The sequence below is a fragment of the Roseobacter sp. N2S genome (assembly GCF_031454055.1).
GTDB lineage: Bacteria > Pseudomonadota > Alphaproteobacteria > Rhodobacterales > Rhodobacteraceae > Amylibacter.
The window spans coordinates 1-89,971 of record NZ_JAVDQB010000017.1; the positions used below are offsets into that span (position 1 = coordinate 1).

81 protein-coding genes are annotated in these 89,971 nt (G+C 57.0%); 49 read left to right on the top strand and 32 right to left on the bottom strand.

Features of this window, described 5'->3' with window-relative positions; genetic code table 11:
- The 23 genes from GGE09_RS22420 to GGE09_RS22530 form a co-directional block, all read left to right on the top strand.
- The coding region (locus GGE09_RS22420) for a YjbH domain-containing protein (RefSeq protein WP_309748286.1) at positions 1-1,666 on the top strand (1,666 nt) is incomplete at its 5' end.
- Entirely contained in the window at positions 1,663-2,373 is a 711-nt protein-coding gene (locus GGE09_RS22425; RefSeq protein WP_309748287.1) for a YjbF family lipoprotein, read from the top strand. The genes GGE09_RS22420 and GGE09_RS22425, both read left to right, overlap by 4 nt.
- 158 nt (positions 2,374-2,531) lie before the next feature.
- Positions 2,532-2,771, top strand: a complete 240-nt coding sequence (locus GGE09_RS22430) for a hypothetical protein (protein WP_309748288.1) — start codon at positions 2,532-2,534, stop codon at positions 2,769-2,771.
- Positions 2,772-3,092: 321 nt separating this feature from the next.
- Entirely contained in the window at positions 3,093-4,325 is a 1,233-nt protein-coding gene (locus GGE09_RS22435; protein WP_309748289.1) for a hypothetical protein, read from the top strand.
- 2 nt (positions 4,326-4,327) lie between these two features.
- Complete coding sequence (locus GGE09_RS22440; protein ID WP_309748290.1) at positions 4,328-5,695, top strand: hypothetical protein; 1,368 nt, start codon at positions 4,328-4,330, stop codon at positions 5,693-5,695.
- Positions 5,692-6,618, top strand: coding sequence for a hypothetical protein (locus GGE09_RS22445; RefSeq protein ID WP_309748291.1), 927 nt, complete (start codon positions 5,692-5,694; stop codon positions 6,616-6,618). The genes GGE09_RS22440 and GGE09_RS22445 overlap by 4 nt, the downstream gene beginning before the upstream one ends.
- Before the next feature lie 33 nt (positions 6,619-6,651).
- Positions 6,652-7,710: a glycosyltransferase family 10 domain-containing protein gene (locus GGE09_RS22450; RefSeq protein WP_309748292.1), complete on the top strand. Its 1,059-nt coding sequence runs from the start codon at positions 6,652-6,654 to the stop codon at positions 7,708-7,710.
- A 37-nt stretch (positions 7,711-7,747) separates the two neighbouring features.
- Positions 7,748-8,440: a 6-hydroxymethylpterin diphosphokinase MptE-like protein gene (locus GGE09_RS22455; protein WP_309748293.1), complete on the top strand. Its 693-nt coding sequence runs from the start codon at positions 7,748-7,750 to the stop codon at positions 8,438-8,440.
- Between the two features lie 106 nt (positions 8,441-8,546).
- The gene (locus GGE09_RS22460; RefSeq protein WP_309748294.1) at positions 8,547-9,509 is read left to right on the top strand and encodes a glycosyltransferase; all 963 of its coding nucleotides are present in this window, start codon (positions 8,547-8,549) and stop codon (positions 9,507-9,509) included.
- Positions 9,448-10,149, top strand: a complete 702-nt coding sequence (locus tag GGE09_RS22465) for an acylneuraminate cytidylyltransferase family protein (RefSeq protein ID WP_309748295.1) — start codon at positions 9,448-9,450, stop codon at positions 10,147-10,149. The genes GGE09_RS22460 and GGE09_RS22465 overlap by 62 nt, the downstream gene beginning before the upstream one ends.
- Positions 10,146-11,078 carry a phosphoglycerate dehydrogenase gene (locus tag GGE09_RS22470; RefSeq protein WP_309748296.1) on the top strand — a complete coding sequence of 311 codons (933 nt, stop codon included), beginning with the start codon at positions 10,146-10,148 and terminating at the stop codon, positions 11,076-11,078. The genes GGE09_RS22465 and GGE09_RS22470 overlap by 4 nt, the downstream gene beginning before the upstream one ends.
- A 42-nt stretch (positions 11,079-11,120) precedes the next feature.
- Positions 11,121-12,305 (top strand): hypothetical protein, encoded by a 1,185-nt coding sequence (locus GGE09_RS22475; protein WP_309748297.1) that lies wholly within the window; start codon positions 11,121-11,123, stop codon positions 12,303-12,305.
- Positions 12,302-13,408, top strand: a complete 1,107-nt coding sequence (locus GGE09_RS22480; protein ID WP_309748298.1) for a glycosyltransferase — start codon at positions 12,302-12,304, stop codon at positions 13,406-13,408. The genes GGE09_RS22475 and GGE09_RS22480 overlap by 4 nt, the downstream gene beginning before the upstream one ends.
- Positions 13,398-14,795, top strand: coding sequence for a hypothetical protein (locus tag GGE09_RS22485; protein WP_309748299.1), 1,398 nt, complete (start codon positions 13,398-13,400; stop codon positions 14,793-14,795). The genes GGE09_RS22480 and GGE09_RS22485 overlap by 11 nt, the downstream gene beginning before the upstream one ends.
- Positions 14,796-14,836: 41 nt before the next feature.
- Positions 14,837-15,955: a GDP-mannose 4,6-dehydratase gene (gene gmd, locus GGE09_RS22490; RefSeq protein WP_309748300.1), complete on the top strand. Its 1,119-nt coding sequence runs from the start codon at positions 14,837-14,839 to the stop codon at positions 15,953-15,955.
- Between the two features lie 41 nt (positions 15,956-15,996).
- A complete protein-coding gene (locus GGE09_RS22495) occupies positions 15,997-17,070 on the top strand; it encodes a hypothetical protein (protein WP_309748301.1) in 1,074 nt (357 codons plus the stop codon).
- A 51-nt stretch (positions 17,071-17,121) separates the two neighbouring features.
- Entirely contained in the window at positions 17,122-18,078 is a 957-nt protein-coding gene (locus tag GGE09_RS22500; RefSeq protein ID WP_309748302.1) for a GDP-L-fucose synthase, read from the top strand.
- A gap of 51 nt (positions 18,079-18,129) precedes the next feature.
- Positions 18,130-19,560 (top strand): mannose-1-phosphate guanylyltransferase/mannose-6-phosphate isomerase, encoded by a 1,431-nt coding sequence (locus GGE09_RS22505; RefSeq protein ID WP_309748303.1) that lies wholly within the window; start codon positions 18,130-18,132, stop codon positions 19,558-19,560.
- 123 nt (positions 19,561-19,683) lie between these two features.
- A complete protein-coding gene (locus GGE09_RS22510) occupies positions 19,684-20,220 on the top strand; it encodes a hypothetical protein (RefSeq protein ID WP_309748304.1) in 537 nt (178 codons plus the stop codon).
- Entirely contained in the window at positions 20,217-21,185 is a 969-nt protein-coding gene (locus GGE09_RS22515; RefSeq protein WP_309748305.1) for a glycosyltransferase family 2 protein, read from the top strand. Before GGE09_RS22510 ends, GGE09_RS22515 begins: the two co-directional genes overlap by 4 nt.
- On the top strand, positions 21,182-22,309 hold the full coding sequence (locus GGE09_RS22520; RefSeq protein ID WP_309748306.1) for a glycosyltransferase: 1,128 nt from the start codon (positions 21,182-21,184) through the stop codon (positions 22,307-22,309). Before GGE09_RS22515 ends, GGE09_RS22520 begins: the two co-directional genes overlap by 4 nt.
- Positions 22,310-22,421: 112 nt before the next feature.
- Complete coding sequence (locus GGE09_RS22525) at positions 22,422-24,749, top strand: glycosyltransferase family A protein (RefSeq protein WP_309748307.1); 2,328 nt, start codon at positions 22,422-22,424, stop codon at positions 24,747-24,749.
- Positions 24,750-25,619 carry an ATP-grasp fold amidoligase family protein gene (locus GGE09_RS22530; protein ID WP_309748308.1) on the top strand — a complete coding sequence of 290 codons (870 nt, stop codon included), beginning with the start codon at positions 24,750-24,752 and terminating at the stop codon, positions 25,617-25,619.
- A 73-nt stretch (positions 25,620-25,692) separates the two neighbouring features.
- Here the strand turns inward: GGE09_RS22530 and GGE09_RS22535 are convergent, their stop codons facing one another.
- From GGE09_RS22535 to GGE09_RS22570, 8 genes are all read right to left on the bottom strand, one after another.
- Positions 25,693-26,892, bottom strand: coding sequence for a hypothetical protein (locus GGE09_RS22535; RefSeq protein ID WP_309748309.1), 1,200 nt, complete (start codon positions 26,890-26,892; stop codon positions 25,693-25,695).
- Positions 26,893-26,907: 15 nt separating this feature from the next.
- On the bottom strand, positions 26,908-27,756 hold the full coding sequence (locus tag GGE09_RS22540) for a hypothetical protein (protein WP_309748310.1): 849 nt from the start codon (positions 27,754-27,756) through the stop codon (positions 26,908-26,910).
- 76 nt (positions 27,757-27,832) lie between these two features.
- On the bottom strand, positions 27,833-28,855 hold the full coding sequence (galE, locus tag GGE09_RS22545) for a UDP-glucose 4-epimerase GalE (protein ID WP_309748311.1): 1,023 nt from the start codon (positions 28,853-28,855) through the stop codon (positions 27,833-27,835).
- A gap of 123 nt (positions 28,856-28,978) precedes the next feature.
- Positions 28,979-29,653: a sugar transferase gene (locus GGE09_RS22550; protein WP_309748312.1), complete on the bottom strand. Its 675-nt coding sequence runs from the start codon at positions 29,651-29,653 to the stop codon at positions 28,979-28,981.
- A gap of 284 nt (positions 29,654-29,937) precedes the next feature.
- The gene (locus tag GGE09_RS22555; RefSeq protein ID WP_309748313.1) at positions 29,938-31,197 is read right to left on the bottom strand and encodes a type II secretion system F family protein; all 1,260 of its coding nucleotides are present in this window, start codon (positions 31,195-31,197) and stop codon (positions 29,938-29,940) included.
- Positions 31,194-32,648: an ATPase, T2SS/T4P/T4SS family gene (locus tag GGE09_RS22560; protein ID WP_309748314.1), complete on the bottom strand. Its 1,455-nt coding sequence runs from the start codon at positions 32,646-32,648 to the stop codon at positions 31,194-31,196. The genes GGE09_RS22555 and GGE09_RS22560 overlap by 4 nt, the downstream gene beginning before the upstream one ends.
- A gap of 9 nt (positions 32,649-32,657) precedes the next feature.
- Complete coding sequence (gene gspD, locus GGE09_RS22565; RefSeq protein WP_309748315.1) at positions 32,658-34,595, bottom strand: type II secretion system secretin GspD; 1,938 nt, start codon at positions 34,593-34,595, stop codon at positions 32,658-32,660.
- A 179-nt stretch (positions 34,596-34,774) separates the two neighbouring features.
- Positions 34,775-35,152, bottom strand: coding sequence for a hypothetical protein (locus GGE09_RS22570; RefSeq protein WP_309748316.1), 378 nt, complete (start codon positions 35,150-35,152; stop codon positions 34,775-34,777).
- Positions 35,153-35,351: 199 nt separating this feature from the next.
- On the opposite strand from GGE09_RS22570, the gene GGE09_RS22575 reads away from it, so the two are divergent.
- The 4 genes from GGE09_RS22575 (at position 35,352) to GGE09_RS22590 (ending at position 39,917) form a co-directional block, all read left to right on the top strand.
- On the top strand, positions 35,352-35,915 hold the full coding sequence (locus tag GGE09_RS22575; RefSeq protein ID WP_309748317.1) for a hypothetical protein: 564 nt from the start codon (positions 35,352-35,354) through the stop codon (positions 35,913-35,915).
- Between the two features lie 390 nt (positions 35,916-36,305).
- The gene (locus GGE09_RS22580) at positions 36,306-38,834 is read left to right on the top strand and encodes a 6-hydroxymethylpterin diphosphokinase MptE-like protein (protein WP_309748318.1); all 2,529 of its coding nucleotides are present in this window, start codon (positions 36,306-36,308) and stop codon (positions 38,832-38,834) included.
- A gap of 16 nt (positions 38,835-38,850) precedes the next feature.
- On the top strand, positions 38,851-39,093 hold the full coding sequence (locus GGE09_RS22585; RefSeq protein ID WP_309748319.1) for a hypothetical protein: 243 nt from the start codon (positions 38,851-38,853) through the stop codon (positions 39,091-39,093).
- Positions 39,094-39,113: 20 nt separating this feature from the next.
- On the top strand, positions 39,114-39,917 hold the full coding sequence (locus GGE09_RS22590) for an FkbM family methyltransferase (protein WP_309748320.1): 804 nt from the start codon (positions 39,114-39,116) through the stop codon (positions 39,915-39,917).
- A gap of 51 nt (positions 39,918-39,968) precedes the next feature.
- On the opposite strand, the gene GGE09_RS22595 is transcribed toward GGE09_RS22590, so the two are convergent.
- The 8 genes from GGE09_RS22595 to gspG are packed head-to-tail and all read right to left on the bottom strand — an operon-like array spanning position 39,969 to position 45,384.
- Entirely contained in the window at positions 39,969-40,829 is an 861-nt protein-coding gene (locus tag GGE09_RS22595) for a hypothetical protein (protein WP_309748321.1), read from the bottom strand.
- Positions 40,826-41,323, bottom strand: coding sequence for a type II secretion system protein GspM (gspM, locus tag GGE09_RS22600; RefSeq protein WP_309748322.1), 498 nt, complete (start codon positions 41,321-41,323; stop codon positions 40,826-40,828). The genes GGE09_RS22595 and gspM overlap by 4 nt, the downstream gene beginning before the upstream one ends.
- Positions 41,323-42,516: a type II secretion system protein GspL gene (gspL, locus tag GGE09_RS22605; RefSeq protein WP_309748323.1), complete on the bottom strand. Its 1,194-nt coding sequence runs from the start codon at positions 42,514-42,516 to the stop codon at positions 41,323-41,325. Before gspL ends, gspM begins: the two co-directional genes overlap by 1 nt.
- Positions 42,517-42,550: 34 nt before the next feature.
- Positions 42,551-43,501: a type II secretion system minor pseudopilin GspK gene (gene gspK, locus GGE09_RS22610; protein WP_309748324.1), complete on the bottom strand. Its 951-nt coding sequence runs from the start codon at positions 43,499-43,501 to the stop codon at positions 42,551-42,553.
- Positions 43,498-44,124: a type II secretion system protein GspJ gene (locus GGE09_RS22615; protein ID WP_309748325.1), complete on the bottom strand. Its 627-nt coding sequence runs from the start codon at positions 44,122-44,124 to the stop codon at positions 43,498-43,500. Before GGE09_RS22615 ends, gspK begins: the two co-directional genes overlap by 4 nt.
- Positions 44,121-44,489, bottom strand: coding sequence for a type II secretion system protein (locus GGE09_RS22620; RefSeq protein WP_309748326.1), 369 nt, complete (start codon positions 44,487-44,489; stop codon positions 44,121-44,123). Before GGE09_RS22620 ends, GGE09_RS22615 begins: the two co-directional genes overlap by 4 nt.
- Positions 44,486-44,962 carry a GspH/FimT family pseudopilin gene (locus GGE09_RS22625; protein ID WP_309748327.1) on the bottom strand — a complete coding sequence of 159 codons (477 nt, stop codon included), beginning with the start codon at positions 44,960-44,962 and terminating at the stop codon, positions 44,486-44,488. Before GGE09_RS22625 ends, GGE09_RS22620 begins: the two co-directional genes overlap by 4 nt.
- Positions 44,947-45,384 (bottom strand): type II secretion system major pseudopilin GspG, encoded by a 438-nt coding sequence (gene gspG / locus GGE09_RS22630; protein ID WP_405048577.1) that lies wholly within the window; start codon positions 45,382-45,384, stop codon positions 44,947-44,949. Before gspG ends, GGE09_RS22625 begins: the two co-directional genes overlap by 16 nt.
- A 186-nt stretch (positions 45,385-45,570) precedes the next feature.
- Here gspG and GGE09_RS22635 point away from each other — a divergent pair, with 186 nt between their 5' ends.
- The 5 genes from GGE09_RS22635 (at position 45,571) to GGE09_RS22655 (ending at position 50,905) form a co-directional block, all read left to right on the top strand.
- Entirely contained in the window at positions 45,571-46,335 is a 765-nt protein-coding gene (locus GGE09_RS22635) for a prepilin peptidase (RefSeq protein ID WP_309748329.1), read from the top strand.
- A gap of 81 nt (positions 46,336-46,416) precedes the next feature.
- Positions 46,417-48,030: a hypothetical protein gene (locus GGE09_RS22640; protein WP_309748330.1), complete on the top strand. Its 1,614-nt coding sequence runs from the start codon at positions 46,417-46,419 to the stop codon at positions 48,028-48,030.
- On the top strand, positions 48,014-49,231 hold the full coding sequence (locus GGE09_RS22645) for a hypothetical protein (RefSeq protein WP_309748331.1): 1,218 nt from the start codon (positions 48,014-48,016) through the stop codon (positions 49,229-49,231). Before GGE09_RS22640 ends, GGE09_RS22645 begins: the two co-directional genes overlap by 17 nt.
- Before the next feature lie 216 nt (positions 49,232-49,447).
- Entirely contained in the window at positions 49,448-49,867 is a 420-nt protein-coding gene (locus tag GGE09_RS22650) for a hypothetical protein (protein WP_309748332.1), read from the top strand.
- Between the two features lie 105 nt (positions 49,868-49,972).
- A complete protein-coding gene (locus GGE09_RS22655) occupies positions 49,973-50,905 on the top strand; it encodes a hypothetical protein (RefSeq protein ID WP_309748333.1) in 933 nt (310 codons plus the stop codon).
- Between the two features lie 40 nt (positions 50,906-50,945).
- On the opposite strand, the gene GGE09_RS22660 is transcribed toward GGE09_RS22655, so the two are convergent.
- From GGE09_RS22660 to GGE09_RS22670, 3 genes are read right to left on the bottom strand one after another with little or no spacing between them, the layout of a single operon-like run.
- Positions 50,946-51,731 (bottom strand): Stf0 family sulfotransferase, encoded by a 786-nt coding sequence (locus tag GGE09_RS22660; protein ID WP_309748334.1) that lies wholly within the window; start codon positions 51,729-51,731, stop codon positions 50,946-50,948.
- Positions 51,724-52,503, bottom strand: a complete 780-nt coding sequence (locus GGE09_RS22665) for a polysaccharide pyruvyl transferase family protein (protein WP_309748335.1) — start codon at positions 52,501-52,503, stop codon at positions 51,724-51,726. Before GGE09_RS22665 ends, GGE09_RS22660 begins: the two co-directional genes overlap by 8 nt.
- Positions 52,500-53,318: a glycosyltransferase family 25 protein gene (locus GGE09_RS22670; RefSeq protein ID WP_309748336.1), complete on the bottom strand. Its 819-nt coding sequence runs from the start codon at positions 53,316-53,318 to the stop codon at positions 52,500-52,502. Before GGE09_RS22670 ends, GGE09_RS22665 begins: the two co-directional genes overlap by 4 nt.
- 120 nt (positions 53,319-53,438) lie before the next feature.
- Between GGE09_RS22670 and GGE09_RS22675 the strand changes: the two genes are divergently transcribed.
- A complete protein-coding gene (locus tag GGE09_RS22675) occupies positions 53,439-56,480 on the top strand; it encodes an FG-GAP-like repeat-containing protein (RefSeq protein ID WP_309748337.1) in 3,042 nt (1,013 codons plus the stop codon).
- Between the two features lie 51 nt (positions 56,481-56,531).
- Here GGE09_RS22675 and GGE09_RS22680 read toward each other — a convergent pair whose 3' ends face one another.
- The 3 genes from GGE09_RS22680 to GGE09_RS22690 form a co-directional block, all read right to left on the bottom strand.
- Complete coding sequence (locus GGE09_RS22680) at positions 56,532-58,034, bottom strand: M10 family metallopeptidase (RefSeq protein WP_309748338.1); 1,503 nt, start codon at positions 58,032-58,034, stop codon at positions 56,532-56,534.
- Positions 58,035-58,160: 126 nt separating this feature from the next.
- Complete coding sequence (locus GGE09_RS22685) at positions 58,161-59,183, bottom strand: calcium-binding protein (protein ID WP_309748339.1); 1,023 nt, start codon at positions 59,181-59,183, stop codon at positions 58,161-58,163.
- 167 nt (positions 59,184-59,350) lie between these two features.
- The gene (locus GGE09_RS22690; protein WP_309748340.1) at positions 59,351-60,712 is read right to left on the bottom strand and encodes a leishmanolysin-related zinc metalloendopeptidase; all 1,362 of its coding nucleotides are present in this window, start codon (positions 60,710-60,712) and stop codon (positions 59,351-59,353) included.
- A gap of 768 nt (positions 60,713-61,480) precedes the next feature.
- On the opposite strand from GGE09_RS22690, the gene GGE09_RS22695 reads away from it, so the two are divergent.
- On the top strand, positions 61,481-61,759 hold the full coding sequence (locus GGE09_RS22695; RefSeq protein WP_309748341.1) for a type II toxin-antitoxin system death-on-curing family toxin: 279 nt from the start codon (positions 61,481-61,483) through the stop codon (positions 61,757-61,759).
- Positions 61,760-61,807: 48 nt separating this feature from the next.
- Here the strand turns inward: GGE09_RS22695 and GGE09_RS22700 are convergent, their stop codons facing one another.
- Complete coding sequence (locus GGE09_RS22700) at positions 61,808-62,803, bottom strand: replication initiator protein A (RefSeq protein ID WP_309748342.1); 996 nt, start codon at positions 62,801-62,803, stop codon at positions 61,808-61,810.
- Between the two features lie 494 nt (positions 62,804-63,297).
- On the opposite strand from GGE09_RS22700, the gene GGE09_RS22705 reads away from it, so the two are divergent.
- The 5 genes from GGE09_RS22705 (at position 63,298) to GGE09_RS22725 (ending at position 67,729) form a co-directional block, all read left to right on the top strand.
- Positions 63,298-64,686 (top strand): AAA family ATPase, encoded by a 1,389-nt coding sequence (locus GGE09_RS22705; protein ID WP_309748343.1) that lies wholly within the window; start codon positions 63,298-63,300, stop codon positions 64,684-64,686.
- Positions 64,687-64,791: 105 nt separating this feature from the next.
- The gene (locus GGE09_RS22710) at positions 64,792-65,802 is read left to right on the top strand and encodes a ParB N-terminal domain-containing protein (protein WP_309748344.1); all 1,011 of its coding nucleotides are present in this window, start codon (positions 64,792-64,794) and stop codon (positions 65,800-65,802) included.
- Between the two features lie 168 nt (positions 65,803-65,970).
- Complete coding sequence (locus tag GGE09_RS22715; RefSeq protein ID WP_309748345.1) at positions 65,971-66,402, top strand: hypothetical protein; 432 nt, start codon at positions 65,971-65,973, stop codon at positions 66,400-66,402.
- Between the two features lie 120 nt (positions 66,403-66,522).
- Positions 66,523-67,230, top strand: a complete 708-nt coding sequence (locus GGE09_RS22720; RefSeq protein ID WP_309748346.1) for a YoaK family protein — start codon at positions 66,523-66,525, stop codon at positions 67,228-67,230.
- A 106-nt stretch (positions 67,231-67,336) separates the two neighbouring features.
- The gene (locus GGE09_RS22725; protein WP_309748347.1) at positions 67,337-67,729 is read left to right on the top strand and encodes a GFA family protein; all 393 of its coding nucleotides are present in this window, start codon (positions 67,337-67,339) and stop codon (positions 67,727-67,729) included.
- Between the two features lie 43 nt (positions 67,730-67,772).
- On the opposite strand, the gene GGE09_RS22730 is transcribed toward GGE09_RS22725, so the two are convergent.
- Together GGE09_RS22730 and GGE09_RS22735 are read right to left on the bottom strand one after the other, a co-directional pair.
- Positions 67,773-68,369, bottom strand: coding sequence for a hypothetical protein (locus GGE09_RS22730; protein WP_309748348.1), 597 nt, complete (start codon positions 68,367-68,369; stop codon positions 67,773-67,775).
- Between the two features lie 288 nt (positions 68,370-68,657).
- On the bottom strand, positions 68,658-69,623 hold the full coding sequence (locus GGE09_RS22735) for a DUF2793 domain-containing protein (RefSeq protein WP_309748349.1): 966 nt from the start codon (positions 69,621-69,623) through the stop codon (positions 68,658-68,660).
- 236 nt (positions 69,624-69,859) lie between these two features.
- On the opposite strand from GGE09_RS22735, the gene glf reads away from it, so the two are divergent.
- From glf to GGE09_RS22750, 3 genes are read left to right on the top strand one after another with little or no spacing between them, the layout of a single operon-like run.
- On the top strand, positions 69,860-71,032 hold the full coding sequence (glf, locus tag GGE09_RS22740) for a UDP-galactopyranose mutase (RefSeq protein WP_309748350.1): 1,173 nt from the start codon (positions 69,860-69,862) through the stop codon (positions 71,030-71,032).
- Positions 71,033-71,039: 7 nt separating this feature from the next.
- A complete protein-coding gene (locus tag GGE09_RS22745; protein ID WP_309748351.1) occupies positions 71,040-72,050 on the top strand; it encodes a glycosyltransferase in 1,011 nt (336 codons plus the stop codon).
- Entirely contained in the window at positions 72,047-73,051 is a 1,005-nt protein-coding gene (locus tag GGE09_RS22750; RefSeq protein ID WP_309748352.1) for a hypothetical protein, read from the top strand. Before GGE09_RS22745 ends, GGE09_RS22750 begins: the two co-directional genes overlap by 4 nt.
- Before the next feature lie 72 nt (positions 73,052-73,123).
- On the opposite strand, the gene GGE09_RS22755 is transcribed toward GGE09_RS22750, so the two are convergent.
- The 3 genes from GGE09_RS22755 to GGE09_RS22765 are packed head-to-tail and all read right to left on the bottom strand — an operon-like array spanning position 73,124 to position 77,141.
- Entirely contained in the window at positions 73,124-74,893 is a 1,770-nt protein-coding gene (locus GGE09_RS22755; protein ID WP_309748353.1) for a hypothetical protein, read from the bottom strand.
- A gap of 50 nt (positions 74,894-74,943) precedes the next feature.
- Positions 74,944-76,134 (bottom strand): hypothetical protein, encoded by a 1,191-nt coding sequence (locus tag GGE09_RS22760; RefSeq protein ID WP_309748354.1) that lies wholly within the window; start codon positions 76,132-76,134, stop codon positions 74,944-74,946.
- Positions 76,135-76,145: 11 nt separating this feature from the next.
- On the bottom strand, positions 76,146-77,141 hold the full coding sequence (locus tag GGE09_RS22765) for a hypothetical protein (RefSeq protein WP_309748355.1): 996 nt from the start codon (positions 77,139-77,141) through the stop codon (positions 76,146-76,148).
- Between the two features lie 366 nt (positions 77,142-77,507).
- On the opposite strand from GGE09_RS22765, the gene GGE09_RS22770 reads away from it, so the two are divergent.
- Both GGE09_RS22770 and GGE09_RS22775 read left to right on the top strand, forming a co-directional pair.
- Positions 77,508-78,092, top strand: a complete 585-nt coding sequence (locus GGE09_RS22770) for a PRC-barrel domain-containing protein (protein WP_309748356.1) — start codon at positions 77,508-77,510, stop codon at positions 78,090-78,092.
- Between the two features lie 117 nt (positions 78,093-78,209).
- Positions 78,210-79,340 (top strand): AI-2E family transporter, encoded by a 1,131-nt coding sequence (locus GGE09_RS22775; protein WP_309748358.1) that lies wholly within the window; start codon positions 78,210-78,212, stop codon positions 79,338-79,340.
- 5 nt (positions 79,341-79,345) lie between these two features.
- Here GGE09_RS22775 and GGE09_RS22780 read toward each other — a convergent pair whose 3' ends face one another.
- Positions 79,346-80,044 carry a hypothetical protein gene (locus GGE09_RS22780; RefSeq protein WP_309748359.1) on the bottom strand — a complete coding sequence of 233 codons (699 nt, stop codon included), beginning with the start codon at positions 80,042-80,044 and terminating at the stop codon, positions 79,346-79,348.
- 115 nt (positions 80,045-80,159) lie between these two features.
- Here GGE09_RS22780 and GGE09_RS22785 point away from each other — a divergent pair, with 115 nt between their 5' ends.
- On the top strand, positions 80,160-82,412 hold the full coding sequence (locus tag GGE09_RS22785; RefSeq protein ID WP_309748360.1) for a calcium-binding protein: 2,253 nt from the start codon (positions 80,160-80,162) through the stop codon (positions 82,410-82,412).
- Between the two features lie 86 nt (positions 82,413-82,498).
- On the opposite strand, the gene GGE09_RS22790 is transcribed toward GGE09_RS22785, so the two are convergent.
- Positions 82,499-83,719 carry a hypothetical protein gene (locus tag GGE09_RS22790; protein WP_309748361.1) on the bottom strand — a complete coding sequence of 407 codons (1,221 nt, stop codon included), beginning with the start codon at positions 83,717-83,719 and terminating at the stop codon, positions 82,499-82,501.
- A gap of 155 nt (positions 83,720-83,874) precedes the next feature.
- The gene (locus GGE09_RS22795) at positions 83,875-84,684 is read right to left on the bottom strand and encodes an ABC transporter permease (RefSeq protein ID WP_309748362.1); all 810 of its coding nucleotides are present in this window, start codon (positions 84,682-84,684) and stop codon (positions 83,875-83,877) included.
- A gap of 101 nt (positions 84,685-84,785) precedes the next feature.
- Between GGE09_RS22795 and GGE09_RS22800 the strand changes: the two genes are divergently transcribed.
- From GGE09_RS22800 to GGE09_RS22810, 3 genes are read left to right on the top strand one after another with little or no spacing between them, the layout of a single operon-like run.
- Positions 84,786-86,078 carry a sugar transporter gene (locus GGE09_RS22800; RefSeq protein ID WP_309748363.1) on the top strand — a complete coding sequence of 431 codons (1,293 nt, stop codon included), beginning with the start codon at positions 84,786-84,788 and terminating at the stop codon, positions 86,076-86,078.
- 6 nt (positions 86,079-86,084) lie between these two features.
- Positions 86,085-86,756 (top strand): ABC transporter ATP-binding protein, encoded by a 672-nt coding sequence (locus tag GGE09_RS22805; RefSeq protein ID WP_309748364.1) that lies wholly within the window; start codon positions 86,085-86,087, stop codon positions 86,754-86,756.
- Positions 86,757-86,792: 36 nt separating this feature from the next.
- A complete protein-coding gene (locus tag GGE09_RS22810; protein WP_309748365.1) occupies positions 86,793-87,950 on the top strand; it encodes an amidohydrolase in 1,158 nt (385 codons plus the stop codon).
- A 92-nt stretch (positions 87,951-88,042) separates the two neighbouring features.
- Here the strand turns inward: GGE09_RS22810 and GGE09_RS22815 are convergent, their stop codons facing one another.
- Positions 88,043-89,158, bottom strand: coding sequence for a polysaccharide biosynthesis/export family protein (locus tag GGE09_RS22815; RefSeq protein WP_309748366.1), 1,116 nt, complete (start codon positions 89,156-89,158; stop codon positions 88,043-88,045).
- Positions 89,159-89,430: 272 nt separating this feature from the next.
- Here GGE09_RS22815 and GGE09_RS22820 point away from each other — a divergent pair.
- On the top strand, positions 89,431-89,971 hold a 541-nt coding region (locus GGE09_RS22820; RefSeq protein ID WP_309748367.1), incomplete at its 3' end, for a YjbH domain-containing protein.

Here is an 89,971-nt window from a genome sequence, read left to right on the forward strand (position 1 = left end):
GGGGGGGCTGGGCTGGGGCCGTTTGGGCGGGGCCAAAGGCTATAACGGACGTACCATCAATATCGGCAAGGGCGGTGTGCCGGATGCGGGCAACTGGTTTCGCGGGCAGATCAAACCTTTTGGCGGTTTTGAATGGCAGACCCCGATCAAGGGTCTGCGCCTGAAGGCGGAATATTCATCCGATGCCTATGCGGTGGAAGTGCGCCAAGGGGTCTATGAGCGCAAGTCTTCCACCAACTTCGGGCTGGAATACGACTATAATAATTCGGTGAAATTCGGGGCCTATTACCTGAATGGCGGGCAGGTGGCGCTGATGGCCTCGCTCAGCTTTAATCCCAACAATCCCCCCGCGCCAAGCGGGCTGGAATCCGGCCCCCTGCCGGTGCTGGTGCGCAAGCCTTTGACGGGGGGGGCGCGCAGCTATGCGGATAACTGGTCTGCGGACCCTGCATCCCCGCGGATTATTCGCGGGCAGGTCAAGCCGCTGCTGGAAGCAAACCAGTTGCAGATGGAGGGGCTGGAGGTCAAATCCACTTCGGCAACGTTGTATTTGCGCAACAAAACCTTCATGGCACAGGCCGAGGCCGTGGGCCGCGCCGCCCGTGCCCTGAGCCGGGGTTTGCCTGCCAGTATTGAAACCTTCAACATTGTGCTGGTGGAACAGGATTTGCCGGTCACATCGGTAACCATGCAGCGCCGTGACGTGGAAACCCTGTCTTACGATCCATATGGCGCGGAAAAACTGCAAGAGCGCAGTGTGGTGGCCAGCGCGCCGTCCACCCGCCCCGATGATTTGGTCTATGTGGATGGTATGTATCCCCGCTTTAAGTGGAGCATTGCCCCATCCGTGCGCACCAGCTTTTTTGATCCGGACGCACCGGTGCGGATTGAATTTGGCGTGCGGGCCAAGGCCAGCTACACCCTTGCACCCGGCCTGTCGCTGAGCGGCTCGATTATCAAACCCTTGATCGGCAATCTGGATGACATCACGCGGGGCGGCGGGGCCAACCCGAAAATCCCCCGTGTCCGGTCTTTTGCTGCGCGCTATTTCAGTCAGGGCGATCCTGCGCTGGAACGGCTGACGGCGGATTACCTGTTCAAGCTGCACCCCGATGTCTACGGGCGGGTGTCTGCGGGTTTGCTGGAAACCATGTACGGCGGGGTTTCAACCGAGGTTCTGTGGAAACCGGCCAACAGCAAACTGGCCCTTGGCGCAGAGCTGAACTACGTCAAACAGCGGGATTTCGACCAGCGGTTTTCCTTTCGCGACTATGACGTGGTGACGGGGCATGTGTCGGCCTATTACGATATGGACAACGGGTTTCTGGCGCAGGTGGATGCGGGCCGCTATCTGGCGGGCGATATCGGGGCCACCTTTCGGGTGAACCGCCAGTTTAACAACGGCTGGGTTGTGGGGGCGTTCTTTACCCTGACAGACATCCCGTTCAAGGATTTCGGCGAGGGCAGCTTTGACAAGGGGATCAGCCTGTCGATCCCGATCAGCTGGGGCATCGGCCGCCCGTCGCGCAATTCCATTGACACTGTGATCCGTCCGCTGACGCGGGACGGGGGCGCACGTCTGAATATTGATAACCGCCTGTACGGGATTGTATCAGAGGCCGATGGCCGCTCTGTGTCTAAAACCTTCGGGAGGGTCTGGAGATGATTTCTGTGAAACAGGTTTTGGGCAAACTGGTTCTGGGTTTTGGTGTCGCCCTGATGCTGGCGGCTTGCGGGTCGGATAAATCCGAACTGGAAATCACCGAGATCACCAAACGGCTGGGCCAGCGGGCGATGAAAGACAAAGCGGCGGTCGCTGCCAGCCAGCAGGCGGTGCTGCAAGTCAGCCGCGCTGATGTGGATGCAGCCCCGGTCAATCTGATCCGGGTCCGCCTTGAAGGCACGGGCGCTATGTCTACTTTGGCCGAGTTGGACCGTCAGGGGCCTTATACCACCTATATGACCGGTGACGGCATCGCCTTGATGTTTCGCAGCGGCGTGCTGGTGGGCACACGGGGGCTTGGCGTTGATCTGATGGCCCTATCATCCGAGGGTCTGGCCGCAGGGCTGCGCACCGGCGAAACCACGCGGGCCTATCGTTATCTGAGCGGGGATGAAGAACTGGTCACCCAAAAGCTGACCTGTCAGCTGAAATCCACCCCCCACGGTGCGATCACCATCCTGGATCGCAGCTACACCGTGGATCAGGTGCGCGAGTGGTGTCAGGGCAGGGACCAGCACGGGGCGCCGCTGACATTTGAGAACTACTATTGGGTCGAATCACGCAGCGGCATCATTCGCCAGTCCCGCCAGTTTATCTCTCCAAAGTTCGGGCGGGCGGAAATAGAGGTTCTGAGTTTGGGTAAATCCTAGGCATTTCGCCCCAGATATAGCAAACATGTGACACAGATGCCCCGACGGGCGTATCTGTGCCGATTATTGGTTCTGTAAGGCTTTGACGTTTCCATCGCTGTTTGATATGGATTGGGCTAGGGCACGACAGGATCCTATTGGTATTAAGGAAGATACAAATGAAATTGGCAAAATGCATCGCATCTGCAGCTGTACTGGGCATGCTGTCCACAGCAGCCGTTGCGCAGACTGAAACAACCGCAGCAACAACAACTTCAACAACAACCACAGTGACAACAACCACTCTGGCTGGTGGTCTGACTGTTGGCACAGCTGTAGTCGGCGCCGTTGTTGGCGCAATCGTTCTGGGCTCTGTTCTGGACGACGGCGGCACCGGTACAACGACTTCTACACAATAAGTCATTACACGACTTGAGAATTCAAAGGCGGGCTGTAAAAGGCCCGCCTTTTTCATGTCTGGGTGTTGGTTGTGTTGGTTTTTGATCTGTTTTAACATAAGAAACATTATGCGGCGTGATGCAGGGGATGGGCGCGCGCTGCTATGAAGTGCGGTATCTATCCGGAAAGCCCCTATAGACTTGACCACATTGCGCCCCGTCTGGCTTGGTAAATAGCCTTGCAAATCAGGGGGGCAGTCCCCGTTTGGGTCACTTCGCGCTGGATTTAGAGTGGTAGAAAATCTACTAACACTTTTAAGGGTATCTGAAGGGAGTTCGGTCTTGGGCTTGAAATCAATTTTTACGTCGGCGCAGGCAGTGTTTCTTGCGGATTACACCCAAACGGAACGGGCCGATGTAAAACAGGTGTTCAAGACACTGGTGCAGACGCCGGGTCTTTCGCAAACAGGCTTTCAGGGACATGAAAAAACAGCCGAGGTCCGCGCGCTTGAGGATCTGCTGGCACGGGCCCCACAGGTTGCGCTGATCGTGTTCTGGCGCAGTGCCGAACTGGCGGTGACGGATGAACTGTCTGCGGGGCGGGCGCTGGATCAGGCGTTGGATCACTGGGACACGGCCCATCAGGCGTTGCTGGGGTTTTACCGCAAACACAGACAGAATGTGGTGCTGGTGGATTTTGATGCGTTTTGCGGGGCGCCGGGCAGTTTTGCAGCGCTTTTGCAGGCGCAAACCGGTTTGACCTTTTCAGCCGCCCATTCGTCGAACGGGTTTCACGTGGATCCGGTCTACCGCGCCATTGCCGCGCTGAAGATCAGCCAATCCCTGAACAGCCTGCGGATTGACGGGGAGTTAGAGGCCAGCTCGATCTGGCCGCAAACCCGTCAGGACACTGGCGGTGCGCGCAACATTCAGGTGGATGCGGCAGTGGCCCGCTATCAAAAGGTGATGTCGGCCCAAACCGAAGCCGCCGAGGGGCTGGAAGAAGCGCGGGCGAAACAGGAAGCGGAACAACTTGCGTCCCAAACCGAAGCCGCCGAGGCGGCCAAAGCCAATGATCTGTTGGTCCAGCAGCTTCATGCCGCACAAGAAGAACTGGAAAGCTATTATCTGACAGCGCAAAAGCTGGAACAGGGCGCGGTACAACAGGAGTCTGAGGCCCAGGCCGCAGCGGCTGGGCTGTCCGATCTGGGCAAGACCAACGATCTGTTGACCCTGCAATTGCACAATGTGCAAGAAGAGCTGGAAGACTATTATCTGGCTTTGCAGAAGCGGGAAAAAGACTGCGCAGATTATGAAAGCCAGCTTAAAGCAGCCCATAAGCGTAAAACCCATTTGCAGGCCGAAAAAGCCGCAGCGCAAGAGCATCAGGACCGTGTGGTTGCAGATCAAACTGCTGCCCTAGAGGCCAGCGCCCGGCGGATTGCCGATCTGGAACGGGAATTGGGCGAAAGCAAAGACACCGTGGCACAGTTGGTGTCCTCGACCTCGTGGAAAGTTACCGGACCGATCCGCAAAGTGAAGGACTCTTTGAAAGGGTCAAAGGACGAGATCTGATTATGCCCCATCCATATCTGAAATTCCCTGCCGGCCCGATCGGGGCGATTGTCCATGTGGGCGCGGGACTGTGTGACGGGCTGGACAGCTATCTTGCCAGCGCCCCGACGCAACTGTTGTTGATCGAACCAAACCCGCAATATGCCGCCGAACTGGCGCGCAAGACAGCGGCGGATGTGGTGCTGGAACAGGCGATTGCGCCGCAAAAAGGTCAGGCGCCGTTTCACATTCTGAACTTTGCCGACCTAAGTTGTTTGAAAGCCCCCGACGGGCTGCGCGATCTGTTGCCGGGCATTCGGGTGGTGAAAACCCCTATGGTGGATACTGGTCCGCTGTCGGATATTCTGGCCCGGACCCCGCTGGACAGGGCCCGCTTTAACACTCTGGTGATTGAAGCTGTGGGCGAGGAACTGGCGATCCTGCAAGATCTGATCGACACGGGCCATCTGGCCGGATTTAAGCAGATCGCCCTGCGCATGGGCCGCACCCCCTATTTTGCGGGGGCCGGCACGCCGGACAGCGTAAAGACCCTGCTGGATGCACAGGGGTATCGTCTGGAAACCGTCTTTGCGGATGATGATCCCGACTGGCCGGTCAGCTGTTTTGCCCAAGACCCTTTGATGTTGAAAAACAACGCCTTGCAAGATGAATTGGCTGGGGTCAAAGCCGCTGCTGCGGCAGAGTTGAAAACGGCCAAAGACACCGCAGAACAGGATGCCGCCGCCACCGCGCAGCAGATCGCCAGCTTGCAGGCCGAAGGGGCAGAGCTGCGCGCCGTACTGGCCAAAGCTGAACAGGATAAAGCCGCCACCGCGCAGCAGGTCTCGACCCTGCAATCCGAGGCATTGGGCCTGCGCGATGCCCATGCCAAGACCCTGCAGGATTTGGAGACTGCCCAAACCCAGTTGAAAGCGGCGCAGGACCAGCAGCAACAGTTCGACACCCGCATTGCCGCGGCCGACACCCAAAAAGCCGATCTGAACACCGCCCTGTCCGAGGCCCGCAACCGTGAAAACAGCGCGCTGGCGGATTTGCGGGTGTCAGTCAAAATGCAATCTCTGGTGCGGGCGGATTTTGACGATCTGCAACAACGCTATCAGACCCTGTTGCAGGAAAAAACCGATCAAGAAGACCTGCTGTCCCAACTGACCCAGAAACTGGAAAGCGCCGCCCGGCATTTGCGGCTGATGTCGAGCGACGCCGCAGAGACTCCGGTATCGGCCTTGGATGAGGCTGTCAAAGAGCCTGCTGCTGTCCCAAAAGCAGCGCCTGAAAAGACACCAAAAAAGCCCCCTAAAAAACCAGCCCCTAAAAAAACGGCGGTCAAAGCCCCCCGCAAGGATTCTGGAAAGAAACGCAGCACATCATGAGCGAGTCAGAGGCTCTTTTACATTCCATCGAGGAGGCTTTGGGTCTGCTGCAAGACCGCACAGCCCCCCCTGCCCGGCAGGCGCTGGTGACACAGCCCCTGTCCAGCCTGCTGGAGAAATGCCAGCACACCAGCGCAGAAATCGCCGCCCGCCCCCCCGAGCCGATCCGCACCATCCACCATTTCGCCTGCACCGGCGGCACCCTGTTCAGTAAATGTCTGGCGGTGATGCCCAACACCCAACTGTTAAGTGAGGTTGATCCCCTAAGTACCATGCGTGACTTGATGTTTGCGCCCTCTGATCTGATTTTACACCTGCGCCATAACCTGCGCCCTGTACCTGACGAAACCTTGGTAAGCCTATTCTTAGCGGGTCTTGAGGTGCTTTATGATCATTCAAACACAACAGGCACCCGCCTTGTGTTGCGCGATCACACCCATTCGCATTTTTGCACAGGTGCAGAAATTCCCGACCGCCCCACGTTTCAAGCGGTGATTGCGCAAAAATTCCCGATACTTTCTGTGGTAACTGTGCGCCATCCGCTGGATTCATTCCTTAGTCTTCGCTATCAGAAATGGGACTTGTTTCTCCCCAGAACCTTTGATGAATACTGTAAACGCTACCTTGCTTTTTTGACGTGTTATGAAGGGGTTGAAGTCTTTAAGTATGAAGACTTTATCGCCGATACGGATAAGACGCTTGCGGCTATATGTGCTGTGTTGCAGGTGCCGTTTGTGCCGGATGTGCTGGATCTTTTGTCTGTTGTCGGCCTGACGGGGGACAGCGGGCGCGGCGGGTTGGTGATTGAAAAACGCGCGCGCCGCTCTGTGCCCGAAGATGTGGCGGCAGAGTGTCTGACCAGTTCGACCTATACCACGCTTTGCGCCCGTCTGGGGTATGATCCAGACAGTCAGGCGCAATAAGATGGCGGGCCTTGGGCATCGGGGGGACGGTCTGTGATCAAACTCTGCCCCATTGGCAAATATGCCCATCGCCAGCCCTTTGCCTATCCGCCGTTACGGGATCTGTGCACGCCTGATCTACAGCTGGTGGATCGGGTCGAACAGGCTGACATCATCCTGATCGCCCATAGCAAAGACCTGCTGAACTGTGCGGATATTCTGGCAGGGCTTGGGGATCAAAAGATCGTTTTGCTGTCGGAAGAACCGTTTTGGGATACTATTTGGGGCGCGGACCCGTTTGCCCGGGACCAGCAGTTTGATCACAACGGCCAGACGCTTTCGTTTAGCGTGCTAAACCATTCCACCAGCGGGATTTTTGACTTTGACCGGATTCCCTATTTCCTGCTGACGGATCACAGCTATGCGGCGCGCTATGCATATCGGTTTGGGAAAAATGCGCGCAAATCTGCGGCGGATTGGAAGGTGCATTTTGCCGCCCCTGCCCTACAGGCCGCTTTTGTGGCGGAAAAGCGTCTGGGCGAAAAATTCGCGGTGTCTTTTCCGCAGCAAGACACTTACGGGCTGTGCCGGTTTCGCAGCCAGTTGACTGCGGTCTATCAGACGGCGGTTTATCAGACGGGAGCCTATCAGAGGGGGGCCTATCAAACCGGGGACGTGCTGCGCGCGGGGCTGGGTTGGCGCAAGGGGGTGGTGCGGCAGGCTTTGAGCGACTGGCATCTGGAAAAACTGCTGGAACTGGACGGGCGCTGCCGCTTTGTCTCGGCTTTGGAAAACACCCACCAGCGCACCTATGTGACCGAGAAATTCTTTGACGCTTTTGCGGTGGGCGGGGTGCCGTTGTATTATGCATCCCTTGCGCACCGCGTCCATGGTATTGTGCCTGCGGGGACTTGGGTGAACCTGTTCGGCCAAACCCCTGAACAGGCGGTGGAAACCATCAACGGATTCCCGTTTGAGGATGCCTTTTATGACCGCTATACACAGGCCCAAGCACAATTGGCCGCTCTCTTTTGTACCCCGCAGGCGATGATCCACGAACGTGCCCGCCTGCGCGACGCCTTGATTGGCGCCCTGCAAACCCTGACTGCCTGAACCTGATTGCCTAACCCTGATTGCCGGAGCCTGACCCATGCCCAAACACAATCCCCGCCTGTCCCGCTTTAAGGCCCGCCATAGGGGGGAAACCTGTGTGCTGGTGTGTAATGGTCCCTCGCTGAACAAGACGGATCTGGGGCTGTTAAAGCGGCAGACCGTGATCGGGTTGAATAAAATCCATCTGGGGCTGGATCAATTCGGGTTTTATCCGAAATATCTGGTGGCGGTGAATGAAAAGGTGATCCAGCAATCCGCCGCGGATCTGGCGGCGATGAACTGTGTCAAATTCATCGGCACCAAAGGGGCGCAATATCTGCCCGAGGATGCGCTGTGCCATCATATCAACACCAAATCCCCCCCCGCCCGCTTTTGCCGCGACATCACGGCGGGCATCCGCGAAGGTGGCACGGTGACCTATGCCGCATTACAGATTGCCTATTATATGGGGTTTCAGCGCGTGGTGATTGTGGGCATGGACCACCGCTTTGAATTCAGCGGCAAACCCCATGAAGCCCGCCATATGGACGGGCCTGATGTGAACCATTTCAGCCCTGCGTATTTTTCCGGGCAGAGCTGGGACAACCCTGATTTACGGCGCTCTGAAGAGTCTTATACCATCGCGCGGGATATTTTTGCCGCCGAGGGACGCGAAATTATCGACGCCACCCAAGACGGCGCCTGCGAGATATTCCAAAAACAAAGCCTCAGCGACATTTTTGACGGTTGATCGGTCTTCCGCTCATAAGCTAAAAGGCCCCTGTAAGGTTGGGAATAATTTTGTATAAGCAATAGTTCTGATAGATTTTCGCTGCCAGTTGATTGGACCCTAAACCATGCGCGCCTGCATTGTTATTCGTACCTTAAACGAGGCCAGACATCTGGGGGCTTTGTTGACGATGATCGGGCGGCAAGTCACTGACGGGTTGGACCATGAAGTGGTGCTGATCGATTCCGGTTCAACCGATGGAACGGTTGAAATAGCCCGCAAACACGGCTGTAAAATAACCACAATCACCAAACAGGAATTTTCCTTCGGGCGCTCGCTTAATCGGGGCTGTGCCTTTGGGGATGGCGAAATTCTGGTGCTGATCAGCGGGCATTGTGTGCCCGTCGATGACCATTGGCTGCAAAACCTGTGCCAGCCGTTGATCGACGGGGTGTGCAGCTATGCCTATGGCCGTCAGGTGGGCGATGATGACAGCCACTATTCCGAGCGCCGGATTTTTGCAAAATATTTCCCCGAAACATCCACCCTTCCCCAAGAAGGTTTCTTTTGCAACAACGCCAATTCCGCCGTCTTGCGCAGCGCCTGGGACGAACACCGGTTCGACGAGGAACTGACCGGCCTTGAAGACATGGACCTTGCCAAACGGATGGTCGCCAAAGGCCATAAGGTGGGCTATGTGGCCGAAGCCCCCGTGTTCCATCACCACAGCGAAACCTGGGCCTCTGTGCGGCGGCGCTTTGAACGCGAAGCCATTGCTTTGCAACAGATTATGCCCGACGTGACGATTTCTGCGCTGGATCTGGCACGCTATATTGTGACCAGCATCGCGATGGATTTGCGCTCTGCGGCACAAACCGGCCATTTCCTGTCCTCATGGCGCAATGTTTTCAGATACCGCTGGCATCAATACATCGGCTCCTATAAGGGCAACCACGCGTTGCGGCGCCTGTCACGGGCCAGAAAAGAAAAGTTTTTCTACCCCTCTACCAATGAAAGTGAAGACCGCAATGACTGGCTCAAACCGCATCGTCGCCCTGCTGCCCATGAAGGCGAACAGCCAAAGGGTTAAGGGTAAGAATTTTCGCGATTTCTGCGGCAAGCCTCTGTTTCGCTGGATCCTTGATGCGCTGCTGGCGATTGAGGAAATCGACGAGGTGATCATCAACACCGATGCCCGTCATATTCTGGCTGAAAACGGTCTGGTGGAAACCGACCGCGTGCGCATCCGTGATCGCAAACCCGAATTGATCGGGGATGAGGTGTCGATGAACCTGATCATCGCCGATGACGTGGCCGCAGTGCCAGCGGATGTCTATATGATGACCCATACCACCAATCCTTTGCTGTCAGCCGATACCATCGGCGCGGCTTTGGCCAAATTCAGCGCCGCACAGGCTGCGGGCACTGCGGATTCCCTGTTTACCGTCAATAAAATCCAGACCCGGTTTTACCGCGCGGATTGTTCGGCGATCAATCACGACCCTGACAATCTGATCCAGACACAGGATCTGGAGCCCTGGTTTGAGGAAAATTCGAACCTTTACATCTTTACCGCCGACAGTTTCGCCAGCACCAAAGCGCGGATCGGGTCAAAACCGATGATGCACGAAAGCCCGGGGCTGGAAGCCAGCGACATCGACACACCGCAGGACTGGGACATGGCCGTAGCCGCCGCCGGTATCCTGCACAACACCGGAGCCAAATCATGAAACAGGTCGTTGTTACCTGCCCCCCTATGCTGGGGTTGATCGAAGAATTCACCGAATATGCCGCCGCGCGCGGCGTGGAACTGGTGCCTGCGAAAGTGACGCAAATCCTGTCCGAACCTGAACTCAAGGACCTGATCCCCCAATACGACGGCTGGATCATCGGCGATGACCCTGCCACGGCGGATGTGTTCAAAGCGGCCAAAGCGGGCAAGCTGACGGCGGCTGTGAAATGGGGCATCGGGGTGGATAACGTGGATTTTGCGGCCTGCAAAGACCTTGGCATCCCGATCATCAACACGCCGATGATGTTTGGCCGCGAAGTGGCGGATATGGCGCTTGGCTATGTGATCGGTCTGGCCCGTCACCTGTTCGAAGTGGACCGCGCCGTGCGCCTTGACAATGCCTGGCCCAAACCCCCGGGCATGAGCCTTGCGGGCAAAAAGGTGGGTGTGATCGGCATGGGCGACATCGGGCGCAATGTGATCACGCGGCTGATGGCCTGCGAAATGGATGTGGTTGCCTATGACCCCGGCGTGAACGGGGATGGCGGCATTGCGGGTCTGGGGCGTGCGGTCTGGCCTGAACAGGTGGAAGAGATGGATTTCCTTGTGTTCACCTGCGCGCTGAACCAACATAACTTTCACATGCTGGATGCGGATGTGCTGGCGCAGGCCAAAGACGGTATCCGCATCGTCAACGTGGCCCGCGGCCCGCTGATCGACGAGCCCGCTTTGATTGCTGCCCTCAAAAGCGGCAAAGTCTATAGCGCTGCCTTGGATGTGTTCGAAATAGAGCCTTTACCACAGAATTCCCCGCTCCGAGATATGCCGCGGTGCATTTTTGGGACACATAATGGATCCAACACCAAAGACGCCGTCATTCGTGCCAGCCACGAAGCCATCGATAAGATCGCAGGATTTTTGAGATAAAAAGATTTAAAAACTGAAGATACCAAAGAATAGAATTGAACAATGCACCCAACTCAAAAAACTTTTATGGTTTGGCCGCCACTCAAACAGGATGATTATGGCGGGGCCATAGGGGCCAAATCATACTTTAGTTGGTTTTTTGGTCATTGCTGTGACAAGATCATGATCCCCGTTGAAAAAGGTTATATCACGCAAACTATCACGGATCACGTTTCAGTTGCCTCATTATGGGATAGTGGAAAAGTGAACTTTGTAGAGGCTAGTGAAGATTTTACATCTGTAGATATCGTTTTGGTGCGTACCTCGGACATTTCTAAGAGACCGGTTCCAGTGGCGACAAAAAAGTTACTTGGATCCAATCCGGTAAAAACGGGGGCCACCGATAAAAAAGCGACTGCTCAGCATTATTTTATTGGGACACCGGAAGATCATTTACAGGATGCCTATTTCTGCGTCTGCTTTTCCTATTGGTATTTCGGGGGGGAAGACGCTGCCTTTCTCGAGAGATCGCGCCAACGTCTGATTTCTGAGAGAGATCAGAAAAGTTTAGGGGGGAAGATTTCTGTTTTTGGTACAGGGCCTTCAATCAACGAAGCTTTGCGAATGGATTTCAATGACTCCTATAGTATCGTTTGCAATACAATTGTTAAAAACCGCGCATTTTTGAACCGTATGAATTTGGGCTTAATTGTAGCAACTGACGCGCATTTTCATTTTAGCTCTCACCGGTATAGCGCTCGTTTACTGTCGGATACACTATGGGCTCTGCACCGCCACGATGCTCTTTTTGTTACCTTTGATAAATTCGCAGCGTTCCTGCGGCGGCGTGTTCCTGAATTTGAGCCCTATATTTGTGGAATTCCAGCAGGCCGAAAGGAATTCGGATTTAATTTAGATGAAGATTATCGTGTCTTCCCGGGTGAAAGCGTTCTGAATATGTTTTTGCTACCCTTAGCGATGTTTATGGGGAGTGAGGTTGATCTGTGTGGATTCACTGGACGTAGTAGCACTGATAAATATTTCTGGGGCCATTCAGATGTTCACCAATATGCGGATTTGATGCAAGACGTTAGATCTGCTCATCCAGCTTTCTTTGCCGACCGAGATTTCCAGAACTACGGTGATATCGTTGATCAACAAGTAACAGAACGCGTTATGCTGTCTAGAGCACAGGGTAAAACGGTTAGAGCACGAACGACTTCTTTTTATAGGTGTTTTCAGGCATGAAAAAACGACTCCATGTTTTGATTGATGGACGCACATTCGCCTTACAAAGTAAGGGGGGGGTTAGCCAGTTATGGGCAAAAATCCTGCAGGAGAAGTCCTTGCGAGATCAGTTCACTATTTCAATGATACTTTATCCGAACAGTCGACAAAATATCCACTTGCAAGAACTTTTAGAAACCGTGGGGACAGAATTTCATATTATCGAATCCACCTTACCTCCTAGTGATAATAATAAATATGCTGAGAAAAAATATTGCCAGCAACGGGAAAGCGAAATTGCGGCTGCTATTAGAAACAAAGTAGATCTCGTGCTGAATACTTACTATGGGGAAAACATTTTTCCACAATGCGCATCATATTTGATTGTAGCACATGACTTCGCCCATGAAGAACTGGAAATATTGGCAGCAAAAGAATCAACGCGCGGTGTTTTACAACGTAAGGCTACGGCTTTTTCTGCGGCCACGGCCATTATCAATGTCTCACGACAGACTCAGAAGAAGGGGATGTCTCTTTATTCACAATACAAGGATAGAAAGAACTTTGTTATCTATCACGGTCATGACACAGACATGGAAGCACCCTTGAAGGTTCACAAACAAATTATTCATGTGGGTGGGCGTGGACTATACAAGAACTTTTTTCAGGTACGTCAGGCCCTTGATAATCTTATGCGGCACGACAACGAAGTCTCGGTTATTATCGCTGGAGGAGAAAACATAGATGCAGGTATTTCAGAGCTAGTCTCATCCTTTAGTCCTAAAGTCCTATTTTCTTCGGGTATGCCAGATGCTCAAATGAACTTTCTAATGGGTTCTTCGCAAGTTTTTGTGTCTGGCTCTACTTATGAAGGATTCGGCATCCCTGTTTTGAATGCTCTAAGGTTGGGAGTTATACCAGTGCTCTCTGACATCCCGATCTATCGAGAAATTGCAGGAAAGGACGGCATTTTCTTCGATCCTCAAAATCCCAAAGACATCGAGGAAAAGATACAAAATGCCCTCGCCATAACATCTGGACCGGTTGGAAAATATTACCGGCCTTGGGGGCAAGTTGCCCTGGAATATGGGCAAGTAATCAGGGAGGTTGCAAATGGATATTAGCCAAGCCTTGGATTGTAATAATTTCAGGTTTACTCCTCAGTCTGATAAAAAACGCCTTCTGATTTCAGTCAATCCAGATTTGAAGACTGATTTCGGGCATTTTCTGAATTATGAAAAGCGTATTAGGAATGCCTGTGCTGAGGCCGAGATAGATCATGTCTGCCTTTCCCATAAGACCTGCCAAATTTCATATGATTGGCTACTCCCGACATTCTCACAAGATTCTGGGCATTTTTCATTACTACGTAGAGATGCTCTCAATCGTGAGGAAAAAATTGCCAATCAGTTTCTGAATGAGCTGGCCAATGGTTTGAAAAAGGTTTCCGAGTGGGAGCAGTATAATGAGGTAGGGGTATTTTATTATTGCGGCAGTAGTAAACTCGCCGTTGCGCTGTCAGAAGTACCTCATAATAAAATTGCGCCAATTACGATCAACGCATTCTGGGATTTTTTGGAGGATACAGCGTGTGACCCTGAACGGTATTGTGGGTTAAAGTTTGATAGAGAAATTTCATTTCTAGCGATGTCGCAGCTCCATAGGAATGAGATACTGGATCAAACAGGTTTTATGTTCGACTTTATTCCCAATCCCTCTCCATTGGAGTCAGATGCTCAAGCCGTTGAACTGCTTACAGGAAAGTCCTATCAGGATTCAAAAACTGTCTCCTCCACAGTTTTTTTCCCAGGTTTGATGAGTAAAGGTAAAGGAGATGACACTACACTACGGTTTATTCGTCATTACCTTGATAAAAAACCAAACTTTGAATTACGCGTCCGAGACCGGACACAGCAGATTCCACAAGACTTAAAATCAGGGATCATCATAGAAGAGGGGGATTTTGATGATCAAGGAATCCGTGATTTATACTTCTCCAGCGATATTGCTGTCCTGCCGTATGAAAAAGATATATTCAAGGTCCGTACGAGCGGTGCTATTGTCGATTGCTTGATGTATGGAGTTATTCCGATTGTGTTATCTGGAAGCTGGCTGGCTCATATTTGTGAAAAGTATAACTTTGGATATGTCGCGCAAAGCACTGAACCTGAAGTGTTATTTCTGGCGATTAAGACTATTATGAAAGAGACTCATGAATTCAAGATGCGACAGTGGAGAGCTGCCATTTGTTATTTGTCTGAAAATTCGTGGGATGCGTTATTGAACTGCGTCTTCCAGCCAGATATCGTATCAGGGAAATCCGAACAGACAGTGTTTGTGAAAAGCCTTTTGGCAGGTTCAAATCGACTGGTGCGAAACGGGGAATATGAAAAAGCGACATTTCTTTACGAAGTCCTAAGCCAGAATGTTCCGCTAAAGATGTATCGTGATAACATTGCCCTATGCGAAAGATTAAACCAACTGGAAAAATTTCGCGAGCCGACATTGTGATGTCAGCCCACCCTTCTCATAAGTAAAGATAGACAGACCACATGAAAAAAGCACTTATCACCGGCATTACAGGCCAGGACGGCTCTTACCTCGCTGAATTTCTGTTGGAAAAGGGCTATGAGGTGCATGGCATCAAACGGCGTGGATCGACGCTGAACACCCAGCGGATCGACCATATCTATCAAGACCCCCATGTGGACAGCCAGCGGTTGATCCTGCATTACGGCGATCTGACCGATACCTCCAATCTGGTGCGGATCATCAAGGATATCCAGCCCGACGAGATTTACAATCTGGGGGCGCAATCCCATGTGGCGGTCAGCTTTGACTCGCCCGAATATACCGCCGATGTAGACGGGATGGGCACGCTGCGCCTGCTCGAGGCGATCCGCCTGTTGGGGCTGGAAAAGACCACGAAATTCTATCAGGCCTCTACTTCCGAACTGTACGGCCTTGTGCAGGAAACCCCGCAAAAAGAGACCACGCCGTTTTACCCCCGCTCGCCTTATGCGGTGGCCAAACTGTATTCCTACTGGATCACCGTCAACTACCGTGAAGCCTACGGCATGTATGCCTGCAACGGCATCCTGTTCAACCACGAGAGCCCGCGGCGCGGTGAAACATTCGTGACCCGCAAGATCACCCGGGGTCTGGCCAATATGGCGCAGGGTCTGGAACAGTGTCTGTATATGGGCAATATCGACAGTTTGCGCGATTGGGGCCATGCCAAAGACTATGTGCGCATGCAGTGGATGATGCTGCAACAAGACACCCCCGAGGATTTCGTGATCGCTACAGGCGTGCAATATTCCGTGCGCCAGTTCATCACCTGGTCTGCTGGCGAACTGGGCATCAGCGTGGAATTCACCGGCAGTGATGTGGATGAAATCTGCACCATCACCGCGATTGAGGGCGACAAAGCCCCCGCCTTGTCTGTGGGCGATGTGATCATGCGCATCGACACCCGCTACTTTCGCCCCGCCGAGGTGGAAACCCTGCTGGGCGACCCGTCAAAGGCCAAGGAAAAGCTGGGCTGGGTGCCAGAAATCACCGTGCAGGAAATGTGCGCCGAGATGGTGCGCGAAGATTTAAAAACCGCCCGCCGCCATGCGCTGCTGAAAGAGCACGGCATGGAATTGCCAGTGTCGGTGGAGAGCTGATGGGCAAGCTCATCCAAAGAGGCTAATTAGGGACAACAATAATGCACCTTTCTGTTTTGCTTGCTGGAACATCGAATTCGGTTCTAAACCAAGGTTTTTCTTGGGCTTTTGAACATCATTCAAGTATCAAATTTGTAAATGCCTCGCTTGGCTCTAGCTGCAGTGCGAACGCTGCATGGGTTGTAGCAACTAAAGATATCGAAAATTTTGACTTTGTGATTATTGATTTAACGAACAATGATGAACATCAATATACACACGGGCACACATCAGTTGACCGAGTTTTAAATAGTATTTTTACTTTGGTTGAGATGTGCGCAGAAAAAAATGTCATTCCAGTGGTCGTCAGTTTTCCGAGAGTTCTGTATTTTGAAGCTAAAAGGCCGATTCATGACGCGGTACTCAGTGCCTGCAGGCGGTTAGGTATTGCCACGTTTGATATGTATTCGGTTATTGAACGAGCATTCAGATGCTCCGTTTATCCTGTTGCTATAGATACATACTTTATGGACGAAGCACATCTTAAGCCCGTAATCTCGAGATTCCTCGGATATAAATTGATAACGATACTTAATGAAATCAAGGCATCAGGTAAGGTCTCATCTGAGAATGTGGCACAATCTTTCCGCAGAATAATATATAATGATTTCTCCAATATTGCTGGTAGTGAGGGACTGGTTCGTGAAAGCAGGATAGTTGCACAAAAATTTTCACTTCTACTTCTTGATAGAATGTATGTTTCTCCAATTAATACAGCTGGCGATATTGTAGCCCTACACTCAAATGCAGCTGAATCTTGTGCAGGTATTTATATAGATGGGAAACGCGCTATGGGCCCGAACCCTGAAAGCTTAGGAGAGAAAAGGTGGAAACTTCTTTCCGTTATTAGGCCTTTGCCGAACCCAATTTCAGCCTCAGAGAGTGTTGGAATACATATAGACGACGAGAAGAGTCTTGGTGAGGAATGTAAATATGAGATCGCTGGCATCGTTGTACAGTCAAATACAATTACAGAGGCTCTCAAAGTCAGCTCAACCCCGTTATCCAACATGGAAATTTCGAATAGATTTTCCTTTGATATCTTAAACGAACTGAATGTAATTGCTGCCGGTTGATGCGAGCTAGACTCAATCAACATGGTTTGGAAGCTTACTAGGACAAACCCCATGAAAATATACATCGCAGGGCATCGGGGGATGGTGGGCAGTGCCATTCTGCGCCAACTTCAGGCGCAGGGGGGGCATGATCTGGTTACGCGCACCAGTTCGGAACTGGATCTGACCAATCAGGCGGCTGTGCAGGCGTTCATGGCAGCCGAAAAGCCCGATCAGGTTATTCTGGCGGCGGCCAAGGTGGGGGGCATCATTGCCAATAACACCTATCCGGCCGAATTCATTTACCAGAACCTGATGATCGAATGTAACGTGATCCACAGCGCCTATAAAGCAGGGGTGCACAAGCTGTTGCAACTGGGCTCCAGCTGTATTTACCCGCGTCTGGCTGACCAGCCCATGCAGGAAAATGCGCTGCTGACCGGCACGCTGGAACCCACCAATGAACCCTATGCCATCGCGAAAATCGCAGGGATCAAGCTGTGCGAAAGCTATAACCGGCAATATGGCACGGATTACCGCTCGGTGATGCCGACAAATCTGTACGGGCCGGGCGATAACTTTCACCCCGAAAATTCCCATGTGGTGCCCGCCCTGATCCGCCGCTTTCACGAAGCGACCCAAGCCAACACACCCGAGGTGGTGATCTGGGGCACCGGCAGCCCGATGCGGGAATTCCTGCATGTGGATGACATGGCCAAGGCCAGCCTGTTTGTGATGGGGCTGGATGATGCCACCTATAAGGCCAACACCGACCCGATGCTGAGCCACATCAACGTGGGCACGGGCAGTGATGTCACCATCGGCGAACTGGCCCATTTGGTGGCAGAGGTGACGGGCTTTCAAGGCACCGTCAGTTTTGACACCAGCAAGCCGGACGGCGCGCCGCGCAAGCTGATGGATGTGTCCCGCCTGAAAGACATGGGCTGGAGCGCGCAAATCGGCCTGAAACAAGGCTTGCAAGATGCCTATCAGTGGTATCTGGACAACCGCGATACCCTGCGGGGATAATTTGATTTGGGTCGGCCCTGCAGGGCGCGGATCGTTAAGGAGATTTTAGCAATGGCATCTACAATCCATCCCGTTCTTCTGGCAGGCGGGTCCGGCACACGGCTCTGGCCGCTGTCACGCAAATCCTATCCCAAACAGTTTTCACCACTTCTGGGGGATGAAAGCCTGTTCCAGGCCTCGGCCAAGCGGCTGTCAGGGGCGGATTATGCCGCGCCTATGGTGCTGACCAATGATGCCTTCCGCTTTATTGTGACCGAGCAACTGTCAAATATCGGCATTGAACCTGCCAGCATTCTGATCGAACCCGAAGGGCGCAACACCGCCCCCGCCGTGCTGGCCGCCGCCCTGTATCTGGCGCAAAGCGATCCGGATGCGCTGATGCTGGTGGCCCCCTCCGATCATGTGATCCCCGATGTGGCGGCTTTTAACGGCGCTGTCGGGGCTGCCACACAGGCCGCACTGGCGGGGGATCTGGTCACCTTTGGCATCACCCCGTCGCGCCCTGAAACCGGCTATGGTTATCTGGAACTGGAAGCGGCCCCGAAAACCGGCGAACCGCGCCCTGTCAAGCTGACCCGTTTTGTGGAAAAACCCGATGCAGAGCGGGCGTTGCAAATGCTGGCGGCGGGGAATTACCTGTGGAATGCGGGGATTTTCCTGTTCTCCGTCAAAACCATCCTTGCCGCCTTTGAAGCCCATGCGCCAAGCCTGATGCCCCCTGCCCGCGCCGCCGTAAAAGAGGCCCAGATTGATCTGGGCTTTACCCGCCTTGCCGCCGCCCCTTGGGCGCAGGCCGAAGATATTTCTATTGATTATGCGGTGATGGAAAAGGCGCAAAACCTGTCTGTGGTGCCCTATGCCAGCGGCTGGTCCGATCTGGGGGGCTGGGATGCGGTCTGGCTGGAAAGCGGGCCGGATGAAAACGGCGTGGCCACCAATGGCGCGGCCACGGCGATTGACTGTAAGGACACCTTCTTACGCTCTGAATCCGATGAACAAAAGATCGTTGGCCTTGGGCTGAACAATGTGGTGGCTGTGGCCATGCCCGACGCGGTTCTGGTGGCGGATAAATCCCGCGCCCAAGACGTCAAAGTGGTTGTGGCGGCCCTGAAAGCCCAAGGCGCAAAACAGGCCGAAACCTTCCCCCGCGATCACCGCCCCTGGGGTTGGTTTGAAAGCCTTGTTGTGGGCGACCGGTTTCAGGTCAAACGCATTGTGGTGCACCCGGGTGCGGCGCTGTCCCTGCAATCCCATCACCACCGCGCCGAACACTGGATCGTGGTGCAAGGCACTGCCAAAGTCACCGTGGATGACGACGTGAAACTGGTCACGGAAAACCAGTCCGTCTATATCCCCTTGGGCGCGGTCCACCGGATGGAAAACCCGGGCAAAGTGCCGATGGTGTTGATCGAGGTGCAAACCGGCAGTTATCTGGGCGAGGATGATATCATCCGCTATGAGGATGTCTATTCGCGCACCTGATCCCCTGTCTGAAAATGCGGGCGTAAATTGCAGGAGCCTGTGCGATTGCGCCCGTGTCTTTTGTGTGGTTTGCGTGTCTGTGACATGTTCTAATAGCCGAAATACACGAGGAACCCCGCAGAGATGACCAATAATATCCGCCTTGGGCCAGACGCCAATGCCAACCAGATCCTGCGGGTTCTTCAGGCCGAAAACCCGACAGGTGACATCATCTGTGATGCGCCGATTGCACCGGGTGTGCTGTTTTCTTTTGCCCCTGACGCCACCCTGACAGGCAGCCTGCTGGAAGCCCCCGATGCGGTCCTGTCGTTTCGCATCGAAAGCCTGAAAGACAGCCCGTGGCTGGCCCTGCATGTGTCTTTGGGCGGCTTTGATCTGGACGGGTTCGGGGTGATCGGCTTTATCTGCAAAAGCGATGCGCCCTCGGCTGTGGCGATGAAAACCTGCATCAGGTCCGGCACCGAAGCGGGGTTTGTGGACTGCTTTTTTGACAAACAACTGGTGTCTTATGCACAAACCAGCACCCATCTGGATGCGATGGATGTAGAGGGGCGCAAAAACCTGCCCGCACAAGCGCCCTGGCGTGATTTTGTGCTGTTCCTGCCCCCTGATCGCCCGATCGAGGCGACCCTGCGGGATTTGCGCTTTTTCATCGTATGAAGCTCTCGCTTGTCATTCCCGCCTATAACGACCCTGATGGGGTCGGGCAGCTGTTGGCGCAGGTCCGCGACCTTAACCTCTTTGCCGAAGTCATTGTTATTGATGACGCTTCTGATCAGCGCAGCGATCCTGTATCGCTGGGAATTGACCCTGAAACCCTGCCTTTCGCGTTGAAATACCACCGCGTGCGCAAAAATCGCGGCGCGGGATTTGCCCGCAACAAGGGTCTGTCCCTGTGCAGTGGCACCCATGTGCTGTTCTTTGACAGTGACGATCTGTTCACCGCCGATTTCCCCCGTTTGGTGGCCCGCTTACAGGGGCGCAGCTTTGACTTTTGCATCTTTAAACACGTAGACAGCCGCGTGCGCGCCGCAGGGGGCTATGGCCTGTTGCCCAGCGACGAGGACCGCTGGATCGCAGCCGGTGCCATCGGCGCCTTGGGCCCCTTAACCGTTGAGGGCGCACAGACCCTGTGCACCGTGGCGGCCTATCCGTGGAACAAGATTTACGACGTTGATTTCCTGCGCAAAAATACCATCCAATGCACGGAAATTCCGGTTCATAACGACATTGAAATCCACTGGATGGGGTTTTTGCACGCCAAAACCATTCTCTATTCCGATCTGGTCTGCTGCGAACATTTTGTCGCCAAAGGTCGGGACCGTCTGACCAACAAAAAAGGCCGCGAAAGATTCACCGTGACCGAGGCGCTGACCAATGTGCATCTGGCCTTTGATCTGGCGCCGCAGACCCGCCCGTTTATGGTGCCGTTTACCAGCTTTTATGTGGGTCTGTTTGAATGGATACAGGCCCAGTTGGAACCGGATTTACAACTGCCGTTTCGCACCTTGGCGCAGGATTTCCTGCGGACCAATCTGTCACTGGCCCACTTCACCAAAGTGACCAATGCAGACCCTGCGCTGGGGGCGCGGATCAATCAAATCCTGAAAGGACAACGGCTATGAGCGTTTCCTTCATCATCACCAGCTATAACATTGATCCCTATATCGAAAAATGCCTCAGCAGCGTGTTGAAATGCGCCCGTGCAGGGGATCAGATCATCCTTGTGGATGACGGGTCCAAAGACAAAACCCCCGCCCTGATCCGCAAGTTTCTGGCCCGCACAGACCTGCCTACCGATGTGGAACTGGTGCCGGTGTTTCTGGGGGCGAATACCTTTGGCGGCGTGGGGATTGCGGCCAATATCGGCATGGATCACGCCCACCGCGATACGGTGTTTTTTGTGGATGGGGATGACTGGCTGAACCCTGCCACATTCAACACCTGCCGCGATGTGTTTGACGGGCGGGGCGTGGATTTCCTGCTGACCAACTACCTTGAATACGATGAATTGCTGGATGAAACCCGTCCCCCCGCCGATCAGGCCCGCTGGCCGCTGGTACAGGTGGGTCTGTCCGATCTGGCCCGCCGCGATCTGGCCCTGTCGATGATTGCCGTGCCCTGGCGCAAATTCTATCGCCGCGATTTCCTGCGCGCCAACAACCTGCGCTTCCCCGAGGGGGATTTCTTTTTTGAAGACAACCCGTTCCACTGGGCGGTCTGCCGTGCTGCGGGCAGTTTTTCGTTTTACAATCAGGTGATCTGTTATCACCGCGTCAATCGCCCCGGCCAGACCATGGCCTCGACTGGGGCGGAATTGATGGCGTTTTTCACCCATTACGATTTGATCACCGCCGATCTGCCTGCTGATGATACGGGTCTGCAGGTGGGGGCAATGCGCTGGCTGATCAACAATATGTCCTGGCATATGACCCGCCTGCGCCCCTCGGTGCTGAACGCCTACGGGCAGGCGGCAATGCGGCGGATCGGCGGGTTTGAGCAGAGCCTTTGGGAGGATCACATCCTGCCCGAATTCGCCCAAAGCTCGATGATCGACGCGCTGGTGCATTTGCGCGCGGGGGATGTTGCCGGCTTTGTGGCAGGGGCTAAACTGGACGGGATACAGCGCCAGATCACCGCGCTTGGGGCGCAGATATCCGAACAGGGATCGGCCCTGCATCACAGCACCGCCCAGATCGAAATCCTGCGCAATATCCAAGAGTTTGACGCCCTGACCCGCCGCCGCTAAGAGGGAGAGGCGGAATTTACCTTTGCACAAAAACACATTAGGGCTGGGTGCCTGAAAGCGGCCACCGACATGTGCCCTGACCTGCGCCCCATACTGATCTAAGAGACTAAAAATGAATTTCCAGAAAATCCAGCGGGCCTATGCCGATATGCGCCGTATCCTAGAGCTTGCAACCGCGCGCCGTGGCCTGCTCACCGACGGAGAATTAAAAACTCTTTACAGCGCTTTGGAAGCCAGCGGCGAGGCCAATGACTTTGGCGCGGTGATTTACCTTTATGAACGGCTGCTGCATCTAGGGGCAATTCAGGACACCGGTCCCATGTCCCCCGAACGCCAGCGCTTTCATTTCCGCTATATCCGCGCGCTGTTGAAAACCTGCGATTTTGAAACCGGTTTGGCCCATCTGAACAGGGCTTTGACGCAGTTTCCAAACAGTCTGGATCTGTGGACGTTGCAATTGCATTACCTGTGGTTCAATCGCCCCGAAGATCTGGTGGACATGGCCCGCGCAGGCCAGTTTGACAGCCTGCCCAGCACCAGCCTGATTGGTCTCTACGGAGAGGTGTTTATTCTGGCCGGCCAGCATGAGCGCGCCCGTGAACTGGTCAACGGCGCCAATGCCGCAGGCCAGGGCAGCCCCGATCTGTTGTTCCTGCAAATGAACAGCGAAACGGATTCTGCGCGTAAGCTTTCAGCCTTTAACAGCTACCTGACCCAGAACAAATTGCGCCCGCTGGTGTTGCGCGATGCAAACCAGCCCATGGGCATCGACAATCTGATGGCCGCAGACCCCCACGGCGATCAGACCAGCGACGGGCCTTTGGTGACGGTGATCACCACCGCCTATGAATGCGCGGAGTATCTTGAGGTCTCTGCCCGCTCGATCCTGGATCAATCCTACCGCAATATCGAACTGATGCTGGTGGATGATTGCTCAGACGCGGCAACACGGGCCAAAATCGCTGAACTGGCCGCCCAGGATTCCCGCGTGGTGCCGGTTTACCGGTCTGAAAACGGCGGCACTTATATTGCCAAATCCGAGGCGTTTCGCCGTGCCAAAGGTGAATTCACCATTTTTCATGACAGTGATGACTGGGCCCACCCCGATAAAATCCGCAGTGAAGTGAGTGCATTACGGGCCAATCGTGAACTGGTCTGCCTGCATTCCTGCTGGGTGCGGATCAACGAAGAAGCCCATATCCTGATGCAGATGTCGGGCAATTACGGCCATCCTGATCCTGCCGCCACGATGCTGCGCACGCAACCGGTGCTGAACAGTTGCGGCACCTTTGATCCGATCCGCACGGGGGCTGATACGGAATTCAAACGCCGGATGCAGCGCAGTTTCGGGCCGCGCAGCCTGCGCACCGATCGCCGTGTGATGGTGCTCGGGCGGCAACATGGCGGCTCGCTGACCCAAAGCGGGTCGTCTACCATGAAGAACTTTGGCTGGTCGGTGCCCCGCGCGCTATACCGTGCCAGTTGGTTTGATCACTACGCATCCGACAAACACAGCCGCAATTACTGGTCACCGCTTGGGGTACGTAAAATCCCGATCCCCGTGCAGTATGATTTCGACGATCTGCTGAAATACGATACCATGTCCCGTCTGGGGCTGGACCAGAAATTCGAAGACATGATCTTTGTGGTGCGCGGCCAGCCCGCCAAACGGCACATGACCCAGATTCACCGCCTGATCATGGCGCTGCACCACAACGGCTACCGCGTCGGGCTGTGGTTTGAAGACAAGGACTGGGCCTATGGCACATGGCAGGGCAAACACCTGAAACGCATGGGCTATCTACATCATTACCGTACATTGGACAATCTGACCGGCAAAATCTGCCTGCTGCTGGACAGCACCGACACAGGCCTGAGCGCGCAGATTATCGGCCCTGATCAATTGCGCCCTGACGGGGGTACGGATACGGCCCTGTCTGCCGTTGCCCCTGTGCCGTTTGCCCGCTTCCTGATTTCACCCAATTGGGAACAGCATATGGAGCAGTTGCGCGCCATAGAAACCGGCGATCTGCTGGTGTTTTCCCGCCCCGATGTGCCGGGCAGCACCGCGCTGCAAGGCACGGCTTTTGCCTGGGCCACACAGCCCGCCCCCAAAGGCTGGCGCAAACTGTTGGGCAATACACAGGCCAAAGACACGCTGGTTCTGGTCCATGGCGGCTGGAGCGAGGAAGACATGCTGGAAGCTGCCATGCTGGCCCGCCATCTGGGCCGCAGGTTCCTGTTCATTGATATCTTTGCCGAAGCTCTGGCCACCCATGATCTGTCCACGGAACAAGACTTCACCCTGTCTGCCCCGCTGGAACCGGCGGTGGGCACAGGGTTGATCCAGCAGATTGCCGCAGTGATCGCGGCGAACTACAATCCGGATGAACCGCTGAACACCGGATTTGAACTGACTTTACCTGCAGAGGGCCTTTAGATGACCGACACCCCGACCTATTCGCAACTGCTGAAACAGCGCACCCAGATGTGGGCGACAGAGGCCAATAAGACCCGTTTTGATGCTGCCACACAGGCAGAATTCAAACAGTTGATCTACATCAACCGAAAGCATCAAGGCTATGATTTCGCAACCAAATGTGGCGTGCCCTGTGTGCCGCACCAGATTTTTGACCACATTGATGCAGCCCTTGCAGGCCCCCTGCCAGCGCGTTTTGTGATCAAGCCTTTGGGCGGGCATAGTTCCGCAGGCGTCTATCTGATCGAAACCCGTGCGGATGGCAGCCTGTGGTGCCATATGACCAATCAAGCCTTTGACGGGCCGGACGGTCTGGCGGCAGAATATAAGCGGCGGCTGGCCAAAGCGGATAAGTTCAAAATGTCCGCCGAAATCCTACGCGAAGACTATGTGGCGGACAGTCTGGGGTTTGATGTGCCGCTGGATTACAAGGTCTACGGGTTTTACACAGGGGCGGTGATTGTGATGCAGCGTTATGCGCCGATCCACCTGCCCCATGACAATTGGGCCTTTGTGATTTATGATCGCAACGGCACCGATCTGGGGCTTATTCGTTGGAACACGGACACAAACCCCAAAGTAAAACTGTCTTTGCCCGATAATTTTGACGATCTGATCAAAGCCACCGACACCTTGGTGCAACAGGCGCGGGTGTCTTTTGTGCGCACGGATTTATATTCCACGCCAGACGGGGTGGTGTTCGGGGAATTCACCCCCGTGCCCAATGCAGGCAAGGAAAGTTTCACCCCCGAGTATGAAACCATTCTGGGCCGTCACTGGGCAGAAAGCCTCGATGCTTTGGGGCTGTCTTATTTCAAAAAGCCTTTGTGAAACAGATCTTTAGACGACACCAAAGAAACAGGCGTGCGGCCATCAAGGCACTATAGCCCGCAGAAGACGTCATCTATCCCTGCGGTCCTTTGCCAAACTGCGCTGACAGGTCTGCGGCGCGGGTGTGGAGGGTTGCCAGATCGTCAACGTATTTGGGTTGTGGCGCATTGATTGCCAGTTCCGCACCCGCTTGGGCCAGTTTGTCCCGTGCGATGGTTTTGCGTTTTTGTGCGAAATCCAGCGCGGCTTCGGCCAGCAGGGCGCGGGCCCGTTCCAGCCGCAGGCCCTGACGGTAAGACTGCACCACATGGGCCAGTTGCGCGCCGAACAGATCCGTGTCTTCCAGCCGGTAGATATTTGGCACCCCGTCATAATTTGCCCAATCGGGCGTCAGATCACCCGCTTCCAGATCGGGGCGGCGTTTGATCAGCTGGGCGTTGGTCTTGGCGAAACGGTCCTGAACCTCTTGCGCCATGCTGCGCCCGATTTGCAGGCGTTCGTGCACGGGGATATTGCGCAAATCCAGCGCAAAGGTCAGATTGCCCAGCCCCGCCTTATGATCCCCCAGTGCATTGACCAGCCCCATGGTGCGCCAGTCCAGTGCTTCGTTATCATGAGGAATGTCGTTCAACCCGCTGCGATCAACGGCGATTTCATCCGCCAGAAAAGCCGCGATATTGCTGTGGCGCATAAAAGGCACCACCCGCAGATTATCCGCGCCAAACACCTCTTCCCAGCGGGTGACGATCTGGTCGTAGTTGAAATAGGCACTGTTTTCGCTGACCGATTTGCGGGTCAAAGCCTCGGGCGTGACGGGTTTGCCAAGGCGCGCCCGCTGGGAGGCGCCGGACACCAGCAAATCCACCTGCGGGCGCAGATGCAGATAGACGGTGATCTGCTCAAAATGGGGGGTCAGAAATTCATACACACGGCGGATCATCCGCAGGGTGGTGATTTTGGAATGCAGATGTTCATTGGAAATCACCCAAGTGCGCGCATTGGGATGGGCGGCCACTTCGGCGGCGAACTCTGCTTCAAGGGTCTTGCGAAAGGCCGCGTGGTCCTCTTTGGTTTTGATGCCGTTGCGCGCGAAAGCCTCGTCGGGTTTGTCACTGTCGCGCCCGTAAACCATCAGCTTGCGGTGGTTCACATCCCCCAAGGTTTCCGGATAGATCACCCCTTGCTCTGCCAAAGCCACACGGTTGCCCGCAAACCAGCGCTGGCAACTGGTGGTTCCGGTTTTTGTGGTGCCGATGTGCAAAGCAAGTTTCATAAGGGTCTCGTTCTTTTAAAGGGTGTTGCAGTCCAGAAAGGTCAGACTGTCATCTGTTTTTATACGCGCCACATCGGCGGCGTAAAGTGCGGCCAACTGGGGCTTTTCTTCGGGTTTCCACGGCCAATAGGCGGGATGCTCGGCGCTTTTGGGAAAGCGTTTTACCGCGTTGCGCACATCTTTGCGTTCTACCTTGCGGCTTTGGTTGATGTCGCGCAGGGCGCGGATGGATCTATGGGAAAAGCCCAGCCGCTCGGTTTTGCCCAGCAAGGTAAAATCCGCAGGCGCCAGCCCCGTAACATGGGCCAGCAAAGCCCGCTCGTTGCCTTTAAGGGTCTCATATTGATAGACCAGCACGTCTGATCCCTGAAATTCCCCCTGCAAGGCCTTGATCGCGGGATACCACGCCAGATGATCCAGCGGGGTGCGCAGGAATTTGCGGAACACTTTGAACGGGGTGGATTTCAGGGTCTCGCAGTATAGCGACGGCAAATAGCTGGCAAAAGCGCGGATGCCAAAGACGATCAACGGGCGTTCAAACCCCAGATGATCCGCCAGCAAACGGCTGCGCGCAGGGCCGCTGGTATAAAGCCCCTCGGGGCGGCAGACATGTTGCACCAAAGCGGGCAGGTTTTCGTCAAACACCAGATTGGTGCCCGCCCAGTCCTGGCGGTAGACACTCTCGCCCACCTCCATATCGGTGCGCCCGTTCACCAGCGGGCGGGTGTACATCTGGCGAAACGCGTCCAGTTCCACATAATGCACCTGCCCTGCCGCCAAAGCATCTTGGGACAGATCAAGGCTCTTTTGCAAAAAGGTGGTGCCGGTTTTATGGGCCCCAAGCCAGAGAATATTACGTGCCACCGGTCGTGCTCCAGCCGAATGCGTGATGGGATCGTTTTAGGGATGCCAGCGGGTCAGGACAAGGGGGCTGGCGGGGTTAGGTTGTGGGATCAGCCTGCCCGCTTTCGCGCCAACTGTCACGACACATATCAGCCAGATCCAGTTCGGCCTCAAACCCCAGAATATCCCGCGCAAGGGTCACATCCGCATAACAGGTGCCCACATCACCGGGGCGGCGATCGGCCAGTTCATAGGGCACATCGCGCCCGCAGGCGGCGGCGAATTCGCGGATCATATCCAGCACCGAATAGCCCGTCCCCGTGCCAAGGTTCACTGTGTGGCTTTCATTGGTGCGGATCAGCGCATCAAGGGATTGCACATGGCCGCGGCACAGATCGGTGATGTGGATGTAATCGCGCACCCCTGTGCCGTCGGGCGTGTCGTAATCCGTGCCGAAGACCATCAGATGGGGCCGCGTGCCAACGGCCACTTCCAGCAGGCGCGGCATCAGGTTTTCCGGCGGGTTCACCCCTGTTTTCGGGCTTTGATACAACAGCCCCGAGGGATGCACCCCCGCAGGGTTGAAATAGCGCAGGATGCCGATGGTCCAGTCGGGATGGGCCACCTGCATCTGGTTCAACATCAATTCCCCCATCAGCTTGGTCAGCCCATAAGGGTTGGTCGCCCCAAGGGTCGAGGTTTCAGGGATCGGCTGTTGCTCTGCATCCCCGTAGACCGTGGCGGATGACGAAAACACAATCCGCCGCACCCCGTGGGTTTCCATCGCCCCCAACAGGTTGATCAACCCGCCGGTGTTATTGTCAAAATACATCTGCGGCTTGGCCACAGATTCCCCGACCGCCTTTTTGGCAGCGAAATGGATGATGGCTTCAAATTCATGGGCGGCAAACACCGAATCCAGCGCGGCGCGGTCCATCAGATCGCAGTCATGGCAATCCACCTTGCGCCCCGTTAATTGCGCCAGACGCGCAGGGGTATCCTGATCGGCATTTGAAAAATTATCAAGGATCACAGGATGATAGCCCGCTTCATGCAGGGCCACAAAGGTATGGGCGCCAATATAGCCTGCGCCGCCGGTCAAAAGGATTTTCTGTGTCATTGCTGCCTGCCGTGCTGTGAATTCGGGGGGATTGGGAGGATATGGCCTGTAACCCGCTGGAAAGAAAGACCGGTGCCGCGCAGCCCGACCAAAGGGTCGCCCGAACCATCGCCCGTCAAAAGATCAGAGTTTGGTTTTGGTGTTTACGTTGATCAACCGCTGGAACACAAAAACAATGGTGCGCAGGATGATATAGGCCTCAAGGCGAAACCCCGAGCGGCGGATATATTCCAGATCCCATTTCAACTTGCGTGCGGTGCCAACCGTGTCACTGGTATAGCCGTATTTCAACTGGGCCAGTCCGGTGATGCCCGGACGCACCTGTTGGCGGGCGGCATAGCCGGGAATCGCGGCTGTGTATTGTTTGTAGAATTTCACCTGTTCGGGGCGCGGGCCGACCATAGACATCTGGCCCAGCAACACGTTCAGAATTTGGGGCAATTCATCAATCCGCGTGGCCCGCATAAAGCGGCCCAGACGGCGGATACGCTCTTTTTCTTGGGTGGCGAATCGACATTCCTCGTTTTCGCCTTCCATGGTGCGGAATTTATAGATCTGGAACCGCTCGGCATCCCGTCCGACCCGTTCTTGGGAATACATCAAACTGCCACGGTTAAACCGCGGGTTCAGCAGGATCAGGATACAGGCGATTAACACAAACACGGGCAGCAACATCAGGGCAAATCCCAGATCAACCAAGCGTTTGGCAACTTTAAAGCGCAATGTGGCGGAAGACGGGATTTTTTCAACGACCGGACTGGCGTCCAGAAAATCCGTGCTAAATTTCTCAATAGTCAACAAGCACCCTCGCGGTTGTGCATTCGATATTCTTTTCACTGGTCAAATGTATCGTGGCACCTTTTAGTCGGTACTCTTTTACACTTAAACCCCGCTCCAATCTCAATGTCTTATTATTCCTGATTGTGCCGTTTTAGCACAGTCACCTTATCGTCTAAATGTATTGTTTCAACAAACTCTGTGATCTTGCACACATTACAGGAGGTTTTCTGCCGAATCCATCCCTGTTGCCCGATTTCAGTCCTAAAATTTAACAAAATGCCCGCCATACGGGCAGGCTCTGTCTAGCCTGCAACAACCGATTGCAAATCAAAGATCGGCAGCAGGACCGACAGCACAATCACCAGAACCATAGTGCCCACCAGCATCATCAACATCGGATCCAATAGCGCGGTAAAGCGTTTGCGCTCGTTTCCCGCCCATGTTTCCACCAGATGGGCGGCCCGCTCGGACATGCGGGCCAACCGCGATGATGCCTCGCCTGCGTTCACCAACTGGCTGGCCACGGGGGGGATCAGGGTCAGATGGCGCATGGCGCTCGATAGGGTTTCCCCTGATCGCACCGCTTCGCTGACACGGTCGGCCTGGGCGCGGAAACGGGTGATGGTCATCACCTCGGCGGCATGGGTGGTGGCATCCAGAATGGTCTGTTTGCTGGCAATGATCAGCGCCAGCGTGCGCAGATATTGCGCCGCTGCCGACAGCCGCATCAAGCGCCCGAACACCGGAACCCGCAGCAAAACCCCGTGCCAGCCATCGCGAAAGCGGGGGCGGCGCAGGGCCAGACGAAAGCCGATGAAACCGCCAATCGCCCCCAGCACCAACGCCAGCCACCAGGCCTGTATCCAGTCGCTGATCCCCAGCATCACCCGTGTCAGTTGCGGCAACTCGCGCCCTGAAACTTCGAACATGGACACGATTTCAGGCGCCACGTTGATCATCAGGATGGCGCAAACCACAATAGACACCGCCGCCACAAAGGCAGGATAGATCAGCGCGGTGGCAATCTGGGCGCGATCAGACCCTGCGTTTTCCAGATAGGTGGCCAGTTCTTCGAACACCGCCGCCAGATCGCCGGATGTTTCCCCCGCCCGCACCGCGGCAATATAATAGGGCGGCAATCCCATTTCGGCCCGCTCCAGCGCATCCGACAGGGGCAGGCCTTCAAGCACCGAGGCTTTTAATTCCGTTGCAACGGTATTGATCGGCCCTGCCACACCGGATGCCCGCACCGCATCAAGGGCCGCATCACTGGGCAGATCGGCGGTTAACAACACCGCCATCTGGCGGGTGAAAACCGCCCGTAAATCCGCGCTTAAACGGGTGCGTTTGGCCCCGAACAGACCCGCCGCTCCCTTTGCACCAGAGCCTTTATAAGACCCTTTGGCCCCTTTGGCCCGTTTGGAACGACGGGCCGTGATCTGGCTGGCAAACAACCCCTGACCTTTTAACAGGGTCGAGGCATGGGTCTCGCTTTCGGCAATAATCACCCCGTCCTTGCGCTTTCCAGCGGCGGAATAGGCGGTGTATTGATAGGTGTTCATACCGTATCGCCCACCACCCGCAGGGTTTCAGCCACGGTGGTGCGGCCCACAGTCACCGCCTCTAGGCCTTGGCCCAGCAGGGTGAATTTCGGCTCCAGCGACAGGCCCACAAGCTGTTGTTCGGATGCACCTTTGTCGATGGCACTGCGCAGGGCTTCGCCAACGGGGACAATTTCAAAGACCCCCACACGGCCCGAATAGCCGCTGTTGTTACAAGCCTCACAGCCCACCGCATCCCAGACCTGATCGGGGGCGGGAATATCAAAGGCGGCAAATTGTGCGGTTTCCGTGGGGTTCGGGGCGCGGGGCGTTTTGCAGCTTTCACACAGACGGCGCAACAAACGCTGGGCAATCACCCCGCGCAAAGTGGACGCGATCAGAAAATCATCCAGCCCCAGATCCCGCAGCCGCACCACCGCGCCAATCGACCCGTTAGCGTGTAGGGATGAAAACACCAGATGCCCCGTCAGCGCGGCCTGTGCGGCAATACTGGCGGTTTCCGTATCGCGGATTTCCCCCACAAGGATCACATCAGGGTCTTGGCGCAGCGTGGCGCGCAGCCCTGCGGCAAAGGTCATGCCGATATCCGAATTGATCTGGCTCTGGCTGACCCCCGGCAGGTCATATTCAATCGGGTCTTCCACGGTGACGATATTGCGTTCATCCCGATTGGCCAGTTGCAACAAGGAATAAAGCGTCGTGGTCTTGCCCGATCCGGTTGGCCCCGTGGCCAGAATAATCCCGTTGGGCAGGGCAGACAGCCGTTCCAGAATATCAATGTGATGGGGCTTCAGCCCCAAACCATCCAGCGGCATCAATCCGGCAGAGCGATCCAACACCCGCAGCACCACCCGTTCACCGTAATTGCCGGGCAATGTAGACACCCGTGTGTCAATGGCACGGCCCCCCAGACGCAAGGCAATGCGCCCGTCTTGGGGCAGGCGGGTTTCGGCAATATCCAGATTGGCCATGACCTTGAGGCGGGAAATCACGCGGCGCACCGGCACATCATTGCGATCGAGCACAGTTTGCAAAAAACCGTCGATGCGCAGCCGCGCGCGCAGGCCGCCTTCATGGGGTTCCACATGCAAATCAGACGCCCCCGTGGTGACCGCGCGGCGCAACAACTGGTTGACCAACTGGATCACTGGGGCCTCGGTGCTGTCTTCTAACAGATCACGCGGGCCGCCCGCCGTGCTGCCCTCTTCCAGATCGAACAACAGATCATCGCCCCCGTCATCCGACGGGTTGCTTTGATACAGACTTGCCACTGTGCGATCAAAATCTTCTTGGCTTAGCGAAACAGGGGCAACACCGTTTGCCGCCCGCCGTCCCGCCTCGCGCAGACCAAAGACCGATGCTTTGGGCCCATAGATCAGCCGCACCCCGTCCAGCGCCACCTGATGGTCGCGGGCAAAGGAAAACGGCAGGCGGGGCGGGTCAGCAGACATGGGCTGACCCTATTTGAATTCCAGTCGGGATGGCAACGGGGGAAAGGCGCGGGTCTGGGCGATACTATCCACAAAACCCGCATCAAAAGGCTGGTTCAAATCCGCCCCGTCAAAGGGGAAATTCGCCTGCGGGGTGCGGGGATAGCGCCCGTCATCCGGTGGCTGGATCACTTTGCTGGCCTTTTTCGCCTCGCGGGTGACCTCGCGGGTGATGCGGCGGGCCTCATCATCCGAGCCGATCACACGGGGGCGCAGCAACACCAGCAACACACGCTGGTTTTTCGATGCGTTCTTGCCGCGAAACAAGCCGCCAATCACTGGCATATCCCCAAGGCCGGGCACTTTCTGGCTGACCGAACCGGACCCGTCTTCCAGCAGACCACCCAGCATAATCACATTGCCATCGCGCACCAGAACATTGGTGGACAGGGTGCGTTTGGCGGTAATTTCCCCCCCCGCTTGGGACGAGGAATTGGTCAGATTAGACACTTCCTGTTTCACCGCCATCAAGACAGTGTTTTCTGCGGTAATCTGTGGTGTGACCTGCAAGGTCAGCCCCACGTCCTGACGTTCAATGGTCTGGAACGGGGTGGTGGGCACCGCAGAATCCCCGACAGTGGCAAAACTGCCGGTCACAAAGGGCACATTCTGCGCCACAACGATTTCAGCTTCCTGATTGTTCAGGGTCATGATGGACGGGGTCGACAGCAGCTTGGTCGAATTTTTCGACGCCACCGCCGATAAAAACCCGCCAATCCCGTTGTCGCCATTGCGGGTGATGCCGCCAATGGTGCCGCCATTGCCGGGGTCCACCGTGCTGCCCGACAGCGCACCGCTGACCGCTGCGGTCAGGGTCGGGCGGCCTTGCAGGGTGAATTGCACCCCCCCCGCAATGGCATCATCCAGCAACACGCCGAATTGCACCGACAGATCGGAAAAATTCTCCACCGACATTTCAAAGATCACCGCTTCGATCAGCACCTGTTTGGGGCGGCGATCCAACGCGCGCACCGACAGAACAATCGAATGGATCTGGTCTTGGGGGGCGGTGATCAACAGGGTGTTTGATCTGGGCTCGGCCACAATACTGACACTGCCCGTGGCGGCTTCATCGCCGTTTTGCGCCACAAAAGACGCGCGTACCACCTCGGCCAGAGACGCGGCATTGGCATAGTTCAATTCCACCACACGGGTCGCCATAGACCGCTGCGGCTGGTCCAGTTCCACCACAATATCGCGGATACGGTCGCGAAACTGCTGGGGTCCGGCCACCACCAGCGCATTCACGCGGCGATCCGCTGACAGGGATGCGCCCACGGGGGTGACCTCTAACGACTGGATCACCTGTAACAACTCGGCCGCATTGGCATTGCGCATACGGATGGTTTCAATCGGCTGACTGCGCGGCTGGTCCAGCCGTTTCACCAAAGCGGCAATGCGCTGCTGGTTTTCGCGCCGGTCCGACAGGATCAACAGACCCGCGCCCGGCACGGTGGATAAAACCGCCTCTTGGGGCAACAGCGGACGGATCACTTCGGTGACCTCTTCCAAGGGAACGTTTTGCACGGGGATCACGCGGGTTTCATAGCCGCCCCCCGTCAGACCCGCCGATTGCCCGGGCGCCAGTTCGCGGGCGATGCCGATGGGCACAATCCGGTCCGAGCTGACCCCCTGCACAATGGTCAGGCGGTTCAGTTCCAGCACGTTCAGAAAGATTTCATAAATCGCTTCGGGGGGTACTTCATTGGGGGCCAGAACGGTGACGGTGCCGTTGATTTCAGGGTCCAGAATAAAGTTGCGCCCCGTGGTTTGGGACACGATTTCCACAAACCGCTGCAAATCCGCATCGCGCAAATCCAGTGCCACCTGCGCACGCCCCTGCCCTGCGATCATAACCGCACACATCCAAGCGGCCATAAAGACCGTCATCAAACGGGATTTTATCATCGTATCTGTACCACTCGGTTCGCTGCCTGTTCCCCGGTGGTCTGTCTGGGATGCCCGAAAACACCCCCCGCCCCGAGGTTTCCAGACACTATTCGCAGGGACGCCCGAAAAAGCAATGAAATTCCCCGCCCGCACAGGGGTTTGGCCGCGATCTGTTGCAGTTTTGGGCGTGCCTTCGCCTAGTTTTCCTCAAAGGCAATCCGTTGCGGGCCTTGGGGGGTTTCCAGTTCCACCCCCTGTTTGGTGATCCTGGTGACCAGCCCGCCCCCCGGCAGCTCGTCGCCCTCGCGCACCAGATATTCCCCGCCCCCATCTGCCACAATCGCCCAAGCCGCCGTGGCGCTGGCAAACAACCCCGTCAGGGTGTAATTCACATTCACCACAACCTCTTGTTCCACAGGGGCCGTTTCAACCACCACAACATCCGGCACATAGACCCCAAAGGCATCGGGCCAGGGCGGGGTTTCTATCGTATCCGTGTCCACCACAGCCACCTGCTGCTGGTCCAGCGGGGCCAGATCCGCCGCCAAAGGCGCAGGGCTCGCAAACAGCGTCAAGCCGAAATGCCCGACCCCATAGCCCGCAGCTATCGCCAGAAGAAAACCGGTCAGGGCAGCAAGACGTAGGATGGTGTGTCTCCTTTAAGACAATCAAAGACTTATCTCGGGGTGTTCAACCCCTCTTATAGACAGCACAATCTGTCCCCTGCTAGGCTTTTGACAATAATTAAGCCCGAAAAGGGCAGACGAGGTAAAGATGCAGCATTCCCCGAACACGCCGCTTGTTCCCGTGGCGCAGATCAAAACCGCTTCCAAACGCCTGCTGGCCTGTGGCCTTGGCGCCGCCGTCCTGTTTTCGGCGGCCTGTGCGGTGGAACCCTCCTCCAAGGGCAATAATTTCAAAGGCCGCTATCTGGTGGCCCGCGACGCACTGGAAGAAGGCTCTTATAAAAAGGCAATCAGCAGCTACAAAGCCATGATGCCCCAAGCCGGCCCGCTAGAGGCCCGCCTGCGTCTGGAATACGCCCATTCCCTGCTGCGATCTGATAAATTCATCGAAGCGGGCCGCGAAGCCCGCCTTGTAGCCGCCAATCAACAGGGCAATGACCGGCTTGCCGCGCTGGCCGTACAAGGCACCGCCGATCACGAAGCCGCTTTGGCCGCATTGGCCGCAGGGCAGAATGACGCCGCCACCAAAGCCCGCCTCGCCGCCGCAGGATCGGCACTGGATGCGGTGCTTGAAGAACGCAAAATCTTTGATCCCCTTGGCACATTGGCCCAACGCCGCGCCGCGATCAAAACCACATTGGCAGGGCTTTAAGCCGCCAACCCCCCCAAAAAACGCCCCCTCAAACGGAAGTAGCCGGATCATCACTGACCCGGCTACGCCCTGTTGGACTTTTATACGACCCGAACGCAATGGGAGGAGGTATCACGCGCGGCTCTTTTTTGTGCGATCCGAACAGAATGGGAGGAGGTATTCTGCGCAGTCACTTTTTGTAGCCCCACATTGCCGCAGCGCAGCATGGGTGCAAGGAAGTTAACGCACCAAAAACGCAAGAAAATCCATCTGACGGGATTATGTGCATAATTTCAGGGCGTTGACTGGAAATTGGGCAATGACTGCAACAGGCTCCCCCCGCGCAGCCCGCTCCAGAATTTTAACCCCCGTTAATAAATTGCTAAGACTTTAGTTATTCAGTGTCTGTTTATGAACGTATCCTTAAGACACACCCCTCCTTGCGAAGATACTCTGACGGGCTGCACAGACAGCACGCTGCACCGGATCTATCAAGACACGCTGAACCTGCTGCCCTCCAAAGCGCCGATCTATCTGCCCACGGATAAAATCCCGCTGGTGGAACAGATCAAAGGCCTGCGCCATGTGGCGCAGATTTACAGTCAGGATCTGGATGCGATCTATCGCCCCGCCCTGCGCAAATTGCGCGACCAATACAAAGGCAGCAAACGCTGCTTTCTGATCGGCAACGGCCCCAGCCTGAACCAGACCGACCTGAGCGTGCTAAAGGATGAAGTCACCTTTGCGGTCAACGGGTTCTTCCTTAAGATGGAACACTTGGACTGGTCCCCCACATTTTACTGCGTCGAAGACCATCTGGTCGCCGAAGATCGCGCCCCCTGGATCAACCAGCTAAACGGCCCGATCAAACTGTTCCCCGCCTATCTGGGTTATCAATTCCCCCCCGCGCCCGACACGATCTTTTACAACCACCGCCCCCGCATCAGCTATCCCCACGGGTTTGATTTTTCACGGGAGGCGGATAAAATCACCTACACAGGCTGCACGGTCACCTTTTCCCTGATGCAACTGGCCGCCTATCTGGGGTTTGAAGAAATCTACCTGATCGGCGTGGATGCCAGCTATGACATCCCCAAGGATGTGAACACCGGTACAGGGTACGGGGTCGGCGTGCTCGATATGCAATCGGACGATCCCAACCACTTTGATCCTGATTATTTCGGCAAGGGATTCCGCTGGCACGACCCGCAAGTGGATAAAATGGTAGAAGCCTACGCCGAGGCGAAAAAGACCCTGCAGGGCAGCGGCCAGACCATCTATAACGCCACCATAGGCGGCAAGCTGGAGCTGTTTGAACGGCGCGACTTTCACAGCCTGTTCCCGCAGGCCCGTGCGCCAAAAACCGTGGAACAAGACACTAAAACCCGATTGGCACAGCAAAAACGCCAAGAAAAACTGTCAAAACTGCTGGTGATTGATTACATCCCCGCTGGCGGAACCTCGGCCACAGGGCAGATCAAACAAAACCTGCTGCGCGACTGGCCCGATGCCAAACTGTTGCAGATCGCCTCTCCCCAAACGGGTGCCCTGTCTTTGGTGCGGCGCAACGGGGCGGATGGCTTTGCGCAAACCCCCTGCACCAGCGCCGCCGCCCGCCAAGCCATCGCCGAATTCGCCCCTGATGTGATCTTATACCGCCCGCTGCCCGATCGCCCCTGCCTGCATGATTTCGCGCTTTCGGTGATCAAATCCTGCAACACGCCGCTGGTCACCTGGATGATGGATGACTGGCCCGAACGGCTGAAAACCACAGACCCAAAGGCCCATAAACGGTTCACCCGCGATCTGAAAACCCTGTTTTCCCGCGCTGCCCTCAACCTGTCAATCTGCGATGATATGAGCCGCGCCTTTGAAGCCCGCTATAAAACCCCGTTTCACGCCTATGCCAATGGCATCGACCCAGCGCTGTTCAAACCCCGCAAACCCCATACCGACGGGCCGCTACTGATCCGCTATTCGGGCAATCTCGCCCCTGATATGGGCCTGAACAGCCTGCTCTCGGTGGCACAAGCCGTCGAAGAGCTGGCCAGTGACGGACAGGACATCCGCCTTGAAATCAATTCCCGTCCCTATTGGATCACCCAAAGCGGTGCGCGGTTTGACGGTCTGCGCGCCACAGCGCTGACCAGCCATGATCTGCCCTTCGCGGCGTATATAGACTGGCTACAGGGGGCTGACGTGACCCTGATCGCCTATAATTTCGACCCGAAATCAATCGCTTACACCCGCTACAGCATGGGCAACAAACTGCCTGAATGCCTGGCCTCGGGGGCGGCGGTTCTGGTCTATGGTCCCAAAGACATCGCCACGGTGAAACAGGTCGCAAACAAGCGTCTTGGCAGCGTCATCAGCAGCAATCGTAAATCCGGCCTGAAAACCGCGCTGAAACGGCTGTGCGACCCGAAACTGCGGCAGAAACAGGCGGATAAGGCCCGCAAATTCGCCCTGAAACACTATGATCTGACCCAAATCGCCCGCCGTTTTGCCGATCAGATCACCGCCCTGAACCCGCCGCCCGCAACCCCGACGTTGCCCCCGCCGACACCTGTTTTCCCGTCCCTCCAGACAGATCCTGCCCCGCTCTCTCTTACACCTGCACCTCTTGCCCCTGCCACAGACCCGAACCCGATCCCCGAATTACAAGACTACATCCAACTGCGCGAACAGCAGGTGCTGCGCTTGCAAGCCAGCCTTCAAGCCCTTGCCCAGGAACGCAAACTTCAGCGCAGCATCAACCACGACCTGCGCGAAAAAATCAAAACCCAAGACAGGGCACTGGCCCAAATCACCCGCAGAGCCACAGACCAGATTCACGCGCTCCAACAGGACATCACCGCGCTGCATCACTCCACTTCATGGCGGATCACAGCGCCCCTGCGCCGCATCCGCCAGTTCTTTCATTATAAATCAAACCCTTAGCATCAAAGGAATCCCCATGAACCTCGTTTTGCAAAACCAAGCCTCCGGCGTCCCTGTTGGCACTGAAACCGAAGAGTGGCGCATCTTAAGCGCGCGCATCGCCTGGATGTTCTGGCTGACCGACCGGCGGGCCGAATTTCCCGCCAACCCCGAACAGGAAAAAATGCTGTGGGAACAACAGGCCCCCGAATACCGCGCCTATGTGCGCAAGACCCTGCGCGCGCTGGAAACCGAAGGCATCCAGCTGCGCAAAACCTGACCAAAACCGGAGCCATCCCCATGATCACCCTGCAAGAATTTCGCGCCTTTACCAGCACACAGATGATGGCGCTGGAAGCCGTCGTCGCAGATGTTTACACCGCCCGCTGCGCCCCGTTGAACAGTTTCGTCCTGTTCGACGGGGGGGCCCATCGGGGCTATCACACCCTGCGCATGCTGGCGCTGAAAGGCTGCAAAAAGGTCATCGCCGTCGAAGCCGATCCTTTCATGGCCGATGTGCTGCTCAAAACTCTCGAAGATGCGGGCGATGACATTCTGAACCGCGTGGAACTGGTTGAAAGCGCGTTGCAAAACAACCCCCGCGTCTATGCGCTGACGTGGAAATCCTCCACCAGTCATATGGGGCGCTCTTCAATCAGCGGGGCAAATGCGCAGCAAAAAACCATCTGGCCAACCGATGCAGGCATCGCCTATCGCCCTGACCTGACGGTGCGCGCCACCACCATCGACAAGACCCTTGCAGGCGTGCTCCGCCCCGTGCCTTTTATCAAACTCGACCTCGAAGGCGCAGATCTTCTGGCCCTGTTCGGCGCCGAACGCACCCTGCAGAGCAAACGTCCGCTGATCGCCTTTGAAAACGCCATCCACGCCCCCAAAGTCCACGGGTTTTCCCTTGAAACCGTCATGTCCTACCTCAGCGCGCTGGATTATGTGCCACTGGATTTCCTCGGCGAACCGCTGACCCGCGACACATGGTTCGGCTTTTTTGAGGCCTGGGCCACCCCTCGCGAACAACTCGCCCAGACCCAAGCCCTGATAAAATCCGCTGTGGCACAACAGATCAAAACCCCGATCCCCGCCTGAAACAGACCTGCCGAATACCCCGAAACGACCGCTTCAATGTTCCAAAAATACTCAAAATCCGGGGGCCTGCAAATCCATCCCCTCGGGCAAGACCCAAGCCGCCCCGTCTTTTGACAGGCTCTGGTTCAAAACCCGCTGCCATCCCTCTGGCATGTCCGGATTTTCAGCGATCCGTCCGGTTAAGGCCAAGACACTGTCGTCAAACCGCCCCCGCGCCTCGGCTTGCAGGATTAAAGCCGCGCCGCTGACCGAAATATCCGCCAACCACGCGCCCCCGTCGCTCTGGTTGCCACTATTCCCACTACCATCCCCAGCACTATCCCCGTCTTTCAACACAAGCCGCACGCGGCCCAGATCAAAGCCGTCAAACCGCCCCTCGGCCAGACTGCCCAAACCGTTAAGCCGCACCAATCGGCGCGCGGTTCCGTCAAACACGCCCGCAGCATCCACCAGCAACAGCCGCCCCGTCAAAGCCAGCCCGCGGGGCGCGGCATAGATCGCGCCCAGATCAATCTCGCCCTCACCGCCTGAAAATTCCAACGCCTGTAAACCGCCCAAAAAACCACCGGCCCCAAACCCCAGATGCACCCGCGCGCGCAGATCAACCTGCCCCGCAGGATCACGGATCTCGACGTTATAATCAGCCCCTGACAGACCCAAGCCGATGAAATCCCAGTGAAGATCCAACGGCGGGCCGTCTGGCAGCAGCCCCATCCCCCCTTGCAAACGAACCCCGCGCAGGCTGCCCTGCCCCAGCCCCGCATCGGGCGACAGATTTGCGCTCCACGCGGGCAGGTGATCCCCCGCGATCTGGCGCAAATGGCTGACGCGCCCCTCAAAGACTGCGGCCAAAGCCAGACCGATCAGCAGACCCGACAGGATCAGCAGCCCGCGCGCTGCAACGCGGATCATCTGGCCACCTGCAACAGAAAACTGGCGGCAATGGTGCCTGCGCGGTCCGTCGCATCAAAGCGGAAAGAGTCTATATCATACCCCCATGTGCCCGTGGTCTGGTCCAGCCAGTCCCCAAGCGGGCGAAATTCCACCGCGTCAAAGCCCAGCTCGATGCCGCCGCCCTCGCGGTTGGCCAGACGGGTCACTTGATCCCGCAGCCCCGCCGCAATCAGGCTTTGTTCAATGCCGCTGATCCCCAGCGCCGCAGGGGCCTTTGCACCCGCAGCAGGCAGCACCGCATCAAGGGCGGCTTTTTGTGCCACCCGCTGGCCCACCCACTGGCGTAAATCCCGCGCGGCGATGACCTCGGCCTGGGCGGCGGCGCGGGTTTCAAGCAGGGGCAAGACCCACAGCATCACCACCGCCAGCGGCAGCGCCAGCCCGACCAGCCCCGCCATCAACCAGCGTTCCCGCGGCGCGCGCCCCAGCAAGAATGTCACCAAAACTTCCATCAATTCCCCCCGCCGTTCTGGGCCGCTTTTGACGCCAAAGCCAAAGCCGCCGCAACGCCGCCATCCTCGGCGGTGCCCGCGTTCAGGGTCGTCACCGCCAGCCCCGCCTGTTCCAAGGCGGCGACCAATTGATCAAGCGTGGCAAAATCGGGCATCTGCACATCCACCGTCACCCCGCCTTGGGGCTGGAAACTGGAACTGACCAGACGGCCGGGCTGTTCCACAATCACCGCACTTGCGGATTTCAACAAATCAAGCGGCGCCAGTTCCGCCCCGACCTGCACGTTTTGCGCCTGTCGTGCGGTCAGCACTTGGGTCACTTGTGCGCGAATATCCAGCACCGGCCCCGTGGGCACAAAATGGCTGCGCACATCGGCCACGGTGCGGGTGCGAATGGCGCGGGCCTCTGACTCTAGGGCGGCGGTTTGCAACATCATACTGGCGGACCAAAGCCCCAGCCCCAAGGCTGCCAGAACCAGCGGCAGACGCCAGGCTTTCAGGGTTTGTGACAGGGTTTCAAACGCCGCGCGGGGGTCGCGGGCCAGATCAAAGCCCAACTCTCCATTGCCAAAGACCTGCGGCGGCGCAAAGCCTTTGGCCACCAGCGCGTCGATTTCGGAAAATACAGGCAGATCAAGGCTTAACAGCCAGTCGTTCAGGGCATCATCCGCGGTGCCCAGACATAAAACAGCCTGTGGCGGATCGGTTTCAAACGCCTTTTCCAACAAAACCCGCGCCAGAACTGGGTCGGCGGTGAACCCGTCCAGCAGCCCCAGTCGCGCGGTGGTCTTAGTGTCTTCAAAATGCAGGGTCCAGACCTGTTTTGTGACCGGCAGCGCCAGATAATCGGGCAGGATCGCCGCACAGCGCGCGCCTGCCCCTTTGACCAGATCCCGCCAGTCCTGCACCTGATCCGCCGCGCTGACAATGGCCCGTTGCCAGACCGCCGGCCCGCCTTTGATCGCAAAGGGGCGCAGTTCCGTCGCCCCGAACCCCACCCCGATTGCATCAGACACCTGACGCAGCGCCACCCGCTCGCGGGCCTGCCCTTTTAATCCGTCAGGCAGATCCAGCGGCAGCAGCGGCGCAAGCTGGCCCTCCACCAGCGCGATAAACGACCCCGTGGCGGGAATCCCCTCGCCATTTGAAAAGCGCACAACCGGCAGCCCGCTGTCTTTGCCCCGTTTCACCATGAAAAAACTGCCCTAATCTGCCCTAATAACAGCCCTAATTATCTGCAAAGCGAAAGCTTGCCTTTGTCTTGCCGGTTTCCCCGGATCGTTCCAGTATCACCCGCCGCGCCAGACGGGTTTGCCCCAAAGTGACAGAAATCTGTGCGGCAAACCAGTGGCTTGAAATACCATAGGGGCCAAAGTCGAACTCTTCGGCTTTTTCGGCCCCCAACATGCGGGTCAATTCCAGTTGCAAAGCCTCGGCTTCGGTGAACGGGGTCTGGCGGCGTTTTTCCACAAGGGTCGCAATGTCTGACGGGGACAGATCCGGCAGCGCCACCGCCAGAACCGCCGCAGGGGCGGTGTTGACGTTCAGCGCGCCTTCGGTTTGCACGGCGGTGAACATCTGATCCAGCCGCGCATAAGCCGCAGGCGTCATGCCCGCCACCTGACGCAACTGGGGCAGGATTTGCAGCCCGCCACGGGGCAGCACGGGCGGGGTTTGTTGCAGATAGGGTTGCGGATTGCGCGGCCCGTTCGGCCCGATAAAATCACGGATCGACTGGCCCAGTTCATCCGACAGCCCCGCCGCCGCCAGCAGATCGCCGTAGGCGTCTTCCCCAAACAGCGCATCGCCCCCTGACAGCCAGTTCAGACTGTATTTGCCCTGAAGATCGGAAATCTCATAGGTTCCCGTGCCCCGATCTATCGGCACGCTACCTCCTGCGCCCGAACCTGCCTTGGCCCAAGCCTCGCCCAGATGATCCGCCTCGCCGCTTTGACGATCAGCGTCCAGAATACCGATCACCAACAGTTCCAACCCGTCCAGATAGGCCTCGGCCTGCACCATCTCTTGGGTTTGGGCCTGTCGCAGCCGCGCGCCCTGGGCCAGTTGCAGCAATAAAACCGCCACCGCCGACAGCGCCGCCACCAGCACCAGCGCATTGACCAGCGCCAGACCTGTGTCGTGCCCCCTGTCGCGGCGGGTTTTCGGCATCCGGCTCATCTAAACCCCACCAAGGTACTGATCCGCCCGAACGCCGCCGTGTCGATCACCACATCCACAGCGCGGGGCAGACCCGATGACGTGCCAGCCCCCAAACTGTCATCGGGCCCCGACACCCAATTGCCATCCCCGTCCAGACGGCGCACATCAAAGCCGCTGATGCCTGTGGCCACAACCACCTCGGGGCTAAGGCTGGCGCGATCAGCGGGGATCAATGTGGGCCAGCTTTGCCGCAACACCTGCTGCGTGCTGCGATCAAACCGCCAGATCACCCGCCCCAACCCGGCCGATTGCTCGCCAGGCAGTGCAAACCGCCCTGAAACCGAAAACGCCAGTTGTTCAGACCCTTGGGCAATTTCAAAAGACGATTGAATCTGCCCGTTTACATCGTGAAATTCAAGCGGCACCGCCGCCTGTAGATCGGCGCGCAACAGGGCCAGAACACGGGTGATCTCGGCGGTTTGGGACTCGACTTTGACCAGACGGTCACGGGTGCGCAGCGTGCCGGTCATGGCTTGCAGGCTCATGGTGGCCACCAGCGCAAACACCGCCAGAACCACGATCAGTTCCAGCAGGGTAAAGCCGCGCTCTGCGGCTTCTGTGTCTGGTTTCCCCGCGCTCATTGTGCAGGCTCCAGCCGCGCATAAGTCACCAGTTGCGCCCCCGGCCCGTCCGCGCTGGTCACGATCAGGCGCACTTCATACAGTCCACCCTCGGTTTCCTTGCGTTTGGTTTCAATCGTCCAGTCATAGGGGCCTTGGCGCACCGATTTGGGCAGGCTGCCGCCACGCGCCAGACCATAGATGCGGATTTCAGCGGCGCGGTTCGCCGCCACCGTCTGCGCCAGATGGCGGGGCAATTCCCCGCCGATTTCACGGCGCGACTGATCGAGCGTACGAAAACAGGCCAGCGTACCGATGGACAACACCAGAATGGCGATCATCAACTCTAACAGCGTGATGCCCCGATCTGATGCCCCCTGTTTCATAAATTACATTCCAGCGGGGACCAGCCGTCACTGTCACAGACCGCCACCACACCGCCATCGGTAAAACGGATCGAAAAGGCAGTGCTGCGCCCGTCGGGCAGAAACACCACCTCGGGGACAGATCCATCAGGCAGGGGCGCGGACAGATCCCGCTGGAACACCGCCGCGCCAGACCAGCGCACCCGCGGGCCTGCCCCCTGCCAGACACCATCCTGCATCCGCATCACCTGCCAACCCGCTGGGATCACAGACAAAGCCGCAGGCCGCCGTCCGTGGATTGCACTATCGCGCAGGGCGGCAAACTGCCCCTGCATCCGCACCGCATCCCGCGGCATCCCCCCCACGGATTTTCCCCGTGACAGGGACAGGCTGACGCTCAGCGACAGGATCGCGATCACCGCCATCACCACCACCAGTTCAATCAGGCTAAACCCCGCTATGCGACTTGATTGCGTGTCTATTTCAGGGTCCATGAGCCCAAATCAGCGTCCACTCCGCTGCCACCCGTCACCCCGTCGGACCCCAGCGTGAATACGTCGAATTCCCCGTGAACCCCCGGAAACAGATACTGATATTCATTGCCCCAAGGGTCTACAGGCAGACGGTCGATATAGCCGTTTGCCGCCCAGTTTTGTGGCACCGGTTCGGTGGTCGGGCGGTTGACCAGCGCGCGCAACCCCTGTTCGGTGCTGGGATAGCGGTAATTGTCCAAACGATACAGTTTCACCGCACTTTGGATCACCGACAGATCGGATTGCACACGGGCCACGCGGGCCTGATCGGGGCGGTCGATAATCCGTGGCGCAATCACCAGCGCCAGAATAGACAGGATCACCACAACCACCATCAGCTCCAGTAAAGAGAACCCCGCATCGGTTTGGTGTCCTGAAGGCATTACATTTCTCTTTGAAGTCAGCATAAATAAACCATGGTTCCCAAATCACCTCCCCGACGGGGATCTATCAACAGGACAATAGCGCAAAATAATGGGTCAGCAACAGATGGATAGCCGCAAAACCACTCCCCCAGCCCCCCGCCCAGCCGCAAGCCCTGCCCCCCGCCCCGCCGCAAGGATCACCCGATGATCCTGCTGACGGGCATACTGCTGCTGGGGATCAGCCCTGCGGTGGGGTCTTTTCTGGGGGTTTTGGTGGATCGCCTGCCCCGCGGCGAAGACGTGATCACCCGCCCCTCGGCCTGTCGCGGCTGCGGGCAGGCGCTGCGCCCGCGCGATCTGGTGCCGGTGCTGTCTTATCTGGCGCTGCGGGGGCGGGCGCGCTGTTGCGGGGCGAAAATCCCGCCCCTGTGGCCTGCCCTTGAACTGGGCGCGCTGCTGTTGGCCCTGATCCCCGTGCTGCTGGCCCAAAGCGATCTGCAAATGCTGCTGGGGGCGGTGTTTTTATGGCTGTTGCTGGCCCTTGGCGCCACGGATGCCACAAAAATGCGCCTGCCCGATCCGCTGACGGCCGCGCTGTTGTTGGTCGGCCTTGCGCTCGCATGGGAAGACCCGAACCGCAGCCTGCCCGCCGCGATCCTGACGGCCCTTGGGGCCAGCGCCCTGTTCTGGGCCATCCGCATCAGCTATTTTCACCTGCGCGGGCGTGAAGGTCTCGGGCTGGGGGATGTCAAACTGATCGCAGGGCTGGCCGCAGCTCTTGGGGCGCAGGCCACACCGCTGGCGGTGCTGGTTGCCGCCCTTTGTGCCCTTATCTTTGCTGCCACAGGCGGGTTGATCCGCAACCGCGCCTTATCCGCCAGCACCGCCCTGCCCTTTGGCAGTTTCTTATGCCTTGGGGCAGGTCTGGTCTGGGTTTGGTCTGATTTGCTCTGGGGCATAAGCCTTTAGAAACCCGTTGAAACCAGCCCACGCATCGGGCTAACTGCGCAAAGATTACGTAACCAGACCTTTAAGCCGAAAGCCTGTCTTATGACCCCTGCCCGCCGATCCGCCCTGTTTAGCCCGATCCTTGCAGCGGCTTTGGCCTTTGGCAGCGCCCCTTATGCCCAGACCGCTGAGCTGACCCCAGCCCAGACCCCTGACCTGACCCCCATGCAAAAGGCCGAACAGGCCTTTGCCGCCCAAGATTACACCACCGCCCGCGCAGAGCTGCTGGAACTGGCCCAAGCGGGGGATGCGCTGGCGCAGGCCCGTCTGGCCCGCCTGTTGCTGGACGGGCGCGGCGGCCCTGCCGATCCTGCAGGCGCGGTGGACTGGTTGCAAAAATCTGCCGCCACAGACAACGGGCAGGCGCTGGTTTTGCTGGGGCAGTTATACCTGTACGGCGCGGCGGGGCTGGCCGCTGATCCTGCCCAAGGGGTTGCGCTGCTGACCCGTGCGGCGCGCGGCGATTCTGTGCCGGCCATGCTGTTGCTTGGCAAACTCTATCAATCCGGTCAGGGCGTGCCCCAAGACCCTGCCTCTGCCGCCCGCCTGTTCCAGAAAGCCGCTGACGCAGGGGATGCCAGCGCCGCATTTGAATTAAGCAAACACCTGTCGCGCGGGCTGGGGGTGGATCAGGACAATGCCAAAGCACTGGACTATCTGACCGCCGCCGCCACTGCGGGCCTGCCCGAAGCAGAGCTGTTTCTGGGTCTGGGCTATATGACGGGACAGGGCGTGCCGCTGGATAAAGCCGCTGGCATCGACTGGCTGCTGCGCGCGTCAAACGGGGGCAACCCGATGGCGCAGCGCCTGTTGGCCACATCCTATCTGCAAGGGGACGGGGTGGCGCAAAACCTGCCCGAGGCCCTGCGCTGGATGACCGCTGCCGCCCAAGCAGGCGAGGCCAGCGCCCAATCCAGTCTGGGCTATTTCTATGCCACAGGCACCGGCACCCCGCAGGATTTCGAACAGGCGTTTCACTGGTATGAAAAAGCCGCCGATCAGGGTCTGCTGCGGGCCACCACCGCGCTGGCCAATCTGTATGAAACCGGCAGCGGGGTGGCGCAGAACCTGCCCCAAGCGGGGGAACTCTACCTTGAAGCGGCGCAAAGCGGTGAACCGCGCGCCCGCGCCCGACTGGCCCATCTGATTGTGACAGGCCAGATCCCCACGCCGCCCACCGATCTGTCCCGCACCATCACTTGGGTCGCAGAACCGCTGCTGGCCGCCGATCAAGACACTGGTCAAGACGCAGCAGATCAAGACACCGAAGCAGACACCGATCGCGCCGCAACCCTGGCATGGCTGCAGGCCCGTGTGGATGAAAACAACGCCACCGCCCAATCCCGTCTGGGGCTGATCTGGGTGCAACAGGCCAGTGCAGGTCAGGACAATGCGCTGCTGGGTCAGGGGATCACCCTGCTGACCACCGCCGCCAAACGGGGCAATGCCTTTGGCCAATACCAACTGGCCCTGCTTTACGGGGCGGGCAGCGGCGTGCCGCAAGACTATGTTACAGCCCATACATGGGCCAATCTGGCCGCCGCCCGTGGTCTGGCTGATGCAGGGCGCAGCCGCGATCTGTTTGCCAAACTGATGACCCCTGATCAAATCGCACAAGCCCAAACACAGGCCCGTAACTATGTGGCAGAAAATTAATCCCGCAAAGCGCCTGCCTGCGCTGCTTTTGACCCTGTCCCTGCTGGCGGTCTCTCCGATTGTCACGGCCCTGCCTGTTGCAGCCCAAAGCCTGCAATCCCTGCAAGCCGCCGCCCAAGACGGCGACAGCGCAGCGCAATTCCAACTGGGGCAACTCTATGATGCAGGCACCCAACTGCCGCAGGATTATGCCAAAGCCCGCCAGTGGTACGAACAGGCCGCCGCCCAATCCCTGTCCGAGGCCCAGAACAAACTCGGTGCCTTGCTGCGCTTGGGCTACGGCGGTCCTGTGGACCTGCCCCGCGCCTTTGCGCTGATCGAACAGGCCGCCGGTGACGGCGCCCCAACCCACCTGTATGATCTGGCCCAGATGTATGAAAACGGCGCAGGCACAGCCCAAGACATGGCCAAAGCCGCAAGTCTCTATCAACAGGCGCTGGATGCAGGCCACGCCGAAGCCGCCGTCTCCCTCGGGGTGCTCTATCAAAACGGCACGGGGGTGGCGCAGGATTTCAACCGCGCCCGCGCACTTTATGAACCCGCCGCCCTTGCAGGACACAGCCGCGCGCAAAACAATCTGGGGCTGCTGTACACCCGCGGTGACGGGGTGGCGCAGGATTACGAACAGGCCGCCGCCCTGTTTCAGGCCGCCGCCAATGCAGGCCTGCAAACCGCCATGACCAACCTTGCGGTGATGTATGAAAACGGCTTTGGCCTGCCCCATAGCGATGAACTGGCCGTGGCCTGGCGGCGCCGCGCCAAAACCGATGCGCCAGTGGACTTTCTATCCGATCCGCGCCTTGCCGATCTGCCAACAGATCCCCCCTCAGACCGGCCCGCAAACCACCAGATCATACTGGCCTCCGCCCAAGCGGGCGATCCGCTGTCCCAATATCTGCTGGCGCTGGCCCTGTTGAAAGCCACCAATGGCACACAGGACCTGCCCGCCGCCGCCGCCTGGATGTCGCGCGCTGCTGCGGCAGGGATTTACACCGCACAGGCCAATCTGGCGGTGATGTATTTCAACGGCATCGGCCTGCCCCAGGATTATGTCAGCGCACAGGCCTGGGCCACGCTGGCGGCCCTCAGCGGTGATCCAAAAACCCGCGCCCTGCGCGACCGGATCACCGCCAAAATGACCCCTGCCCAAATAAACGAGTCTCAACATCTGGCCCGCAGCTATCGGAGCAGCAGACCCTAGCCCCCCTGAATACCCTAAAATCCGCCACCATAGATTGAACACGCAAAAAATAGGCCCCGCGCAGATTGAGTATCCGCCCATAATTCCACAAAGGTTTTGCCTATATCACGGAAATCCCTTATAATTGTGTGCAGAAAATCACACTAAACAGCAGGTTTTTCTGCCACATTTAAAATGACATATTTAAAACCCGTGACCTAGGATAAGACCCCCAGAATGCTCTATATGACTCGCATCCTCTCTGCTGCTTTTACCTGTTGCGCCCTTGGCGCCACCGCTGTTTTTGCCAATGAACCGGTAGAACGCACCAATACCACAACCCTGTGGTTTGAATCCTGGGGCAGCCTGAGCAATGCAACATTGGTGGTCTCGGGTCCGGACGGCTATATGACCGATATTATCGCCACCAAAGGCACACCGACCTTTCACCTGCGCGACGCCGCCCCTGTGGTGGACGGGGTTTACCGCTATGAACTGACCGCGGCGACGACTGAAAAAATCAAACTGCGCAACCAGATCGACAACGGACGCGGCGAAGCGCAGAAAGACGAAATCGCAAAACCCTTCCAGATGGGCGGGTTCTTTATTGTGACCCGCGGTGTCATCACCAAAAAAGAAGACATCGTCGAAGAGTAACGCAAAACCAAGAAGACAACAGCACAACAAGACCAGACGAATACCACAAGAATAACACGGACAGTAACGGGGCCTCTGCCCCTAAAAATGGGAGTTTTTTAAACAATGACTTTTCTTAAAAACACAGCAATTGCCTTTACCTTGGGCGCAACCGGATTTGGCGGTGCCGCTTCTGCGGATGTGGTCCATCTGGACGATGTGATCATCGACGGCAGCCTTTGCGTTGGGATCGACTGCGTAAACGGTGAATCTTTCGGCTTTGACACCATCCGCCTGAAAGAAAACAACGTCCGGATCAAATTCGACGACACCTCTGCTTCGGCCAGCTTTCCCAATCGGGACTGGCAGTTGACCGCCAATGACAGCAGCAACGGCGGCGCCAATAAGTTTTCAATCGATGACATCACCGGCGGCAGAACCCCCTTCACCATCGAGGCCGGCGCCCCCAGCAATTCGCTGTTCGTCGATGACGCCGGACGCATCGGTGTGGGCACAGCCACACCGGTCGTGGAAGTCCACACCAAAGACGGTGACACCCCGACCCTGCGTCTGGAACAGGACGGTTCTTCGGGTTTTGGCCTACAAACATGGGATGTGGCGGGCAACGAAACCAACTTCTTCATCCGCGACACCACCAACGGCAGCACCCTGCCCTTCCGCATTCAACCGGGCGCACCGTCAAGTGCCATCTACATTGCTTCAACCGGCAACATCGGCCTGGGCACCACCACCCCTGATGCGGACCTGCATATCTCGGATTCGGCAGGTACTCCGGCGGTCCGGTTTGAAGACACTGCAAGCAACGTAGAATGGGAAGCAGGTCTGGCTTCCAACGACACCTTTAAAGTCAGTGCTGTCGGGGCTACGGGCGTGCAATTCCGCTTCACCCGCGAAGGCGGTCTGGTGTTGCAGCCACAAACAACCGCGCCTGTCGTCTCTTTGGGCGATGGCATGGTGTATTATGATGACTCCGGCGCCCTTTGCGCGCGGATCAGCAATGCTTGGGTCGTCATCGGCGGCGCTGGCAGCTGTTCCTAATCAGATTGGCAGCATCCGGTCTTAGGGCCGGATGCTGTTCTTACAAAATCCCGCGCTGTGCAGCCTCTTGGCGAAACTGTTCACACCACTGCGCATTTAACGCCGTCGCCTGTCGCTGAGGCCCGGTCTGGGCAGATGGTGCAAATGCGCCCCCCACAACCAAAGCCTCCATTCCCAGAAACGCCCCGATCTCGGCCAGACAGGTTTCGGGTGAACGATTAAGCTGTTCATAAGTCAGGTTGAACGGGCGAATGGAATGCTGCGCGAAATACTGCGCCCAAGCGGCATCCTCTTTTTGCAACGCCCCGTAATCCTGCTCGATCGCGGCAAAATCATAGCGCGGTGCAGCCACAGCATCATGATAGCTGATCCACGCCCCGCTTTGTTTTGCAATCACCATGGATACAGCTTGGGCCACAGTGTCTTGGCGGGTCAGGCGGATATAATGTGAAAGGTTCAAATCCCGAACCAAATCAGGCTCTTGGGCGACAGAGGCAAACTGGGACCAATGAGCCTTGATGCCGAACCACCCCGTCGGGCCTGTCCGCCGCGCCCGCACCGCTTGCAACACATCTGCGCGCGCGGTTTTCCCCGTCAGGCTTTGCCAGCGTGCAAAATGGCGCGGGTGCAGATATTCCAACGGGCTGCCCAGTTGCCCCGTCTGAAACAAAAGATGCGCCAGAAAATGACTCCCCGAGCGGCCAGAAGACGCAATAACATAGCTGCGCGGAGCCCCGACATAAGGCGGCCAGTCATACTCTGGCCCGAACTGATCCCAAGTCGCTTGCCGCCCGCCGGCCTGTTGCCCGCCCCCCTGTTCAGGCATATCCGCGCCGTTTCAAATCTTCAAACAACAGCTCTGCCGCAGGCAAAGCCTGCGCAGGGCGCGGCGGGCAATCCGCTTTAGACAGGTTCGCTGCGAAATCCGTATCGCTTGACCAGCGGGGGATTTGTTCCGGGGTTCTGTTCAAAAACGAATAGTAATCCCGAAACTTATGCCCCTCGCCCACCACCTTATCGCTAAGGGTTACCCAAATCGCGGGCAGCCCATAGCTGTGGGCAAAGATAAGCCCGTGTAACGAGGAGGAGATGATTAACCGACACTGCAAAAGCTGGCGCAAATAGGGTTCCAGATCCTGCTGCGCTGAAATCACCAACCCGCCCTTATCGCGCACCAGATCACAAAACGGCTCTTGCTCGTCCACATAATGGGGGATCAATCCGAAATCGTATTTCATCGCCACATCAGGGTGGAAAAAATCCGACATGATCAGCCCCGCATCCCCCGTCACAGGCACATCTCCCAGACCAACCTCGCGCAGCCGCGCTTGGGTCAGATGACCGCGCACCCCGATGATGTGTTTGGGCGTGGCGCGGGGCGCAAGCGTCGGTTTCATGATGCCGGTCCCCCAGACAATTGTATTGCCCTCGGAATGGGCCAGCGTAGACCCGACCCCCATATAGTGCTCCACCTCGGACAGGTCTCGCAACGGGATCGGGGTCACGGCCTGCCCGCTGATTTTGGAAAACAAATAAGGGCTCGCCAGATCGCCCGCATTCTTATCGGCGGCAAAATATTTCAGGTACAGAGTCTTCATCGGTGGGCCACTTCTTTACTATGTATCTCGACCAGCTTGCGCTGCGCCTCGGCTTCCTCCCCATTGCCCTGCTGCTCCAGATAGCGCGCACGGATTTCTTTGGGGTGGATCAGGGACTGGAACTCTCCGACGGACCAGGACAGCTCGGACGCAATCGGGGGAAAAATGGTAAAGGACTCGCCCGCTTGCGGGCAGTCCCGATGCAGATACACATCCGGTGTTGTGTTGATCGACACAAACCGGTCCAAAGCCTGCTGCGCAAAAGAGGATGTCAAAGCATGGCAGGGGTTGGACATCTTGACCATATCCGAAATCGCAAAAGGCACCTCGGGGGAATGATCTTCGTTCAGCGCCCAGCCCAGCCGCAACAAACGGGGCACATCGGGCTGGAACAGCAAGCGCCCCGCCGTGATTTCCCGATTCAGCCGTTCCAGCACATCCAGCCAATGGGGGTGAAAGAAGATATCATCTTCCAACACCAAAGCCCGCTGGGGCGTCGCCGCGATTTTTGCCCAAAGTCGCAGATAACTGGCAAAGGTCGCAATCTGGGGCGGGATCAGAACATTGTTGCAATCCGTGCGCCCGCAACTGGCTTTGCCGCAGCGAAAACAGGGCGGGTAGCTGGCAACCTTGCCTGCGTTTTGAAACTGCGCCACATCAGGGTGATCCACTCCGCAGGCATCGTGAAATTCAAACTCCGCCAGTCCAGCCTTTTGCAGGTGTTCTGACACATAGCTCCGACGGTCCAGTGACGTGGGCAAACTCACCACATAAATTTTGTCAAACAAAGCATCAACAATGGTATTCTGGTGCATAATCGCTATCCTTCAAACACAGCCATTATCCTGCGCCATATTAAATAGGCCACCCTGACCACAGCCCATTATCTACTGTAAAAATAACTTGATAACAACTACGCGGACCCGTCATTCCCCATGCAAACCCTCGTCACCCCTCCGTTCCAGAAACGTGCCTTTTTTACCCTGCTTTTGATCGTCGTGCTGGCGGCTATTTTCTGGACCCAGTCGCGCTATCCGGCACTGGATGAAAAGGCGATGATGTCCGGCGCGATCCAGCTCGAAGATTCCCTTAGCTTTGAAGCCAAATACCCGATCCTAGACACAATGCCGGTCTGGAAAAAGATCGGCCTGTCCACGCTGAACTGGATCAACACCAACAAAAAGGGCATGACCTTCGGGCTGTTGTTCGGGGCGGCGATGCTGACGTTTTTCAGCTATCTGCGCCAGCGCAGTTTTAAAGACGGCTATCTGAATTCCCTGCTGGGCCTGTTCATCGGCGCGCCGCTCGGGGTCTGTGTGAATTGTGCCGCCCCCATCGCCAAGGGTCTTTATGCGGCGGGGATGCGGGCGGAAACCACGCTTTCGGCCATGGTCGCCTCGCCCACGCTGAATGCGGTGGTGTTGACCATGCTGATCTCGCTTTTGCCGCTTTATATGGTCATCACCAAAATCGCGCTCAGCCTGTTTGTGATCCTGATCGCGGTGCCAGTCATCTGCCGTTTGCTGCCCAAAGCCCAACTTGAAATCACCCCGACCGTCACAGCCACAGGCTGGGATCTGCCCGATACCCCCCAAAGCGAACCGCTGTTTGCCGCGCTTTGGGGCTTTGTCAAAGCCTACGCCGTCAATCTGTGGTTCATCCTGCGCACCACCGTTCCCTTGATGCTGCTGGCCGGATTCCTAGGATCCATCGTCGGCACCCTGATCCCCCCCGAGACCCTTGACGGTGTCACTTTCAGTGTCTTCATCGTCATCGCCGTGGCCCTTGTGGGGGTGTTCCTGCCCGTGCCAATCGCCTTTGATGTGGTGCTGGCAGGCGCTTTAATGTCCGCAGGGCTGGCACCGGGCTATGTGATGGCGCTGCTGTTCACACTTGGCAGCTTTTCGATCTATTCGTTTTTCATCGTGGCGGGCAGCATATCCCTGCGCGCCGCCCTGTTGATGGGCGGGGTGATTGCCGCTCTTGGCATCGGCGCGGGGATCGGGGCGCAAAGCTATTACAACTGGCAAAGCAAACGGGCACTGGATATCCTGCTGTCACAGGATCACAGCAGGCCCTTTTCCCTGATCCCGATGGCCCATGCTCAAACCGAAACCATCACCGCGATCCCCTTCACCCCATCCTCGCCCGCCCCCGATACAGGTGCCGACACCCCCTTCACCCGACTGGAAGGCTGGGAAATCGGCATCGAAAAACCTATCGAGTTTTCCTTTCAGGACATGTGGCCCCCGTTTTGGGAAGGGCGCAGCCTGTCCTCGGGCGATGTGGACGGGGACGGCGATACCGACCTGCTGATCGCTTCAACCTATGAAGGCCTGTATCTGTACGACAATGACGGCGCGGGCCGGTTTACGCGGCGCGCCCTGAACCTTGGCGCTTTGGCCAAAGCCCCCGTATTCAACGCCGCATTGGTGGATATCACTGGCGATGGCTGGCTTGATATCTTTGTCACCACCTATCAGACGGGCAATTATCTGATGATCAGCGATCAGGGCAATTTCCCCCCTGACCGCGTGCAGCCCGTGGCCAATACCGACAAAGCCCTGCTCAGCCTTGCCCTGTCTTTTGCCGATGCGGACCGCGACGGCGATCTGGATCTGGCTTTGGGCAATTGGGCCGCTGGCTGGTATCGCCGCGTGCCAGGCGAAGAATCCCGCAACCGCATAATCTTCAACGACCAAGGCTCTTTGGACGGCAGTCATTTCACCGACCTGCCGGGCATTCCGGGGGAAACCCTGTCGATCCTGTTCAGCGATATCAACGGTGACGGGCTCAGCGACCTTTTGGTGGGCAACGACTTTGAAATCCCCGATTATATCTATCTCGGGGACGGTAAAGGCGGATTTAAAGCAATCACTTACGACCAGAACATCATCCCCCATACCACCACCACAACCATGGCGATCAAAACCGCCGATCTGTTTAATGACGGCGCGCCCGAACTGTATTTTGCCCAGATCGCAGGGCGGTCTTCGGGGGTGTCGAACAAGCTGAAAATGCAGCCCCTGAAACACTATTGCGACACTATCAAACGAGAGACAGATAAAGCCATCTGCAGCCGCAATATGGCGATCAAGACATGGTATAAATCGGGCAATAACTTTGACCCCACCTATGCGGGCCGCTGCAACACACTGACAGGGCGCGATCAGGCCGAATGCAAAGGCATGCTGGTCAAAGACCTTGCGATCCAACAGAACGAACCCGCCGTCTGTGATCTGATCCCCGCAGGCCAGACCCTTGCCAAAGCCTATTGCGCTGCCCATTTCCTGCCCACGCGCACCCCCACCCAGACCGAGGCCGATGCCGCCATCGAACAGGTGTTGCGCTCTAACGTGCTGCTGGAACGGGGCGCGGATTTCCGCTTTGACGACAGCGCCAAGGCCCACGGCCTTGATGTGGGGGGCTGGAGTTGGGACACTAAAATCGCCGATTTTGACAATGACGGCGCGCTGGATGTCTATATCGTCAACGGCACTTGGGTCCCGAATGAGGTCAGCCCCTCAAACCTTTTCTTTCACAATCAAGGGGATGGAACCTTTAAAGAAAGCTCCGGTCCCTTCGGACTGGAAGATTATTTGATGACCGCCGCCGCTACTGCCTTTGATATGGACGGGGATGGTGATCTGGATATGATCACCCATCCTGTGAACGGCCCCGTCACCGTGTTTCGCAACAACGCCCAAGACACCAACGCCATCGCTTTTGCGCTGCAAGACAGCAGCAAGAACCGCTTTGGCATCGGGGCTGTGATCCGCATCACCACACAAAACGGCGTCACCCAAAGCCGCGAATTGCAACTGGGTGGCGGGTTCATGTCGTTTGACGCCCCCATCGCCCATTTCGGCCTTGGCGATCAAACCGCCATCACTGGTGCCAGCATCAACTGGCCTGACGGCAGCACCAGCACGCTTGGCCCGCTCAACGCAGGCGCCACCTATACAGTGGCGCGCTGACCCGGCAATTTGCGGCGCAGTCTTCCGGAGTGTCCAGAAGACTGCGTCCCCCTAAACGATGTTAAAATCGGTAAACTCGATCAGGCTCTCTGCCACACCGATCAGCGTGACCTGACCCTCGCCCCAATGGACCACGGTATTGTCGCCCTCGCCGAACAAGGAAAAACTGCTTTCGCCGGCCATTTCGATTTTATCCTTACCATTTTCAAAATCGGTGATCTTATCCTTGCCCGATGCAACGTCACTGTTGAAATAGAACGTATCCGCCCCTTTGCCGCCGGTGAATTTGTCGTTGCCCTTGCCGCCAAAGAAATCGTCTTTGCCGTTGCCGCCTTTCAGCCGGTCGAAGCCGCCGCCGCCATAAAGGTCATCATTGCCCGCGCCGCCAAACAGCCTGTCGCGCTGGGTGCCGCCAAACAGTTTGTCCCCGCCCGCATCGCCAAACACAAGATCCTTGCCGCCGCCGCTTTTCAGCACGTTGTTGGCCGCATTCCCCACCAAAGAGTCATTGCCCCCGCCGCCAATCGCGTTTTCGATCAGTGAGCGCGCATCGCCTTCGAACTGCAAGGCATTGTAAAGATTGCCATCGGCCAGAACCTCGGCGCTTTCGCCGACAAAACTGCTGTTATCCGCATAGCCGCCATTCAGCTTGGCCCGCTGGGTGGTGCCGTAATAGTCAAACACAGTATAGCCCCCGGGCGTCAGGTCGATCAGCATGCCTGTGTCATAGTTGGACAGATCATAGGTGTCTTTGCCGCCCCCGTCCCAAATGGTGCGCAGGACGATATTCTCGCTTGGGGTGCCCTGCCCCGTCCCATTGATGAACATCTCCCCCGTTGTGGTGGAAAACGTATAGGTGCTGTTGTCGCTGTTGGTGTCAAAATTCGCGCCATACATCACCTGTAGCGCGGCAATATCCAGCATCATGAAACTTTGCGGGTTATGCCCCGTGGCATTGGCCAGAAACGGGATGCTGTCGGGCTGGCCCACATAGCTGTGATAGGTCATCACCGTATATTCATGGCTGTCGTGACGATCCTCAACCGCGCCCGGCCCGTGATCCTCATGGGCGTGTCTTAGACCCATGGTATGGCCCAGTTCATGCAAGATACCCGCCGCAAAGGCATAAGACCCGATGGAAGGGTCTTCATACTGCCCGTCGCGAAACGCCATATCCCCCGCCGCTTCATCGCTGAACGGGTAATAGCCATAGGCCGTGTTCAACCCGTTAAAATCCCCAAACCGCAGGGTGCCATCGGCGTTGTTTTCGCCAAAGTCGTCGCCGATTTCATCAAAGGTCAGAAGCGCCACTTCGGACAGCATGGATAACGCCAGCTCTGCCGCCGCAATCTGCGCGCTGTTAAAGGCATTGGCAAAGCTGAGCCCGCCCAGATTATAAGACACATCCGATCCGCTATCTATAAAGCTGTAGGTGATCAGCGTGCTGACGCTGGTGTCCCATTTCTGCCCCTCTAACAGCGCATCAATGCTTTGATCTGCATCGGTGAAATCTGTGTCTACGAAAAAATTGGTATACGCCCGTTCGCCTGCCATGTTTTGCCCCCAAATCGGCTTAAGTGTCTTGGCAGACTAGCCACAAGACACTCTCATCTCCATGAAAAAGATCACAGTTTAGCCTTGTGTACAGGTGTTCTATGCCAATGCGCTGGCCTGCCCCCCCTAAAACAGGAAATCCCCCGCCGAAATATCGCCCGCATCCACATCCAGCAAAACGATCCTGGTGCCGGACGCCAAGGTGATCACCGTGTCCGCCCCCACATCATCAATCGCAAGATCCCTGAACGCGCTGCCAGCGATTTTGATCCGGTCCACCCCATCCGTAAAATCCGTGATGGTGTTGCGCCCCTCGGCTTTGGTGCGGGCAAATTCAAAGGTATCGGCCCCCGCCCCGCCGGTCAGCGTGTCATTGCCCTGATTGCCCGCCAACAGATCCGCCCCGTCCCCGCCGTTCAGAACATCCGCCCCCTTGCCCCCCTTCAAACGATCATTGCCAATGCCCCCCATCAGAGTGTCGTCCCCGCCGCCACCCGCCAAAAGGTCCTTACCCTCTTCGCTATAAATCTGGTCATTGCCCGCGCCGCCAAACAGACGGTCATTGCCCGCACAACCAAACAGAATATCCGCGCCCGCCTGACCATAAAACAGACCCCGCGCCGGACCCTCGGTCACGATCACATCCGATCCCGCGCCGCCGTAAACCGTGTAGTCTTCCAGCCCGCCTGCGGTGATCCGGTCATCGCCGCCCCCGCCGTAAATCAGACTGCCCGCGCCTTTTTCCTTTGGCGCCACAATCACATCCCCCGCCTGCGTGCCCGCAATCAGCAGATTATGCCCACTGCTTGGGCGCAAATCGGTTTCCAGCCTCAGGGTCAGGGACAGGGTATCAAGGGTTTTGCCAAAGCTGATGGTTTCAACCTTGCTGTCGCCCTGCCTGTTCAACGGCACCGTGACCTGCCCGACCCCGAGACCGTTCCAAACCAGCCCGCCGCCCTGAACCAAGACCGTTTTCGCCGCCCATTTGCCGCCCTGATCCAGAATGACCAGCCCATCCGCCGCCCCGCCCGTATCCCCAAGCGCGATCTGCTTTTTGCGCAGCCGGTCCAGATCCACCACAAACGTGTCAGACCCCGCCGAGCCCGTCAGCACATCGCCGTGTTTCTTTCTGTAATGCCGTGTCACCATAGCCCTGCAATCTAGAGCAATGGTTTAAAAAATCTGCAAAGGAGTAACGGGCATTTTAGGAAAATGCGGGGGGATTGGGGGCCTTAGCAGGAACAGCGCCCACGGCAGAAAAGCCCCCGTTCCCATCGAATTCAGAGTCATAACTTTAAATCGGCAGCGCAGCGACGTCAGGCAAACACATCCAAAAGCGGGTCTGCTGGTATCGTACCTGTCAAATCGGTTGCGCTATAAGGATTGTCGAACACAGTATCATAGCCCATATCCTCTAGGGCCGCGATCGTCATATCCGACACAAAACTACCGGTATCAACATAGCCTGTCATAATCTCCTGATCGAACAGCAGTTCATCCCAATGACCTCCTGCGGTCCCCGATCCGCCATCAGCTTCAACCGGCACCCCGAACAAAGAGCCTGAATCAGCGCCCGCGACATCCGGAAATTCAGTCTGATAGGTGTCGGTGGCGTTCGCGCCGGTAAAGCGGATATCCCCCCCAGCGACAGAGCCGCTGGTAAGCCCCATCACTGTCCATAACGTGCCAAACCCCAGCGCATGAAGCATCTCATGCAAGACGATGCTTTCCCAGTTCCCAAGGCCAAGCTGGTTCTGAGCATCTGCACTGTCAAAGGTCATCGCACCTGTTGCAGACAGATACGTCCCATCGTTGCGCAGCGTGCGGGGACCCGCACTGCCAAGCGTCCCGCCGATGCCATCGATCGCACCCAAGGTAGCCGTGATCGTGATATCATCTATCGCCACACCATCAACAATGGTGTCGGGCAGATCGGCCAGGATGATTGTGCTAAGATAGTCAGAAGCCTCAATAAAGGCCTCCTGCAATTGGACCGTCCAGGTGCCGACGAAATCGATCATGACGTTATACGAGCTGCTTGCCACGCCACCACTTGTATAACTGGTCACGGGGCCGGTATTGGGCGGCAGGTCAGGCACAGCATCTATATCCCGGCCATATTCGGCATTCTCATCCCCTGGTGGTGGGCTTTGGGGCGTAACGTCAGGGGTGCCTGGAACGGAGCCCGTTGGGCGGCCCATATCCGTGGGGGCTGCCGGTGTTACTGGTGGATCAAGGGGCGGGGGTGCAGGATCGGGGTCTGTATCCACGGACGGGGTGGCAGGGGCAGGATCAGGCACCGGATCAGAGCGACCATCCCCGCTGGCATTCAAGGCACTGGTATCCAAGGTACTGGCACGGTTGTTATCCAGTGTACTTTCATCCGCATTATCCCGCCCTACGGCGCGGTCTGTAGCTGGTTCCTCCTCACGTACAGGTTCCAAGGGGGCCCCAAAAGACTGGCGCGCCTGGGGGTCGTATCCTGTGATCACATCTGAAATGTCAGAGTCCTGACCTGGCCCCGGATCCGCTCCGCCCCTTTGCATACCATTTGCGTCAGGCAGGCCCGTTGCGTCAGACAGGCCCCTGCGATCCTGCAAAACATCAGTCCCCACACGTTCGACGAACACAGCCCCTTGGCGAACGCCATTTGGTGCCATAAATTCGGTGCGGGCCATAGACCGACTGGATCCCTGAAAAGCCATTTTTGTAACCTCATAAAAAAATATACCCAAAGCGTAGCACCAATTTTTTGAATCTGAAACGATTACATTTGAACACGACAAAGGGTCTTATGGCTGCATTCCAAAGATCAAAAAACGCCCCCCCCCTGCACGAAGCGCCGCCCGCGCCCCCACAACTCTCCCCCTGATGCTTCACACTGCGCAGACGCCCCCTCCCAGCAAGACACTCCTTCGGGTTCAGCACCAGATATCAGACCCCGCCGAGCCCGTCAGCACATCGCCGTGTTTCTTCCTGTAATGCCGTGTCACCATAGCCCCGCAATCTAGGGCAATGGTTTAAAAAATCTGCAAAGGAGTAACGGGCATTTTAGGTAAATGCGGGGGGATTCTACGCTAGATGATTGACGCATGTGTGCTGACAGCGAGTTCACAAAGCGCATGTATTAGAACGCTGTGATAAGATACCGTTGATATATTCGTTTGTAGTGTACATGTATTGGACAACAAAGGATGGGAAAATGACCACAAATAAAAGGACCTCCGTTACGGGGGGAATGCTTACCAAGCCCCAAAAGTCAAAGTCTGCTGCAGCAAGTGCCCTCACACAGCCTCCTCGGTCCAGTATGACTGTGACAGCCAAATCCGGGTTGGTTATCAGTCGCACTGTCAAAACCCACAGAGAGGCGCTTAAGCGGTTGGCCGATCGGTAATCGACACTATAGGGTAACACTGGCCGATGCAGTACACGCCAATAGTGTCTGTGTGGAGGAGTTCGGGGGACTTCATGGTGAACATGACGTTGATAAACTGCTTGGGGCATTAGGCCGCCCTTACCACGGCTATCACAAAAGAATTTGGGCGAAAGGTGCCGCCTTATTACACGCCATTGCCACCGCGCACGGGTTCTCCGACGGGAACAAACGCACGTCCCTTCTTCTGCTATTCCTGCTTTACGAACGCAGTGACTACGGGCTGGAAACCTATGAAGAGGATCGATGGGATGATGTGGTTGTGAATGTGGTCACTGGCGCAATGCCCTAAGAACAGCTTGAAGCCTTTTTAAAAGAGCGCACGGTTCGGTTCGAATAATCACCCCACCTTACGCTTCACCCAGCCTAAAAACGCCCCGTCCGCGCTGCGTAGTTTTTGGCGGCCGCTGGTGGCCCACCAAGACACCCATTCGGCCTCTAGTGCGTAGATATCCCAGTTGGGGGCCAGTGCGCGGGCTTGGTCCAGGGCTTTGGCGGAAATCACCGGTTTTTCGTTTGGCTCCAGCACCACATTGCGCGGGGCGACGCGGATCACGTCGCCGTCGTCTTCGAACAATTGGTAGTCGGGCAGATGGTCGGCGGCGATCATATCGCGGATCATTTTGCGAAACACGCGGCGGGGCGAATTGGATCCCGATTTTTTCAGCAGGGTTTCCAGACCCACCCGCCATTCCCGCTGGCGGCCGCAATGTTTGCGCGCGATTTCATAGATCCGCCGCTCCAGCGGTTTGCGCAGGCGAAAGTAATCCCGTGACAGGGTGAGCACGGATTTTGACGCAATGGCGCGAAACAGCCAGTCCGACAGTTTGACCGAAACACTGACCATCCGCCCCCGTCCGGTTTTGCGCACGATCTCCCAGCTTTCAATCAGGCCAAAGCCGCTGGTGGTTTCATGATCTCCCGTGACGATATTGGTGGTGATGCGTGTCCCTGCCAGACGTTCAAACGCCTCGCGCAGGCGCTTGTAGCCATCCCCCGAGGTTTCGCGGTTTGTCGCCACCAGCAGGTCATGGGCTTTAAGGTGCAGCACCTGGCTGACCGCCCGCCCCGCATTGATGCCCGCCATCAGCTGGCTCATGCAATAGATCAGGATGTCCTTGTCATGCAGCGTCGCCAAACCCCGCACAGAAGGCGTAATCTCAATCACATTTTGCCCGTGTTCATAGCGCAGGATGCGCCGGTCGGGGCGGGTAGACAGGGAAAACAAAGGATGCTCCATGGACGCAAGATCGCTTTTGGGAAGCGCGTCAAACACATCACATAAAAAGAAATCCGCGGTGGGATAGCGGTCGGGTAACAGCCCTGCTGTTGTCATAATACTGCCTGCCTGCGCGCCCCTTCTGGATGGGCTTTGCGCGTTTTCATCTGCTCGTTTTACTGCTTTGCCACATATGCCCGCTCTACCGCTTGCCCCTGTTTTCAGGGTGCAGAGCTGCGAATCTTAACGTGGTTTTAGTGACACCCACGCTAGGGGCGGCTGTGGATAAAAGCAACCAAAGCAAACGTGGTATTGGAATCGCCCCAGCGTGGTATCAGAGTCACCTAAACGTGGTATCAGATTCACATAGCTTTCCAGAAAGGCGGATTCAGCCTATTAAAACAAGGTTCTATAAAGATGCTCCAGTTCCCGTAACTTATAAATAACAGAATTTATAACTAAGTCTTTTGGCTATCGTGATAAATTTGCCAGCCTAAACCCCGCTGAACCCCCTGTATTTGCTTAGAAAATAAGGTTTTTGTGCTGATAATTCTTTCATATGCTGTCTTTTGCGGTATATTGGGGGAAAAGCAGCACATACAGGCAAACTCATGGCACAGGCATCGCTACCTCCATATTACAACATCTCTCCGGATTCTGCATTGGCCGAACTTGGCGATCCCGTCGCAACATCCGATTTCGCCCATGTGGCCGAGGTCTGTACACGGGGCCGCGAAGACCTGATGTCACGGGGGCATTTGCTGGATGGCAAAAAATCCCTGCGGCTGTTTTCAACATGGGAGATCACCAAATATCTGATCCCCGTGGCCACCCCCCATTTCCGCCGTGTGCTGAAAGCCAATCCCAACCTGCCCCAGGGCGAAAGCGAAACCGATGGGGGGGCCAAGTGGTTTACGCTGGATGAGGTTCTGCGCTTGCGGGCCCATTTTGCCACCGAAGGATCCAAGGCCAAGGAATACACCCCCTACCGCCCCAAAGGCCTGCCCGCCAAAATCGCCGCTGTGGCCAATTTCAAGGGCGGTGTGGGCAAAACCAGCACAGCGGCTCATCTGGCCATGTCAGCGGCGCTGGACGGCTACAGGGTGCTGGTGATTGATCTGGACAGTCAGGGGTCCATGACCTCGATCTTTGGGGGCACGGTGAAAGATGAATGGGACACGGTGTTCCCGCTGATCGCGCGGGATTATGCCACCGACCTGCAAGCCGAAAACCGGCGCCGTGCGGATCGCGGTGATGCGCCCCTGCCGCTGGACGACACCATGACCGAGGCGCTGGGGATCACTGCCCAAGACATCACCCAGAAAACCCACTGGCCCAATATTGATCTGATCGGGGCGCAGTTGAACCTGTATTGGGCCGAATTCCAAATCCCCGTCTGGCGCATGGGGCTGAAAAGCTGGAAGCTGTGGGACGCGCTGACCAATGCGCTGGAGCGGGACGGGGTGTTGGACAATTACGATCTGGTGATTTTGGACACCCCCCCTGCCCTTGGCTATCTGACCATCAACGGGCTGACCGCAGCGGATATTCTGATGGTGCCCATGGGGGCGTCTTTCCTTGAATTTGATTCAACGGGGCGGTTTTTTGATATGCTGCACGCCACCTTCAATTCCATCGAGGAGGGTGAGAACATGGCCGCGCGCGCACTGGGGCGCGACGAAATCCGCTTTGAATGGGATGCGGTGCGCACCGTCATCACCCGCTATGACAGCGGCCAGCAGGCGGAGCTGGCGTCTTTGATGCAGGCCTATATGGGGCGGTTCATGACCCCCTACCGGCAGGATTTCACCGCATTGGTCGGGCAGGCAGGGGAACAAGTCAACGGCATCTACGAAGCAGACTACCGGGATTTCAACCGCGAGACCTATGCCCGCGGGCGCGAAACATTCGATCAGACCTATGCCATGTTCAAAAAACTGCTGATCGGCAGTTGGCGGCGGGACGAGGTGGCGGCGCACGCTGCGGATACCAAATCCTAATGCCCGCCATGCGAAAGATGTGCCGCGCCAAACGGGGGCAAAAGACCCTGTTTTATCGTATTCAAGACACCAGTTGCGTGTCCTTAGACCGAAAGGGATAACATCATGGCCCGCAAAAGACTGGCCCCTGCCAAGCCCGATTTCCTGACCCAAGACTCCCCTGCCCCCCATGGGGGCGCTCAGCCGGCAACCCGTATGACCGGACCGCCGATTGCACAGGTTGCCGCCGAAGCCTCTGCCCAATCCGCGCTGCAAGGGCTGGCGGATGATGTCAGCCGCGCGCGCGCTGCGGGTAAGATGATCCTTGATATTCCCCTGTCCGAGATTGCGCCGGATTATCTGGCGCGCGATCGCATCGGGGTGGACGGCGAGGAAATGAAGGCGCTGATGGATTCCATCGCCAAAAACGGCCAGCGCACCCCGATTGAGGTGATGCAGATTGAGGGCCCGTTTCAATACGGTCTGATTTCGGGCTGGCGCAGGTTGATGGCGCTGGAACTGTTGCACAAGGACAGCCCCAACAGCGGGCGGTTTGCCACGGTGCAGGCACTGCTGCGCAAGCCCGATGCTTCGGCGGATGCTTATGTGGCCATGGTCGAGGAAAACGAAATCCGCGTCGGGCTCAGCTATTATGAACGGGCCAGCGTGGCCGCCGAAGCGGTGAAACGGGGGGTGTTTGAAACCGAGAAACAGGCGCTGCTGACCCTGTTTGCCACTGCCAGCCGCCCCAAGCGATCCCGCATCCGCTCTTTCATCGAAATCTACCACGCCCTTGGCGACCGGCTGCGCTATCCCAGCCATATCCCCGAACGGCTGGGCCTGTCTTTGGTCGAAGCCCTGCGCAGCGATGCGGGCATGGCCGAAAAAATCCGCACCGGACTGGTTGAAAAACCCACCCATTCCCCCAATGCCGAGATCGCCCTTCTGTCCCGATTAAGCGCCCCACCAAAAGTGGTAAAAGAGTCAAATGTTCCGCGCGCGGAACATTTGGAGCAGCATCTGGAAAATGGTCTGGTGCTGTCTTTGCGGGGCGAAAAGATTGAAATCAGCGGCAAACCCATGGACGCAGAAACACTAGCCCGCGTGGCGGAACTGTTGGGGAGTGAGCCGTTTTAGGGTCTAAGGTGAGGGGTTGAGAGTGTGAAAGGGGGGCTGCGGCCCCTTTTTTGTGTTTGGGGATAAGCCTGATGTCTTCCCCTAAAGAGCGGGCCCTAAAGAGCGGGCCCTAAAGAGCGGGGGCTCATCGGCGTAGCATCCAAACGCGATGTCGGCTAAAAATGGGATATGAAAAGGACCTTGCACATCAAATCCATTCTGTGTCTGCTGTGGCTTGGCGTGCCTGCGGTGTCTTACGGGGCAGAACAGGCGGGCTGTGCAATCTCTTTGTCGAAATTTTCGTGGGTGCTGCAAAAGGGCGGGCCTTATGATCAGTTGAATTCTGATAAGTCCGGCTCGGAGTTACATGGGGTGAAATGTGATGAAGCCGAAATAATCAACTGGTTTGAAGCCAACGCCTGGAGGCATCAAAAAACGGTGTCCCCCAAAGGTGCGTCCTTTGGCGGTGGGTCACAAGAATATCGCGCGGATCGGGGGGTGGTGTTTTGTTTGCCGCGCCGGTTCCTGTTTAGATTGCTGACGGGCGGGTGTTCGGCGCAGGTTAGTGTCTTGCTGTTTCAAGGGAAGATCACACATTTAACCGCAGGGCCAACACTTTAGAACCGCCAGCGCGCGGATAAAATCTGTATGCTGGCCCTGCCACATAAGTGTCTAAATGTTCCGCGCGCGGAACATTTGGGCCGCAGACAACAGGCCAGGGCCCGTTTGTGAGGGACGATAATGCTGATTAAAGTTGGCGATGATCGCAGTTCAAATATTGATCTGGTGCTGGCAGGCCTGCTGTCATCCACGGCGGGGGCGCTGAATGCTGTGGGGTTTCTGATTGCCGGATCGTTTACCGCAAATATGACGGGGAATATTTCGGCCTCTGCGGACCAGCTTGCGAATGGTGCGGTGCTGGTCTCGCTGTCTTTTCTGGGGCTGGTGGTTGCGTTTATCTGTGGGGCGGGCATGGCGGCCCTTGTGATCCAGACCGGCGAGCGGCGGCAGATCCGCTCGGTCTATGCTTTGGCGATTGCAGCCGAGGCGATGATCCTGTTGCTGCTGGGGGCGACGCTTGTGCTATCGTCTGCGGCGGCTTTTTCCATGGGGCATGAAACGTTTCTGGTTATTGTTCTAAGCTTTGTTATGGGGCTGCAAAATGCGGTTACCACGATGATCTCGCGGGCGCGGGTGCGCACGACCCATGTGTCGGGCATGGCAACGGACATCGGGATTGAACTGGCCGCATTGGTCGGAGAGCAGGGCGCGCGGCGCGATGCGGGGGAAAAGCTGAAACTACACAGCCTGACACTCGCCTGTTTTGCCATTGGCGGTGTCTGCGGCGCGCTGGTGTTTCAGCTGGTGGGAAGCTGGCTGTTTGTGATCGCGGCCGCGGTGTTGCTGCTGATCGCTGTACCCGAAGCCCTGCGCGCCCATCGCGCCTGAGCGGGCTGTGAAGACTCTAAATGTTCCGCGCGCGGAACATTTGGGACGGGGTTTACCTGATTGGCGGGGGCTGGCAGGGTTACTGCGAAGGATAAAGGAGAGTCTTATGGATCGCTTCACAGGGGGGTGTTTGTGTGGCGCTGTTCGGGTGGTGGCCGAGGGGCGGCCTTACCGCGTTGGGCTGTGCCATTGTCTGGATTGCCGCAAGCACCACGGCGCGGTGTTTTACGGCGCGGCGGTGTTTGACACGGGCGCGGTGACGGTCTCGGGGGAGGTTAGCGCGTATAAGGGGCGGTGTTTCTGCCCGCGCTGTGGCGGCTCGGTCTTTGCCCGCAGCGGGGATGAGGTAGAGGTCCATCTGGGGGCTTTGGATCAGGCGAACCAGCTAAAGCCGACCTATGAAAGCTGGACCATCCACCGCGAGTCCTGGCTGCCTGAATGTGTGGGGACCAAGACCTATGAACGGGGGCGGGAGCAGGCGGGGCGGTTTGAGGATTAGGCCAGAGGGGGAGAGGGCGGCTGCATTGACGCCAAGATCGACATTACATCACCATGCGATGAAATCCGAAAAGGAGTATTGCCGCCCCGTAAGTCGCGAGCCAAACTTGACCGAACAATAAGACCCGAACCAAACGGGATTGAACGCCAGAAATAATCAGGCTTGAGAAAACGTATGCCACAGGCAGGGCTACAAAAATGAATGCCCAAAATGGCCATTCCTGAAAGAGTGTCGAAAAGCGCCAAACCAGTTCTGAAATAGTTACGGGGCTCTGACCACTGAAATGAACAGAAAATAGCCCAAGAAAAGTGAAGGGCATTGGCCCGACAAGCACCAAGGGAACGCATAGAGCTAAGACAAAAGCGCTCAGAACGCGCGCGGTATTCAGGCGAAACACCGCGCACGCCCTGCTGCGGTTCGCCCAAAATAGAACCGCCAGAGACCCCAACCCCATACCAAGCAACGCACTTGCGATCAGGATGGCAATCGGATGGTTAGGCCGTGCCCCTCCCCAACGTCGTATTTCAGGAAACAGGCCGCGCGCCTCAGTATCGAACACCAGAAAAAACGTGGCAATCAAGATGGATAGAATAGCCCCAAGCCGTAATGCGGGCCGGACCGTGTATCGAATGGTGCTCACTTCAAACCTTCTTTTGTGCTTATAGGCATCGTTTGCTAAATTAGGTTGGCGAAGACGTGGAGGTTCGTAAAGGGGATATGGGTTCAATGGCCAGACGGGATAAGTGGGTTGCCGTTTTTTCAAATGTGGTGCTGAAACGGTCTGCATTGCATTCCACGATTAAAGACGCTCCATTTATGACGCCTCTTAAATGATGTATCAACGCAAATATCATTGGGCAATTTTTCGCTTTTCTAGGCTTACCCCCCCCCAAATGTTCCGCGCGCGGAACATTTGGGGGCTGATCTGTTACAACCCGCCCAAGAACGTATAGGAATAGGTCCATGTGTTGGAATAGCGGTTCTCGATCTGCAGCTGGCCTGCTTTGACGGCAAGGCTGCTGGAATTCACTGTGCCGGTGGTGCCGGTCAGCACCGCCGTGCCAAGGTTGCTGAAGCTGGCCCCTGTATAGATGCTGTCGCAGGCCAGTGATCCGCCTGTATCATAACAAAAGATACCGCTGTGGCTGGTTTGGGGATAGCTGGCGTGGACCACGGTGATCAGCACAAAGCCCCCCGCGCTCGGGGTGTCGATCAGGCCGACGGTGTCTGTGTCGATGGCGATTTTGCCGCTGGTCAGGCATTTGGCCTTGGTGGTGGCGGTGGCGGGATCAAAGGAGAGGGCGGTGTCAAAGCTGGCGCCATCCGCGCTGACCTTGATGCTGAAAGCGTCATTCCCCGCCAGCCCCATTTCGGCGCGTCCCGACCAGTTGTCCTGAAACAGCAGGGATGCGGTATCGGGAACGCTGGCTTTGTTGATTTTCAACTGGTGCCCTGCCCCGTCGTGGCTGAGCAGTGTGGCATCCCCTGCCACGGCCAGCGGGTTGGTGCTGTTGGATGTGGTGTTGATGCCGATGCCTGTTACGTTTTGCAGGATGACGCTGTTGCCCCAATCCGTGCCGTCAAAGGTGATGCTGGCGGCTTCATCCAGCGCATAGGCGCGCCAGCCCGCTTTGGCGGGGGTAAAGACCCATGCAGCGCCCTGCCAGACCGTGATGGCGCCGTCCTGCGCCGCCCAGTCACCGCTGGCCCCTGTGCCCACCACATAGCAGTCTCCGGTGGCGGGGCTTGCGGGCGGTGTGCTGATGCCCCGGCTGATCACGGTCAGTTGCACCAGACGGTCCAGCATCTGGATCGATTCATTATGGGTGACGTGTTTTTGCGCCTGTGCCGGCAGGATATAGGGCAGGTTCAGGATCGGGGATGTATCTGGCATGGGAAAGGCTCCGCTGTGGGGGAAAATTCGCGCCACATTAATCACAAGCCGTCAAGCATCCCTGAACGGGGCGGACGGCGCGGTGAGGGGGTGTTAACCTGTTGCGGATCGGCCTGTATCGGCGGGGTACAGCAGGGCCTGCGCAGGGGCCAGCCTTGACCCGAAGGCGGCAATGTGAAACGGGGATGCCGTAACAATTGGCGCTTCTGTGGCGCTGCATATGAAGTTAAATATTAATGCGGGATACATTGGGCATGTCGGAACAAAATCTATTGATGGTGGGGGCAGGGCTGTCTGGCGCTGTGATCGGGCGCAAACTGGCCGAGGCAGGCCATACGGTGACCATCGTGGATACGCGGGATCATATTGCGGGCAACTGCCACACCGAACGGGACGCAGACAGCGGCGTGATGGTGCATATCTACGGGCCGCATATTTTCCACACCGATGATGAACAGGTCTGGGACTATGTGAACCGGTTCCAGCGTTTCATGCCCTATAAGAACCGCGTGAAAACCACCAGCCGCGGGCAGGTGTTTTCCCTGCCGGTGAACCTGCACACGATCAACCAGTTTTTCGACAAGACCATGCGCCCCGACGAGGCCCATGCCTTTATCACTGAAGAACAGGCCGATACCAGCATCACCGATCCCCAGACATTCGAAGAACAAGCCATGCGCTTTGTGGGTAAGGATCTGTATGAGGCGTTCTTCAAGGGCTACACCATGAAGCAGTGGGGCTGTCATCCGTCCGAGTTGCCAGCGTCCATTCTGAAACGCCTGCCGGTGCGGTTCAACTATGATGACAACTATTTCTTCCACAAATTTCAGGGCATGCCGGAAAACGGCTATACCGAAATGGTGGCGGGAATTCTGGATCACCCCAATATCACCGTGCATCTGTCCACCAGCTTTGATCGCAGTCAGGTCGCAGACTATGACCATGTGTTTTATTCCGGCCAGCTGGATGGCTATTACGGCTATGATCTAGGGCGTCTGGGCTATCGGACGCTCGATTTTGAACGCTTTACCTATGACGGGGATTATCAGGGCTGCGCGGTGATGAACTACGGCGAAGTGGACGTGCCTTATACCCGCATCACCGAGCACAAGCATTTCTCCCCATGGGAGACACATACGGGATCGGTATGTTATAAAGAATTCAGCCGTGAATGTGGCGAACAGGATATTCCCTATTATCCGATTCGCCTGATGGATGAAAAAGACATGCTGCAAGACTATGTAAGCCGTGCCAAAGCGGAAACCAAAGTCACCTTTGTGGGGCGGCTTGGGACCTATCGCTATCTGGATATGGATGTCACCATCCGCGAGGCTTTGGACACGGCGGATGTGTTCCTGAACGCAACCGAGGCCGCGCCCATGCCCGCATTTGTCAAAGCGCCCCTGTAAGGCAATGGTGGCCGACGGGACGCACATTCTGCTGGACCAGCGGCTGGTGGCGGTGGTGGCCACGTTTAACCGCTCTGCGGCGCTGCAAAAGACCATTGCCCGTCTGCTGGCGGAACCCTGCGAAGCCATTGTGGTGGTGGATAACGGGTCTACCGACGGCACGCGGGAATGGCTGAATGCGCAAACCGATGTGCGGATCTATCCGGTTTTTCCGAAATCCAATCTGGGCGGGGCAGGCGGGTTTGAACTGGGCATGCATGTGGCCATGGAACAGTACAACCCCGATTGGGTTGTGGTGATGGATGATGATGCGCGCCCTGACAAAGGTGCCTTTGTGCGCTTTGTGGATGCGGCCCATCACGGCTGGGATGTGCTGGCCGCAGCGGTCTATTACCCCAACGGCAATATCTGTGAAATGAACCGCCCTTCACGCAATCCCTTCTGGCACCTGAACGAGGCTTTGGGCACCATTTGGGGCACGCTGGTGGGGCGCGGGCGGCAGGGGTTCCATATTCCCGACACCGCCTATACGGGCGATGCGGTGGTGCCGGTGGATGCGGCCTCTTTTGTGGGGATGTTTGTATCGCGCGCGGTGATTGAAGCCATCGGTCTGCCCGATGGCAAGATGTTCATCTACGGCGATGATGTGGGCTATAGCCTGCGCGCCCGCCAAGCCAGATTCACCATCGGTTTTGCGCCTGACCTGCGCTTTGAACATGAATGTTCCACCTTCATCGAGAAGAAAGTCTATCGGCCCTATTGGAAGATATACTATAATTACCGCAACGGGCTGATCAATTACCGCGCCGCGGCGGGGATTTATTTCTGGGCGGTGGCGCCTGTGTTCATCCTGAAATGGTTTCGCAACGCAAAGCATTACGGCGAAGATAAACATATATTTATCAGTCTGTTACGCCGTGCAATCAAAGACGGTTTCGCCAATAGGCGCGAGGTCAGCCACGCCGAGGTTCTGGCCCTTGTCGAGCGTTTACAAACAAAAGGACATCCCAAGTCATGATCCGCGATCTTGTTTTCCATCTGGGCGACCGTAAAACCGGCAGCACCTCTATTCAAAAGACCCTGACGGATGGGCTGTGGGACGCGCCTGATCGCGCTTTGTTTTATACGGCACAGGGCCACAACGGGCCGCTGGCACAGGCGCTGGCGTCACTGGGGAATGCGGATGCTGTGATGCGGCGCTTTAAGGGTCTGTCCCAACGGCTGGACGCCGTTGCGTCGGATGCGGATGTGGCACCCGATGTGGCTGTAGTGTCCAGTGAAACCTTTGAAGATGTCTCGCCAAAGGCGCTGAAACTGGCGCTCGAGGCTTATATGCCCGATTACGTGGATCACCTGCGCCTGATCGCCTATGTGCGCCCCCATGCAGGGCGGCTGCTGTCGGGCTATAGCGAACAGATCAAACGGGGTCAGAGCCTTGCCAGTCTTGAAGAATTCTTTGCCGAAGGGGTAGCACTGGACCGGTTCGCGGTGTTTGAACGCTTTGCCAATTGGCGCGCGGTCTTTGGGGAGGCTTTCACCCTGCGCCCGATGATCCGCAGGGGGTTGTACAATGGCTGTGTGGTGCAGGATTTCCTGTCTTACGCCCTGAACAGCACGGATTTCACCCTGTCTTGGGATCCCGATGCCAACCCGTCCTTATCCCTGCAGGATATAGAGGTGTTGCGCGGGCTTCACAGCCGTCTGGACGCGGGCCATGTGTCGCCGGCGCAGGCCAGCTTTCTGGGGGCAGAACTGGGCAAGCAACTGGCAGAACATCCCGATCCCGCTGGCAGCCGTTTGACCCTGCCCGCTGCTTTGGCAGATCAGTTGATTGCCCAATGCGAAAAAGACGCGGCCGATCTGGATCAGATGTTTTTTGAAGGGACTCCCATGGGGGATGCGCTGCAGGGGGTACGCGGCGGGGATGCGGATGCAAAATCCGCCAGCACCGACCGGGATGCAGCCCCGGATGCCGCGCGGGTCACGACCCTGATGGGCGACTGGCTGGCCGGGCTGTAAGGCCCCGCTTGGACAGGCCGCTGTAACACCCCGCTTTTAAGGCCGCATAATCAGGGTCTTGCAGTCTTTGGTTCAAGTGTCTTTGTAAACCTCGGTCCAATAGTCCTGTCCGGCGATTTTGGGATAGGTTTCGCGGTAGTCTTTCACCAGTTTGGGATAGGCTGCGCGGAACTTGAAAAACATCTTTGTCGCCCGCCACATCAGGCCCAGCCCCCGCGCCGCCGAGCGTTTGGTGGTATAGGCCATGTCGCGGTCCGTGTTCAGATAGGTCACCGCGCGCGCGCCCCAGATCACATGTAGATTGCCCCGTTCCTGTGGGGCCAGAACCACAGGGCCGATGCCCATGCCCAGTAACGGCAGCAGATGACCGTTCAGGCTGAATTTATAAAGCGCCAGTTTCCAGCGCGGGATATGGCGGTGCGGAGAGGCGACCTGTTGCAGTTTTTGCGGGTCAACTGCGCGCCAGACCTCGTTTTTGACCATGGATTTGATCCGGCCGCGCCGTTCAGCCATGTCTTTATTGTCCAGAAAGAACTGCGGGCCTTTCATCACGTCTTCCCAGGCCAGCAGGCAGGTTTCCATAGTGTCATACTGGAATTTCACCAGATTGCGCAGCAGGAACATGATGGCGATTTTGGACACCCCTGTGCTGCCGATATCCATGCTTTCCAGTGACAGGTGGTGCGCCATATGGCTGCGCAAATCCAGATACCAGGTCTGGGGGTTTTCCTTTTCGATGAATCCGTCCTGAAACGACACAACCCCGTTCAACAGGGTGATGTTGAAATCATTGGCAATGGAAAAGCTGACGTCATCGCCGCGCACAAAGAACGGGTAGGGGTGGAATTTGGCGTGTTCCACCGGAAAGGCAAAGAACCACCAGCCGCCGTACATGGTGTCATAATGATCCCGTTCCGAGGTGAATTCCATATGGGCCAGCGCCCCTAGATCCCGCAGGTCCAGATGGCTGTGCAGCGGGTGGCATTTGCGGTCAAACCAGGCGCCGTTTTCCCACATGGCCCATTTATGGGTGTTGTTGATCATCGCCCCCGCAATGGCGGTGCGGCTGTCGCTGGCCAGTGCCAGAAACACAAAGCTGCGGTGCAGGCTTTCCATCGGGAAGGCGGCGTCGTCATCGGTGAACAACACATGGGTGAAGTCCCGTTTGATCGCGGTTTGCAGACCCCGCGCAAAGCCGCCCGCGCCGCCCAGATTGTCATTGGGATAATAGCTGGTCTGCGCGCTTTCGGTGATTTGTGCGCTTTTGCCGTTATCCACCACAAAGATATGGATATTGTCTTTGTGTTCATAGCCTTGCAGGTAGCTTTCCAAGCGGCTTACCGTGTTTTGCACGGCGGCTTCCCGTTTGAAGGTGGTGATGGACACCGCCAGTCGGGGCAGGGCGGGCAAGACCCGTTCCGTGGTGAAACGGGCATCGGTAATCTGCGCGTCGCTTAGGGCCTTCAGGCGGAAATAGAGCATCCCCTTTTCCGAAGTGTCGCTATAGCGGCTGATGTCGATCAATGCAGGTGCGCCGTCCAAAGTGACGATTTCACATTGCTGGATATTCCAGGATTGATCGGGCAGGGCGTGAAAGATTTCCAACTCCAGCGTGCCGCTGCCCGTCAGTTCCAGCCACAGATTATCAAGCCCGCAGGCCTTATGCCATTTGCCAATGGACAGCGCGTTGAAATAGGTGCCGAAATCCGCCACCCCGCCTGCACAGAATTGCAGGGTTTCATTGGGGCGATCCAGACCCACCAGATTGTTTAGCCGCACATATAGGTCAATCTCGGTACAGATATCGGGGTCGGGGAAAACGATGTTTTGTAAGGTGATCATAAAATATGTCCTTGGGGCAGGCGGGCTGGCGCAAAACGGGGGATGAAAATCTAGAACAGGTCGAGCAGATCGTCCTCGGTGAATTCTTTTTCGGGAGGGCTGGTGTTTTTGCCCTTTTTACCGCCCCTCTTGTTGGGGCCTTTTTTACCAGCCTGCTGTTTTGCAGCGCCGGTTTTTCCCGATTTTCCAGCGGCTTGTGGGCCGTTTTTCAAGGTCTCGCGCAGGAGCGCGCCATTGGCGGCGGACTGGCTGCACAACAGGCCGGCCCAGACATCCACCATGCGGATGGCGGCCGCAGACAGGTGATCTGTCACGGCGATGGATTGGGGGGTGGCCACGGCGCGTTCATAACTGGATTGCAGGGCGTCTTGCATCGGGGTGTCGGGCGCGAAAAATGCACCGTCAAGGGCGCGGGCATCTTCGCCATAGGCGATTTGCACGGCTTTGGCCAATTCAGTGTGCATGGCCAGTTTTATCGGGGTTTGTGCGGAGTCCTGTTTGGAGGCCAGCAGTTGGCCAAGGCTCTTGCCCATAGAGACCTGAAACTTTGACATATTGGGCTGGGCACCGATCTGGCTTTGCAGATGGCGGACCATGGCCAGATCCTGTAGCGACATGGACGGATTGCTGGGCGGGCTGGCGGTGACCGTATGGGGGGTATCCCCCAGCAGGAACTGGGCAAAATCCTGCACGATATCGCCCCCCACAAGGGTCTTGCGCACAAAGGGGCGCAGGGTAAAGGCCGCGCCGAACACATCGCGCCAGCGGCTGAAGCGATCGGTATAGCTTAGCGGCTTTTTGTCCAGCCGCTGGGTGTGGTAGCTGTGCAGGTCGCCGTCATACTGGCCGAGCTTCACCGCCTCGGCATAATTGGAGACCAGCCGTTCCGCATGGGGGCGCACATAGGCGATCAGGCGGATGTTTCCGACCAGATCGGGGAAATACCGGGTCAGGATTTCCTGCAACAGGGCAGGTTTGACCACCTCAAAATGTTCCGCAGAAATCACCGCAATATCCGCATCGGATCTGGCGATGCGTTTGGCGATCTTGGTAAAGCGCATGTCCCGCTGGGGGGACAGGGATTTGACCGAAAGGGTCTTGGCCAGCGGGATGTGATTGGTGGTGGCGGGATAGAATATCTGCGTGGTCGGGCTGGTGATGTGGCCTGCTGCCAGCGCATCCTGAATGGCGGTGCTGCCGGTTTTGCGGTCCCCCAGATGAAGTACAAGCTGCTTGACCATGTTAGGCTATCCTATTGTTTGGACTTGGCTATATGCGCGTTAATCAGTGCGCGTACCAGCGGGGCCACAAGGGTTTCCATCATTTCGTAACTGTCGGCGGGCAGTTTCAGTTCAGACACTTGTGCGGTTTCACCCGGCACCGGATCAAGGAACAGATCGGGGCGGTCGAAATAGCGTTTCGCCACCCAGGCATTGCCGGCGGCATGTTCATCCAGAACCTGTTGGCGCTGTTCATGGCTGAGGATCAGTGACCCTGCGGATTCAGGTTGGGTGGCGCGGATGATTTCATCCACTTTGCCACAGGCGCGGTCAAACACCACGCGGTAATCGGTGGGGGCTTCATCAAGGGGCAGACAGCGCATCATTTCACTGACAACGGGGGTCAGGCTGGCATTGCGTTTGGGCGGGGTGGTGAATGTGTCGTCCAGTTCCAGCCCGATGGTCTTGGCAAAGGTTTCGACCGGACCACCCGGCATCTGGCCCCGTTCAAACACCGACAGCAGCACATTTTCGCGCCCGAACAGATCTTCGAGATGCTGGATATGGGATTTATAATCGGCCCAGGCGAATTCCGCCCGTTTTGCATAGAACTCATCCACCGTCAGGTGGCACAGGGCGGGTTTCCACTGCCATTTGACGTTCTGGAAATACCAGCTTTCCAGCCACAGATCCTGACGGCGCAGGCAATAGAGAACTTTGACGTTAAAGTATTTACGGAACTCGGCCAGCACCGACAGATCGGCGCGGCAGGAGATATCTTCGTCGCTGAGCAGGATCGAATGAATGTCGAAATTCTTGGATTCGGCGCGGAACTCCAGATCCTTGGCCACCTCTTGCGGGGTTTTCTGCCCGTTGAACAACTGGTTCATCAGTTTCAGATGGCGCGACGTATTATAGGGGTAGAGGATACCTTTGGTGCGTAGGGTCTTGGCGTTGGCGGCCATGAACGACTGGATCGAACTGGTTGCGGTACGGTGGTTGCCAATATGCAAATACAATGTGCGCATGAAATACTGTGCCCTTTAGCTGTCGCCTGATGTGTTTAGTCAAGATGCGGGTCGGGCAAAAGCCTATTTCTGCACATTTGGCAAGAGGTTGGGCGGTTTTGATCCGCCAGAGGGCGGTTTTGCGCGCTTTTAACAAGAAGAACGGCGGCGGGGATCGTGGGCTGACGGGGTGCGGTTTTGCGCTGAATAATGCGGGTGGCGGTTTCGTGCCGAAGCCAAACCCCTTATTTTAAAGGGGTTCCTGCGTTTTTGTGTTTTATGTGCTGAAAACCGGAAACTGTCTTGGAACTCTTTGCGGGGGTGCTTGGTTAACTCTTCATCAAGGGCCTGGGGAAGTGCCAGGCTGAAACCGCGAAGGAGAGACCCATGAAAAATTTAATGATGACCACCGCCGCAGCAGTTCTACTTGGCACCACTGCATATGCAGAAAGCCACTCGGCCACACCCGCACCTGCGAATGACACCGAGCAGACCCAACCCGCGGCAGAGGCCGATACAGGGACAACCATGACGGCTGAAGAGCCTAAGACCATGGATGAAACCGCCCCCGAAGCGCCAGAAGCTGAAGCGCCCGAAGCCGAAGCGCCTGCCGCTATGGAAGAAACCACAACCATGGACGAAACCAAGGGCATGATGGCCCCCGGGATTGAGCGTGACGGCTATCAGCCTGTGGTGGTGAAAGACCTGACCGCGGAAGATTTGACCGGCGCACGGGTCTATGGCCTGAACGATGAAGATGTTGGCGAAATCAGCGAGCTGGTTCTGACAGATGCCGGTATGGTGGACAAAGCCGTGATTGATGTGGGTGGCTTCTTGGGCATTGGTGAAAAACCTGTGGCCGTGGCAATGGACGAATTGACCATCATCACCAATGATGCAGGCGACGATCTTCGGGTCTATATCGACAGCACCGAAGAAGCCTTGGAAGCCCGTCCTGAATATGAAGGGTAAGCCCCTTTAAGACGGCTTGAAATTGATCAATATGGGGCCGGGCGCTATGCTCGGCCCCTTTCGCGTTATTAGATGTACACTGGATTTAGACAGGTTTTGCAAAGGACACCCCCGCTTATGAACCAGCATCAGGTTACCAACCGCCTTTTGGGCGGGATTTTGTTGTTGATGGGGTTTGCAACGCTCTATGTGGCCAAGGATCTGGTGCTGCCTGTGGCGCTGGGGATTATGCTGGCGCTGACGCTCAGCCCTTTGGTGCGGATGATCAGCCGCACGGGGCTGCCGATGCCTGCGGCGGCGGCGCTGGTGGCGTTAAGCACGGCGGCGGTTGTGGTGCTGGGGATTGTGCTGCTCAGCGGTACTGTGTCGAGTTGGTTTGACGATATCCCCCGCATCAGCGCTGAAATGAAAGACAAGCTACAGGGGTTTGCCCAGACCCTTCAGGCGGTGAAAGAGGCCTCTGAACAGGTGGAAAACGTCACCAGCGGCGGCGCGGCCACCACACAAGAGGCGCAAAAGGTTGTGGTGCAACAACCCGGTCTGGTCACAGCTGCCGTCAGCAATCTGGCGGGGTTTTCCACGTCGCTGTTGGTGGGGCTGGTGCTGGCGCTGTTCTTACTGTCCTCGGGCAATATGTTTTACGACAAGATCGTTGAATCCCTGCCCCGTCTGAATGACAAGAAACGCGCCTTGCGGATCATCCGCGATATTGAACAGCGCATGTCCTATTATCTGCTGGCGATCACTGCGATCAACGCCGCCCTGGGGCTGCTGATCGGCATTGCCATGTATCTGATCGGGGTGCCTTATCCGCTGGTCTGGGGGCTGGTGGCCTTTGGCTTGAACTATCTGCCCTATCTGGGCGGGGCAGTGGGCACGCTGGGGGTGGCGGCGTTTTCTCTGGTCAGCTTTGACAGCCTGTCCTATGCGCTGGTGGCCCCTGCGGTCTATTTCAGCCTGACCAGTCTGGAGGCGCAGTTCATCACGCCGGTTCTGTTGGGGATACGGATGCAGATGAACACGGTGTCTGTGTTTTTATCGGTGATCTTTTGGGGCTGGCTTTGGGGGATTCCCGGCGCGCTGATCGCGGTGCCTATTCTGGCGGTGGTAAAGACCGTCTGCGATCATATCGAGGGTCTGTCCACCTTTGGCAATTTCCTGTCGGTATCCACAGCTCAACAAGAGGCCGCGCAACAGGCGGCCGCGCAACAAGAGGCCGCAAAACAGACCGCTCTGCCCAAGGAATAAATCGCCTAAAATGCTGTGGACAGGCTGGTTTGTAAGGACAAGCCAATGTGGGGATAGGCTTTCAGCCGTGTGCGCAATTGCACGCCGGGCAGGCTGTCTGATTTCGGGTGCAGGCCAAGACCCACATCGGTGTAGATAAACCCTGCGGATTGGGTGGCGGTGGCTTCCACATCCAGCAGGGCGGAATCGATCCGCGTGCGGGTGCGGGTCAGCGATCCGCCCACCCCCATTTCATAGCGGGATGAAACCCTGCGCGAATGTTGCTTGCGCCAGATCAGCCCTGTGTCCAGTTCAACCCCCTGACTGGCGAAACGGATGGTGATCGGGTCTGTTAAAATCCCCGCACCCTCGGGCAGCAGATAGCGGCTTTTGCCATAGGTCAGCGCCGCCCCCACCCCCAGTGCAAAATTGCCCCCAAGGGGCTGTTCCAACCGCGCCCCGACCCGCAACTGGCGGGACTGTTCGGTCTGATAGGGCGTGCCGCTGTTCGGGGACAGGGTATCTTTGTCGATATCCACCGCCAGCCCCCCTGCGGCGGGCGGGCCTGCGGGGATTCTGCTGGGCGCGGGGGTGAAAAACGCATCTGCGGTGGTTTGCAGCGCATCGGGGATGAAAAACAGATCATCCTGCCCGTAGCCAATCGAAAAGGAGTGTTTGGGCGGCGCTGTGCCTGCCATGCAGGCCACCAGCAGTGGCAGTGTCAAAAAAGGCAGTGCCAAGCGGGCAATAAACAATTGATTTTCCAATATTGATCTCAATATGATGCCACGAAGAACGGTTTTTCCAAACTGGAATAATTTAACACAAAGGTAAATTGATATGGTTCGTATTATTGCATCTTCTGAGATTGGCAGCGCTGTGGACACAGGCTTGTTTGATCAGGCGCTCTATGAGGTTTCAAACCCCTATGCCGATCTGCTGGGGGATTTGGGAGATGCTTTTGATAAGGGTCTGACACCGGTCAGCCTGTCTGCGTCCAAAATCGTTCTGTCGGGACAGGCTTTGGGCAATATCGACTATACGATCACCATATCAGGTTCCGGAATTTCCCCTGTCAGCAGCATTGACGATCTGGATGATGCCCTGACCGATGGTATGGCCACGGGCAGCCTGTCCAAGATCAGTTTTGTCGGCACAAAAAGCGCGGATTTTCCGGGGGACAGCAGCTTTGACGGGGTGGAATTCCTGACCATTGATCTGGCGCCGACAGGCTATACGCTGACCACAGGCACGCAGGTGATTGCGGTGACAGGCTCTGTGATCAACAGTCTGGAACAGATCAGTGACATTGCCGAACTGGGCGAGGCCCTTGGCAATTATGACAACCTTAGCAACGGGGAACGCAGTGCCTTGCTGTCGGAACTGGCGGCCTACGGGATCAGCGGGTTCAGCATTCAAAGCGAAGGGGTCGAGGTTCTGGCCTTTGACGCCAGTGCAAGTGCTGTGTCCCTAAGCCTGATGGGCTATAAATTCCAGTTGAACGGGGTCTTCCCGACGGATTTTGGCGCGGCGGTGCCGATGCTGCTGGAAATTGCGGATTTTATAGACACTGGTGCGCGGCTGCAGTTCAACGATATTGCAGGGTTCAAGATCAACAATATCAGGGTCTTTAATCCCGATGGGGATGTGATCCTGAAAAGCAAGGGCGCTTTGGGCAACACCAATACCATTGAAATCGAACAGGTAAAACTGGACGGGGTAAAGGTTCTGAACCTGATCACAGGGGAAAACACCAGCAACGAGACAGGTTACTTCTGGGAGTTTGGCGATCGTCTGACAGGCACAAACGGCAAGGATCATATGTTTGGTCTGTCCGGTCATGACACGCTGTTTGGCGGCAAGGGCAATGACTTTCTGTATGGCGGCAGCGGCAATGACACTTTGGATGGGGGGGCTGGCAATGATGTTCTCAATGCAGGGGACAACCTGTCTTATGATGTGATCTATGCGTCTTTGGGCAATGACACATTGATCTTTTCCGACACATTGATCGGCTATGTGGAGGCCAGCTATATCGATGCGCCGGTTGGCATCACAGTGGTGATCGACGGCAACGCGGGCACCGGCACGGTTGTAAAAGGCGACAAAGGCACCGATACGCTGGTGGGTGTGGATGTGCCGATGAAGGCGGGTTATCTGCCCCAGGGGATCGGCGGCTTCAGCCTGACAGGCACCCAATATGATGACAGCTATACCGTCACCGTGGTGGCAAACGGCTGGATGGCGATCGGCGCGTTTGACGGGATCGACAGCTTTGATCTGGTGCTAGAAGACAATTCCACCCTGCGGCTTGGCTTTTCGGACGCTTTGTCTGGTGTGAATGTGAATGTGGGCGCGGGCGTGATCAACGACGACGGCTACGGTAATTCCGAAATCCTTGAGGTGGTCTCGAACGGGGGGCGTCTGGAACTGGAGGGCACGCAGTTCAAGGACCGTCTGGTGGGCAGTGCGGATGACGAACGCTTTATCCTGTTGGGCGGCAATGATTTCGCCAACGGGGGCGGGGGCAGCGATCTGGTGCGCTATGACCGCTTTGGTGCGGATTATGTGGATGCCAATCTGGGCAAAAACAAAGCCACCGGCAGCTGGAACGGCGAAACCTTTACCCATACCATCAAAAACATGGAGAACCTGCGCGGCACGCGGGACGGGGATGACACGTTGATTGGCAACGGCAAGGCCAATGAAATCCGCGGCGGCGGCGGTGATGACCGCTTGCTTGGCAAGGGCGGCCGCGACGATCTGCGCGGTCAGGACGGCGATGACTTCCTGAACGGGGCCAATGGCAAGGATATGCTGAACGGCGGGTACGGCGATGATGTTCTGGTGGGGGGCAAAGGCGGCGATGTGTTCCTGTTTGACGGTTCGGCCTTTGAGGGCAGCGACACCATCCGCGACTTTCAGAACGGGGCTGATGTCTTGCAGATTTCTGGCATCTCGTTTGACGATCTGACCATCAAGAAAGCAGACGGTGGATCAGACACGCGGATCATTCTGGACAGTGGCACTGAAATCTGGCTGGAAGGCGTGTCTAAAGGCAAAATCGACGCGAGCGATTTTGACTTCGTTTAAAGGGGCTTACGGGGCTTAGATAAGGTCACGTGAGGTGTATTTGAACAGACGGGGCGGCAGGGATCTGCCGCCCCGTTGGTTCTTGATCAGATGAAATCAAACTGGTTTGCCGTCAGGTTTGTACCGTCATGGCCCAGCAGAATAATCGTGCCATTGTCGTGTTCGATCACCTTGTTGCGGCCAGATGTGCTGATGTCGAGGGCTTTAAAGCCGCCCGAGTGGCCTTCGATTTCGATGCTGTCCTGCTTTTTGGAATAGCCTTTCACACGATCTGTGCCGCCGTCATAGCCAAAGACGAAAGTGTCTTTACCGCCGCCGCCGATCAACAGGTCATCCCCCGACAGCCCTTCAAGCCTGTCATTGCCCCTGCCACCGATCAGTTGGTTGTCCTGGTCATTGCCGGTCAGGTCGTCATTGTGTTTTGAACCTTTGAGGTTCTCAAAGTTCTGGGCCAGAAGGTAACCAACGGATTCAACAAAATGGAAGCTGTTGTCGAGTTCATATTCGACCCCTGTTTTGGCTTTGGAGAGATCCATCAGGTCCACGCCGTTCCCGCCATTGGCAAAGATTGCCCAGTTAAAACCGGCTTCTGCGAAGAGTTTGACTTTATCGTTGCCCTCGCCGGCTTTTATGTAATTGACGCCGCCCCCTGTGATGATCGTGTCATTGCCGTCACCCGCGCGCACGAAATCCACGCCACCACTGCTGGTGGTGATCTTGTCATTGCCCCCGCCGGTATCAACCATACGGACATAGCCCGCGCCGGTAACGACCACATCCCGATTGTCCCCCAGACTGATGGTGCCCACACCGCTGTCGCCGGTTTTCAGGATCACCGCATCGCTATTCACCCTGATGGTGCCAACCCAGCCGTTTGTGGTGACCTTATGGGTGTATTCGCCCGTGTCAGACCCCATATCAATGGTGCCGACGCTGCCACTGCCTGTGGTGATCACATTGGTGGACTGCCATGTTTCAATATAGGCAACATAGCCACCGCCGGTGGTGATATTGGCCTCCCCGTCATAGTATTGAAGTACGCGCACCCGAGAACTGTCGTTCATCACCAGATCAAGATCGAAGCTGGACACATTCATATAGCTGACGCGCGCGCTCCCGTTCAGAGTGGCTTCCATAATGCCCCCATCGCCGTTGGCTTTCAGGGAGTCGATCCGCGCCGTGCCGTTCAGGGTGACGGATTTATCGCCGCCTGACAGCTTGAGATAATCCTCGGTTCCGCTGTCAAAAACAAATGTGTCATCGGGATTGAATGGGGCGGCGGGAGGGGTGGTTTTGTTACGGGCCAAGTTGTGTCTCCTGAATGAAAAAACGTTGAAAAATTTTTTGTACCTTCCGCAGGGTAAGCCCGAAGCGGATTCTTTTCAATCATGAAGGGGAAACTGTGGTGCAGGGCGCAGGACCAGCCCCGCCGACAGGGCCAACAGGTCACAGATTTAAGGGGTCACAGGTTCAGCAGATCGCGGTGATAGCGGTTCAGCAGCAACAGCCCCAGCGCCAGTGTAATCAGCCCGAAACACAGCACATAGGGGATCGACACGTAGCTGGCGTCATAGGTGGGATAAAACCCGCGCCGCATCAATCCGGTGATATGGACCACGGGGTTGAACCACAGAATATCGCGGAACTGCTGGGGGATATCCTCGAGCACGAAAAAGATGCAGGACAGGATGAACATCGGCGCTGTGATAATGTTCCAAAGCGTGCCCCACATGGGAAAGCGCGTGATCAGATAGCAGTTCAGACAGCCCACCCCCAGCCCCAGCAGCGCGGCAAGGCCAAAGGCGGCCAGGATGGTGGGCAGATCCAGAATGGTTTCAATGCGGTAGAGCATCAGGATCAGGGCAAACAGCAGATAGGATATGGTCAGATGGGTCAGCGCATTCAGCAGGAACCGCGCGACAATGGCATCCGAATAGCGCACCCCCGGGTAGCGCAGCAACGGGCGCGAGAATTTCAGCGACATGGAAATCTTGTTGGACAGTTGCATATAGAGCTGGAACGGCAACATGGCGGTGGCATAAAACAGCGCGAAATTTGTGCCCAAAGACGGGTGACGCAGCGCGGCGGAAAACACGAAAGTCAGCAGCGTGATCGCGGCAACCGGTTCCATCACAGCCCAGAAATACCCCCCCGGCGTGCGGCCATAGGTGGTCGACATCTCGCGCAGCATCAGGGCCACAACCGTGCGGGGTGTTTTAAACCTGCGGGCGCGTAACGGGGCGCTTTGGGGGATGGTTTCACTGCTCGACATGGTTCGGGATACATTTTATCAGGGCGGAATTCGCACTTGGGTTTATGACCAAGCGCAGGTAAACAATCAAACATAAATTTGCGCAGGCGCGAGGGTGGCATTTGGAAGATCGGGATAGAACGGATGCGGGTGACGATTTTGCATCCGATGAGGACGGGACTTCTGGCGGCAACCGTGGCCCCAGAAACATGCAACGTCGCCAGATCAAAAAGCTGAAACAGGAACTGCGCGAGGTGCAAAAGAGCCCCGCCACGGTTGTTGTGGGCGATGTGGCCCCGCGGGCAAAGATGAAAAAGCGGCATTACGGTGTTTTGCTGATCTTTCTGTTCTTTGTGGCGCTGCCCTCCTTGGGGGTGCTGTGGTATCTTCAGGCGCGCGCGGCGGATCAATATGCCTCGCGGATCGGCTTTGTGGTGCATACCGAAGACACCAGCGCGGTCACTGATGTGCTGGGCGGTGCGATCCAGTTGGGCAGTGGCGGGTCGAAAGACACTGATATTCTGTATGAATTCATCCGCAGCCAGCAGCTTGTGGCGCTGGTGGATGAAAAGCTGGACCTGCGCACAATCTATTCCAAACCTGAAAACGATCCGGTGTTTTCCTTTGATACGGATGGCACGATTGAGGATCTGTTAGACTATTGGTCGCAAATGGTGCGGGTCTATTACGATGTAGACACCCAGTTGATCGAACTGCGGGTTCAGGCCTTTGATCCGGCGGATGCCTATAACATCGCGCAGGAAATCTTTGCCCAAAGCACCGTGCTGATCAACCGCCTGTCCACCGTGGCGCGCGAAGACACGCTGCGCTATGCGCGGGATGAACTGAACAGCTCGCAAGACCAGTTGAAAACCGCCCGTCAGGCCCTGACCCAGTTTCGCAATGAAACCCAGATCGTAGACCCTTCGGCGGATGTTCAGGGGCAGATGGGGCTGTTGAACACCTTGCAGGAACAACTGGCTGCCGCCCTGATTGATCAGGATATCCTGCGGGATTCAGCGCGCGACAGTGACCCCCGTATGGTGCAGGCCGCCCGCAAGATCGAAGTGATCCGCAAACGCATCGCCGAAGAGCGTCAGACCTTTGGTTTAAGCGGGGACGGCAATGGCAGTAATTCCGAGGAATTCAACGCCTTACTGGCCCAGTTTGAAGCGCTGACCGTGGATCGTGAATTCGCCGAACAGGCCTGGCTTGCAGCGCGATCCGCCTATGACGGCGCGGTGATCGAGGCCAACCGCCAAAGCCGCTATCTGGCGGCTTATGTGGGGCCGACACAGGCCCAGCGGGCCGAATATCCCGAACGGTTGATGATCTGGATCATGACCACGCTGATCCTGTTCCTGATCTGGTCGATCCTGACCCTGATCGGCTATTCCATCAAAGACCGCAGGTAGGCGGTTATGATCCGGCTCGAAGGTCTGAACAAAACCTTCATCATGCGGGGCCGCCGCAAGGTGATTGCCAGAAACATGTCCATGACCTTTCCCAAGGGCGTGTCCGTGGCGCTTTTGGGGCGCAACGGGGCAGGGAAGTCATCGCTGCTGGCGATGATTTCGGGGTTTCTGGCGCCGGACAGTGGCAAGATCCATATTGATGGCACGCTCAGCTGGCCGGTGGGGTTTGCGGGCAGTTTTCACAATGATCTGACCGGCGCGCAGAACATCCGCTTTATTGCGCGGGTCTACGGTGTAGACACCGACGGGCTGATTGATTTCGTGCGGGATTTTGCCGAACTTGGCCCCCATTTTGATCTGCCGGTGCGCACCTATTCTTCGGGGATGAAATCGCGTCTGTCTTTCGGGGTGTCCATGGGCGTGCGCTTTGACACCTATCTGGTGGATGAGGTCACAGCCGTTGGCGATGCGGATTTCAAAAAGAAAAGCCGTGCGGTGTTTAGCGAACGGATGAATGCCAGTGGGTCGATTTTTGTCACCCATTCCATGGCGGGCGTGCGCAATTTTTGCGAAGCGGTGGCGATTTTGGAAAACGGCAAGCTGACCTATTACGATGACATCGAAGAAGGCATTGCCGCCCATCAGGAAAATATGGGTGGCGACGAGGATGATGATTAAGGCGACGATTAGAAACGGCGATTAAGGAACCCGACCATGACCCCCCAGCTGACCAACACTGATCTGGTGGAGCTGACCGCTTTCCGCCGCCTGTTGCATCAATTCCCCGAAGTGTCCGGCGATGAAGTGGAAACCGCCAAACGGATCACCACCGAACTGGAACGGCTTGCCCCCGGACGCATTCTGACAGGTCTGGGGGGCCACGGCGTGGCAGCGGTGTTTGACAGTGGCGTGGCAGGGCCGACCCTGCTGTTTCGCGCCGAACTGGACGGGCTGCCAATTCAGGAAATCAACGATCAGGACTGGGTGTCACAGATCGCGGGCAAGGGGCATCTGTGTGGCCATGACGGGCATATGACCATGCTGTTGGCACTGGGGCGCCTGATCGCGCGCCGTCCCGTGGCAACGGGCCGTGTGGTCTTGATGTTCCAACCCGCCGAGGAAGACGGATCAGGGGCGCGGGCCGTGGTGGCGGACCCTGCGTTTGACGCAATCAAACCCGATTGGGCCTTTGCGATCCACAATGAACCGGGGCGGCCTTTCGGCTTTGTGGCGCTCCGTGCGGGGTTGATGAACTGCGCATCCCAAGGGCTGGCGATCACCTTGCAGGGCAAAACCGCCCATGCCGCCGACCCCCAAGACGGGGTATCCCCTGCGCTGGCGGTGGCGGGGCTGATCCCGGCACTGAATGCTTTGGGGCAGGGCGGGGCGCTGGATGACCGCTTTCGGCTGGTGACGATCACCCATGTGACTATCGGGGAACCCTGCTTTGGCATCGCCCCCGCAGACGGGCTGATCCACGCCACCCTGCGCGCCACGGATGACAGCGCGCTGGCGGATATGGCGGCCCAAGCCCGTGCCTTGGCACAGGGCGCGGCGGATCAGTTTGGCCTGAAGGTGGATTTCGCGGTTTGCGATGATTTCGCCGCGTCCATCAACCACCCCGCCGCAGTTGAAGTGGCCACCGCCGCATTGGACGCGCTTGGGATGGATCATGGCCCCGAGGGTCTGCCCATGCGCGCCTCCGAGGATTTCGGTGTCTTTGGCTGGGGGGCAAAAGCGGCCATGTTGTGTGTGGGGCCGGGGGTGGATTATGCCGCCTTGCACAATCCCGATTACGATTTCCCCGATGATATGATCCCTGTGGGGGCGGCCATATTCGACCGTATCGCCCGCGATTTATTAGGGTCGTGACTTACTAGGGTCGTGATTTATTAGGGTAGCGATCTGTTGGGATCCCCCAAAGACCACTGGGGCCTTTGGGGGATTTTAAAGCAGTCTAGGTTTTAAAACGCTGTGTTCGCGCCGCGGACCGTGCTGGTGAACAGGCCGATCACGGTTTCCGCCAGAACAACGGGGCTTTCTGTAACCATCACAGTGTCTTCGGGGTGGATCATGAACTTGCCCGCACTGAACAATCCGTCGGTCTGGGTCAGATCCACGGTAAAGATCACCCGCTGGTGGTTCGGCCCACCGCTTTTGACCGCCGAGGGCGGATATTCGCGCAGGATCAGGATGCCTTTGGGATCGGCGCGGGAATCCTGCAAGCCGCCAATCATCGACATGGCATCAAGGGCGGAAATGGTCTCGCGGTTGAAGGGGATGATGGCTTCGGTTGACGACGCCCCAAGCGAGCGGAAGTAGCGGTCGTCACTGGCGACAATCACCTTGTCGCGCCCCTGTACCACCGTATCAAGGGTCGGGTCTTCGTAGATTTGTTTCAGGGCGATCTGATAGACCTTGCTGCCCCGCGTCAAAGACACTTGCGGGTTGTCCATCCCGTCTGACACACCGCCGCCCTGTGAAATCAGCCCCAGCACGGTCACATGGCCATCGGGGTCGTTCAGGGGATAGCTGCCCGGGCTGGCGACGCCGCCCACCAGATCAACCGAATGGCGCGACCCCGGCACTACAGACAATTGCACCTGTGCGGATGGGATGATCTGTTCCATCTGGTTCTGGATCTTTTGACGTGCGGTATCCGCAGACAGGCCCGCGATGTGAATCTTTTCCAGATAGGGCATGAAAATCGTGCCGTTGCGCGACACGATGATGTTTTCCAGCTTGGTGCTTTTCTGGTCTGTCGTGGTCAGCAGGGAATTCACTTCGCTGTCCCAGATGGTCAGATTGACCATGTCACCGGGCGTAATCGCCACGCTGGTGGCCCCGCCGTGGCGCAGCCAGTGCCTGTCAGCGGTGGGATCGCTGGGCCAGCGGTCAATCTGGGGCAACAGGTTCTTGGTCACTTGGTAGACCGCAAATTCGGCAGGCTCACCCTGTTTCTGCTTGGTCATTTCCCGTTGCAGCGGCGCACCACGGGGCAGGGTACAGGCGGCGATGATTCCCAACGCGACCCCCAACAAAAGCACATGTTTTAATGCAGAAAACAGCCGTTGGGACATGTTTCTTCCTTGTGTAATATGCTGCGGGTGACAGCCGTTTGTGACAGCGTGGCAAGATACTGGCTTGGTGTAACAGGTCAACTGATGTTTTTTTAGCGCTAATCGTGGTTTAGGGGTCGGATATGAGAAATCTTTTGGCTATGAAGGCCTGTCCGCATAAGATGCCCTTAGCATTTGGTGTGGTTGGTTGTGGCAGGACGACTGATAGATAAAAGGGTTTTGGAACCGTGAGCAGTAAGTTGGCAAAGGCCCGTTTTAAAGGGACCCGTGTTATGGGGGCGCTCTGGCTTGGGGCCGGGCTGGGAGTCGGGATGTCCGGCATGGCTGTGGCACAGGATGTGACGCTGGATTACCCGCAACCCTCGACCAATCTTTTCGGGTCTTCGGGTCTGATCGACATGCCAAGTGCCGAACATCAAAAGCCCGGTGAATTCTCTACCAGTGTGGCAGGCTATAGTGGCTCTGTCCGCACCACTTTGACCTTTCAGATCACCAAACGGATTTCAGGGTCTTTCCGCTATTCCAGCATTCAGGGCTATAATTCGGTCGGGCGCGACACCCGCTATGACCGCAGTTTTGACATTCGCTATAAGGTTCTGGACGAAAGCAAATTCCTGCCTGCGGTCACAATCGGCTTGCAGGATTTCGCCGGCACAGGGGTGTTTTCGGGCGAATATATCGTTGCGACCAAGAACTTGCACCCCACACTTAAAGTGACGGGGGGGCTGGGCTGGGGCCGTTTGGGCGGGGCCAAAGGCTATAACGGACGTACCATCAATATCGGCAAGGGCGGTGTGCCGGATGCGGGCAACT

Bases quoted from the DNA above. Each gene is read 5' to 3' on its own strand.
- GGE09_RS22465 (WP_309748295.1), top strand. From the start codon at position 9,448: ATGACTGGCTCAAACCGCATCGTCGCCCTGCTGCCCATGAAGGCGAAC.
- GGE09_RS22590 (WP_309748320.1), top strand. From the start codon at position 39,114: ATGATCACCCTGCAAGAATTTCGCGCCTTTACCAGCACACAGATGATG.
- GGE09_RS22635 (WP_309748329.1), top strand. From the start codon at position 45,571: ATGATCCTGCTGACGGGCATACTGCTGCTGGGGATCAGCCCTGCGGTG.
- GGE09_RS22750 (WP_309748352.1), top strand. From the start codon at position 72,047: ATGATCCGCGATCTTGTTTTCCATCTGGGCGACCGTAAAACCGGCAGC.
- gspM (WP_309748322.1), bottom strand. From the start codon at position 41,323: ATGGAAGTTTTGGTGACATTCTTGCTGGGGCGCGCGCCGCGGGAACGC.
- GGE09_RS22480 (WP_309748298.1), top strand. From the start codon at position 12,302: ATGAAAAAACGACTCCATGTTTTGATTGATGGACGCACATTCGCCTTA.
- glf (WP_309748350.1), top strand. From the start codon at position 69,860: ATGCGGGATACATTGGGCATGTCGGAACAAAATCTATTGATGGTGGGG.
- GGE09_RS22520 (WP_309748306.1), top strand. From the start codon at position 21,182: ATGAGCGTTTCCTTCATCATCACCAGCTATAACATTGATCCCTATATC.
- GGE09_RS22510 (WP_309748304.1), top strand. From the start codon at position 19,684: ATGACCAATAATATCCGCCTTGGGCCAGACGCCAATGCCAACCAGATC.
- GGE09_RS22470 (WP_309748296.1), top strand. From the start codon at position 10,146: ATGAAACAGGTCGTTGTTACCTGCCCCCCTATGCTGGGGTTGATCGAA.
- GGE09_RS22640 (WP_309748330.1), top strand. From the start codon at position 46,417: ATGACCCCTGCCCGCCGATCCGCCCTGTTTAGCCCGATCCTTGCAGCG.
- GGE09_RS22455 (WP_309748293.1), top strand. From the start codon at position 7,748: ATGCCCAAACACAATCCCCGCCTGTCCCGCTTTAAGGCCCGCCATAGG.
- gmd (WP_309748300.1), top strand. From the start codon at position 14,837: ATGAAAAAAGCACTTATCACCGGCATTACAGGCCAGGACGGCTCTTAC.
- GGE09_RS22580 (WP_309748318.1), top strand. From the start codon at position 36,306: ATGAACGTATCCTTAAGACACACCCCTCCTTGCGAAGATACTCTGACG.
- GGE09_RS22425 (WP_309748287.1), top strand. From the start codon at position 1,663: ATGATTTCTGTGAAACAGGTTTTGGGCAAACTGGTTCTGGGTTTTGGT.
- GGE09_RS22515 (WP_309748305.1), top strand. From the start codon at position 20,217: ATGAAGCTCTCGCTTGTCATTCCCGCCTATAACGACCCTGATGGGGTC.
- GGE09_RS22765 (WP_309748355.1), bottom strand. From the start codon at position 77,141: ATGCGCACATTGTATTTGCATATTGGCAACCACCGTACCGCAACCAGT.
- GGE09_RS22625 (WP_309748327.1), bottom strand. From the start codon at position 44,962: ATGGACCCTGAAATAGACACGCAATCAAGTCGCATAGCGGGGTTTAGC.
- GGE09_RS22690 (WP_309748340.1), bottom strand. From the start codon at position 60,712: ATGGCCCGCACCGAATTTATGGCACCAAATGGCGTTCGCCAAGGGGCT.
- GGE09_RS22675 (WP_309748337.1), top strand. From the start codon at position 53,439: ATGCAAACCCTCGTCACCCCTCCGTTCCAGAAACGTGCCTTTTTTACC.
- GGE09_RS22760 (WP_309748354.1), bottom strand. From the start codon at position 76,134: ATGGTCAAGCAGCTTGTACTTCATCTGGGGGACCGCAAAACCGGCAGC.
- GGE09_RS22815 (WP_309748366.1), bottom strand. From the start codon at position 89,158: ATGTCCCAACGGCTGTTTTCTGCATTAAAACATGTGCTTTTGTTGGGG.
- GGE09_RS22775 (WP_309748358.1), top strand. From the start codon at position 78,210: ATGAACCAGCATCAGGTTACCAACCGCCTTTTGGGCGGGATTTTGTTG.
- GGE09_RS22805 (WP_309748364.1), top strand. From the start codon at position 86,085: ATGATCCGGCTCGAAGGTCTGAACAAAACCTTCATCATGCGGGGCCGC.
- GGE09_RS22620 (WP_309748326.1), bottom strand. From the start codon at position 44,489: ATGAAACAGGGGGCATCAGATCGGGGCATCACGCTGTTAGAGTTGATG.
- GGE09_RS22505 (WP_309748303.1), top strand. From the start codon at position 18,130: ATGGCATCTACAATCCATCCCGTTCTTCTGGCAGGCGGGTCCGGCACA.
- GGE09_RS22650 (WP_309748332.1), top strand. From the start codon at position 49,448: ATGCTCTATATGACTCGCATCCTCTCTGCTGCTTTTACCTGTTGCGCC.
- GGE09_RS22755 (WP_309748353.1), bottom strand. From the start codon at position 74,893: ATGATCACCTTACAAAACATCGTTTTCCCCGACCCCGATATCTGTACC.
- gspK (WP_309748324.1), bottom strand. From the start codon at position 43,501: ATGAGCCGGATGCCGAAAACCCGCCGCGACAGGGGGCACGACACAGGT.
- GGE09_RS22670 (WP_309748336.1), bottom strand. From the start codon at position 53,318: ATGCACCAGAATACCATTGTTGATGCTTTGTTTGACAAAATTTATGTG.
- GGE09_RS22665 (WP_309748335.1), bottom strand. From the start codon at position 52,503: ATGAAGACTCTGTACCTGAAATATTTTGCCGCCGATAAGAATGCGGGC.
- GGE09_RS22485 (WP_309748299.1), top strand. From the start codon at position 13,398: ATGGATATTAGCCAAGCCTTGGATTGTAATAATTTCAGGTTTACTCCT.
- GGE09_RS22495 (WP_309748301.1), top strand. From the start codon at position 15,997: ATGCACCTTTCTGTTTTGCTTGCTGGAACATCGAATTCGGTTCTAAAC.
- GGE09_RS22795 (WP_309748362.1), bottom strand. From the start codon at position 84,684: ATGTCGAGCAGTGAAACCATCCCCCAAAGCGCCCCGTTACGCGCCCGC.
- GGE09_RS22535 (WP_309748309.1), bottom strand. From the start codon at position 26,892: ATGAAACTTGCTTTGCACATCGGCACCACAAAAACCGGAACCACCAGT.
- GGE09_RS22680 (WP_309748338.1), bottom strand. From the start codon at position 58,034: ATGGCAGGCGAACGGGCGTATACCAATTTTTTCGTAGACACAGATTTC.
- GGE09_RS22645 (WP_309748331.1), top strand. From the start codon at position 48,014: ATGTGGCAGAAAATTAATCCCGCAAAGCGCCTGCCTGCGCTGCTTTTG.
- gspL (WP_309748323.1), bottom strand. From the start codon at position 42,516: ATGGTGAAACGGGGCAAAGACAGCGGGCTGCCGGTTGTGCGCTTTTCA.
- GGE09_RS22500 (WP_309748302.1), top strand. From the start codon at position 17,122: ATGAAAATATACATCGCAGGGCATCGGGGGATGGTGGGCAGTGCCATT.
- GGE09_RS22710 (WP_309748344.1), top strand. From the start codon at position 64,792: ATGGCCCGCAAAAGACTGGCCCCTGCCAAGCCCGATTTCCTGACCCAA.
- galE (WP_309748311.1), bottom strand. From the start codon at position 28,855: ATGACACAGAAAATCCTTTTGACCGGCGGCGCAGGCTATATTGGCGCC.
- GGE09_RS22735 (WP_309748349.1), bottom strand. From the start codon at position 69,623: ATGCCAGATACATCCCCGATCCTGAACCTGCCCTATATCCTGCCGGCA.
- GGE09_RS22655 (WP_309748333.1), top strand. From the start codon at position 49,973: ATGACTTTTCTTAAAAACACAGCAATTGCCTTTACCTTGGGCGCAACC.
- GGE09_RS22785 (WP_309748360.1), top strand. From the start codon at position 80,160: ATGGTTCGTATTATTGCATCTTCTGAGATTGGCAGCGCTGTGGACACA.
- GGE09_RS22595 (WP_309748321.1), bottom strand. From the start codon at position 40,829: ATGATCCGCGTTGCAGCGCGCGGGCTGCTGATCCTGTCGGGTCTGCTG.
- GGE09_RS22720 (WP_309748346.1), top strand. From the start codon at position 66,523: ATGCTGATTAAAGTTGGCGATGATCGCAGTTCAAATATTGATCTGGTG.
- GGE09_RS22715 (WP_309748345.1), top strand. From the start codon at position 65,971: ATGAAAAGGACCTTGCACATCAAATCCATTCTGTGTCTGCTGTGGCTT.
- GGE09_RS22705 (WP_309748343.1), top strand. From the start codon at position 63,298: ATGGCACAGGCATCGCTACCTCCATATTACAACATCTCTCCGGATTCT.
- GGE09_RS22575 (WP_309748317.1), top strand. From the start codon at position 35,352: ATGCAGCATTCCCCGAACACGCCGCTTGTTCCCGTGGCGCAGATCAAA.
- GGE09_RS22445 (WP_309748291.1), top strand. From the start codon at position 5,692: ATGAGCGAGTCAGAGGCTCTTTTACATTCCATCGAGGAGGCTTTGGGT.
- GGE09_RS22585 (WP_309748319.1), top strand. From the start codon at position 38,851: ATGAACCTCGTTTTGCAAAACCAAGCCTCCGGCGTCCCTGTTGGCACT.
- GGE09_RS22700 (WP_309748342.1), bottom strand. From the start codon at position 62,803: ATGACAACAGCAGGGCTGTTACCCGACCGCTATCCCACCGCGGATTTC.
- GGE09_RS22475 (WP_309748297.1), top strand. From the start codon at position 11,121: ATGCACCCAACTCAAAAAACTTTTATGGTTTGGCCGCCACTCAAACAG.
- GGE09_RS22555 (WP_309748313.1), bottom strand. From the start codon at position 31,197: ATGAACACCTATCAATACACCGCCTATTCCGCCGCTGGAAAGCGCAAG.
- gspG (WP_405048577.1), bottom strand. From the start codon at position 45,384: ATGCCTTCAGGACACCAAACCGATGCGGGGTTCTCTTTACTGGAGCTG.
- GGE09_RS22660 (WP_309748334.1), bottom strand. From the start codon at position 51,731: ATGCCTGAACAGGGGGGCGGGCAACAGGCCGGCGGGCGGCAAGCGACT.
- GGE09_RS22530 (WP_309748308.1), top strand. From the start codon at position 24,750: ATGACCGACACCCCGACCTATTCGCAACTGCTGAAACAGCGCACCCAG.
- GGE09_RS22440 (WP_309748290.1), top strand. From the start codon at position 4,328: ATGCCCCATCCATATCTGAAATTCCCTGCCGGCCCGATCGGGGCGATT.
- GGE09_RS22770 (WP_309748356.1), top strand. From the start codon at position 77,508: ATGAAAAATTTAATGATGACCACCGCCGCAGCAGTTCTACTTGGCACC.
- gspD (WP_309748315.1), bottom strand. From the start codon at position 34,595: ATGATAAAATCCCGTTTGATGACGGTCTTTATGGCCGCTTGGATGTGT.
- GGE09_RS22560 (WP_309748314.1), bottom strand. From the start codon at position 32,648: ATGTCTGCTGACCCGCCCCGCCTGCCGTTTTCCTTTGCCCGCGACCAT.
- GGE09_RS22810 (WP_309748365.1), top strand. From the start codon at position 86,793: ATGACCCCCCAGCTGACCAACACTGATCTGGTGGAGCTGACCGCTTTC.
- GGE09_RS22525 (WP_309748307.1), top strand. From the start codon at position 22,422: ATGAATTTCCAGAAAATCCAGCGGGCCTATGCCGATATGCGCCGTATC.
- GGE09_RS22685 (WP_309748339.1), bottom strand. From the start codon at position 59,183: ATGGTGACACGGCATTACAGAAAGAAACACGGCGATGTGCTGACGGGC.
- GGE09_RS22430 (WP_309748288.1), top strand. From the start codon at position 2,532: ATGAAATTGGCAAAATGCATCGCATCTGCAGCTGTACTGGGCATGCTG.
- GGE09_RS22725 (WP_309748347.1), top strand. From the start codon at position 67,337: ATGGATCGCTTCACAGGGGGGTGTTTGTGTGGCGCTGTTCGGGTGGTG.
- GGE09_RS22460 (WP_309748294.1), top strand. From the start codon at position 8,547: ATGCGCGCCTGCATTGTTATTCGTACCTTAAACGAGGCCAGACATCTG.
- GGE09_RS22615 (WP_309748325.1), bottom strand. From the start codon at position 44,124: ATGAGCGCGGGGAAACCAGACACAGAAGCCGCAGAGCGCGGCTTTACC.